The organism is Pandoraea terrae, from assembly GCF_902459695.1.
Lineage (GTDB): Bacteria > Pseudomonadota > Gammaproteobacteria > Burkholderiales > Burkholderiaceae > Pandoraea > Pandoraea terrae.
On sequence record NZ_CABPRZ010000002.1, the window covers coordinates 1 to 111973 of the forward strand.

General features: G+C 62.4%; 111 protein-coding genes and 2 pseudogenes. 64 read left to right on the forward strand and 49 right to left on the reverse strand.

Features of this window, described 5'->3' with window-relative positions; all coding sequences use genetic code 11:
* The 14 genes from PTE30175_RS02060 to PTE30175_RS02125 all read left to right on the forward strand — a co-directional run.
* A partial coding sequence (locus PTE30175_RS02060) for an aminotransferase class III-fold pyridoxal phosphate-dependent enzyme (RefSeq protein ID WP_150695405.1) occupies positions 1 to 261 on the forward strand: 261 nt, incomplete at its 5' end.
* A complete protein-coding gene (locus PTE30175_RS02065) occupies positions 258 to 1328 on the forward strand; it encodes an arginine N-succinyltransferase (RefSeq protein WP_150695406.1) in 1071 nt (356 codons plus the stop codon). The genes PTE30175_RS02060 and PTE30175_RS02065, both read left to right, overlap by 4 nt.
* Positions 1329 to 1338: 10 nt before the next feature.
* Entirely contained in the window at positions 1339 to 2394 is a 1056-nt protein-coding gene (astA, locus tag PTE30175_RS02070; protein ID WP_150695407.1) for an arginine N-succinyltransferase, read from the forward strand.
* On the forward strand, positions 2391 to 3881 hold the full coding sequence (astD, locus tag PTE30175_RS02075; RefSeq protein ID WP_150695408.1) for a succinylglutamate-semialdehyde dehydrogenase: 1491 nt from the start codon (positions 2391 to 2393) through the stop codon (positions 3879 to 3881). Before astA ends, astD begins: the two co-directional genes overlap by 4 nt.
* Before the next feature lie 20 nt (positions 3882 to 3901).
* Positions 3902 to 5263 carry an N-succinylarginine dihydrolase gene (gene astB, locus PTE30175_RS02080; protein WP_150695409.1) on the forward strand — a complete coding sequence of 454 codons (1362 nt, stop codon included), beginning with the start codon at positions 3902 to 3904 and terminating at the stop codon, positions 5261 to 5263.
* 89 nt (positions 5264 to 5352) lie between these two features.
* A complete protein-coding gene (locus PTE30175_RS02085) occupies positions 5353 to 5919 on the forward strand; it encodes an NADPH-dependent FMN reductase (RefSeq protein WP_150695410.1) in 567 nt (188 codons plus the stop codon).
* A gap of 610 nt (positions 5920 to 6529) precedes the next feature.
* Positions 6530 to 7669, forward strand: coding sequence for a hypothetical protein (locus tag PTE30175_RS02090; protein ID WP_150695411.1), 1140 nt, complete (start codon positions 6530 to 6532; stop codon positions 7667 to 7669).
* An 83-nt stretch (positions 7670 to 7752) separates the two neighbouring features.
* On the forward strand, positions 7753 to 8247 hold the full coding sequence (locus tag PTE30175_RS28455; RefSeq protein ID WP_224788556.1) for a peptidase MATCAP family protein: 495 nt from the start codon (positions 7753 to 7755) through the stop codon (positions 8245 to 8247).
* A 4-nt stretch (positions 8248 to 8251) separates the two neighbouring features.
* Positions 8252 to 8953 carry a C39 family peptidase gene (locus tag PTE30175_RS02100; RefSeq protein WP_150695412.1) on the forward strand — a complete coding sequence of 234 codons (702 nt, stop codon included), beginning with the start codon at positions 8252 to 8254 and terminating at the stop codon, positions 8951 to 8953.
* Between the two features lie 9 nt (positions 8954 to 8962).
* A complete protein-coding gene (locus PTE30175_RS02105; protein ID WP_150695413.1) occupies positions 8963 to 9610 on the forward strand; it encodes a hypothetical protein in 648 nt (215 codons plus the stop codon).
* Between the two features lie 76 nt (positions 9611 to 9686).
* On the forward strand, positions 9687 to 11102 hold the full coding sequence (locus PTE30175_RS02110) for an acetate kinase (RefSeq protein ID WP_150695414.1): 1416 nt from the start codon (positions 9687 to 9689) through the stop codon (positions 11100 to 11102).
* Between the two features lie 214 nt (positions 11103 to 11316).
* Complete coding sequence (locus PTE30175_RS02115) at positions 11317 to 11613, forward strand: DUF1488 family protein (RefSeq protein WP_150695415.1); 297 nt, start codon at positions 11317 to 11319, stop codon at positions 11611 to 11613.
* Positions 11614 to 11853: 240 nt separating this feature from the next.
* The gene (locus PTE30175_RS02120; RefSeq protein WP_150695416.1) at positions 11854 to 12045 is read left to right on the forward strand and encodes a DUF2964 family protein; all 192 of its coding nucleotides are present in this window, start codon (positions 11854 to 11856) and stop codon (positions 12043 to 12045) included.
* Positions 12046 to 12180: 135 nt separating this feature from the next.
* Positions 12181 to 13437 carry a TIGR03862 family flavoprotein gene (locus PTE30175_RS02125; RefSeq protein WP_150695417.1) on the forward strand — a complete coding sequence of 419 codons (1257 nt, stop codon included), beginning with the start codon at positions 12181 to 12183 and terminating at the stop codon, positions 13435 to 13437.
* A 64-nt stretch (positions 13438 to 13501) separates the two neighbouring features.
* On the opposite strand, the gene PTE30175_RS02130 is transcribed toward PTE30175_RS02125, so the two are convergent.
* The 3 genes from PTE30175_RS02130 to PTE30175_RS02140 form a co-directional block, all read right to left on the reverse strand.
* Positions 13502 to 14656, reverse strand: a complete 1155-nt coding sequence (locus PTE30175_RS02130) for a methyltransferase (RefSeq protein WP_150695418.1) — start codon at positions 14654 to 14656, stop codon at positions 13502 to 13504.
* A 279-nt stretch (positions 14657 to 14935) separates the two neighbouring features.
* Entirely contained in the window at positions 14936 to 15646 is a 711-nt protein-coding gene (locus tag PTE30175_RS02135) for an HAD-IB family hydrolase (RefSeq protein ID WP_150695419.1), read from the reverse strand.
* 2 nt (positions 15647 to 15648) lie between these two features.
* Positions 15649 to 15912, reverse strand: coding sequence for a hypothetical protein (locus tag PTE30175_RS02140; RefSeq protein WP_150695420.1), 264 nt, complete (start codon positions 15910 to 15912; stop codon positions 15649 to 15651).
* A 251-nt stretch (positions 15913 to 16163) separates the two neighbouring features.
* Between PTE30175_RS02140 and bcsB the strand changes: the two genes are divergently transcribed.
* From bcsB to PTE30175_RS02175, 7 genes are all read left to right on the forward strand, one after another.
* Positions 16164 to 18488, forward strand: a complete 2325-nt coding sequence (bcsB, locus tag PTE30175_RS02145; protein WP_150695421.1) for a cellulose biosynthesis cyclic di-GMP-binding regulatory protein BcsB — start codon at positions 16164 to 16166, stop codon at positions 18486 to 18488.
* Positions 18489 to 19736, forward strand: coding sequence for a cellulose synthase complex periplasmic endoglucanase BcsZ (bcsZ, locus tag PTE30175_RS02150; protein ID WP_150695422.1), 1248 nt, complete (start codon positions 18489 to 18491; stop codon positions 19734 to 19736). It begins immediately after the preceding gene.
* Entirely contained in the window at positions 19721 to 23593 is a 3873-nt protein-coding gene (locus tag PTE30175_RS02155; RefSeq protein ID WP_150695423.1) for a cellulose synthase subunit BcsC-related outer membrane protein, read from the forward strand. Before bcsZ ends, PTE30175_RS02155 begins: the two co-directional genes overlap by 16 nt.
* A 116-nt stretch (positions 23594 to 23709) precedes the next feature.
* Positions 23710 to 24492 (forward strand): cellulose biosynthesis protein BcsQ, encoded by a 783-nt coding sequence (gene bcsQ, locus PTE30175_RS02160; RefSeq protein WP_150695424.1) that lies wholly within the window; start codon positions 23710 to 23712, stop codon positions 24490 to 24492.
* Positions 24489 to 27155 carry a UDP-forming cellulose synthase catalytic subunit gene (gene bcsA, locus PTE30175_RS02165; protein ID WP_224788557.1) on the forward strand — a complete coding sequence of 889 codons (2667 nt, stop codon included), beginning with the start codon at positions 24489 to 24491 and terminating at the stop codon, positions 27153 to 27155. Before bcsQ ends, bcsA begins: the two co-directional genes overlap by 4 nt.
* Before the next feature lie 21 nt (positions 27156 to 27176).
* The gene (gene bcsG, locus PTE30175_RS02170) at positions 27177 to 28817 is read left to right on the forward strand and encodes a cellulose biosynthesis protein BcsG (RefSeq protein ID WP_150695425.1); all 1641 of its coding nucleotides are present in this window, start codon (positions 27177 to 27179) and stop codon (positions 28815 to 28817) included.
* A gap of 14 nt (positions 28818 to 28831) precedes the next feature.
* Positions 28832 to 29830: an aldo/keto reductase gene (locus PTE30175_RS02175; protein ID WP_150695426.1), complete on the forward strand. Its 999-nt coding sequence runs from the start codon at positions 28832 to 28834 to the stop codon at positions 29828 to 29830.
* On the opposite strand, the gene PTE30175_RS02180 is transcribed toward PTE30175_RS02175, so the two are convergent.
* Positions 29831 to 31090 carry an NAD(P)/FAD-dependent oxidoreductase gene (locus PTE30175_RS02180; RefSeq protein WP_150695427.1) on the reverse strand — a complete coding sequence of 420 codons (1260 nt, stop codon included), beginning with the start codon at positions 31088 to 31090 and terminating at the stop codon, positions 29831 to 29833.
* A 174-nt stretch (positions 31091 to 31264) separates the two neighbouring features.
* On the opposite strand from PTE30175_RS02180, the gene PTE30175_RS02185 reads away from it, so the two are divergent.
* The 9 genes from PTE30175_RS02185 to PTE30175_RS02225 all read left to right on the forward strand — a co-directional run bounded on the left by PTE30175_RS02185 (position 31265) and on the right by PTE30175_RS02225 (position 40665).
* The gene (locus PTE30175_RS02185; protein WP_150695428.1) at positions 31265 to 32161 is read left to right on the forward strand and encodes a LysR substrate-binding domain-containing protein; all 897 of its coding nucleotides are present in this window, start codon (positions 31265 to 31267) and stop codon (positions 32159 to 32161) included.
* Between the two features lie 160 nt (positions 32162 to 32321).
* The gene (locus PTE30175_RS02190) at positions 32322 to 33317 is read left to right on the forward strand and encodes a hydroxymethylglutaryl-CoA lyase (RefSeq protein WP_224788558.1); all 996 of its coding nucleotides are present in this window, start codon (positions 32322 to 32324) and stop codon (positions 33315 to 33317) included.
* A 24-nt stretch (positions 33318 to 33341) separates the two neighbouring features.
* Entirely contained in the window at positions 33342 to 34535 is a 1194-nt protein-coding gene (locus PTE30175_RS02195) for a CaiB/BaiF CoA transferase family protein (RefSeq protein WP_150695429.1), read from the forward strand.
* A gap of 63 nt (positions 34536 to 34598) precedes the next feature.
* Positions 34599 to 36077 carry an MFS transporter gene (locus PTE30175_RS02200; protein WP_150695430.1) on the forward strand — a complete coding sequence of 493 codons (1479 nt, stop codon included), beginning with the start codon at positions 34599 to 34601 and terminating at the stop codon, positions 36075 to 36077.
* Between the two features lie 163 nt (positions 36078 to 36240).
* The gene (locus tag PTE30175_RS02205) at positions 36241 to 37248 is read left to right on the forward strand and encodes a metallophosphoesterase family protein (RefSeq protein WP_150695431.1); all 1008 of its coding nucleotides are present in this window, start codon (positions 36241 to 36243) and stop codon (positions 37246 to 37248) included.
* A gap of 29 nt (positions 37249 to 37277) precedes the next feature.
* Positions 37278 to 37646, forward strand: coding sequence for a cupredoxin domain-containing protein (locus PTE30175_RS02210; RefSeq protein WP_150695432.1), 369 nt, complete (start codon positions 37278 to 37280; stop codon positions 37644 to 37646).
* Positions 37647 to 37679: 33 nt separating this feature from the next.
* Positions 37680 to 38315: an RNA polymerase sigma factor gene (locus tag PTE30175_RS02215; RefSeq protein ID WP_224788559.1), complete on the forward strand. Its 636-nt coding sequence runs from the start codon at positions 37680 to 37682 to the stop codon at positions 38313 to 38315.
* Positions 38315 to 38971: an anti-sigma factor family protein gene (locus PTE30175_RS02220; RefSeq protein ID WP_150695434.1), complete on the forward strand. Its 657-nt coding sequence runs from the start codon at positions 38315 to 38317 to the stop codon at positions 38969 to 38971. Before PTE30175_RS02215 ends, PTE30175_RS02220 begins: the two co-directional genes overlap by 1 nt.
* Positions 38972 to 39147: 176 nt before the next feature.
* Positions 39148 to 40665, forward strand: a complete 1518-nt coding sequence (locus PTE30175_RS02225; RefSeq protein ID WP_150695435.1) for a DUF1254 domain-containing protein — start codon at positions 39148 to 39150, stop codon at positions 40663 to 40665.
* Positions 40666 to 40672: 7 nt separating this feature from the next.
* On the opposite strand, the gene PTE30175_RS02230 is transcribed toward PTE30175_RS02225, so the two are convergent.
* From PTE30175_RS02230 to PTE30175_RS02270, 9 genes are all read right to left on the reverse strand, one after another.
* The gene (locus PTE30175_RS02230; RefSeq protein WP_150695436.1) at positions 40673 to 42046 is read right to left on the reverse strand and encodes an APC family permease; all 1374 of its coding nucleotides are present in this window, start codon (positions 42044 to 42046) and stop codon (positions 40673 to 40675) included.
* An 80-nt stretch (positions 42047 to 42126) separates the two neighbouring features.
* The gene (locus tag PTE30175_RS02235; protein ID WP_150695437.1) at positions 42127 to 42327 is read right to left on the reverse strand and encodes a hypothetical protein; all 201 of its coding nucleotides are present in this window, start codon (positions 42325 to 42327) and stop codon (positions 42127 to 42129) included.
* 66 nt (positions 42328 to 42393) lie between these two features.
* The gene (locus tag PTE30175_RS02240) at positions 42394 to 43113 is read right to left on the reverse strand and encodes an ABC transporter ATP-binding protein (RefSeq protein WP_150695438.1); all 720 of its coding nucleotides are present in this window, start codon (positions 43111 to 43113) and stop codon (positions 42394 to 42396) included.
* Positions 43106 to 44902: a branched-chain amino acid ABC transporter ATP-binding protein/permease gene (locus tag PTE30175_RS02245; RefSeq protein ID WP_150695439.1), complete on the reverse strand. Its 1797-nt coding sequence runs from the start codon at positions 44900 to 44902 to the stop codon at positions 43106 to 43108. Before PTE30175_RS02245 ends, PTE30175_RS02240 begins: the two co-directional genes overlap by 8 nt.
* Positions 44903 to 44948: 46 nt before the next feature.
* Positions 44949 to 45830: a branched-chain amino acid ABC transporter permease gene (locus PTE30175_RS02250; RefSeq protein ID WP_150695440.1), complete on the reverse strand. Its 882-nt coding sequence runs from the start codon at positions 45828 to 45830 to the stop codon at positions 44949 to 44951.
* A gap of 109 nt (positions 45831 to 45939) precedes the next feature.
* Entirely contained in the window at positions 45940 to 47337 is a 1398-nt protein-coding gene (locus tag PTE30175_RS02255; RefSeq protein ID WP_150695441.1) for a DcaP family trimeric outer membrane transporter, read from the reverse strand.
* Positions 47338 to 47636: 299 nt separating this feature from the next.
* Positions 47637 to 48824: a helix-turn-helix transcriptional regulator gene (locus PTE30175_RS02260; protein ID WP_224788560.1), complete on the reverse strand. Its 1188-nt coding sequence runs from the start codon at positions 48822 to 48824 to the stop codon at positions 47637 to 47639.
* Between the two features lie 84 nt (positions 48825 to 48908).
* Entirely contained in the window at positions 48909 to 50135 is a 1227-nt protein-coding gene (locus PTE30175_RS02265; protein WP_191628780.1) for an ABC transporter substrate-binding protein, read from the reverse strand.
* A 97-nt stretch (positions 50136 to 50232) separates the two neighbouring features.
* Positions 50233 to 51003, reverse strand: a complete 771-nt coding sequence (locus tag PTE30175_RS02270) for an SDR family NAD(P)-dependent oxidoreductase (RefSeq protein WP_150695443.1) — start codon at positions 51001 to 51003, stop codon at positions 50233 to 50235.
* A gap of 189 nt (positions 51004 to 51192) precedes the next feature.
* On the opposite strand from PTE30175_RS02270, the gene PTE30175_RS28120 reads away from it, so the two are divergent.
* Entirely contained in the window at positions 51193 to 51495 is a 303-nt protein-coding gene (locus PTE30175_RS28120; protein WP_191628782.1) for a nuclear transport factor 2 family protein, read from the forward strand.
* A gap of 57 nt (positions 51496 to 51552) precedes the next feature.
* Positions 51553 to 51978, forward strand: a complete 426-nt coding sequence (locus PTE30175_RS02280; protein ID WP_150695445.1) for a cupin domain-containing protein — start codon at positions 51553 to 51555, stop codon at positions 51976 to 51978.
* Between the two features lie 45 nt (positions 51979 to 52023).
* On the opposite strand, the gene PTE30175_RS02285 is transcribed toward PTE30175_RS02280, so the two are convergent.
* On the reverse strand, positions 52024 to 53367 hold the full coding sequence (locus PTE30175_RS02285) for a polyhydroxyalkanoate depolymerase (protein WP_150695446.1): 1344 nt from the start codon (positions 53365 to 53367) through the stop codon (positions 52024 to 52026).
* Positions 53368 to 53697: 330 nt separating this feature from the next.
* Here PTE30175_RS02285 and PTE30175_RS02290 point away from each other — a divergent pair, with 330 nt between their 5' ends.
* Complete coding sequence (locus tag PTE30175_RS02290; protein WP_150695447.1) at positions 53698 to 54360, forward strand: glutathione S-transferase family protein; 663 nt, start codon at positions 53698 to 53700, stop codon at positions 54358 to 54360.
* Positions 54361 to 54401: 41 nt separating this feature from the next.
* On the opposite strand, the gene PTE30175_RS29150 is transcribed toward PTE30175_RS02290, so the two are convergent.
* From PTE30175_RS29150 to PTE30175_RS02320, 6 genes are all read right to left on the reverse strand, one after another.
* Complete coding sequence (locus PTE30175_RS29150) at positions 54402 to 54857, reverse strand: DUF3562 domain-containing protein (RefSeq protein WP_150695448.1); 456 nt, start codon at positions 54855 to 54857, stop codon at positions 54402 to 54404.
* 46 nt (positions 54858 to 54903) lie between these two features.
* Complete coding sequence (locus PTE30175_RS02300; protein ID WP_150695449.1) at positions 54904 to 56418, reverse strand: ammonium transporter; 1515 nt, start codon at positions 56416 to 56418, stop codon at positions 54904 to 54906.
* 430 nt (positions 56419 to 56848) lie between these two features.
* Positions 56849 to 57352 (reverse strand): peptidoglycan-associated lipoprotein Pal, encoded by a 504-nt coding sequence (gene pal / locus PTE30175_RS02305; protein WP_150695450.1) that lies wholly within the window; start codon positions 57350 to 57352, stop codon positions 56849 to 56851.
* Positions 57353 to 57551: 199 nt separating this feature from the next.
* Positions 57552 to 57941 carry a hypothetical protein gene (locus PTE30175_RS02310; RefSeq protein WP_150695451.1) on the reverse strand — a complete coding sequence of 130 codons (390 nt, stop codon included), beginning with the start codon at positions 57939 to 57941 and terminating at the stop codon, positions 57552 to 57554.
* 149 nt (positions 57942 to 58090) lie between these two features.
* A complete protein-coding gene (locus PTE30175_RS02315; protein ID WP_150695452.1) occupies positions 58091 to 58612 on the reverse strand; it encodes a phasin family protein in 522 nt (173 codons plus the stop codon).
* 319 nt (positions 58613 to 58931) lie between these two features.
* Positions 58932 to 59471 carry a phasin family protein gene (locus tag PTE30175_RS02320; protein WP_191628786.1) on the reverse strand — a complete coding sequence of 180 codons (540 nt, stop codon included), beginning with the start codon at positions 59469 to 59471 and terminating at the stop codon, positions 58932 to 58934.
* A gap of 361 nt (positions 59472 to 59832) precedes the next feature.
* Here PTE30175_RS02320 and PTE30175_RS02325 point away from each other — a divergent pair, with 361 nt between their 5' ends.
* A complete protein-coding gene (locus PTE30175_RS02325) occupies positions 59833 to 60957 on the forward strand; it encodes a patatin-like phospholipase family protein (RefSeq protein ID WP_150695454.1) in 1125 nt (374 codons plus the stop codon).
* Between the two features lies 1 nt (position 60958).
* Here PTE30175_RS02325 and PTE30175_RS02330 read toward each other — a convergent pair whose 3' ends face one another.
* The gene (locus PTE30175_RS02330) at positions 60959 to 61393 is read right to left on the reverse strand and encodes a hypothetical protein (RefSeq protein ID WP_150695455.1); all 435 of its coding nucleotides are present in this window, start codon (positions 61391 to 61393) and stop codon (positions 60959 to 60961) included.
* 391 nt (positions 61394 to 61784) lie between these two features.
* Between PTE30175_RS02330 and PTE30175_RS02335 the strand changes: the two genes are divergently transcribed.
* The 4 genes from PTE30175_RS02335 (at position 61785) to PTE30175_RS02350 (ending at position 65863) form a co-directional block, all read left to right on the forward strand.
* Positions 61785 to 62627, forward strand: coding sequence for an IclR family transcriptional regulator (locus tag PTE30175_RS02335; RefSeq protein WP_224788561.1), 843 nt, complete (start codon positions 61785 to 61787; stop codon positions 62625 to 62627).
* 21 nt (positions 62628 to 62648) lie between these two features.
* Positions 62649 to 63590, forward strand: a complete 942-nt coding sequence (locus tag PTE30175_RS02340) for a dihydrodipicolinate synthase family protein (RefSeq protein WP_150695456.1) — start codon at positions 62649 to 62651, stop codon at positions 63588 to 63590.
* A 37-nt stretch (positions 63591 to 63627) separates the two neighbouring features.
* The gene (locus PTE30175_RS02345; protein ID WP_150695457.1) at positions 63628 to 64323 is read left to right on the forward strand and encodes an SDR family NAD(P)-dependent oxidoreductase; all 696 of its coding nucleotides are present in this window, start codon (positions 63628 to 63630) and stop codon (positions 64321 to 64323) included.
* Between the two features lie 142 nt (positions 64324 to 64465).
* A complete protein-coding gene (locus tag PTE30175_RS02350) occupies positions 64466 to 65863 on the forward strand; it encodes a sodium:solute symporter family protein (RefSeq protein WP_150695458.1) in 1398 nt (465 codons plus the stop codon).
* A gap of 63 nt (positions 65864 to 65926) precedes the next feature.
* Here the strand turns inward: PTE30175_RS02350 and PTE30175_RS02355 are convergent, their stop codons facing one another.
* The 5 genes from PTE30175_RS02355 to PTE30175_RS02375 form a co-directional block, all read right to left on the reverse strand.
* Positions 65927 to 66523 (reverse strand): ParB-like protein, encoded by a 597-nt coding sequence (locus PTE30175_RS02355; RefSeq protein ID WP_150695459.1) that lies wholly within the window; start codon positions 66521 to 66523, stop codon positions 65927 to 65929.
* 77 nt (positions 66524 to 66600) lie between these two features.
* Positions 66601 to 68160, reverse strand: a complete 1560-nt coding sequence (locus PTE30175_RS02360) for a DHA2 family efflux MFS transporter permease subunit (RefSeq protein WP_150695723.1) — start codon at positions 68158 to 68160, stop codon at positions 66601 to 66603.
* A gap of 96 nt (positions 68161 to 68256) precedes the next feature.
* On the reverse strand, positions 68257 to 69498 hold the full coding sequence (locus tag PTE30175_RS02365) for an HlyD/EmrA/EmrK family protein (RefSeq protein ID WP_150695460.1): 1242 nt from the start codon (positions 69496 to 69498) through the stop codon (positions 68257 to 68259).
* Positions 69499 to 69559: 61 nt separating this feature from the next.
* Positions 69560 to 71026 (reverse strand): efflux transporter outer membrane subunit, encoded by a 1467-nt coding sequence (locus tag PTE30175_RS02370; protein ID WP_150695461.1) that lies wholly within the window; start codon positions 71024 to 71026, stop codon positions 69560 to 69562.
* A gap of 62 nt (positions 71027 to 71088) precedes the next feature.
* Positions 71089 to 71472 carry a MarR family winged helix-turn-helix transcriptional regulator gene (locus tag PTE30175_RS02375; protein WP_338044396.1) on the reverse strand — a complete coding sequence of 128 codons (384 nt, stop codon included), beginning with the start codon at positions 71470 to 71472 and terminating at the stop codon, positions 71089 to 71091.
* Between the two features lie 455 nt (positions 71473 to 71927).
* Between PTE30175_RS02375 and PTE30175_RS02380 the strand changes: the two genes are divergently transcribed.
* On the forward strand, positions 71928 to 72059 hold the full coding sequence (locus PTE30175_RS02380; RefSeq protein WP_420819598.1) for a YnfA family protein: 132 nt from the start codon (positions 71928 to 71930) through the stop codon (positions 72057 to 72059).
* Positions 72060 to 72118: 59 nt separating this feature from the next.
* Here the strand turns inward: PTE30175_RS02380 and PTE30175_RS02385 are convergent, their stop codons facing one another.
* Positions 72119 to 72820: a hypothetical protein gene (locus PTE30175_RS02385; RefSeq protein ID WP_150695463.1), complete on the reverse strand. Its 702-nt coding sequence runs from the start codon at positions 72818 to 72820 to the stop codon at positions 72119 to 72121.
* A gap of 156 nt (positions 72821 to 72976) precedes the next feature.
* On the opposite strand from PTE30175_RS02385, the gene arsH reads away from it, so the two are divergent.
* Positions 72977 to 73870: an arsenical resistance protein ArsH gene (gene arsH / locus PTE30175_RS02390; RefSeq protein ID WP_460940829.1), complete on the forward strand. Its 894-nt coding sequence runs from the start codon at positions 72977 to 72979 to the stop codon at positions 73868 to 73870.
* On the opposite strand, the gene PTE30175_RS02395 is transcribed toward arsH, so the two are convergent.
* Positions 73788 to 74129: an ArsR/SmtB family transcription factor gene (locus PTE30175_RS02395; protein WP_150695464.1), complete on the reverse strand. Its 342-nt coding sequence runs from the start codon at positions 74127 to 74129 to the stop codon at positions 73788 to 73790. The genes arsH and PTE30175_RS02395 overlap by 83 nt on opposite strands.
* Positions 74130 to 74400: 271 nt before the next feature.
* Between PTE30175_RS02395 and PTE30175_RS29155 the strand changes: the two are divergent.
* A pseudogene (locus PTE30175_RS29155) lies at positions 74401 to 74472 on the forward strand (arsenate reductase ArsC); the annotation flags it as partial.
* A 92-nt stretch (positions 74473 to 74564) separates the two neighbouring features.
* Here PTE30175_RS29155 and PTE30175_RS02405 read toward each other — a convergent pair.
* Positions 74565 to 75635: a lactonase family protein gene (locus PTE30175_RS02405; protein WP_150695465.1), complete on the reverse strand. Its 1071-nt coding sequence runs from the start codon at positions 75633 to 75635 to the stop codon at positions 74565 to 74567.
* 284 nt (positions 75636 to 75919) lie between these two features.
* Here PTE30175_RS02405 and PTE30175_RS02410 point away from each other — a divergent pair, with 284 nt between their 5' ends.
* The 11 genes from PTE30175_RS02410 (at position 75920) to PTE30175_RS02465 (ending at position 86710) form a co-directional block, all read left to right on the forward strand.
* Entirely contained in the window at positions 75920 to 76948 is a 1029-nt protein-coding gene (locus tag PTE30175_RS02410) for a GntR family transcriptional regulator (RefSeq protein WP_224788562.1), read from the forward strand.
* 100 nt (positions 76949 to 77048) lie between these two features.
* Positions 77049 to 78341, forward strand: a complete 1293-nt coding sequence (locus tag PTE30175_RS02415; protein ID WP_150695466.1) for an MFS transporter — start codon at positions 77049 to 77051, stop codon at positions 78339 to 78341.
* A 143-nt stretch (positions 78342 to 78484) separates the two neighbouring features.
* A complete protein-coding gene (locus PTE30175_RS02420; RefSeq protein ID WP_150695467.1) occupies positions 78485 to 78904 on the forward strand; it encodes a cupin domain-containing protein in 420 nt (139 codons plus the stop codon).
* Positions 78905 to 78977: 73 nt separating this feature from the next.
* Positions 78978 to 80033, forward strand: a complete 1056-nt coding sequence (locus PTE30175_RS02425) for an Ldh family oxidoreductase (protein ID WP_150695468.1) — start codon at positions 78978 to 78980, stop codon at positions 80031 to 80033.
* Positions 80034 to 80053: 20 nt separating this feature from the next.
* Positions 80054 to 80356, forward strand: coding sequence for a putative quinol monooxygenase (locus PTE30175_RS02430; protein WP_150695469.1), 303 nt, complete (start codon positions 80054 to 80056; stop codon positions 80354 to 80356).
* 67 nt (positions 80357 to 80423) lie between these two features.
* Positions 80424 to 81815 (forward strand): NAD-dependent succinate-semialdehyde dehydrogenase, encoded by a 1392-nt coding sequence (locus PTE30175_RS02435; protein ID WP_150695470.1) that lies wholly within the window; start codon positions 80424 to 80426, stop codon positions 81813 to 81815.
* A 142-nt stretch (positions 81816 to 81957) separates the two neighbouring features.
* Positions 81958 to 82962 (forward strand): ABC transporter substrate-binding protein, encoded by a 1005-nt coding sequence (locus tag PTE30175_RS02440; RefSeq protein ID WP_150695471.1) that lies wholly within the window; start codon positions 81958 to 81960, stop codon positions 82960 to 82962.
* 117 nt (positions 82963 to 83079) lie between these two features.
* Entirely contained in the window at positions 83080 to 83415 is a 336-nt protein-coding gene (locus PTE30175_RS02445; protein WP_150695472.1) for an ArsR/SmtB family transcription factor, read from the forward strand.
* A gap of 46 nt (positions 83416 to 83461) precedes the next feature.
* Positions 83462 to 83980, forward strand: coding sequence for an arsenate reductase ArsC (locus tag PTE30175_RS02450; RefSeq protein ID WP_150695473.1), 519 nt, complete (start codon positions 83462 to 83464; stop codon positions 83978 to 83980).
* An 80-nt stretch (positions 83981 to 84060) separates the two neighbouring features.
* Positions 84061 to 84915, forward strand: coding sequence for an MIP/aquaporin family protein (locus PTE30175_RS02460; protein WP_420819599.1), 855 nt, complete (start codon positions 84061 to 84063; stop codon positions 84913 to 84915).
* Positions 84916 to 85078: 163 nt separating this feature from the next.
* Positions 85079 to 86710 carry a sensor domain-containing diguanylate cyclase gene (locus tag PTE30175_RS02465; protein ID WP_150695725.1) on the forward strand — a complete coding sequence of 544 codons (1632 nt, stop codon included), beginning with the start codon at positions 85079 to 85081 and terminating at the stop codon, positions 86708 to 86710.
* On the opposite strand, the gene PTE30175_RS02470 is transcribed toward PTE30175_RS02465, so the two are convergent.
* A complete protein-coding gene (locus tag PTE30175_RS02470) occupies positions 86636 to 89014 on the reverse strand; it encodes an arylsulfatase (RefSeq protein ID WP_191628790.1) in 2379 nt (792 codons plus the stop codon). The two genes, PTE30175_RS02465 and PTE30175_RS02470, sit on opposite strands and share 75 nt — an antisense overlap.
* A 156-nt stretch (positions 89015 to 89170) precedes the next feature.
* Here PTE30175_RS02470 and PTE30175_RS02475 point away from each other — a divergent pair, with 156 nt between their 5' ends.
* Positions 89171 to 89767: a TetR/AcrR family transcriptional regulator gene (locus PTE30175_RS02475; protein ID WP_150695475.1), complete on the forward strand. Its 597-nt coding sequence runs from the start codon at positions 89171 to 89173 to the stop codon at positions 89765 to 89767.
* Between the two features lie 119 nt (positions 89768 to 89886).
* Here the strand turns inward: PTE30175_RS02475 and PTE30175_RS02480 are convergent, their stop codons facing one another.
* Entirely contained in the window at positions 89887 to 90459 is a 573-nt protein-coding gene (locus PTE30175_RS02480; RefSeq protein WP_224788586.1) for a c-type cytochrome, read from the reverse strand.
* A 109-nt stretch (positions 90460 to 90568) separates the two neighbouring features.
* The gene (locus PTE30175_RS02485; RefSeq protein ID WP_150695477.1) at positions 90569 to 91060 is read right to left on the reverse strand and encodes a pyridoxamine 5'-phosphate oxidase family protein; all 492 of its coding nucleotides are present in this window, start codon (positions 91058 to 91060) and stop codon (positions 90569 to 90571) included.
* 200 nt (positions 91061 to 91260) lie between these two features.
* Here PTE30175_RS02485 and PTE30175_RS02490 point away from each other — a divergent pair, with 200 nt between their 5' ends.
* Both PTE30175_RS02490 and PTE30175_RS02495 read left to right on the forward strand, forming a co-directional pair.
* A complete protein-coding gene (locus PTE30175_RS02490) occupies positions 91261 to 91737 on the forward strand; it encodes a pyridoxamine 5'-phosphate oxidase family protein (RefSeq protein ID WP_191628792.1) in 477 nt (158 codons plus the stop codon).
* An 80-nt stretch (positions 91738 to 91817) separates the two neighbouring features.
* A complete protein-coding gene (locus PTE30175_RS02495; RefSeq protein WP_150695479.1) occupies positions 91818 to 93149 on the forward strand; it encodes a PAS domain-containing sensor histidine kinase in 1332 nt (443 codons plus the stop codon).
* Between the two features lie 28 nt (positions 93150 to 93177).
* Here the strand turns inward: PTE30175_RS02495 and PTE30175_RS02500 are convergent, their stop codons facing one another.
* The 4 genes from PTE30175_RS02500 to PTE30175_RS29160 form a co-directional block, all read right to left on the reverse strand.
* Positions 93178 to 93990 (reverse strand): cyclic nucleotide-binding domain-containing protein, encoded by an 813-nt coding sequence (locus PTE30175_RS02500; RefSeq protein WP_224788564.1) that lies wholly within the window; start codon positions 93988 to 93990, stop codon positions 93178 to 93180.
* 128 nt (positions 93991 to 94118) lie between these two features.
* Positions 94119 to 94763 (reverse strand): response regulator, encoded by a 645-nt coding sequence (locus tag PTE30175_RS02505; protein ID WP_150695480.1) that lies wholly within the window; start codon positions 94761 to 94763, stop codon positions 94119 to 94121.
* 47 nt (positions 94764 to 94810) lie between these two features.
* Positions 94811 to 95350 carry a universal stress protein gene (locus tag PTE30175_RS02510; RefSeq protein ID WP_224788587.1) on the reverse strand — a complete coding sequence of 180 codons (540 nt, stop codon included), beginning with the start codon at positions 95348 to 95350 and terminating at the stop codon, positions 94811 to 94813.
* 5 nt (positions 95351 to 95355) lie between these two features.
* Positions 95356 to 95856, reverse strand: coding sequence for a universal stress protein (locus PTE30175_RS29160; protein ID WP_150695481.1), 501 nt, complete (start codon positions 95854 to 95856; stop codon positions 95356 to 95358).
* 406 nt (positions 95857 to 96262) lie between these two features.
* On the opposite strand from PTE30175_RS29160, the gene PTE30175_RS02520 reads away from it, so the two are divergent.
* The 4 genes and pseudogenes from PTE30175_RS02520 to PTE30175_RS02535 form a co-directional block, all read left to right on the forward strand.
* Positions 96263 to 96682: a TOBE domain-containing protein gene (locus PTE30175_RS02520; protein ID WP_150695482.1), complete on the forward strand. Its 420-nt coding sequence runs from the start codon at positions 96263 to 96265 to the stop codon at positions 96680 to 96682.
* 82 nt (positions 96683 to 96764) lie between these two features.
* Entirely contained in the window at positions 96765 to 97253 is a 489-nt protein-coding gene (locus tag PTE30175_RS02525; RefSeq protein WP_150695483.1) for an adenosine-specific kinase, read from the forward strand.
* Positions 97254 to 97435: 182 nt separating this feature from the next.
* Entirely contained in the window at positions 97436 to 97747 is a 312-nt protein-coding gene (locus PTE30175_RS02530; RefSeq protein ID WP_150695484.1) for a helix-turn-helix domain-containing protein, read from the forward strand.
* Between the two features lie 87 nt (positions 97748 to 97834).
* Positions 97835 to 98254, forward strand: a pseudogene (locus tag PTE30175_RS02535) (fatty acid desaturase family protein); the annotation flags it as partial.
* A gap of 65 nt (positions 98255 to 98319) precedes the next feature.
* Here the strand turns inward: PTE30175_RS02535 and PTE30175_RS02540 are convergent.
* Positions 98320 to 98580, reverse strand: coding sequence for a hypothetical protein (locus PTE30175_RS02540; protein WP_150695485.1), 261 nt, complete (start codon positions 98578 to 98580; stop codon positions 98320 to 98322).
* A 238-nt stretch (positions 98581 to 98818) separates the two neighbouring features.
* Here PTE30175_RS02540 and PTE30175_RS02545 point away from each other — a divergent pair, with 238 nt between their 5' ends.
* The gene (locus tag PTE30175_RS02545; protein WP_150695728.1) at positions 98819 to 99694 is read left to right on the forward strand and encodes a transglutaminase-like domain-containing protein; all 876 of its coding nucleotides are present in this window, start codon (positions 98819 to 98821) and stop codon (positions 99692 to 99694) included.
* 51 nt (positions 99695 to 99745) lie between these two features.
* On the opposite strand, the gene PTE30175_RS02550 is transcribed toward PTE30175_RS02545, so the two are convergent.
* From PTE30175_RS02550 to PTE30175_RS02555, 3 genes are read right to left on the reverse strand one after another with little or no spacing between them, the layout of a single operon-like run.
* The gene (locus PTE30175_RS02550; protein ID WP_150695486.1) at positions 99746 to 99982 is read right to left on the reverse strand and encodes a hypothetical protein; all 237 of its coding nucleotides are present in this window, start codon (positions 99980 to 99982) and stop codon (positions 99746 to 99748) included.
* A gap of 59 nt (positions 99983 to 100041) precedes the next feature.
* Positions 100042 to 100212, reverse strand: a complete 171-nt coding sequence (locus PTE30175_RS28130) for a hypothetical protein (protein WP_191628794.1) — start codon at positions 100210 to 100212, stop codon at positions 100042 to 100044.
* A gap of 49 nt (positions 100213 to 100261) precedes the next feature.
* Complete coding sequence (locus PTE30175_RS02555; RefSeq protein WP_150695487.1) at positions 100262 to 100495, reverse strand: hypothetical protein; 234 nt, start codon at positions 100493 to 100495, stop codon at positions 100262 to 100264.
* A gap of 590 nt (positions 100496 to 101085) precedes the next feature.
* Between PTE30175_RS02555 and PTE30175_RS02560 the strand changes: the two genes are divergently transcribed.
* The gene (locus tag PTE30175_RS02560) at positions 101086 to 101265 is read left to right on the forward strand and encodes a hypothetical protein (protein WP_150695488.1); all 180 of its coding nucleotides are present in this window, start codon (positions 101086 to 101088) and stop codon (positions 101263 to 101265) included.
* Between the two features lie 10 nt (positions 101266 to 101275).
* On the forward strand, positions 101276 to 101608 hold the full coding sequence (locus tag PTE30175_RS02565) for a hypothetical protein (protein WP_150695489.1): 333 nt from the start codon (positions 101276 to 101278) through the stop codon (positions 101606 to 101608).
* Positions 101609 to 101641: 33 nt separating this feature from the next.
* Here the strand turns inward: PTE30175_RS02565 and PTE30175_RS02570 are convergent, their stop codons facing one another.
* From PTE30175_RS02570 to PTE30175_RS02600, 7 genes are all read right to left on the reverse strand, one after another.
* Positions 101642 to 102451 carry a PRC-barrel domain-containing protein gene (locus tag PTE30175_RS02570; protein WP_224788565.1) on the reverse strand — a complete coding sequence of 270 codons (810 nt, stop codon included), beginning with the start codon at positions 102449 to 102451 and terminating at the stop codon, positions 101642 to 101644.
* A 141-nt stretch (positions 102452 to 102592) separates the two neighbouring features.
* Positions 102593 to 103312 (reverse strand): Crp/Fnr family transcriptional regulator, encoded by a 720-nt coding sequence (locus PTE30175_RS02575; protein WP_150695729.1) that lies wholly within the window; start codon positions 103310 to 103312, stop codon positions 102593 to 102595.
* Between the two features lie 177 nt (positions 103313 to 103489).
* A complete protein-coding gene (locus PTE30175_RS02580; protein ID WP_338044397.1) occupies positions 103490 to 103849 on the reverse strand; it encodes a host attachment protein in 360 nt (119 codons plus the stop codon).
* Between the two features lie 140 nt (positions 103850 to 103989).
* The gene (locus tag PTE30175_RS02585) at positions 103990 to 104907 is read right to left on the reverse strand and encodes a bestrophin family protein (protein ID WP_150695490.1); all 918 of its coding nucleotides are present in this window, start codon (positions 104905 to 104907) and stop codon (positions 103990 to 103992) included.
* Positions 104908 to 105098: 191 nt separating this feature from the next.
* A complete protein-coding gene (locus tag PTE30175_RS29165; RefSeq protein WP_150695491.1) occupies positions 105099 to 105245 on the reverse strand; it encodes a DUF2474 family protein in 147 nt (48 codons plus the stop codon).
* Between the two features lie 29 nt (positions 105246 to 105274).
* On the reverse strand, positions 105275 to 106285 hold the full coding sequence (gene cydB, locus PTE30175_RS02595; protein WP_150695492.1) for a cytochrome d ubiquinol oxidase subunit II: 1011 nt from the start codon (positions 106283 to 106285) through the stop codon (positions 105275 to 105277).
* Positions 106286 to 106322: 37 nt separating this feature from the next.
* Complete coding sequence (locus tag PTE30175_RS02600; RefSeq protein ID WP_150695493.1) at positions 106323 to 107741, reverse strand: cytochrome ubiquinol oxidase subunit I; 1419 nt, start codon at positions 107739 to 107741, stop codon at positions 106323 to 106325.
* On the opposite strand from PTE30175_RS02600, the gene PTE30175_RS28945 reads away from it, so the two are divergent.
* Both PTE30175_RS28945 and PTE30175_RS02605 read left to right on the forward strand, forming a co-directional pair.
* Entirely contained in the window at positions 107734 to 107856 is a 123-nt protein-coding gene (locus tag PTE30175_RS28945) for a hypothetical protein (RefSeq protein WP_263596272.1), read from the forward strand. The genes PTE30175_RS02600 and PTE30175_RS28945 overlap by 8 nt on opposite strands.
* Before the next feature lie 244 nt (positions 107857 to 108100).
* Entirely contained in the window at positions 108101 to 110380 is a 2280-nt protein-coding gene (locus PTE30175_RS02605) for an FdhF/YdeP family oxidoreductase (protein WP_150695494.1), read from the forward strand.
* 58 nt (positions 110381 to 110438) lie between these two features.
* Here the strand turns inward: PTE30175_RS02605 and PTE30175_RS02610 are convergent, their stop codons facing one another.
* On the reverse strand, positions 110439 to 111308 hold the full coding sequence (locus PTE30175_RS02610; RefSeq protein ID WP_150695495.1) for an SDR family NAD(P)-dependent oxidoreductase: 870 nt from the start codon (positions 111306 to 111308) through the stop codon (positions 110439 to 110441).
* A 3-nt stretch (positions 111309 to 111311) separates the two neighbouring features.
* Positions 111312 to 111728, reverse strand: a complete 417-nt coding sequence (locus tag PTE30175_RS02615; RefSeq protein WP_150695496.1) for a nuclear transport factor 2 family protein — start codon at positions 111726 to 111728, stop codon at positions 111312 to 111314.
* Positions 111729 to 111973: the final 245 nt, after the last annotated feature.

Here is a 111973-nt window from a genome sequence, read left to right on the forward strand (position 1 = left end):
GTGTTCGAGGAGATCCGCGGCCTGGGCCTGCTGCTCGGCGCGGTGCTCAAGCCGGCCTATGCGGGCAAGGCCAAGGATATCGTACGTGCAGCCGAGCAGAGCGGACTCATGCTGTTGATCGCCGGGCCGGACGTCATTCGTTTTGCGCCAGCGCTCAATATCAGTGCCGAAGAAGCCGAAGAGGGCCTGCGCCGCCTCGATGCGGCCGTGGGCGCGTTTGTCGCCGCCCATCCCCCGGCGTTCATGGAGCGTACCGCATGATGGTGATTCGTCCCGCGCGTCTCGCCGATCTCGATCAGATCGAGCGCATGGCCGCTTCGACCGACCCGGTCCTGCACAGCTTGCCCCCGCAGCGCGACAAGTTGCACGACAAGCTGGTTCGTGCGGCCCACTCGTTCGAGGCGGAAGTCGATTTCCCCGGCGAGGAAACCTATGTGTTCGTATTGGAAGATACTTCCAGCGGCAGATTGCGCGGCATTTGTTCGCTCGCCGCCGCGGCAGGATTCGAGGAGCCGTTCTACGCCTATCGCAACGACGTGATCGTGCACGCGTCGCACGACCTTGGCGTGCACAGCCGGATTTACACGCTGACCGTCAGCCACGAACTCACCAGCTTCACGCAACTGGCGTCGTTTTACATCGACGCGGATTTGATCGCCACGACGCTGCCCCCGTTGCTGTCGTTGTCCCGCCTGATGTTCATCGCGCAGCATCCGGAGCGCTTCGCCGAAGATCTGGTGGTGTCGCTGCCCGGGGTCACCGACGATGCCGGCCGATCGCCGTTCTGGGAAAACGTGGGCCGCAAGTTCTTTGGCCTCGATTTTCTGCAGGCGGAGTTCCTGTCGGGCGGACGCAGCAAACCTTTCATTGCCGAATTGATGCCGCACCATCCTTTATACGTTCCTTTGCTCTCGCCCGAGGCGCAGGCCGTCATGGGGCAGGTGCACCCGCGCTCGCAATTGCCGTGGTCGCTGTTGTCCCGGGAAGGCTTCGAGTCGGACCGCTTCATCGATATTTTTGACGCAGGACCGGTCATGTGCGCGAAGCGCAGCATGTGCCGGACCGTGCGTGACAGCCGTTTGCTGCCTGTGCGCGTTGCCGACGGCGACGCCCCCGGCGCAGCCGCTGGCGAGCCATGGCTGGTCGCCAACGATGCCGTCGACGCGTTTCGCGCAACCCTCATCCACGTTGCCCCGGCTGCCGGCGGCGCCGCGCCCGAGGCGGTGACGCTGCGGGCGGCAGATGCCGATGCTCTTGGCGTCGAGTCCGGCGACACGGTTCGCGGTATTCCATTGCCGGCCGGCACGTATCGGCCGGCCCCGCGATAAGGAGGCGGCCATGATGATCGTTCGTACCGCCCACCGGGGCGACTTGCCCTCGTTGCTCGCGCTCGCAGCCAAGGCAGGGCCGGGGCTGACCTCGCTCAAGCCCGATGCCGGAATGCTGGCGTCGCGCCTCGACCGCGTCGAACGCACGCTTTCGGACGCGGCTACGCCCGCGGAGCAAGGCTATTTATTCGTCCTTGAAGATACCGCCACCGGGGAAGTTGCCGGTACCTGCGGGATCGAGGTCGCGATCGGGCTCGATCAGCCGAGTTATACGTACCGCCGCGGCGTGACTGTGCATGCGAGCCGCGAATTGGGCGTCTGGACGAAGCTTGAAACGCTGTATCTCTCGAATGACCTGACCGGGTACAGCGAACTTTGCACACTGTTTCTCGATCCGGCTTTCCGCCGTGACCGCAATGGCGCCTTGCTGTCGAAGTCGCGCTTCATGTTCCTCGCCCAGTTTGCAGACCGGTTTCCGGCGCACCTGTGCGCGGAAATGCGCGGCTGGTTCGACGAGACCGGCGCGTCGCCGTTCTGGGAGGCACTGGGGCGCCAGTTTTTCCAGATCCCGTTCGATCAGGCAGATCATCTGACGGCGCAGGGGAAAAAGGCGTTCGTTGCCGAGTTGATGCCGAAGCATCCAGTGTACGTGGACTTTCTGCCAGCGGCAGCGCAGGCGGCGATCGGTCGCGTCCACGCCGATACTGTGCCCGCGCGCGCCATGCTCGAACAGGAAGGGTTGCGTTGCGAGCGGCACGTCGACATCTTCGATGGCGGACCGGTACTTGAAGCGTACATCAGTGACTTGCGGGTATCGCGTGAAAGCTGCGTGTTGCCGGTGACGATCGACGACGCTGCGCATGCCGCGATGGCGGCTGGCGCTATCCCGACGCTGGTCAGTCACGGCGGGCTGCACGATTTCCGGGTCGCGCTCGTGCCGGTACGGCACGGCGAGGCCTCTGTCACGCTTACAGCCGCCGTGGCGGCAGCATTACGGGTCGGCCCGGGCGACACGGTGCGTGTGTTGCCGCTCAGCCCGAAAACCGTCCGAGGAAACGCATCATGACGCATCTTTTCATCGAGGGTGCCTGGCGCACCGCGCACGGCACCGCCTTTTGCTCACGTGACCCCTGGACCGGTGAGCTCGTCTGGCAGGGCGCCGCGGCAAGCGCAGCCGATATCGACACGGCTGTTGCATCCGCCCGTCGCGCGTTCGCGAGTTGGGCGCTAACACCGCTGGCGCAACGCGAAGCCGTGCTCCGCCGTTTCGCGGCGTTGCTTGCGGAAAACACTGAGCCGCTTGCGCGCGCCATCGGTCAGGAGACCGGCAAACCCCTCTGGGAGGCCCGAACCGAGGTCGCTACCATGGTGGCGAAGGTCGACACCTCGGTGCGCGCGTACGCCGATCGCACGGGCGAACGCCGCGCGCCTGCCGGGGATGGCGAAAGCGTCGTGCGGCACCGGCCGCATGGCGTGATTGCCGTGTTCGGGCCGTACAACTTCCCCGGCCACTTGCCGAACGGGCATATCGTGCCGGCGCTGCTGGCCGGCAACACGGTCGTCTTCAAGCCCAGCGAACTCGCGCCCGGCGTGGCCGAACACACCGTTCGTCTTTGGGCACAGGCCGGTTTGCCGCCGGGCGTATTGAGCCTGGTGCAGGGCGGGCGCGATACCGGCATCGCACTCGCGGCCCACGAAGGGCTCGATGGCCTGTTCTTTACCGGCAGTTCGGCGACCGGCAACGCACTGCACCGGCAATTCGGCGGGCATCCCGGGAAGATCCTCGCGCTCGAAATGGGCGGCAACAACGCGCTGATCGTCGATCGCTGCGACGACATCGATGCCGCTGTGCACCTGACGGTCCAGTCGGCGTTCATTTCGGCCGGACAGCGCTGCACATGCGCGCGCCGCCTGTTTGTGCCGGCCGACGCGCAGGGCGATGCCTTCCTGTCGCGCCTTGTGACGGTGGCGGGCCGTTTGACCGTGGGCCGCTTTGACGCCGACCCGCAACCGTTCATGGGGGCGGTCGTGTCGCTGCAGGCCGCCCGCGCGTTGGCCGACGCACAGGCACGGTTGCAGACGCTCGGCGCCAAGCCGCTGCTGACGCTGACCCAGCCCGATTCTGCATCGGCTTGCGTCACGCCGGGCATCCTCGACGTGACGACGGTTGCGCGCTCGGGCCAATTACCGGACGAGGAATATTTCGGACCGCTGCTGCAAGTGATTCGCTATACCGATTTCGGGGAGGCCATTGCGCTGGCCAATCGCACACGCTACGGCTTGGCAGCAGGATTGATTTCCGACAGCGCCGAACAATACGACCGTTTCCGCGTGGAAATTCGCGCAGGCGTCGTCAACTGGAATCGTCCGACCACCGGCGCGGCGGGCACTGCGCCCTTTGGCGGCGTCGGCGATTCCGGCAACCATCGGCCGAGCGCGTATTACGCCGCCGATTACTGCGCATACCCGGTCGCATCGATGGAGGCGCCTGCGCCAGTCATGCCCAAGCAACTGAACCCCGGCCTCGATTTTTCGCCGGCATCATCGCAATGACGGCGAACGGAGACGAACCGATGACGCACCCCATCGCCATGGAAGCCAATTTCGACGGGCTTGTCGGCCCGACCCACAATTACGCCGGCCTTTCGTACGGCAATCTTGCCTCGGCGTCGAACGTGAACAGCGTCTCGAATCCGCGCGCTGCTGCGCGGCAGGGGCTCGTCAAAATGAAGGCGTTGGCCGATCTCGGCTACGCGCAAGGCATTTTGCCGCCACAGGAGCGTCCCTCGGTCGGACTACTGCGCACGTTGGGATTTTCCGGCGGCGACGCGCACATCCTTCGGCAGGCCGCGCGCCGCGCGCCGGAACTTCTCGCTGCGGCGTGCTCGGCGTCGAGCATGTGGACGGCCAACGCGGCGACGGTGAGTCCGTCGGCCGATACCGCAGACGGGCGGGTGCATTTTACGGCGGCGAATCTGTGCAGCAAGCTGCATCGCGCGACCGAACATGAGACGACGTCGCGCATACTGGCCGCCATTTTTTCGGATGAGCACCGCTTTGCGCATCATCCGGCGCTGCCCGGCTGGCCGACGCTCGGTGACGAGGGCGCGGCGAATCACACGCGGTTTTGCGGCGCTTACGATACCGCCGGCGTGGCGTTCTTCGTCTATGGCCGCAACGATCTCGCCACGGCCCAGCCAACGCGCAAGTTTCCGGCTCGCCAGACGCTGCAGGCCAGCCAGGCAATCGCGAGGTTTCACGGCTTGAGCGACGACCGCGTCGTGTTTGCCCAGCAACATCCCGACGCCATTGACGCGGGCGTGTTCCATAACGACGTCATTGCCGTCGGCAACCAGAACGTGCTGTTCTGCCATGAGCAGGCGTTTGCGGATCAGGCCGGTGTCTATGCCGAGTTGCGCGCCAAACTGGCCGCGCGCGGCGTTGCGCTTGACGTGATCGAAGTGCCGCGCTCGGCGGTGTCGCTTGACGACGCCGTGCGCAGCTACCTGTTCAACAGTCAATTGCTGGCGCGCGCGGAGGGCGGCATGCGGCTCGTGGTGCCGCAGGAGTGCCAGGAACGTGTCGACGTGTGGCGCTATCTGGAGTCGCTGACGGCCGGTGGCGGTCCGATTCGTGAATTGAAAGTGTTCAACTTGCGTGAAAGCATGCGCAATGGCGGCGGGCCTGCCTGCTTGCGTCTTCGGGTCGTGCTGACCGAGGCGGAGCGTCGCGCGACGCATTCGGGCATCTGGATGAACGACACGTTGTTCACGTCCTTGAATGCCTGGGTCGATAAACACTATCGTGACCGTCTGAGCATGGCTGATCTCGCGGATCCTTCGCTGCTCACCGAGTCGCGTACGGCGCTCGACGCATTGTCGCAATTGCTCGGGCTCGGGAGCCTGTATCCGTTCCAGCGTGAAGGCGCTGGCTGAGCAATTTGGATATCCCACATTGACGCGTGGGACGCTGCAGGGCAGAGTAGCTGAGCGGCGGCGTGCCGCGCCCTGAGGGGGATGGACTCATGACCACCGTGATCGGCCTGTCCGGCAGCCTTCGCCGCGATTCCTTCAATACCGCGCTGCTGCGTGCAGCCTCGGGGGTGATGCCGGCTGGCGTCACGCTCGATATCCGGACGCTGCACGGCGTCCCGTTATATGACGGGGACGTCGAGGCGGCCGAAGGCATTCCGCCCGCTGTCACCGAATTGAAAGACGCCATCGCCCGCGCGGACGGTCTCGTCCTGGCCACCCCCGAATACAACAACGGCATTCCGGGCGTCTTCAAGAACGGGATCGATTGGCTGTCCCGGCCACCGGCAGATATCGCGCGCGTCTTCAAGGGCAAGCCCGTGGCGGTGATTGGCGCATCGCCAGGCGGCTTTGGTACGATCCTGAGCCAGAACGCCTGGCAGCCCGTGCTTCGCACGCTGGGGACAACGCCCTGGTGGCAGGGCCGCCTGCTGGTGTCACACGCGAGTCAGGTGTTCGATGCTCAGGGCCGCCTCGTGGACGAAGCCGTCGGACGTCAATTGGCCGAGTTCATGCAGGGGTTCGCGCAGTTCATCGGCGCGCAACGCCGGGCGGACTGACTGAATTTTTCGCGTACCGATCCTTCTCGTTTCACGTTCGCAACGTTTTGTTTTGCCGTTTGCGTGGGGCGTTGCGGGCGCACATGTCGTTGGCTGGCGCACGGAGTCGCCACGTCCGGCAAATCAATCAGAAATGACGCGATTGGGTCAGCGTTGCGCTTCGCGTATGAGCTTCGGTCTATACGCCCGGCGTCGCCTCCGGTGCAAAACAAACCGGGAGCAGCCGCGCTGCACCGGTTTTCGGCATAGCGGCGGATTTCAAGAATGAAACACGCTTTATTATTGATTCACAACATGAAGAATGCTGCTCAACCCATTGATATAAATAAAATATATGGGTGATTTGCGCGGTGCCGCATAGCCAGGTCCCGGCATCGGCTCTTCAAAACTGAAACGTCGCAAGTAAGTGTAAACCCTTAAATCCCTGCACATTGAAACTCGGCAGACGCTCGCTATTTCCGCATTCAGAAAATCTTCTTGTATTTCAAGGGATTGCATGTGATTCCGGAGGGTTTGCATCATCCGGCATTGAATATGCCTGTGTTTGGGTTGGCCCGGCGGTGGCGCGCCGGCCGTTCCCCCCGTGCCATTCAATTACGGGAGTTTAACCATGAAGCGGAGTTTAATTGCGTCGGCTGTCTTGCTTGCCCTGGGTTGTGCCACCCAGGTGTGGGCGAACCCGACCAACACCAACGAGGAAGGCAAGAAGGTTACTCAAACAGCAACTGCCACCTCTACTCAATCAGGTTCCGGGGCGGCTGCGAATGAAAATTCGCTAGCCGTACAAGCAAATGGTTCAGGTAACAACAATAGTTCCGGCGACAACAGGAACAATAAAGGCAAGGTCAAGGCCGAAGGACTCGGCACGGCAGCGGCAAACAACGGCTCGGTTGCTTCGGCGACCTTTACCAACGCGTTCAACACCAGCAAGGCAATTGCCATCAGTCGTCTCGACGGCTATGTCACCGACATCCATGTGAACAACATCGGTAACACCGCCTGGAATTCGGGCGATGCGAATGGTGGCCGGGGTGGCAAGGGCGGTACCGGCAATGGCGGTACTGGCAATGGCGGTGTCGGCAATGGCGGTGACAGCGGTAATGGCGGCGCAGGCGGTACGGCCACCAACGCTGGCGCGCATGCCGGTAAAGCCACCAACGCAGGCAGCTGGGCAGGTAATGGCAACGGCGGTGACGGTGGCAAGGGCGGCAAGGGCGTCGGTGTGGGCGGTGACGCAGGTGCTGCCAGCTTGGCATATGGTGGTCAAAGCAGTGGGTCTGGCGGCGATGCGCATTCCAAGAAGGGCGCATCAACCGGTGGTGCAGGTTCGGGCGGCGCCGTTGGCGCCACCTCGGCTGGCGCGACTGCGGCGGCTGGTGGTAACGGCTCGGGCACCGGCGGTGGCGGCGGTGGCGGTGGTGCCGGAACTGGCGGCAGCGCCACCAACGGCGGTTCGTCGACGTTTGCCAGCAATGGTAGCGCCACGGCAGGTAACGGCGCAGTCAGCGGATCCGGCGGCACGGGCAATGGCGGCGCGGGCAATGGCGGTACGGGCAATGGTGCAACGGGTGGTGCAGGTGGCAACGGCGGCGTGAATTCGGTCGACGCGGGTACCTTCAACATGTCGAGCAACATGAGCGGGATCGGCAATGCTGCGGCGGGCGTGATGGTCGTGAGCCAAAACAGCGGCTTCGCATCGTTACTGCAACAAAGCGTCAACGTGCAGGCTAATCTCAACGTCGGTCATTAATCTCGGGAGCAAATGCCGCGGGGCCATCCGGTCTCGCGGCAATGCCGCTTGCGCAACGTACTGGCAAGCAAAGGAGATGGGTCATGAACACGATCCCGAGATCACGGACGGCTGCACAGATGCTCGTGCGCAGGGCTGCGCCCGCCTTCTTCATGGGCAGTCTTCTGGCGTTTGGGGCCAGCGCGATAGCCGCGCCCGGCGATGTGCCCGCCGCCGATAGCCCGACACTCGTACGCGGCCTGTTCCGGCTGCCCGACGCCGCGCTCACGGCGCACTCGCCCGACGCGGGCGATGCGGCACCCTCAACCTCGAAAGTCGCTGAATCGTCAGTCAAGGGACTCGGCCACGCCCTGTCAAGCGCGGACCTCGATCGTTACCGCGGTGGCGCACAAGTGCTCAACGTCATGGAACTCAACGGCGTTGTGGCAAACAACGTTGCCAGCCAGGTTGCCACTGGTTCGAACGCCATTTCAGCGAACGCATTTACCGGCTTTTCCGGACTCGGCAACGTGATCCAGAACTCCGGTGCGAACGTGTTGATTCAGAACGCAACGATTTTGAATGTGGAGTTCAAATAGTGTCATGAAACCGATCGCGCGCCGCGCATTCGCCTTCATTCTGCCGCTGCTTGCGGGCAGTGGCATTGCGCTTGCCGCCCGCGCGGACACCATCGAGCTTCCGGACCACGGCGGCACCTATGCCGTGCGCGTAACGAGCCTGAAAGAGGCGCGCTTCCTGCGCACGATCCGCCAGCAATTCGACTTCAGCTGCGGCTCCGCGGCCGTCGCGACCTTGATGACGTACCACTATGGTCAGCCGACGACAGAGCAGGCCGTGTTCGAGGAGATGTTCGCGCATGGCGACCAGCAGAAGATCCGGAAGGAGGGTTTTTCGTTGCTCGACATGAAGATGTACCTGGAAGCCCATGGCTTTGTGGCAGACGGATTTGAACTGCCGCTTGAGCAACTGGCACAGACGCACGTGCCGGCCATCGTGTTGATCACGGAAAGCGGGTACCACCATTTCGTTGTGGTCAAGGGCATTCGCGACGGCCAGGTGCTGGTCGGCGACCCCGCGCTCGGCACGCGCGCAATGTCGCGCGCGGCCTTTGATGCGGCGTGGGATAGCCGCGTGTTGTTTGTGGTGCACAACCATGAGGAACTGGCGCAATTCAATCAACCTGTCGACTGGCGGGTCGCGCCTCGCGCGCCGCTGGCGATGGGAATCGATCGCAGCGGGCTGAACACGGTGGTGATGCCGAAGTTCGGTCCCAGCGATTTCTGAGAGGCCATCATGCATCGTATCGCATACGGATTCGTTGCGCGGCCAAGGACCCTCGCGGCGCTCGGCGCACTGTGTGCGCTGAGCGCGCCGGCGGGCGCGCAAAGCATCGAATCGACGTCGGCGCCCGCCGGGCCGGCGTGGCAGGATTCCGCAACGTTTGAGGAAACGGCGGGCTCGGACGCAGACACCACACCGGCGCGCCCGCCGCCGGCCCAATGGCGAGAGCGCGGCGGCCAGGGGCGGACCTGGCTGGCCGTGAGCACGGCGCGGCTCGACGGCCTGCGCGGCGGCTTCGACCTGAACGGCCTGCAAGTGTCGTTCGGCATTGCCCGGGCGGTCTACATCAACGGCAATCTTGTGACGACCACCAGTTTCAACATCCCGGACATCGCCAACATCACAAGCCAACAGGCGCAGACGCTCGCCACGCAGTTGAGAAACGTCACGCTGGTGCAAAACGGGCCGGCCAACAATTTCAATCCAGGAGCAATCAACGCACAGGCACTGCTGTCGGTCGTACAGAACACACTCGATAACCAGACCATCAAGAGTCTGACCACGGTGAACATTGCCGTGAATAGCCTGGGCCTATTGAAGACGATGAACGCGCAAGCGTTGCTTTCCAATGCGCTGCAAGCGGCGGCGGGCGTGAGATGAGCGTACCGCCGACATCGTCGTAACTGGCAAGCACGCGACGGGGCGCGGCAGCGCCGCTCGCGAAGGGAGATGCGCCATGATGTTCAGGGCTATGCGACGCGTCCGCACGGTGGGGTGGACGCTCGCGGTTTCGATCGGATTTGCCGGCGGCATGTGCGCCGCGATGCCGGCCACGGCGCAGGAGGCCGGTGCGCAGGTGGGTGCCGACAGCGAGGCGGGTTCCGCCGAGCAGTTGAAAGCGCTGCGCGCCGAGGTCAATGACCGCCTGCGCCGCCTCGACGCCATGCAGCGCGACATGGCCAAGGAAGAGGCCGAATTTCGGGTGCTGCGCAACAAGCTCAACCGTGAGCTGCTCTCGACGCAACGCGGCGGGGCGGATCCGAACGCGCCCGGCGGCGCGTGGGCGGACGTCAGCAGCAATCCGATGCTGACCCAGCAAAACAATCCGGGCGAGGCGAACGGCCCGGGCGCCGGCAACGCCGCGACCGGCGATCAACAGCCGGCGCCGGTCGGACGTGCGCCCGAGCGTGAAACCCGTCCGCCCGAAGTCGCCCAGATCTTCGAGCAACCGGGCGTGCTGACGCCGAAAGGAACGTTCATCCTCGAACCCAGCTTCCAGTTCGGCTATTCGTCGAGCAATCGTGTCGCACTCGTCGGATACACGATCATCCCGGCACTGCTGATCGGCCTGATCGACGTCCGCGAAGTCAAGACAACGACCTACACCGAGACGATGACCGTGCGCTACGGGATTACCAACCGCATGGAAGTCGAGTTCCGGATCCCCTACGTCTTCAGTTCGGGGCAAACCGTCAGCCGCGAGGTCCTGCAGGGCACCGCCGTGGACAACACGTTCGACACGCGCGGGCATGGATTGGGCGACATCGAAATGACCGGGCGTTACCAAATCAACGACGGCTCCGGTGGATGGCCTTATTTCGTCGGCTGGTTACGCTTCAAATCGCGCACCGGCAAAGACCCGTTTGAAGTGGTGACGGATTGCGTGACACGATGCGTGAGCAACACCACGGGTACCGGTTTGCCATTGCAGTTGCCGACCGGTTCGGGTTTCTACGCGCTGCAACCGGGCTTTACCTGGTTGTTTCCGTCCGATCCGGCCGTATTCTTCGGTAATTTCAGTTATCTGCACAACTTTCAGCGCACCAACGTGAGTCGTACGGTACTCGCCGGTGGTCAGGAATTCCTGGGCACGATCCAACCTGGCGACATCTTCGGTTTCAATATCGGGATGGGCCTTGCGCTCAATGACCGGGCATCATTCTCCATCGGGTATGACCAAAGCATTGTCGGTGCGACGAAGCAGAATGGACAGACGATTCCGGGTTCGGTGCGCACGGTGCTCGGCTCCCTGATCGTCGGCTATTCGTACCGGATCAACAAACGCTCGACGCTCAATGTCACGATCGGCGCCGGGCTCACCCGAGACACGCCGGATTTGTCGCTGACGTTCCGTTTGCCGATCAGTTTCTGAGGGATCGGCGGGAGAGTTATGAAGAACAATTATCAATTAAAAAACAATCATTTATGATGTAAATCTGAAGTTTTGCTTGATGTTTGATCCAATTGATCGAACCTTCTGCCGGATAGTGTGCCGAACCCTTGACGAGGCGTTCGCGCAATGCCCGGCTATGGTCTATGCTGGATAAAACGTGTCGGCCGACACGCTTACCGCCGGGGGGTGCATTATGCAAATCGAATTTCCTGACCACCGGCCCATGTTCAACGGCGAGGACCTGACCATCGAGTTCGCGGTCATCGTCAATGGCAAGTCTGTCGACTGCGCTGTGTCGGCCGAGGCGTTGGAGGATCATTTCGGCGCCTGTTCGGCCCGCGCAGACGATCTGCTGCATGCGTTCGAACATGGGCGCTCACACATTGAGGCGCTGACGAAGCGCTATCTCGCCATGGGCCTTGCCGGCCCTGTCCTGCTGCGTAGCGGACACTTCCGCTGGGTCAAGGAGTCGCTCTCGCGCCGCCCCTAAGCGCCGAAGCGCTCCCAAATCGCGGCCGCAACAGGCGGCCGCCGTCAGCAGACTTCCGACGCCGCACACAAAGTGCGGCGTCTTGTTGCGTTTCGCATGAATCGGCATGCGCCCGAAGCGCTGTCGCGGGATATCCCTGCAGCGAGAACGACGTCCGGAATCTACACTCCAAGCAGGTAAGGGGCAGGGGCGCGCGGGCAGCGCGGACACCCCCGGGAGCCCCGGTTCGGGGAGAGGCTCATGTGTCCCAACGTTAGAGTGGTGTTCGCCGCGATTGCCGCGTTCGTCACGCTGGGCGGCCTGTTCGCCACGCTCCACGGCATGCTGTTCGATCTGGACGACGTCGTCCGTGCCGGCGTGACGGTGGTGATATGTGGCGTGACGTGCGTAGTCGTGATGCTCAATCGTTGGCCGCACGACAAGACTGGCTAGGGCCCAAGCGCCAATTGCCGGGAAACGGCCGCACGCAACGTGCGGCTGATGCGCCAGCGCTGATTCGATGCGCCGCCGCTTGGGGACTATGGGACAATAGCGCGCTTTCCGATCGCAGCCTTGTGCCGGCCCCTTATGTCCGTCGTCCGAACTTCTCCTTCCGTCGCTGTCATCGGTGCCGGCCCTGCCGGGTTGATGGCGGCAGAAATGCTGGCGGAGGCCGGGTTTTCCGTCGATGTTTTCGATGCGATGCCGTCCGTCGGCCGGAAATTCCTCATGGCGGGCAAGGGCGGCATGAACCTGACGCATTCCGAACCGCGTGCGCCGTTCGTGTCCCGATACGGGGCGCGCGCTGGCGTCATCGGGCATTGGCTCGACGACTTCGGGCCCGATGCGTTGCGCGCCTGGGTGCACAGCCTGGGCATCGAGACATTTGTCGGCTCTTCCGGCCGCGTTTTCCCCCGGGACATGAAAGCTGCGCCGCTGTTGCGCGCATGGCTGGCACGCTTGCGTGCGAACGGAGTGCGACTCCACGTGCGGCATCGCTGGCTCGGCTGGCAAGCGTCGGATGCGCCGGGGCCCGCGTGCCTGCGGTTTGCCGCACCGGCGGGCGAACACCGCGTGTCGGCCGACGCGGTGGTGCTCGCGCTCGGCGGCGGCAGTTGGCCGCGCTTGGGCTCGGACGCCGCATGGGTGCCGTGGTTGGCGGCACGCGGCGTCGGCATCACGCCGCTCCAATCGAGCAACTGCGGCTTCGAGACAGACTGGAGCGCGCATTTTCGGGCCAGGTTTCCGGGGGAGCCGGTCAAGGCGGTTGCCATGGCGCTGCCGGATGACAATGGCAGCATCGAATTCCGCCAGGGCGAATTCGTGGTGAGCGAGGCAGGGATCGAGGGCAGTCTCGTCTACGCGCTTTCGGCGCGCATTCGCGAGCGCATCAATGCGGCGGGCGAAGCGACCATCTTGCTCGATCTGTTACCCGGCTGGACGCCCGAGCGTGTGACGACGGTGCTGATGCACCCGCGCGGTGCACGTTCGCTCTCGAGCCATCTGCAAAGCCGTTTGGGCATCACGGGGGTAAAGGCCGGACTGCTGCGTGAATGTCTGCCAAAGGCTTATTTCACGGACCTTGCGCAGCTGGCGCACAGTCTAAAGGCGCTGCCGCTGCGCCTGTTGCGTCCGCGCCCGATGGCCGAGACCATCAGTACGGCCGGCGGCGTGACGATCGAATCGCTCGACGAGGGTTTGATGGTGACGAACCTGCCCGGCGTGTTCTGCGCTGGCGAGATGCTCGACTGGGAAGCGCCGACCGGCGGTTACCTGCTGACGGCGTGTTTTGCCAGCGGCCGGGCTGCGGCCCGGGGTGTCGCCGCGCATCTGGCGCGCGGCTGACGAGCGCCAGGCATGCCGGTGCTACGCGGTGTTGCCATGGGCGCCCCGCGCAGCGTTTCGCCAATCAACGCGCGCCGAGGCGCCAGAGCGACGTGACTTCGGCGCGGCGTGCCGTGTGCAACGGGTCGGTGGCATCGCCCGCCTTGGGGTGATGCGGGCGCGTATCGTGGCGTGCCAGCACTTTCAGGCCGGCGGCGTGAATCCACGCGAGCAGGTCGTCGCGGCGGCGCAGGCCGAGGTGTTCCGCGAAATCCGACAGCACCAGCCAGCCTTCGCCGCCCGGGCTCAAATGGTCGGCAAGGCCATTCAGGAAGCCCTTGAGCATGCGGCTGTCCGGATCGTAGATGGCATGTTCGATCGGTGCATTGGCGCGTGCGGGCACCCAAGGCGGGTTGCAGACGACCAGCGGCGCGCGCCCTTCCGGAAACAGGTCGGCATCGACGATCTCGACTTTGCCGCGCAGTCCGAGCCGGTCGATATTCTCATGGGCGCAGGCGAGGGCGCGCGGATCCTGGTCCGTGCCGATGACACGTTGCACACCGCGTTTGGCAAGCACCGCCGCGATCACCCCCGTGCCGGTGCCGACGTCAAACGCGAGCGCGGTGTCGGGCAGCGGCGCTTGCGCGATCAAATCGAGGTACTCGCCTCGCACGGGCGAGAACACGCCGTACCACGGGTGAATCGTCGAATCGAGCGCGGGAATCATGACGCCCTTCTTGCGCCACTCGTGCGCACCAATCAGGCCCAGCACTTCGCGCAAGGAGACGACGGAGGCTTCGTCCGTCGCGGGGCCGTAGGCCTCACGGCAGGCTTCGGCGACATCCGGTGCGCGGCGCAGCGGAATCACATAGCCGGCATCGAGCGGCAGCAGCAGCATGCCGAGCGTGCGGGCACGCTGTGCTTGCGCCATTCGGTGCTTGTGAAAGGCATCGGCCGGCGTGGCAGGCGCGGCGCTGGCGGCCGCCGGCTTCTTGCGCGGTCGATGGGGCGGACGGTCGATGCGGCGCGCCATGGCTTGCAGCAGTTGACGCGCGTTCTGGTAGTCGCCGCGGTAAAGCAGCGCGGTGCCGCCGCAGGCGAGATGGTAGGCGTCGTCGGCCGTCACGGTGTCGTCGACAACCTCGACCCGTTTCGGCGGCAGGACGCCGGCTTCCGAGCGCCACACGGCCGAGGTGTGGCGGCCTTCCTCTTCCCAGGACAGCATTTGCGGGCCGGTCATGCGTTCACCTCGCAGAGGATCGATGCACGTGCACAGGCGGCGTGCGGGGTCGTGGGGATACAGCGGGTCGAGACAGACGGCATGAATGAATTTCGGGTAGATCACCTGGCGGCGATGGGTGACGGGCGGCCCCGCATGCCGGCGTTCGGCAGCGTTTGCGGGCGTGCAGGCCGTATTATGCCCGTGTTGCGGCGAACCGGGCATCGCATGCGCCGGCCGTCTCCGCGTGGCGCGTCAGGCGGGAGGGGGCGGGAGGGGTGCGGGAGCCTGGCAGTGACGTTATCCGGGCAATTCGGGCAGTGCCGGCATTTCACCCTGTCCGCGAATCCAGGCATACGGGGTAAGGGCCGCCATTTCACGATCGCCGCGGCTGTCGCCGTAGACATAAAGGACCTCCGGCGCGTGCGCCCCCCACCAAGCCCGGAGCCGTCGAACTTTTTCGGGGCCCCAGCAATTCGGCGATGCGAGACGCCCGTTGAAGTGCCGCACGTCACTGCCGTTGAGGCCACTGTCGTTATCCGCGTAAGCGAGCTCGGTGGCAAGAACGGCGTCAAAGCCTGCGCTGCGGGCCCAGATCTCGAGATAGAGCGATGGGGAGGCGGACACCAGCACAAGGCGGTGTCCGAGTGCGCGATGGCGATCGATCCGGGCAAGCATTTCCGGGCGCACCAATGCGGGCAGGCCTTCAGCGACAAACCGCTGTGCCGCTTCGACCAGCGCCGCGCGCGGCCAGCCGCCGACCGTGGCGCGCAACAGGCGCGCCTTGGCCGGGCCCCGCCCGATCAGCCGCAAGCCGCAGGCGGCAAGCCACGGCAGGCTGGTCAGGATGCCGGCGGCATAATGCGCCCATCCGACCGTTTGCTTGAGGAATGCCTGAAGGCTGTCCGTCGTGGTGATGGTGCCGTCGAAATCGAAGGCGGCGACGGTGCGCAGCGAGGCTTGCGGGGTGCCGGGGTATGCACCGGCGCTTACGGAGGTGTCAGGAGTCAACTTCAGGCGGCAGCTTGTCGTGATGATGGCGTTTGTGCGGGTGAACGCGCCTCGGCATACGCCACGAGCCTTGCCCAGCGCTGCAGCGCATGCTGGACGGCCTCTTCGGCCTGACGATCCACATAATTCGGCAGCAGGTCCAGGCCGACTGCCGTGCGCAATCTATCGACATCCGATGGATTGTGGACGTGCTTGTCCGGATCGGGGGCAATCGCCGACGACGAGGACGGCGCAACCAACGGCGTAACGACGGGGTGGGTAGCCATGGCGGCCATTTTACCCGGCCGTCGTCTGAAGTCCAGCGCCGGATTTGCCTGAAACAGGCGCGCATGTGTCGAATACGCCGCATATACGCTTGGCGGTGGTTGCTGCAACGCGACTTGCAGGCTACGATGACGGCGAGATGACGCGTCGCAGGGAGGCGGCGGTCGAGCAGCACGCGATACGCGGGCCGCAGGGGCTCGTGAGATGATGGGTCGTACCTGCCACCGCAACAACAACAAATGAGGCATCGTTAATGCGGCTTGGAGAGTCCTGGAAACTGCGAGCAGCGTGCCTGCTCAGCTTCGCGGTCGCAACAGGAGGCACGGTCGCGTTGGCCGAGATGGCGAACGCTGCGCCGAATACCGCCGCCAAACCGGCGTCTGCCACGGTGCCGGCCGTCCCGGGTGCTACGGAAAGTGCGTCCTCCCCACTCATCGCGCCGAGCGCGGGCCCCACGGAAACCACCGTTACCCTGGCGCAGCTGGGGCAGGTCAATGGACTCAGGCTGCGGGGCACCGAAGGCAGCGTCGACGTCAATTTCGGTGTTCGACTCGACCGCGGCGTGACATCGGCGGTGCTGCGCCTGCGCTATGGCTATTCGCCGGCGCTGTTGCCGCAGATGTCGCAGCTCAAGGTGTATCTGAACGAAGAGTTGGTCGCGACGCTGCCATACGACAAGGACAACGCCGGCAAGAACCTGATGCGCGAGATCCCGCTCGATCCGCGCTTGTTGTCCGGCTTCAATCGCCTGCGGCTGGTCTTTCTCGGCCACTACACGATGGAGTGCGAGGATCCGATGCATTCCGCGTTGTGGACCGACATCAGCCCGGCGACGGAGATCGTGATTGGTTCGCAGCCGTTGGCCTTGGACAACGATCTCGCGATTTTGCCGGCACCGTTTTTCGATCGCCATGACAATCGTCCGTTGCAGGTGCCGTTTGTCTTCGGCGCCTTGCCGTCGCAGGCGATTACCCACGCGGCGGGCGTCGTCGCTACCTGGCTGGGGGCGCTCGGCGACTACCGCAACGCGCGTTTCCCGGTCGCCATCGGCACGCTGCCGGCGCGTCACGCCATCGTCTTCGCCACGAACGACACGCGTGTGGCCGGTCTCGATCTGGTGCCGGTTGACGCGCCAACGCTGTCGATGATCTCGCATCCGGGCGATCCGTCGGTCAAGCTGCTCGTGGTTCAGGGGCGCGACGCCAAGGATCTGGAAACCGCGGCATTGGCGCTCGTCTCCGGGCGTGCCGCGTTGAGCGGTGCATCGGCGAAAATCACGTCGATGCAACCGTTGCCGCGCCGTCCGGCCTACGACGCGCCGCGCTGGATCCGCACGGACCGTCCGGTAAAGATCGGCGAGTTGGTCAACGACCCGGCCGAACTGCAAGTGCAAGGCTATTCGCCGTGGCCGATTCGCGTGAGGCTCAATCTGCCCGCCGATTTGCTGACGTGGCAGAACACCGGCATCCCGCTCGACCTCAGGTATCGCTATACGCCGCCGGTCAAGCCCGACGAATCGTCGATGGCCATTGAGGTGAACGACCAGTTTGTACGCGCCTACCGTCTGAAAGCGTCGGGCAGCAGCACCGACAAGAGCCATATGGTTGTCGAGTTGCTTAACGATGGCACGTTCGCCGACCAGCAAGCCTTGTTGATCCCCGCCTTCCAGGTGGCCGCGCGCAATTTCCTGTCGTTCCAGTTCGCGATGGCACCGCACAAGGAAAACATGTGCTCGCAACCGGTCGGGAGTTCGGCGCGCGCCGCGATCGACGCCGATTCGACGGTCGACTTCAGTACGCTGCCGCATTACGCACAGATGCCGAATCTCGGGTTTTTCGCCAATAGCGGCTTTCCGTTCACGAAGTACTCCGATCTGGCTGAAACGACGGTGGTCATGTCGAAGGCGCCCGACAAGGCGGAGCTGGAGACCTTGTTCGCGATGCTCGGCCAGATGGGCAAGTCGACCGGCGTGTATGCGAACCGATTTGAACTCGCGGATGCGAGCCAGACGGACCGCATGAAGGATCGCGACGTGCTGATGATCGGCGGACGCGATGTTGGCAATCTGCTGGCGAAATGGGGCAAGAGCCTGCCGTTGTTGATCGACCAATCGCGGCGCGTGATGTCGAGCGTGCCGCAACCCGTGCAGCGCGAGCGCGGGTTGGGCATTGCGCAGGCGGCCGAGCTCGACGGTCCGGTCCGGCTCGACGCGCAAACCGACGGACCATTGGCGGCATTGATCGGATTCGAGTCGCCGCTTGCGCCGCGCCGTTCCGTGATTGCCCTGAGCGCCACCGGCCCCGAGGTGCTGCAGCGCGTGGTCGATGCCGTCGAAGACGACGTCCAGCGCGGCAACATTCACGGCGATTTGGCCATCATGAGTGCCGGACGCACGGAAGCGTTTCGGCTTGGCGACACGTATTACGTCGGCGACGTGAGTCTCTGGACGCGTGCGCGCTTCCATTTGTCACAGCATCCGGTGCTGGTTGCGCTCGCGGCCTTGCTTGCGGCCTTTGTGATCGCAATCAAATGCTTCGGCTGGCTGCAGCGCCGTGCCGCCCGTCGACTGGAGCAGTAAATGGACGGCCGAACGACAGGCACCGGTAATCGGCGCCGCGCGCTGCTGCGTGCGTTCGGGGCATGCGCCGCCACTTTCGGCGCGCTCGGCGGATTGAACAGCGCGGGTGCCGCGCCGTCAACACGCAAAGGCGCCGTGCCCGGCGTTCCCCCGGACGCCAATGCGTCCGTGAGCCCCCATTGTCCGGGCGACGATTGGCCCGCATGGCATCAATTCAAGACGCGCTTCCTGAGCGCGGACGGTCGCGTGATGGATCGCAGCATGGAAGATCAGCGCACTGTATCGGAAGGGCAGGCCTACGGCCTGTTCTTCTCGCTCGTGGCCAACGATCGCGCCACCTTCGACAAGTTGCTCGCCTGGACGGAAAGCAATCTCGCACAAGGGGACCTGATCGCGCATTTGCCCGCGTGGCTCTGGGGCCGCAAGACGGATGGCCAATGGGGTGTGATCGACGGCAATCCCGCGTCCGATGCCGACCTGTGGATGGCTTACGTGTTCGCCGAGGCCGGTCGCCTCTGGCGGGTCCGCCGTTATGCCGCGCTCGGTGCACTGCTTGCGCGCCGGATCCTGGCGCAGGAAACGGACTTCGTGCCCGGGTTGGGGCGTACGCTGCTGCCGGCGCCCGCCGGCTTTCATCCGGCGGCCGATCAATGGCGGCTGAACCCGAGCTATGTGCCCATGCAGGTCGTGCGTCGTCTGGCCGGCCTGTTTCCCGACAGTGGCTGGCCGGGGCTGATCAACTCGTCGCTGCAGCAGATCGTCGATCCGTCGTCCGGCGGCTTCGCGCCCGAATGGACCCTCTACCGCGCCGGTCACGGTTTTCAACTGGATCCGCAGACCCAGGCCGAAGGCAGCTATAACGCCATTCGCGTCTACCTCTGGGCGGGCATGCTGGCGCCGGAGAGCCCTGACACCCAAGTGCTTTCCCGCAAGTTCGAAGGCATGTTGCGGTACGTCGCGCAACATGGCGCCCCCCCGGAGCGCGTCGATATTCGTAACGGCACCGCCTCGCGCGACGGCCCCGCCGGGTTTTCCGCCGCGCTGCTGCCACTGCTGCAATCGACCGGCAATGCTGAAGGCGCCCGCGCGCAGGAAGCCCGTGTACGCGCGCTCGACGCGCAAAGCGAGCCGGGTTACTACAGCGCGGCGCTCTCGCTGTTCGGCCTTGGCTGGCAGGCCGGCCGCTTCCGTTTCGCCGCAGACGGCGCGCTGCAGTTGCCGTGGGAGGCTGTTTGCGCCACACGCTGATTCGTTCCGCCTGCGTGGCGTGCCTGCTGGCTGGCGCCGCGGACTGGGAGCCCGTTCGCGCGCAGCCGGCCGCGCCGGCGGGCGTGACCGCGGGGCAGAACCCCGAGGTCAAAAGGTTGATGTCGAGTGCGTCGCTTTGGCACGCCCATCACCGGAACGACCTGTCGCGCGATGCATTGCGCAAGATCCTGCTGGTGCAGCCCGATCAGCCGCAGGCATTGGCCTTGCTCGGCCAGATAGAAATCGAGGAAAACCGTCCGGCCGATGCGGCGCGTTATCTGCAGACGCTGCGCGCGCGCCATCCGGATGCGCCCGAAACCCGCACGCTGGGAGATGTCGTTCGCGTCAATACGACCGACAGGCAGCGTCTGGCAAAAGCGCGGCTGCTCAGCCGCAGCGGACAGGTCGAGTCGGCCTTCGCGGAATACAAGGCCCTGTTTCCGGACGGCCCGCCCGCGGGCGATCTCGGCATCGAATACTACCGCGCGCAGGCTAACGCCGCGAACGGCTGGAACCCGGCGCGCGAGGGGCTGAGCAAGCTCGCGCAAAGCTCGCCGGAGGACCCCCGCGCGGCGCAAGTACTGGCCGAACTGATGATCGACCGGCCGGCCACGCGCCTGGCAGGGACCCGCATGGCCGCGGATCTCGCGGCCCGTCCCGAGGCGGACGTGAAGGTGCTGCTGCCATTGTGGCAGCGGGGACTGTCACGCGCCGACGGCAATCCCGCCTGGCTGCCGCTTTATCAGCGATATCTGGCGCTTGCGCCGGGCGATGCCGACATCCGCGCCGCTTATGAGAAATACAGTGTGCAGGCGGCGGCACGGCACCGGCTTCAGGCCGACCCGGCTTATCAGCACCAGCAGAAAGGGATTGCCGCACTCGAAAAGGGGCGTCTCGACGAGGCGGAAAAGGCGCTCGACAGCGCCCGCAGTCAACGTCCCAACGATGGGGAATTGCTGGGGACGCTCGGCCTGGTGAAGATGCGCCGGGGCGACCATCGCGACGCCGCGAACCTGTTCGAACAGGCGCTGCACAAAGATCCCGGCAATGCACGCAAATGGCGCAGTTTGCTGACGACCGCACGTTTCTGGGCGGCGATGGCGGACGCTCGCGACGCACGCGATGCCGGCCGTTACGCCGAAGCCGACCGTTACGCGCGTTCGGCGCTGGCGATCGACCCCGGCAACGCCGACGGCCTCGCGCTGCTCGGCAGTATCGCCTCGGACGACAAACGCGACATCGATGCGGAGTCGCTGTTCCAACAGGCGCTCAAGGCCGAACCCGGCAACGACAGCGCGTTGCGCGGCCTGGTGTCGCTATACGCCCGTCAGCACCGCCGCGAGGCGTTGATGACCCTGCTGGGCGACCAGCGCCGCCGCTTCCCGAACGATGCTGCGCGCTTCGACCGCGCGGAAGCCGCCGCGCTCGCCGACGAGGCGGATACGCAGATCGCGCAGGGTCTGAACGGGCCGGCACTGGCCAATCTCGAGCGTTCCGTTACGCTCGACCCGAAAGCGCCCTGGACAAGGTATGCCCTGGCGAGCCATTACCGCCGCATGCGCTTGCCCGAGATCGGCCGTCAGGTCATGGAAGAGGGGGGCCGGCAGCCGCTCGAACCCGACGACATGGCGCAGATGCGTTACGCGCAGGCGGTCTACCTCAACGTCATCGACGATGAAGGCGGCGCCCTGGCCACGCTCGCACAGATTCCGCCAGCGCAATTGACGGCGGCGATGACACGATTGCAAACCACGCTCGCGATTCGTGACCTGGCCCGGCAAGGGCGTGAGTCGCGGGCGGCAGGCGATGCCGAAGCGAGCGCTCAACAATTCGCAAAAGCGGTGTCGATGGCCGGCGACGACCCGGAGTTCATCGGCGAGGTGGCGCGTTCGCTGGTAGCGTCCGGCGCGCCCGACCAAGGGCTGGCGTTGATGCGCCAATGGCTCGACGCCCATGCCGACACGCCGCAACCGGCGGCGCAGATGCGTTACGCGGCGTTGCTTTCGCAAGCGGGCCGCAACGACGATCTGCGCGCATGGCTGGCGAACCTGGACCCGGCCAAACTCGATGCGGCCCAGCGCGCGGAGTGGCAGGATCTTGGCGATCGCCTGGCCCTGCGCACCGCAGACCAACAGCGCGTGCTCGGCAAGTTCGACGACGCACGCAACACGCTCGATCCGCTGCTCTCGCGTTCCCCGCCCGATCGCCGGTCGCAGGCTGCGCTGGCCGATCTTTATTTCGACGAACGCCGCTTCGCCGACGCGAAAAAGGTGTCCATTTCGCTGCTTGAGCAAGACCCGCAGGATCAGGACGCCCGCCTCGCACTCGTTCGCACGCTGTATGAGATGCAGGAGGATGACGCCGCCAGTCAGCTACTGGCGCGCGTATTGACGGAGACACCCGAAGACGACGCCGCTACCCGCTTGGGCGCGGCGCGCCGCCTGACCGCCATGCAACGCTATGACGAGGCGGCGGCGCTGACGGACGGCCTGCAGGCACGCTTTCCGAACAATCCGTCGATTACGGTGCAACGCGGTCGCATCGCGCAGTCGCGAGGCAATTACCGCGAGGCCAATGGCTGGTACGTTCAGGCCCGCGCAGCCGAGATCGCACAAGGCGTGTTGCCCGACCTCGACGGCCTTACGTCAGCGCAGTCGGCGATCGAATCGCTGGCGTCCCGCCGCCAGAGTTATGTCGCGAGTGGCTACGAAGTCGACACGAAAAAGGGCGACGGCGGCATTTCGATGTTCAACACCCGTGCGATCCCGCTTTACGGCCAGTATGCCGTCGGGTACGACGGGCACGTGTTCGCGCAGACCGACACCGTGTCGGCCGACGCGGGCGATCTGCCGCTCAACGGAAGTTCGCAGTACGGTGTACTGCCGCTGCTGGGCGCGACCGCGTTCAAGGCCTTTGCGGCAGCGAACGGCGTGGTCATCGGGCCGAACCCGGATTTCGGCGCGAAACGCATCACCGCGCACGGACAGGCCCTCATGGTCGGTTACCGCAACGACTGGCTGCGCGCGGACGTCGGCAGCACGCCGATCGGATTCCCGGTGTCCTATCTCACCGGCGGCCTGCGTTTCTTCGGCAACCGCGGCCGCTATGACTACTGGGTCGACGTTTCCCGGCGCTCGGTGACTGGCAGCATGTTGTCGTACGCGGGCGCATTCGTGCCGCTGCCGACCGGCTTCGGCTTGCCCGAAGTGAAATGGGGCGGTGTGCGCCGCGATGCGCTCACGTTCCATGGCTCGCGCGATTTCCCGCACTACGGTGTCTTCGCAGAGGCGAGCGTTGCACGCCTGACGGGCGAGAATGTGCTCGACAACTCGGAGATCTCGGCGCGCGGCGGCATCGACGTCCCGCTTGTGCGCCGGCCGGATACGCGTGTGAATACGGGCGTAACGCTGTTCGTCGACAGCTTCAAGGAAAACGAGCGCTTTTACACATACGGGCATGGCGGCTACTATAGCCCGCAGACGTATGTGTCGTTTACGCTGCCGATTGAATGGTATGGCCGCACGACCCACTGGTCCTACTACTTGCGCGGTTCGGTGTCGCTGTCGCAAAGCCATGAAAAGTCGATGCCGTTCTTCCCGACGAACACGGCGTTGCAGGCGCTTTCCGACAACGCCACCTACGGCTCGGGTGGCGGATTCGGTGTCGGCTTTTCCGTCACGGCGCGCGCGGAATACTGGTTCAACCGCCGCTGGGTCATGGGTGGACAGGTTCAGTTCGAGCGTTCCGACTACTACGCGCCAAACCGTTTTCTGTTGTATTTGCGCTATTACATCGATGCGCGGCGCGGTGAAGTGCCCATGCCGCCGTCGCCAGTGCGACCGATCTGGAGTTATTGAGGACGACGCATGCGGAACCAGCGCCATCTTGCTTACCGTCGTATCGCCCGCCTGGCATATGACCTCGTCACGCCGCTCGCCGACCGGTGTGCCGCTTTGTCGCCGTCGGAGCCAGGATGCTGACCCTCATCGCCGTTGCATCGAGCGCCGGCGGCGCGGGCCGCACAACCCTCGTGGCCAATCTCGCCGCATTGCTGGCGCGCGAGGGGGTGCCCGTACTTGCGCTGGAACTCGATCCCCAAAACGTGCTGGCGAGCCAGTTGGGGCTCGACGTGCCGCCGGCATTGGGCATCGTATCGTTCGTGGATACGCCGCAGCGCCTGAGCGAAGCGGTCCAGCGCCCACGCCCCGCGCTGGCACTGTTGCCGTCGGGGCAGGGCGACGCTGCCATGCAGGCGCGGCTTTGCGAGACGTTGACGCGCGAGCCGGCCTGGTTGCGCCAGCAGTTGGGGCACCTCGGCCTGCCGCCGGGCACCGTCGTACTGGTCGACACCGACCGTTATCCGAGCGCGGTGTCACGGCATGCGGTGGCAGCGGCCGATATCGTGCTCGGCGTCGTGCCGCTGACGTCGGCCGGGTACGTCACGCTGCCCGACCTGATGCATGCGGGTGCACGCCGCCTGCACATCGTGACGAACTGGGCGTCGTCGCCGTCGCCGGTCAATAATGATCTTTACCATCTGGTGAAGGCGCGCGCCGGCAGCGCCATTTTGCCGATGCGTATTCATCGTGACGGCATGCTCAGCGAGGCGAGCGCACGCGGCGTACCGGTCTTCGAACATGCCGAAGGCGCCCAATCGGCGACGGACATTGCCCAGTTGGCAGATTGGCTGCGCGCGGCCATCGCTGCCTCTCCCGGTCCCGCGACCGCCACCTTCGGCGGAGGGCGCACAGCGTGATACTCGATACCTTGGGCACTCTGTATGGTCTCGCGCGCGCCAAGCTGGCCCGGCGGCTGGGGTTGCCTGCCGGTGCCGACGGCGGTCCGCCGAACGCCATCGCGTGGATCACGGCCATGTTCCTTCGCGACCCTGCGCATTGCTTGATGTTGTCACGCATTTCGGATCATTGGATCGCCGCGCTCGCCTCCCGGCTCGGCGTCCAGCGGCTCGATCAATGGCGCGACTGGTGGTTGCGCGTGCTGTTTCGTCCCGTTCCGCACGGCCGGGCCGACCGGATAAGCAGGCTGGCCCATTGGCTCAATATCCGGCTCGCGTTGCGCATCGGCGTTTCGCCGGACGGTTCGCTGGGGTGCCTGATACGCGGTCTGTTATTCCGATTACCCGGGGAGCGGCCGGTGTTCCCGCCTTATGCGGCCTGGCTGTGGGTGCGTGACGTCGGTGCGGCGGCGCGCGCCTGGTTCGTTGCGCGGGCCTTCGGCATTCCGCCCGACACCCCGGCACACCTGGCTCGCCGGTTTGACCGCAGGCTGGAGAAAATGATGCGCTGGCGGATGACCGCGGCGGCGTTCGCGGCGGTCGGCCTGATCGGCCTGACGTGGATTGTCACGACGCCGTTCGATCCCTGGGAGCAAATGCTGTTCTCGGTCTGCACGCTGACACTCGCGCTCGTCATTCGCCGGCTTGAAAGCCAATATTCGGTCCTGGTGCTGATCGGCTTGTCGGTGGTGTCGACGGTTCGCTACATATGGTGGCGAGTCACCCAAACGCTGTCTTTCGACACGGTGGAGGAGACTGCGGTCGGCTACTTGCTGGTCTCGGCAGAGATGTACACGTGGCTGATTCTGCTGTTCGGCTATGTCCAGACGGTGTGGCCGCTGCATCGGCGTCCAGTGCCGTTGCCGGGCGATACGTCGCTGTGGCCGACGGTCGATGTCTATATCCCGACTTACAACGAGGGGCTGGATGTGGTCAAGCCGACCGTCTATGCGGCGTGCGGCATCGACTGGCCGGCGGACAAGCTCAATATCTACCTGCTCGACGATGGCCGGCGCGAAGCCATGCGCGCATTCGCGGAGGAAGCGGGCGTGCATTACATGATCCGGCCCAACAATGCGCATGCGAAGGCCGGCAACATCAATCACGCGTTGACGCGCACGCAGGGGGAGTTCATCGCCATCTTCGACTGCGATCACATTCCCGTGCGCTCGTTTCTGCAAACGACGATGGGTTCGTTCCTGGCCGACCCGAAATGCTCGCTGGTGCAGACGCCGCATCATTTTTTCTCGGAGGACCCCTTCGAGCGCAATCTGGCCACCTCGGGCAATGTGCCGAACGAGGGACGTTTGTTCTACGGTATCGTGCAGGACAGCAACGACTTTTGGAATGCCACGTTCTTCTGCGGCTCCTGCGCGGTGCTGCGCCGCACGGCGCTCGAATCGGTCGGCGGTGTTGCGGTCGAAACGGTGACCGAGGATGCGCATACAGCGCTCAAAATGCACCGGCGCGGCTATAACACCGTTTATCTGAAGGTCGTTCAGGCCGCCGGGCTCGCGACCGAAACCCTGTCGGGACACGTCGGCCAGCGAATTCGTTGGGCGCGCGGGATGGCGCAGATTTTCCGCATCGACAATCCGCTGCTCGGACGCGGGCTCAAGTGGGGGCAACGCATCTGCTATGCGAATTCCATGCTGCACTTCTTCTACGGCATTCCGCGGCTGGTGTTCCTGTGCGCCCCGATCAGCTTTCTGTTTTTCGGGTTGCATATCGTGCAGGCGGCGGCGCTGAGTATTTGCGCCTACGTGTTGCCGCACATTGCACATGCCAACATCGCCAACTCGCGCATCCAGGGCAAGTACCGCCACTCGTTCTGGTCCGACGTGTACGAGGCCGTGCTGGCCTGGTACGTGACGTTGCCGACGACGGTCGCGTTCATCAACCCGCGCTACGGCAAGTTCAACGTGACGGCCAAGGGCGGCCTGATCGAGGAGAGCTTCTTCGACTGGAGCATTTCCAAGCCGTATCTCGTGCTGCTCGGGCTGAACCTTGCCGCGTTCACCGCCAGTATCTGGCGGCTGATCTACGGCCCGGCCTTTGAGGCGAGCGCGGTGATGATCAACCTCGGCTGGGTGTTGTTCAACCTGTCCGTGCTTGGCGCCGCGGTCGCCGTGGCCACGGAGGTCAAGCAGGTGCGCCGGTCGCATCGCGTGGCAATGCGCTTGCCGCTGGTGCTCTATTTGCCGGACGGACGGACGGTCGCCTGCCATACGCGCGACTTTTCGACGGGCGGCCTGGCGTTGTCGCTCAGTATGCCGCTCGACCTGCGCATCGGGACCGAAGCCTGGGCCGCGCCGCGTCGCGGCGATGTCGAATACAGCTTTCCGGTGACGGTGGTCAACAGCCGCGGGACCCGGCTGGAACTGGCGTTTCGGGCCATGACACCCGAGCAGGAAAAGCAATTGGTGCAATGTACCTTCGGCCGGGCGGACGCCTGGAAGGACTGGGATGCCGAGCGTGAACGCGACGAGCCGATCAAGGCGCTGTTCGAAATGCTCGGCATGGGGTTGCACGGCTATCGGGTGCTGGCCGGCTACATGTTGAGCAAACTGGCACGACGCTGGCAGGCGAATGATCGCGATCGCCAGCGCGCCCGGCAAATGTGACGAACGCGGAATCATACGACGATGGGTATCTGGAACCTCTACTTCATCCTGAAGCTGCTGCTGCTCTGGGGCGGCGTCATCAGCTTTCACATACTGGCGAACTTTCTGTTTGCCGTGGCGCTGGCGATTCGGCTGCGGTCGCGCTGGGCGAAGATCGCGCGCCAGGTCGTGGCGATACCGGCGGGATTCGCCTTGCTTTATCATGATTCGAACCTGCCGCCATTTGCGCGCTTCATCGAGCAATTGCCGGCGCTAGCGCAATTCCGCTTTTCGTATCTCCTGGAGTTGCTCGGCCGATTTGTCGGCACGCGAGAATGGTTGCTGTTGTTGATCCTGGTACTTGTGTACTGGATCGTCAATCGCTGGCTGCGCGTGACGACGTTGGTGCTCCTGGCCCTGCTGATCGTGCCGGGATGGCTCCGGCTCGGTACACTGCTGCCGATGTTGTCGCCGGTTGTCGCGTCGCAAGGGGGCGCCGCGAATGCCAATGCGGCGATGCCGTCGGTCACCGCGGCTGGCGGCGCTGCGGGTGCCGGCGGGAGCGTAGTCGCGAGCGCGAACGGCGAGGTTCCGATGGCAGGGAACCCCGACACGGCGCTCGACGGCTTTTACCAGCGCGAGCGGGGCCGGTCGGTCTCGTTTCCGTCACAGTTGGGCGCGGGGCCCGACTTCGATATTGTGTTCCTGCATGTTTGCTCGCTTGCGCAAGACGATCTCGACACCGAAAAGCTCACCAACCTGCCGCTGTTGTCGCAGTTCGACTACGTGTTCAAGAATTTCAACTCGGCCGCAAGCTACAGCGGTCCGGCGGCGATTCGTGTGCTGCGCGCGTCGTGCGGCGCGGCGTCCCACAAGGGGTTGTACGAGCCGGCGGCGCAGCAGTGCTATGTCATGAGCGATCTCAAGCAATTGGGTTTCACGCCGAGTGTGCTGATGAATCATGACGGGCACTTCGACAATTTCATGAAGGAAGTGCTGGACAATGTTGGTGTGCAGGGCGTCAAGCCCATCGACAACACGGCGAGCCGCATCAGCATGCGGGCGTTCGACGAAACGCCAATCCGCTCCGACGGCGACGTCCTGACGAGTTGGGTCAAACGCCGCGCCGAGATGCCGGACAAGCGCGTGGCGCTTTACTACAATACGATCAGCCTGCACGACGGCAACCGCATCGAAGGCATGAAGCTGTCGAGCGTGGAAAGCTATCCGCTGCGGGTGAAGACGTTGTTCGACGATTTCGGCAAGTTCATCGACGCCATCCAGCAGTCCGGCCGCAAGACGATCGTGGTGTTCGTGCCCGAGCATGGCGCCGCAATTCGTGGCAACAAGCTTCAGATTTCGGGCATGCGTGAAATCCCGCTGCCGGAAATCACGCACGTACCGGTGGCAGTGAAGCTTGTCGGTTTCGGCGACGGCCCGCGCAGTGGGCCGCCTGTGACGATCGACACGCCCACCAGCTACCTGGCGATGTCGCAGTTGCTGGCGAATCTGATCACGACGAACCCGTTTGCTGCCAGGGCTGACCTGAGTCGGTACGCCAACGATCTGCCCCAGACGGCATTCGTTTCGTCCAACGAGCAATCTACCGTCATGAAATACGCGGGCAAGACGCTGATTCGCGGCATGGACGGCGTCTGGCTCGATGTGAATACGCTGGAATAACCTCAGGAGCTACCGTGCAATATTGCAAATTCGGCCGCACTGGCCTGTCCGTCTCCCGGCTGTGCCTCGGCACCATGACCTTCGGGCTGCAAACGGAGGAGGCTGCGAGCCGCGCGATTCTCGACCGCGCCGCCGAGGCGGGCGTCAACTTCATCGACGTCGCCGACGTCTATCCGCTGGGCGGCACCGAGTCGCTGGCCGGACGCACCGAAGAGATCGTCGGGCGCTGGCTGAAGGGACAGCGCGACAAGTTTATCGTCGCGACCAAGGCCGTCGGAAAGATGGGCCCGTCGCCGTGGGATCAGGGGGCTTCGCGCAAACATTTGCTGGACGCCATCGACCATTCGCTGCGCCGGCTCGGCACTGACTATGTCGATCTTTATCAGCTGCATTCGGACGATACGGAGACGCCGATCGACGAAACGCTCGAAGCATTGGACACCATTGTGCGGCAAGGCAAGGCGCGCTATATCGGCGTCTCCAACTATCTTGCCTACCGTCTGGCCCGCGCGCTGGGGCGTGCCGACGTCCTGCGTACCACGCGGTTCGTGTCGGTCCAGCCGCGCTATAACCTGCTGTTCCGCCAGATCGAACGTGAACTCCTGCCGTTGGCCGGCGAGGAAGGGCTGGCCGTCATGCCGTACAACCCGCTGGCGGGCGGTCTGCTGACGGGGAAATACCGTCACGATGCCGCACCCTCCGAAGGGCGTTTCAGTGCAGCCACGGTCGGCCGTGCGGGAGAAATGTACCAGCAGCGCTATTGGCATGAACGCGAATTCCAGACGATCGAATCGCTGGGGGAAATCGCCGCCGAGGCCGGCGAATCGCTGACCAAGCTGTCTCTGGCGTGGGTGCTGGCCAATCCGACGGTCACGTCCGCGATCATCGGCGCAAGTCGGGCGGAGCAATTGACCGAAACGCTGGCCGCCGTCGACTACGCGCTCGATCCGGCCCTCAAGGCGAGGCTGGATGACGCGTCGCACGCTTACCGCTGGGGCGACGCGGCGCGCTGACTACGTCGCGCTGCCAAGTGCCGCAAGCAGATCCTTCAGCGGCGTGCCCGGATCGGCGAGCTTGTCCGGATCGATCGTGGCGCCGCGGCCCACCAATTCACGCGCGGCCATGAATTCCTGCGCCCGGTTGACGCTGGCGACCGCCACGAGGCGGCCTTCGCGCAGATAGCACAGCATGAAGACGGCGGCGCCGCCGGGGGCGTCGGGCAGACGGCGTTCGACCACGCGGTCGTGACCGTCCGTCATGCCGGCCATTTGCAACTTCGCGTCGAATTGATCGGACCAGAACCACGGCGCGGCGGCAATCGGCTTCGGCGCGCCGACGACCACGCTCGCCGCCACCTTGGCCATTTCGCTCGCGCTCGGCACCGATTCGAGACGTATGCGGCGGCCCAGGACCGGATGCGCATGATGTGCGCAGTCGCCCACGGCGAGGATCGCCGGATCGTTCGTGCGGGCAAATTCGTCCACAACGATGCCATTGTCGACCGGCAGGCCGGCAGCTTCGGCCAGCGCCGTATTCGGAATCAGGCCGATGCCGACGACGACGACGTCCGCTTCGATTCGGCGGTCGCCCGCCACTACGGCCGTGACGTGACCCTCGGCGACCTCGAAACCGGTCACGCTCACGCCTGTCTGGATGTCGACGCCATTGGTGCGGTGCAAGGCTTCGAAGAATGCGGACAGATCGGCTTCGGCGACGCGCGCGAGCAGGCGCGGCGCAGCCTCGAGCACGGTGACCTTGGCACCCGCCTTGACGGCGCTGGCCGCCACTTCAAGCCCGATGTAGCCGCCTCCGACAATCACGACGCGCTTTTCCGGCGAGATGGCGGCACGCAGACGTTCTGCGTCCTGGATGTCGCGCAGGTAGAGCACGTTCGCGGCATCGCCGCCGGGCAGCGCCAGACGGCGCACGCGGCCGCCCGTGGCGAGTACGAGATGATCATAATTGAACGTCTCGCCGTTTTCGAGCGTCACGGTGCGCGCTGCGCGGTCGATGCCGGCTGCCGTTGCGCCCAGGCGCAGCTCGATGTTGGCCTTCTCGTAAGCGTCTGCCGGGCGGATCAGCAGGCTGGCGGCGTCGGCCTGACCGGCCAGGAACGCTTTCGACAGCGGCGGGCGGCGGTACGGCGGATGGTTTTCGGCGCCGACGACGACGATGCGTCCGGCATAGCCTTGCTGGCGCAGGGCGAGGGCGGTTTCGCCGCCGGCTTGGCCGGCGCCGAGAATGACGGTGGTGGAAGACGTTACGTCGGTCATGAGCGTGTATCGAATGAGGTAAGTGTCAGGCAAAGACGTCCCCCGCCGGCTGCCGGGCGGGGCGGACGCCATACGTCGCGACGAAAGTGTAATGCAAGCGGGCAGGGTTGCGGGGGCTTTGTCGCCCGGTCGACTGCGGTATATTGAGCCATCTCGGCATCTATTGGCATTTCCATGTGGCAAATCGACCAGGTCACCCTGCGCGTCTTCATCGCCGTTTGTGAGGAGGGCACGATTGGCCGTGCGGCGGAGCGCGAGTTCATCGCGCCTTCCGCGGCCAGCAAGCGCCTCGCCGATCTCGAGGCGCTGGTCGGCGCCGCGTTGCTGCTTCGCAGTCAGCGCGGGGTGCGCGCCACGGCGGCCGGCACGGCGCTGCTGCGTCATGCGCGGCAAGTGTTGCGCGCGTACGAACGCCTGCAAGCGGAGTTGAGCGAGTACGCCGGCGGCGCACGGGGGCACGTGCGGGTGCTGGCCAACGTGTCTTCGATGGTCGAGTTCCTGCCGGAGGCGTTGTCGGACTTCCTCAAATCGCATCCGCAAATCCGTGTCGACGTGGAAGAGCGGGTCAGCGTCGAGATTGTGCGCGGCATCGAAGAGGGCGTGGCCGACGTCGGCATCTGCCGCGATTTCGTGCCGCTGGGGGATCTGCAAAGCCTGCCCTACCGCGCGGATCACCTGGCGCTCGTGGCACCGAAGTCCCATCCACTGGCCGGGCACGATGCCGTAGACTTCGTTCAGACACTCGCGTTCGATCATATCGGACTGGCATCGAATGCCTCGGTGAATGCCCTGATGCAGCGCATCGCGATGGCCGACGGGCGCGAGCTGACGTACCGGACCTACGTCTCGACGATCGATGCGGCGTACCGCTTCATCCAGGCGGGGTTAGCCATTTCGATCCTGCCGCATGAAGCGGTGCCGGGACACGTGCTGCAAGCCTACGGACTGGCCGTCGTGCCGTTGCGCGACGCCTGGGCCGAGCGGCACTTCGTGATCTGCATGCGGGATCGTGAAGCCCTCACCGCGCCTGCGTCGCGGCTGGTCGATCATCTGCTGGCCCATCGGGATTAAATCGGGATTAACCCGAAGCCGGCACGCGACGCCGGCCGCGCCATCCCCATCCTTGCGCCGCCATCGCGCCCCGCGATGGACTCCATCGAGAATTGCGGCTTTCCCGCATGCCCGCTTGACGGCACTCTCACGCTCACGTTCCCTTCGATGACACAAGGACATGATGAGAGACGCCAATACCGGTTGCGGCGGGACCCCGGATCACCGGGTCGTTGTGACTGAAGTCGGCATGCGCGACGGTCTTCAGGCCATCGCCCGCACGATGCATACCGATGACAAGAAGCGCTGGATCGACGCCAGCTATGCCGCCGGCGTGCGGCACATGGAAGTGGCGTCGTTCGTTCCGGCGAAGCTGTTGCCGCAAATGGCCGACGCCGAGGCGGTCATCGCCCACGCGCTGACCTGTCCCGGCCTGGTGGTGACGGCGCTCGCGCCCAATCTCAAAGGGGTGCAGCGGGCAATCGACAGTGGTGTGCACCGGATCGTCGTGCCCATCTCCGTGAGTGAAGCGCATAGCCTGGCCAACGTGCGCAAAACGCCGCGTGACATGATCGACGCCTTTGCCGAAATGTGCGCGATGGCCGCGGGGCGCGCGCAGATGATTGCCGGCCTGTCGACCGTATTCGGATGCACGCTGCAAGGCGACGTGCCGCAGGACGATGTCGCCGCATTGGCGCGTCAGGCGGTGGCGGCAGGCGCCGACGTCGTCGCGCTGGGCGATACCACCGGACAGGCCACACCGCGCCAGGTCGGAGAGATCGTAGAGAAAGTGCGTGCCGTCGCCCAAGGCAAGTTGCGGTCGCTGCACTTTCACGACACCCGGGGTCTCGGGCTGGTCAACACGCTGGTCGGATTGCAGCACGGCATTCGCGAGTTCGATGCATCGCTGGCGGGGCTTGGCGGCTGCCCGCATGCGCCGGGCGCCACGGGCAACGTCAATGCCGAGGATCTCGTCTTCATGCTGCACAGCATGGCCTTCGAAACCGGTATCGACCTGGACGCGCTGATCGCGGTGCGCGCCGTGCTCGCCGCCGCGCTCCCCGGCGAGCCGCTGTATGGCTATCTCGCGCGGGCGGGCCTGCCTTCACACATGCGTCCCAGCCCGGCCGGTGCCGCAATGAATGCCGCCGGCACGCAAGCTTCGGTTTCCTCCTAACCTCACGCGAATTCAGGTGAACACATGAATACGACGACGAACCGCTTGCCGCTGGACGGCATTCGCGTGGTCGAAATGTCCCATATGGTGATGGGCCCCACTTGCGGCATGATCCTGGCCGATCTGGGCGCCGAGGTCATCAAGGTCGAGCCGCCGCGCGGCGACGGCACGCGCCGGCTGCTCGGCACCGGCGCGGGTTTCTTCCGGACGTTCAACCGGAACAAGAAGAGTGTTGCACTCGATCTCGATACCGCCGAGGGACGCGAAGCACTGCGACGCCTGGTCGACACGGCCGACGTCTTCGTCGAGAATTTCAAGCCCGGCCGCATGGCGTCGCTCGCGCTCGATTACGAAACGGTCAGTCAACGTAACCCGAAGGTGATTTACGTCTCGCACAAGGGCTTCCTGAACGGTCCGTATCAGCATCGGCTGGCGCTTGACGAAGTCGTGCAGATGATGGCCGGGCTCGCGTACATGACCGGACCGGTGGGGCGCCCGCTGCGTGCCGGGAGCTCCGTCAACGACATCATGGGCGGCATGTTCGGCGCGATCGGCGTGCTCGCGGCGCTGCACGAGCGGCGCGACACCGGCCGCGGCCGGGAGATCCAGAGTGCGTTGTTCGAGAACTGCGTGCTGCTGTCGGCGCAACACATGCAGCAGTTCGCCGCGACAGGCGTGGCTGCCGCGCCGATGCCCGAACGCATCAGCGCGTGGGCAGTGTACGACGTATTCACGCTGGCCGGCGGCGAGCAGATGTTTATCGCTGCGACCGGAGACGGGCAGTGGCGTGCGCTGTGCAACATCCTGGGCCGATCCGATCTGCTGACCGACGCGCGTCTGGCGACGAACAACGACCGCGTGCTGCTACGCCCCTGGCTGCTCGGTACGTTGGGCGAGACACTCGCGGCGCGATCGGGCAGCGAACTTGCGCCGTTGTTCGAGCGCGATCAGATTCCGTTTGCATCCATTACGAAACCGGAGGCGTTGTTCGACGATCCGCATCTCCTGCAAAGCGGCGGACTGGCCGAACTGACGCTCGACGACGGATCGCGGACAGCCATGCCGCTGCTGCCCATATCGCTTGACGGCGAACGTTTGCAGCCGCGCCAACCCATCGCGAAGATCGGCGAGCACACAGACGCGGTATTGCGCGAGCTCGGTTACAGCGCGGCCGACATTGCCCGGATGTCGCACACGGCGCAACCGAAAGCCGCCTGAGCCCGCTTCGACCGGCATTCAACTATTCAACCGGCGCAAGACCGGACCTCATGGAGACAGACGATGACGTCGTCAAATCAGGCTTATTCGGCGAATGCGCCGGCACATGCCGCAACGTTCCCTGACCTCGCAACGCCGGGGAGGACGGATGCCGGCGCGCACGACATCGCATACGGCGCTGCACAGATTTCGGCCCGGCTCGACCGGCTCCCGGCCACGCGCACCATCTGGAGGATGGTGATGATGTTGAGCCTGGGCATGTTCTTCGAGCTTTACGACCTGATGTTCTCGGGCTACATTGCGCCCGGACTGGTCATGAACGGCATTCTTTCGGCCAGTACGCACGGGCTTTTCGGCACCACCGGCGTCGCCAGCTTCATTGCCTCGCTGTTTGCGGGCCTGTTCGTCGGCACGGCGGCGTGTGGTTTCCTGGCGGACCGGTTCGGCCGCCGGGCGATCTTCACGTACTCGCTGCTCTGGTATACGGCCGCCAACATCATCATGGGATTTCAGGACACCGCCTTCGGCCTGAACCTGTGGCGCTTCATCGCCGGCGTCGGCATCGGCGTCGAGATCGTGACGATCGGCACGTATGTCTCGGAACTGGTCCCCAAGCATATCCGCGGCCGCGCCTCGGCGTGCTCACAGGCGGTGGGCTTCTGTGCCGTGCCGGTGGTCGCGTTCCTTGCCTATCTGCTGGTGCCCCATGCCTGGTTCGGGATCGACGGATGGCGCTGGGTCGTGTACCTCGGCGTGGTCGGCGCGATCGCGGTCTGGTGGATTCGCCGGCATTTGCCGGAAAGCCCGCGCTGGCTGGTGCAAAAGGGCCGTCTGGCGGAGGCGGACGCGATCATGTCGCGGATCGAGGCCCGGGTCGAAGCCGAGTACGGCATGCCGTTGCCGGCGCCGGCAACGGCGCAGCCCGTGCGTGCCCGCGCGGCGTTCCGCGACCTGCTGGTGGCGCCGTACCGCAAGCGCGTGGCCATGTTGATCATCTTCCATGTGTTCCAGACGCTCGGCTACTACGGCTTCGCCAACTGGATTCCGACGCTGCTCATCAAGCAGGGCATTACGGTCACGACGAGTCTCGGCTATGCGGCAATCATCGCGATCGCGGCGCCGATCGGTCCGTTGATCGGATTGCTGATCGCCGATCGCTTCGAACGCAAGACCGTGATCGTCTGCATGGCGGCCGTCAACGTAGTCTGTGGCTTGATGTTCAGCCAGGCGCGGGAAGCCGCGATGCTGGTGTCGCTCGGCGTGTGTCTGGTATTGGCGGGCAACATTATTTCGTACAGCTACCACGCCTATCAGGCGGAACTGTTCCCGACCAGCATCCGGGCGCGTGCCGTCGGCTTCGTGTACTCGTGGAGCCGCGTCAGCGCCATGCTCACCGCGTTCGTCATCGCGTGGTGCCTGAAGGCGTTCGGCGTGAATGGGGTTTTCGTGCTGATTTCCGGGGCCATGGTCGTTGTCATCTGCGCGATCGCACTGCTTGGGCCGAAAACGCGCGACGTCGCGCTGGAGGACATTTCCCGGTAGTGCCGAGGTGCCGGCTCGCGCCGGCACGGCGTGAGGCTATCGCGAGGGAAGACCGAATTTCATGGAATAAATCCGGCCCGCCTCCGGTTCTACCTGTACAGGCATTTGAAACGTTCACGGCGAACGGCGGCCTGTTTCCGGTCCAGGGACCATGGAGGAACTCATGAAGAACACCCAAGATACGCCTGACCCGGCCGCCGCGACGGCAGATACGGGGAGTGCGAGCGATACGCTCGATACGCTCGATGCGCACGGCAACCGGCGGCGGCGGGTGCTCGGCTGCATGGCCTGGGCCGGCGCCGGCGTGCTCTGGACGATTGACGGCGGCGTGCCGCGCGCGCTGACACTGGGCGGCAGCGCCCAGGCGGCGGAGCGTGAGACGCAGGCGCTGCGCTTTGTGCAGATCAGCGACAGCCACATCGGCTTCAACAAGGCGGCCAATCCCGACCCCGCGAGCACGCTGCAGTCCGCCATCGACAAGATCAAGGCAGCGCCGCAACGGCCGGCCTTCCTGATACATACCGGCGATGTCAGCCATCTCTCCAAACCCGCCGAATTCGACACCGCCGACCAGATCGTGCGTGGCGCCGGCCTGCAAACGTTCTACGTGCCCGGCGAGCACGATGTCGTCGGCGATGACGGCCGGGCGTTCTTTGAACGCTTCTCCAAGAACTCCGGCGGCCGGGGCTGGTACAGCTTCGATCAGAACGGCGTGCACTTCATCGGGTTGGTGAATGTGCTCAACCTGAAAGGTGGCGGTCTCGGCGTTCTCGGCGAGGAACAGCTCGCATGGTTGGCGCAGGACCTGCGCGGCCGGGGCGACAGCACCCCCATCGTCGTCTTTACGCACATGCCGATGTGGCTGCTCTACCCCGAATGGGGTTGGGGAACGGACGACAGCGCGCAGGCATTGGCCATGATGAAGCGCTTCGGTTCCGTCACCGTCCTGAACGGACATATCCATCAGGTGATCCAGAAAGTGGAGGGTAACGTCAGCATCCAGACGGCCATGTCGACCGCCTATCCCCAACCCGCGCCTGGCGAGGGGCCCGGACCGGGGCCGTTGAAGGTGCCGGCGGAGCGCTTGCGCGCAATGCTCGGTGTGCGCTCCATCAGCTTTACGCCGGGACACGCGAAACCCGGCCTCGTCGATTCGACACTCGATACGTAAGCCCGCCGTCAACCGCCTGGAGAACCGCTATGTCCACTCCCGTGAAGCATGCATTGCAATGGCTCGGCCGGCTCTTGCTGGTGACGGCCCTCACGTCTCCTTTTGCCGCCGTTGTGGCCGCAGCGGGGGCGACGCCGCCGCCCGGCGCCAACGCGGTGAGGATCGACAACTTCAGTTTCAGCCCGCAAACGTTGACTGTCGCGGCGGGGACCACGGTGACGTGGGTCAATTACGACGATTCCCCGCATACCGTCACCAGCGACGCCAACCCGCACCTGTTCAATTCCCCGGCGATGGATACCGACGACAAGTTCTCGCATACGTTCACGACCCCCGGCACCTATAAATACTTCTGCGCAATCCATCCGCACATGGTCGGCGTAGTCGTGGTCAAATAGCTCTGGCGCATGTGCGCAAATGCGGAAAACAACGTGATCCCGACTGAGAAATCTGCACGTTTCGAAGCGCTTGCGTTGCCGCACCTGGACGCAGCGTACAACCTGGCACGCTGGCTGACGGGCAGCGCGGGCGATGCCGACGACGTCGTTCAGGACGCCTATTTGCGCGCGTTCCGGTTCTTCGACAGGTTCGAGGGCGACAACGCGCGCGCCTGGCTGCTGGCGATCGTCAGGAACACGTGGTTCACTGAATGGCGCAGGCGGGCCGACGCGGCGGACGCCACGCCCTACGACGAAACGCTGCACGGTGACGAGCGCCTGCCGGGCTGGGACGACGAGTCGGGCAACGACCCGGAAACGCTGGCGGTGCAGCGCGACGAAATCGAACTCGTGCATCGCGCGCTTGAAGCGTTGCCTGTCGCGTATCGCGAAGTGCTGGTGCTGCGCGAATTGGAGGACATGAGTTATCGCGACATCGTGACGGTTGTGGGCGTGCCGATCGGCACCGTGATGTCGCGGCTCTCGCGCGGACGCCGCCTGCTCGGTGCGGCCGTGCGTGCCGCGCAAGCGTCGCGGGATACGCCGGCCGAAGCGTCGCCGGTTCAGGGCAAGCCGGCCGGCCGCCTCACCAGCGTGCCTTCGTCCGGGCCACCCAAGGGAGTTGAATGATGGAAAAGCCGGAAACCTCCAGCACGTTGGTCAGCATGCTGCGCGATGGATCGCTCTGCCATCGCGCGCCGGCACACCTGCGTGAGCGTGTCCTGGCGGATATCCCGCGCGGGGTGCCGCGCCGGGCCGTGTTTGTGTGGGGCGGCGCCGCTGCCGGGGGCGTGCGCGCATGGATTCAGGGCGGACTCGCGGGCCTTGCGGTCTGCGCGGTGGCGTTGGGCACTGCGGTCCTGATTCAGCGGCCCGCAGCGACGGGGACGATCGCGCAGGAGGTCGTGTCGAGCCACGTGCGCGCGCAACTCTCGCAGCATCCCATCGATATCATCTCGACCGACCAGCACACGGTGAAGCCGTGGTTCAATGGCAAGATCGACTACGCGCCGCCGGTCGTCGATTTCGCCGAGAAGGGTTTTCCGCTGGTGGGCGGGCGCATCGATTATCTGGACCATCGCGCGGTCGCCGTACTGATTTATCACTATCAGCAGCATCCCATCGATGTCTATGTTTACCCTGATCGCCGTAATTCCGCGGCGCCGGTGGCGTTGTCCTCGGACGGCTATTCGATCGCTCACTGGCAACGCGACGGCATGACCTATTGGGCGATCACCGACGCCTCGCCCGAGTTCCTGAAGGCGTTTGAACAGGCGGCGAAGTAGGGCTGTTGCACGCCGGCCCGCCAGCCCGACGCTTTGACAGCCTGCGCCACGCCATCCATGTATCCCGCGTAATGCAAATGGAGGTTGAAGTTTGCCTGTGCAGCCGCGAGGATGGGCGGTAACGCGTCGAGCGGCGCGCGTCCGTCATCAAAAATCAAAAGGTGGGAGATATCCTCATGGGAACTTGGCATCGGCGTGTGGCCATCGCCGTCCTGGCACTTGCAACCGTTGCGGTCACCGGCGCGGAACGTGCGTCGCCGCCTGCGCCCGAGTCGTTGCCGGCGTCCGGCATCAGTGCATCGCTTTCGACGGGCGAGCTGCGCAATCTTGTCAAGACCGCCTATTTCTGGGGGCTGTCGCAAGTCGGCTTCTATGAACTGCGCTATGTGTTTACGCAGGACGCGCGCATGCCGGCCTACCGAGGCATCAACCGGCTGGCGCAGAACCGGCAACTGCTGACTGCGAAAGACCGCTACGCCACCACGCCGAACGCCTCCACGCTGTATTCCGGCGGCTTTTTCGACGTGTCGCGGCAACCGATGGTCGTCATGACGCCCAAGGTCGACGATGGCAGGTACTGGAGCATTCAGGCACTGGACCCGTACGCCGAATGGTTCATCGTGGCGGGCAGTCAATTCACGGAAAACAAGCCGCAGCACTACCTCGTCATCGGGCCGAACTGGCATGGCCGCTTGCCGCCGGGCTTCAATGCGAACCAGGTCATTCGCGCGCGCTCCGACACCTTCTCGATCGTCGCGCGGATTGGCCTGAGGACGCGGGACAGTGCCGACTTTGCGTCGGCTCACCGGTTGATGGACGGCATCACGATGGTGCCCCTGGACATGTGGCAGCAACATGGCGAGCAACGGATTGCGCTGGACGCGCAGCCCAAGGTCTCTGCCAACTACCGTTCATTCCCGCGAATGTCGCAGATCCAGGACATCATGCATCAGATGACGGTCGAGGATTACCTGCAACTGGTGAGCCTGGTGATCAATGATCCGTCGATCACCAAGCGCGCAGATTCGGCCAAGGAGAAGGAAGCGCTGCAACAGCTGGCGCGCCTCGGCCTGCGTGAGGGTGTCATGTTCGACCCGGCCAGCATGACCGAAGCACAGCGCACCGCCGCGGCGTCGGCCTTCCAGGAGGCGCGGCAAGAGGGGCGAAAGGCATTTGAAGCGGCCCAGGTCGACATGAATGGCTGGAAACTGCAGACCAGTTTGTCCTATGACATCAACGACTATCGGGTACGCGCCGGGGCGGCCGACTACGCCTGGGGAAGTCCGGTGCCGTACCAGTCGCACACGATCGCCTTCGGGTTGACCGATTCGAAAGGCAGGCCGCTCGATGCCGCCCACAAATACACGCTGACGTTCGACGTCAAGCAACTGCCGCCGGTCACCGAATTCTGGGAATTGCCGGTGTACGATGACGACGGTTATTTCGTGGACAATCCGATCAATCGCTACAGCGCTACGAGCGGTTTGTTCGACGCCGGCGCCTATCAGGTGGAAGACGGCAAGCTGACGTTCTATCTGCAAAACGAGCCGCCCAAGGGGCAGGCCCAGGGGCGTAACTGGTTGCCCACGCCCAAGGCAGGCGCCTTCCGGTTGGCTGCGCGATTCTACGGGCCAACCTCGCCGCTGGTCGACGGCGGTTATCCGATGCCTCGTATCGTTCGCGTGGACGAATGAAGGCGGATCACGCGTGCTGCCGAAGCGCCTTGCGGCGGTTCAGCAGCAACGGCACCGCACCGGCCGCAATACCGCCCAACCCGACGACGTTGGTGGTCAGGTCGAATGTGGGGACGCTGTAAATGGCGATGAACCACAGGAAGACAGCGCTCAAGACCGGCCACAGCATCAGGACCACCATGTTGAAGGGCGACTTGAGCGCATCGCGCCGGAAATGCCACGCGCAGGCAAAACCCGCCAATCCATAGTAGAAGGCGACTTGAAAGCCAATCGCGTTAACGGAGTCCTTGATGATTTCGTTGACGCTGGAAAAGTATGACGACAGGAACAGGAAGACCAGCCCCAACGAGGTAATCACGGCCGTCGCGATCCAGGGGGTTTGCCAAGTCTTGTGCAGTACCGCGTAGCGGGGATGGAGGGTGCCGTCACGCCCTTTGGCGTACATGGTACGGGTGAACTGCAGGATCGAGGTCTCCAGGGTGCCGACGGTGCTCAGCATGACCGCGATAATGGCCACGTAGCTCCACGGCTTTGGAAACAGCTTGTTGGCGACGGCAAAGACCACGTTCGTGCTCGATTGCTGGATCTCCTGATCGGTGAGCACGAGCAGGGTGACAGCCGCAAATCCCATGAACAGCGCGAGCACGATCAGCATCGCCAGCAGTGCGCCAAGGCCCGGCGCGCGCGCGGAATCTCGCGTTTCCTCATTCAGGTTGACGGTCACGTCCCATCCCCAGAAAAAGAACAGCGCAGTGAGCGCGCCGGTGGCGAATAGCTGCGGCGTGAAGCTGGCCGGTGAGAACAAGGCCAGCGAGAAGGCATGGGCAGGATGGGCGCCGTACTTGATGAACGCGACAAGGACCACGGCGACCAGGACGGCCACTTCGATACCGGTCATCACGATCTGCGAGTAGCTGGTCGGTTTGATGCCTTTGACAATGACCGCGCTGACCAGCAGCAGCCAGCCGGCCGCGACGGCCGTGACGGCCGTGGGCTCGCTGGCGAGCTCGGGACTGAACAATGTCAGCGTCGCGGTAGCCGCCGGAATCGTTCCCGAAACCATGAAGACGGCCGAGGCCACCAGCAGCGCCCATCCGGCCAGGAAGCCAAGCACGGGATGAAAGATGGCGCCCACCCACGCATAGGACGCGCCGGCGTTCGGGTTCAGGCGGTTCAGATGCATGTAGGCGAAGGTCACGCCGAACATGATCAGGCCGCAGTACAACAGACTGGCCGGCGACAGGTTTCCGACCGCGGCAATCAACGTCGCGGTGGTCGCCGCAATACTGAAGGCGGGCGCGGTGCCCGCCACCCCCATGATGACCGATTCGCTGAGTCCGAGTGCACCCGATTTGAGTCCCGTTTGGACATTCGTTTTCATAGTGGCCGCTCCCAGGTCGGCAGCAATGCGGTCATTTGGGGCGGGGCTCGGTACGAAGCCCGCGGTGCGCTCATGATACTTTATGGCGAGAGCCGCTGCATTTCCAGATCGCGTTGCTGTTGCAAAATTGCCGCTGCGTGCAGCACCTCGGCGGGCGCGCCGGCGTCGTTGCGGCTCATGGGCGGCGGCGGGGCGCCGGGTCCGTTGCGGGTGACTGTGCATCCAGCCAGCAAAATGGCCGCCAGGGCGGCGGCCGTGATCGCGCAGGGTTCTTGACGCATTATTTTGACCTCCTGCGAGGTCCCCTCAGCGCGGCCTGGATGGTCGCGCTGTGCAACCTCACAGGGTCATTGTAGTGCCTGGATCGGTTCGTCACCGGCCGCGAGGGCACGGAGCCGGCCTTTGAGTTCGCCGGCAGGGCAAGTCAGCTTGACCTGTCCGCGTTCGAGCACCAGCGCACGGTCGGCGACGGGTAGCGCGATGTCGATATGCTGCTCGACGATCACGATGGCCGTTCCGCGCGCGGCCCAGCGCTTGACGAAGTCGAGGATCGGCGGCAGCAGGGCCTGGGCCAGGCCCAGCGAAGGCTCGTCGCTCAGCAGAACCCTCGGTTGCGACACGAATGCCTGTCCGAGCGCGAGCATCTGCTGCTGGCCGCCGCTCAGGTTGCGCGCCGGCTGGTGCAGGCGTTCGTGCAGGGCGGGAAATACGGCGAACACCTCGTCGACCGCCTGCTTGAACGTGCCCTGGCCGCGGCTGACGACGGCCCCCAGGCGCAGGTTGTCCCACACGGAAATCTCGGGAAACACGCGGTGGCCGTCGAGTACCAGCCGCAGGCCGTCGCGCGCATTGTCCTCGGGCGGGCGGCCGCCGATGTCGCGGCCGTCGAGCCGGATGGTGCCGCGTTCAGGCTTGATGAAGCCGCCTACGGTGCGCAGCAGGGTCGACTTGCCGGCGCCGTTTTCGCCGGCCACCAGCAGGATCTCCCCCGGCGCCACGGACAGGTTGACGTCGCGTAGTACCGGCACATTGCCGTAGCCGGCATACAGGTTCTGGATATTAAGCATGGGTGGGCTCAATGAAAAGCTTTTGCGCGACGGGGTGGGTGGCAATCTCGGCGGGCGTGCCTTGCGCCATCACCTTGCCCGCCTCGAGCACGGAGATGCGGTCGGCAATGCCCCACACGAGCTCGAGATCATGTTCGACGATGACGATGGTCATGCCCAGTTCGTCGCGCAGGCGTTGCAGCAGGACCTTGAAATCCTCGCGCTCGCTCGGCGACAGGCCTGCGGCCGGTTCGTCGAGCAGCAGGATGTCCGCGCCCTTGAGCAATACGCGCATGACTTCGACGAGGCGGCGCTGGCCATGCGGCACCAGATCGACGCTTTGGCCATCCATGCTCGCCGCCAATGTCGCCAGGGCGGCGCCAAAGCGGCGGCTGGCGCGATGGCGCCGCGGATTCGCGTCGAGTCCGATCTCGACGTTTTCCCACAACGACATCGTGCTGAAAATGCGCGGCTTCTGAAACGTGCGGCCCAGTCCGCGCCGCGCCACCCGGGTAGGCGACAGGTGCGATACCTCGGCCCCGCCAAGGCGTACGCTGCCTGCGTCGAGCCGGCTGAATCCGGACAACACGTTCAGCAGCGACGTCTTGCCCGAACCGTTGGCGCCGACGAGACCATGGATCTCGCCCCGCTTGACGGTCAGGTCGGCATCGTCGATCGCAATCACCGAGCCGAAAGTCTTGCGGGCGCCGCGGACTTCGATCGCCGCATGCCGGGCGGGTTCGCCGTGCTGTCCCACGGTCGGCGCCAACACGCTCATGAGACCCCGGAAGTGCAGGTCCAACGGCCCGCCGGCAGCCGCGCGGCGCCGCCGCCACTTGCCGAGTGTGCCGACGACACCGTCCGGAAATGCGAGCATCACGATCAGCGCGACCAGCCCGTAGGCGAGCAGGCGGTATTGGAGCAAGTCGGCGAGCAGGGCGTTCGGGAGGAGATACAGTAGCCAGACGCCGACCACCGGCCCGAGAATCTGGCCGCGGCCGCCGACAATCACGGCGAAGAACAGCAAGATCGACAGTTCGGCGTTGAAGGCGGTTGGACTGACGAAGCCGACGACGGGCGGGTACAGGACACCGGCTGCGCCGGTGCCCGCCGCCACGATCACGAAGGCAATGCAGCGCATGACGCCCGGCGAGATGCCGAGCGACTGGGCAGCCTCGGGACTCACGGCGGCGACCCGCAAACGCCGCCCGAAGGCGGTACGGCGAATCAGCACGTGCAGCATCATCGCGCCGCAGGCGAGAACGGCCAGCGCCAGCGACAGGGGCGAAACACCGAACACCGAGCGCGCCTGCCATGCGTCGAGCGAAAGCGTGATGCCGGTCACGCCATTGGTTTGACGGTCGAACGCCACCAGCAACTCAGGAAACACGGTGGCCGCGCTCATGGTCACGAAGCCGAGGTAGTAGCCTTGCACGCGCAAAGCCGGCAATGCGTAGAGCAGACCCGCCATGATGGCCGCGCCGACGCCCAAAGATGCGCCGAGCGCATATGACTGGCCGTGCATGCCGACCGCAATGGCCGTGACGTAGCCGGCCACGCCGAAGATCGCGCCCTGGCCGAACGAGGTCTGGCCGCCGTCGTGCAGCAGCAGGTTCTGGAACACCGCGGCGGCAATCAGGAGATTGACCATGCGGAAACTGTGGGTCCAGTACGCGTTGCCGAGCCAGTCCGGCACCAGCACGGAGGCGGCGACGAGCATGCAGCCGAGCGCGAGCTGAGCGGCATCGGCGGTCCAGCGGGTGCGGCGCGCACCCGCCGCGGGATCGGACGTGAGTATTTGAGTCGTCATGACAAGGATCGCGTTGTCTCGTAAGGAGGAATGCTCGGGGGCTGTGTCAGACGCGCCGGGCCGCCGCACGTCCGAAAATGCCTTCGGGGCGCACAAGCAGGACGCTGACCAGCAGCAGCAACGAGACCAGCGCCTGGAATTCACCGCCAATCTCGTAGGTGGCGACCATCGCCACAATGCCGACCAGCGGTCCGCCGATCAGCGCCCCGAGATTGCTGCCCATGCCGCCCACGATGGCGGCGATGAATCCGTTCAACACATAGCGGATGCCGGTGTCGGCCGACAGCGACAGGATCGGCGCCGCCACGAAACCGGCCGAGCCGACAATCAGGCCGCTGATGCCGAACGCAAGCAATTGCAGGCGGCGCACCTTCAAGCCGGCCGCGCGCGCCGCGTCGATGTCCTGCGAGAGCGCGCTGATCGCCAGGCCCGTGAGCGTGCGCGACAGGAACCAGCGCAATCCGGCGTACCACGCCAGGGCCAGCACGATGCAAAGCAGGTAAGGCGCCGGCGTGCGCATGCCGAACAAGGTCACGGGTTCGATCGGGCTGTGCGCGCTCGAGACCCACGGGCCCTGCGACAGCACCAGCGTCGCGCTGATGATGATCGACATCGCCATGGTCGTGATGAGCCATGAGTTCTGTTCGACCGAATGGCGCAGCGGCAGCAGGGTCAGCCATCCCTGCGCGACAAGGAACACCGCCAGCAGGATGGCCGCAACGCCGATCAGCAGCAGCCACACAGGCACACCCGTGACCCAGTTGGCCAGCAGGACGGCGAGAAATCCGCCGAGCACGAACAGATTGCCCTGCGCAAAATTGAGGATGTGCGTCGCCCCGTAAACGACGTTCATGCTCATGGCGATCAAGGAGAAGATGGCGCCGAGTCCGACACCCCGTACGACGATAATGGCTAACTCGTTAAGCATTGGTGGCTTCCTTGGAGAAATCGTGCCGGACCAGCGGCGTTGGCGGCGAAGCCGGCGGCGGGACAATGCAGCGCATCTGCAGCCCGGCCACCGGCCGCGCCGGCATCGCTCAAAAGCCGATCTGGGAAACGAACATGATGCGGCTGCCGCTGCCCTTCAGGCCAGCCTCGTTCTTGATGCGGGCGTAGATGTACTCGAGTCCGAACAATGTCTTCTTGAACGGGCTCCAGATCACGTTCGCGTGCACCGACTGGGTTTCCGCCAGCGATGTCGTGGGCGCGAGGGCCGGGTTGTAGATCTTGTCGCGGCCGATGCTCAGCGTTGAGCGCCAGTTCTCCGCCCACCAGTGCTGGTAGCTCAGGTTCAGGCCGAGTCCGGCGACCTTGTAGAGCTGGTTGTTGATCAGGAATGCCGACGTTGGCGTCTGTGTCAGGTAGCGACCGCCGCCGTTCTGGTACACGACGTCGTAGTAAACCTTGTCGCGGCCCGGCAGGTTGAACGTGCCCTGATAGTTGACGGCATAGCCGTACGCTTGCGCAGACAGGGCCACGCCGTCGCTGGCCTTGAGCTTGCGCACCACGGCAGCGGCCGACTGACGGCCCCACGTGTCGAAGTAAGTCAGGCGTGCGGTGACTTCCGGCGTCTGATCGATCGAATTGGTGCTGATGGTATTCGCGCCGGCGGTGAACGCGACGGCGTCGGCGCCGGTGAAATCCTGCACCGGTTGTTCCAACGATGCCGAACCTTGCAGCTTGTCGCTGAACAGATGCGTGTAGCGGATCTGCGGCTGACGGTTGACGGCGGGCAGGCCCACCGGTCCGCCGAAGTCGAACACTTCCGGGCCTTGCGCGAGGTCGCCGAAGTTCGACCAGTACTGGCCGAACATCCACGGACCGATCGCGCCCATCGCATGGCGCAGGCGCAACGAGACGGAGTTGGTCGTGAACTTGGAGCCGCCTGCGCCGTAGAAGTCGCCTTCGATCAAGGTCGTGAGCGGACCGTACTGGGTCGGCGTGGAGGTCTGGATGTTCAGGCGCGACTCGCGGGCCTCGAACTGCATTTGACCGGAGCGCTTCGACTGAGGCGTGTTGTCGTACGGGATGCCGCCAAACGCGTTGGTGAACGGCAGGATCACCGTCTGGCTGTTGCCGAGGTTGCCCTTGGTGTCGACCATCATCGCGAGCTGTGCATAGCCGCCGAACTTGATCTGCGTATCCGTACCGGGAACCTGGAACCAGCCCGGGTTGACGGGGGCGGCCGGTGCGGCGGCGGCCGCTGCTGTCACGGGCGTTGCCGCCGCACTGGCCTGGGTCGAAGCCTTTGCCGTTGTTTCCGCGGCAGCCTGCTTCTCTGCGATGGTCTTCTGCTGGGCTTGCAATGCGTCGATCTTCTTCATCAGCAGCGCGACCTGGGTCTGCAGGTCGGAAAGCTGGTCTGCGCGCGCGGGCGGGGCAAGCACTGCCGTCAAGCCCAACGCCGCCGTCAACACTTTCAAGTGCACCTTCATACTGTCTCCACTATCGTTATTGGTTTTTCACGACTACTTGTTGCACGCCAGTGGAGTCCGGCCGAAACCCCGACGACTTGTGTCACCTGCCGATGTTGCCGGTGCCACAAGTTGCACGAAGTCTAGTGATGATTTGGGGTTTTGCGCATCGTCCAATGCGACTATCGGATGCCGGATGTCAGCGACGCGCATGCCGCGTTCGCGGCCTTCTAATTAGTATTCCTATCAATTGTGCCAACCCGCTTTCGGCGTCTCTGATGTCTCATGGGGCCAGGGTGTAAACAGGCCCCAAGGCCCATTCAAACCAACTGCGCCACGCTGCTGAGCACGAGATGGACCAGCATCGTCTGCCGCCGTACGCCGGTCTTCGAAAAGATCGCCCGCAGATGCGCACGCCCCGTGTTCTTGCGAATGTCCAGTTCGTACACGGCTTCGTCGAGCGTGAGGCCGTTGGCCAGCATCACCGCCAGCGTCGCTTCGGCCGACGTGAGCCCGAACAGGCGTTTCAGGATATCTTCCGACGCCTGCGACTTGCGCTCCGGGTCGCGAATGAAGATCGCGACCGCCGGCCGGCGCTTGCCTTCGGACCACTCCGCCAGCGGAATCGAGCGCAGCACCATGCCGAGCTTCGTTTTGCCTGACGGGCGCGTGATCGACATGGCCTCGGCGAGCACAGGACCCGTTTCGGCCGGCATCGCCATGGCCTTGCGCTGCAGGTCCTGGAATTGACGGGCTTCATCCGTGTAGGCGATCCGGATCGCGCCGTGCGAAAGCGTCAAACCATCGCGTTCGGCGAAAATCTCTTCAGCGACCGAGTTGGTGCTGACGATCGCGCCAGTCTCGTCGAGCACCACGGTACCGACCATCATGCGATCGACCGCCCCGGCATACAATTTGCGCTCGGACTCCATGCCGTCGATCAGCGAGTGCATATGCACCGACAATTTCAGGTGCGGCAGCAGCATCGCGCAGAACGCACGGTCCGCTTCGGAGAACGGCGCCTCGGTACTCGCGCGGCAGATCCGGAAGTGGCAATCGACCCGGTCCTCGGTGCGGAAATCGACGCCCAGCATATACGCGATGTCGTACGGTGCGAGGAACTGCCGAAAGAACTCGCTGTTTCGCCACGTCTTGTCGTCGATCACCTCATCGATCGACATGATGCGATCCGGCGGCAACTTGACGAATGGGTCGAGCGCATAGCCGTGCTGGCTGTACGCGCCAGCCCCGCGGACCTGGCTGCCTGCCTGGGCGACGAGCACCAGGCCGGCGCGGTCGACTGTCTGCGGGCGCAGCATCAGCGTGACCCAATTGGCATGAAGATGCTTGCCGAGCCATTGCAGGGCGTCTTGCCAGGGCACGGGGCTGAGCGGGCCGCGCTGGATCAGATGCAGCAGTTCACCGAAGGACTCAAGGGAAAGGGCCAGCGCGCCGTCGTGGCGCGTGGAAGCGGGTTGTGCAGCCAACGCGGATTTGTGTCTCACCATGATCCCTCGTCGATCAGGTTGCCGGGGCCCATCCCCCGGCCGCGTGCGGCACGGCGCCGCACGCGATATTGCCGTACTGCCTGTTCAGTTGCACTCGGCGCGTTGCACCGAGCCGTCTTCGCGCTTCACATCCGGGCGCCTGACCATGGCAATCGCATCCACGCCCACCAGGAAGTGGCTCAGCGCGCCCGCCGACAGCGCGCCGTTGACACGCCCTTTGATCGCCGGCGCGTTCTTCTCGATCCAGTTCGACAGCGTCGGGCCGTCGAACGACTTGGTGGCCTCGACCGCCGCCTTCAGCACGTAGACGCTGTCGTACGTCATGCTGACGACCTGCGGATTGAGCTTGTCGAAATTCTTGGGATCGAAGGCCTTGAGGCGCGTGACGAACTTGCCGAACTCGGTCGGCCCGCCCGCGTCCTTCGGGCAATACGTATAAGCCTTGAGCATCGTCGCGTAGATATTGCCCTGCTTGAACACGTCAGGGTTGCTCTTGCGGATCACCATCGGCACCGTGAGGCCGGCCACCATGCTCAGCACCTTGGCATCCCAGCCGATATCGCCCATGGTGCGAAACACCACGCCGGAGTCCTCGCCGGCCGTGCTGATCTGGAAGATGGCGTCGGGGTTGCCGCGCTTGAGCGCGAGGATCTGCGCCGTCAGGTCGCTGGCGAGCGGTTCATGCTCCTGCACGCCGGTCACCTTGACACCTTGCGCGGCGAGCAGGCGCTGGAAGATGGCCACGCCGGCCTTGCCTTGTGCGCCGTTGTCGGCAATGATGGCCGCCGACTTGACCTTCAGGTGCTTGACCGCGTAGTCGGTCATCGCTTGTCCCTGCGCTTCGATCGAGGTCCACATACTGAACGTGTAGGGGGCGATCTGCGGCGTGAGCGCCGACGAACCGGTCAGGCTGACGCTTGCCACCCGCGCCTGGGTGAGCACCGGCGCGATGGCGAGCGTGACCTGGCTGACGGTCGGGCCCACCATCAACTGGACTTTCTCCTTCGAGACAAGGCGCTTCGCCTCGGCGACGGCCTGGGTCGGATCGAAGGCGTCGTCGCCAACGAACAACTCGACCGGACGACCCATGATGCCGCCGGCGGCGTTGATCTCCTTCACGGCAAGCTTGGTGCCGGTCAGGCCGGTGTAGCCGGTGGCCGCGCCCGGTCCGGTGACTGAGAAGATGGCGCCCATGCGGATCGGTTCGCTGGCGCCTTGCGCGGCAGCCGCACTCGCGAGGACTGCCGTGATGGCGCCCGCGAGTACCGCTCGGCGCAGTCGGTGCGGTTGGCGCGGGGAGTTATTGTTCATGTTGTCTCCTGTTATGGTCTGTTCCCGGCCGCGGGCGGGATCGGCGGATGGGCCATGCCCGTGGCCGGGGTTGCACCGTGAAGTCCGGCGCGGGGGGTTACAGCATCCAGTTGCCGCCGTTGACGAGCAACGTCTGGCCGGTGATGTAGCTGCTTTGGTCACTGGCGAAGAACGCGACGGCATTGGCAATGTCGTCGGGCTCGCCGATTCGGCCCATGGGAATGCCGGCGATCACCTGATCGAGTTGATCCTTCGGCGTCTGCTCAAGTGCACGCGTGCGCGTGGCGCCCGGCCCGATGGCGTTGACGGTTACGCCGAACGGCGCCAGCTCCATGGCCAGGGCGCGCGTGAAGCCAATCACGCCGGCCTTCGCGGCCGCGTAGTCCCAGCAGCGCGGCGCGCCGTTGACGGCCGCTTCGGTCGTGATATTGATGATCTTGCCGTGGCGCCGCGCGCACATGGCCGGCACGACCTGGTGCGAACAAACGATGGCGGTCTTCAAGTTGATCGCAAGCAGGAAGTCGAGCGTGTCGAGATCGGCGTCGCGAAAGGTCGACATGCGCTCGCGCGGACCTTGCCCCACGTTGTTGAGCAGGATGTCGACGTCACCGAGCATGGCGGCGATCCGGCCGAACGCGGCTTTCAACTCTGCTTCGCGGGTGCAGTCCAGCGCTATGGGAAGCGCGCGACGGCCAAACGCTCCGATGTCCTCCGTCAGGGTTGCGAGCGCGTCTGCGTCCCGATCGAGCAGCGCCACGTCGGCGCCGTCGCGTGCCAACCGCAGTGCAGCCGCACGGCCGATGCCATGGGCGGCGCCGGTCACCACGGCCACCTGCGCCGCGAAGGGCGCCGCGTTACTCGTCTGCATCGTTGTCCTTATGTCGTCCCGGCGTTTTTTATCGTTGTCGTTTCGCGAAACCCGAGGGAGGCGCGATTTCCGTCACAAAAGCTTAGCGGGACGTATCGTTTTCCGAATCGTCCAAAGGGACGATCGGAACGGCCGCGCCGGCTTTGCGAATCGTCTGATGAGACGATGGCCGAAAGGCGCCGATCGGGCATGCTCGAATTCGACGCCGCCGACCGTGACCGGGCGTGTGGCGAGGTGTACCTGATCGCCTATCATCTTAAACAGGAGCAGGGCAGTGGCGAGGTCGGCAGCGAGACGCGCGTCGTGACGGGCGGGCGTTACCTCGACGAGTACACCCGTCTCGGCGGCGTGTGGCGTTTTGCACATCGCGAGGTCGTGATGGATTGGAACGAGGTGGGGCCGTCGCTGAGGCGCTGGCCGTTGACGTCAGGCTTCGGCGCGGACGATCCGAGTTGGCGGCTGTTCGGCGCCGGCAATCGGGAAGGGGCGTGAGCCGCTGGAACGGTAATTGCGTGCCTTTCAATGTCACCTTCGGCACGGAGACTCGTCATGTTTACAGAACTCGCAACGCAGTTTTCCCATGTCAAGCCGCAGGACACGGCGTTCCGGGGCGGCGGGCTGCGCGACTTTTTCGTATACCGCGACCTTGGCGTGGCGGATGCGACCCACGGCAAAGTCATCGCGCAACTCGTACGTGCGAATCGCGCACCGGAGCAAGGCACCGGCTGGCACCGTCATGAGGCGGACTTTCATATCGTATACATGCTCAAGGGCTGGGCGAGGTTCATGTACGGAGACAAGGAAACGCTGGTGGAAGCGGGCGACTGCGTCCATCAGGCGCCCGGCATCGTGCATTTCCTGTTCGATTACTCGGAAGACATGGAGTATCTCGAGGTGGTCGCACCGGCGGATTTCAAGTCAATCGATGTCGCGGGCCCCTGCGCGGTGCCGCCGCCGACGCCCTGGAAGATATAGGCCGGATTGCCGCATGCGAGGATACGTCTGCGCATGCGGCGGCATTCAGCTCTGTGCGGCTTTTTCCACGGCAGCCGCTGCCACCGCATCGGCCTTGAGTAGCGCGTGCAGGCTGACCCTGTCGCCGCCGGGCGTTTCCAACGTGCCCGGCAGGCTGCGCGCACGCGGTTCATGATCATGGATCGTCGCCCGCACCATCGGGTAGATGTGAGACTCCCACTTGCGCCCGTTGAAGACCCCGTAGTGGCCGACGCCCGTCTGGACGTGATGGGTTTTCATATACGGGCGCAACGCGGAGCATAGTTCCTGCGCAGCCACCGTCTGACCGACTGCGCAGATATCATCTTTTTCGCCCTCGATTGTCAGCAGCGCGGTGTGCCGGATCGCATGGGGCTCGACAAGCCGGTTTCCCACCTTCAGCTTGCCGAGTGGCAACGCGTATTGCTGGAACACCGAGCTGACGGTTTCCAGATAGAACTCGGCGGTCAGATCGGTGGTCGCGAAATATTCCTTATAGAACGCCCGGGTTGCGTCGGCCTTCACCGGATCGCCCTTCGCGCGTTCGTAATGCATATTGGCGAACGATGTGGTGTGCCGGCCCAGGTTCATGGCCAAGAACGCGCCCAACTGCACGAATCCCGGATAGACGCGCCGCTGTGCGCCCGCAAAACCTGCCGGCACGGCGCTGATCAGATGGCTTTCGAACCACTCGATCGACTTGCTGTTCGCAAGATCGTTGACCTTGGTGGGATTCACCCGGCAGTCGATGGGACCCGCCATCAGCGTCATGCTGGCCGGTTGCGCGGAATCGTTGTCGGCAGCCATCAACGAAACGGCGGCAAGCGCTGCCACGGTCGGCTGGCAGATCGCCACCAGGTGCGAATCCGGACCGATTCGCCGAATAAACGAAATCACGTGTTCGACGTACTCGTCGAATCCGAATCGCCCGGCCGACAGCGGGACGTCGCGCGGGTTGTGCCAGTCGGTGATATAGACGTCGTGGTCGGCCAGCATCGTGCGTACCGTGTCCCGCAGCAGCGTGGCGAAGTGCCCGGACATGGGCGCCACGATCAGCACGCGCGGCTGCTGCACCGACGATTCCTTGCGAAAGTGAAGCAGCGAGGCGAACGGTGTTCGTTTCGCAACTTCTTCGCTGACGGCAACGCGGCTGCCGTCCACCTCCACCGACGTAATGTCGAAGGGTGGACGATCGTGCGACAGGCCCGCCATTTCCAGCAGTTCCCAGCATGCATCCAGGTAGCGAACGGTGGGTATCGCGGTGCCTGCGGACCAGGTTGACATCGATGCACGTGCAATGCCCGCAGCGGTCCGCCACGGACGCATCAGGTCGGCGGTCGCCTGATAATATGGATAGGCAAGAAGATTCATGGGCATTGGCCGGTGAGGGCGCCGATGAAGCGCATGACGCAAAACGCAATACGCATGCCAGCGAGATTGACTGGCACGGCGCTTGCACATTTGACTGTACACCTCGCCGGGCGTCACCGGGAAATCGGCGCGGCAGTGACGCCGCTTACCGAGGCCCTTTGCGTTGCCAATCCGCGACGGAACAGGCCCGGGCGCCGGCCCGCGTGGTGACACGAGTCTTGTTGCGACCGCTGTTGGAGCGTGGATGCATGCATTTGGTGCGGGGCGCACGGCTTCGTGCGCCGCAGCGAAGGACAGGGTCCATCCCACGGACGTCAGGAGGCGATGCGCATGAAGCAGCAAGCGAAAACGACGTTGACGATCAGCAGCCACAACTATTCGTCATGGTCGATGCGAGGGTGGCTGCTTGCCAAGCTGGCAGGCCTGGAATTCGAAACGGTGGTCGTGCCGATCGACGACGCTGCGGCGCGTGCGGAGTTGTTGCTGTTGTCGCCATCGATTCTGGTGCCTTGCCTGCAGCACGACGGTATTCGCATATGGGACACGCTCGCGATCTGCGAGTATCTGAACGAAATCTGCCCGCAGGCCGGCCTGTTGCCCGCGGATCGGAAGGCGCGGGCGCAGTGCCGGTCGATCTGCGGTGAGATGCACTCCGGCTTCAGTGCATTGCGTTCGGCGTTGCCGATGAATCTGCGGGGGCACTTCCCCGATTTCCGGGTGTGGTCGCGTGCACAAGACGACATCGAGCGGATCGTAACGATCTGGCGCGAGTGTCTGACGCGCTACGGCGGACCATGGCTGTTCGGCGAGATCAGCGCTGCCGACGCGATGTATGCGCCGGTCGTCACCCGCTTCCTGACGTACGACGTGAAGCTGGATCAGGATATCGCGGAGTATTGCATGCGGGTCCTCAAACATCCCTTCGTCGCCGAATGGATCGAAGTCGCGAAGTCGGAAACGGAAGGCATCGACGAACTCGACGTGGAGTTTTGAAGTCGAGTCGCCGCTGTCAAAGGCCAACGCTCGCTGCTCCACTACGGGCGAACAAGACCCATGGGGGCTTGCGGACCGAGTCGAGGCCGCTCGATAAGGTCCAACCGCACGGCCCTGTCGGGGCGCAATTTCCCCGGCGCCGGCGTGGCGCTCCCTTGGGGGGTAACCGCGGCGTTGTCATGTTGTGTTACGCGTTCCCTGAGCGACCGCTCAACCCGCTTTTCGACGAATACCGATAGATAGTGGGTGACCCGAGCGTTTGTCGAAAGCGTTTGCCACGCTTCGTCGCACAGCCTCTGGGCTTCGTCGACTGAAATGTGATTGCGATGAGCTATTTTGGCAACCAGCTCAGCCTTGGGCGCAGTGTTCATGGGCAACCTCGTTCCGACCGCAATCGTTATCCAGGCGAGTACAACGCCAGCCCCGAACGGAGCGCGCACTCGATGTCCGATGAAACGCCGTCGAGCATTTGTACTCGACGGCATTTGGATGGCCATTTCTGTCTGCGCAGGTTTCGGAGTATAGGATATCCGACGTAGATTGCTACCGGTTCCGAGCTTCTCCCGGCAGGCCCGGAACGGGCGCGCTGCGTTCGACCTCAGGCACGAGAATGCGCGTGCCGCTCAGCATATCGTCGACGCGCTCGCCGTGCAGCGTGATGTCGAGACCTTCGCGTTCGTCGTCGGCGGAGGCGCGCAGGCCCATCGTCACGTCGATCAGCTTGAGCAGCACGAAGCTGCCAATGCCGCTGTAAATGAGCGTCGTCGCCACACCCTTCAACTGCAGCACCACGCTGCCGTCGGCGCCGCCGATATCCTTCACGGCGAACACGCCGGTCAGCACCGCGCCGACGATCCCGCCGACGCAGTGCACGCCAAACGCGTCGAGCGAGTCGTCATACCCGAGCGCATGCTTGAGCGCCGTGGCCGCCCAGAAGCAGATGACGCCCGCCGCCACGCCGATCACGAGCGAGCCACCCACACCGACGAAGCCCGAGGCCGGCGTGATTGCCACGAGCCCCGCCACCGCGCCGGAAGCGATTCCGAGCACCGACGGCTTGCCCTTGGTCATCCATTCGGCGAACATCCAGCCAAGCGCCGCTGCGGCCGTGGCGATTTGCGTCACTGCCATCGCGAAGCCGGCACGGCCGTCGGCGGCCACCGCGGAACCCGCGTTGAAGCCGAACCAGCCGACCCACAGCATCGCTGCGCCAACGAGCGTGAGCGTCAGGTTGTGCGGCGCCATCGGCTCCTTGCCGAAGCCGATGCGCTTGCCCAGCATCAACGCACACACGAGGCCCGCAATGCCGGCGTTGATGTGCACGACTGTGCCGCCGGCAAAGTCGAGAATGCCTGCGGCGGCGAGCCAGCCGCTCGGCTCCCACACCATGTGGGCGATCGGCGCGTAGACGAGGAGGGACCACAGGGCCATGAACACCAGCATCGCCGAGAACTTCATGCGCTCGGCGAAGGCGCCGCAGATCAGCGCGGGCGTGATGATCGCGAAGGTCATCTGGTACACCATGTAGACCGTTTCGGGAATGGTCGTCGCCAGATGGCTGACGGTCAGCGTAGTCGCCGCATCGGTCTTGACGTAGCTCATGCCGTGCAGCATGAAGCGTGATAGTCCGCCGATGAAGGCGTTGCCGGGCGTGAACGCGATGCTGTAGCCGACGACGACCCAAAGCACCGTGACCAGACAAGTGATCGCGAAGCTTTGCATCAGCGTCGAGAGGACGTTTTTCTTGCGGACCATGCCGCCGTAGAAAAGTGCGAGGCCGGGCACGGTCATGAACAGCACAAGGGCCGTCGAGGTCAACATCCATGCAGTATCGCCGCTGTTGATGTTCTTGGCGTCGGTGACGTATGGGGCCGTCGGCGCGGCTGGGGCAGCGGGCGCGGCCGCCGGGGGCGTGACTGCGGCTGTCGTGGCGGCTGTCGTGGCCGCCGGCGCCGACGCGGCGTCTTCGGCACTGGCCGTGGCAGCATGACCGGCCAAGCCGAGCGCGCTGAGCGCGAAGGCGGTGGTGATGACGAGTCTGGCAAACAGCTTTTTCATGAGTTGCCTCTTGTCTTTGCGAGTGTGCGGATTGCCAGAGTGCGTCGGCGCCGGTCTCGCCGGTGCGGATGCGGATGGCCTGGAAGGTTTGGACTGCTGTCACCTGCGCCGGCATGGGGTTGCCGATCCGTGGGAGAGACGAGCAATTCGCATGCCAAGATGGCGCGGTGCGCGATCGATGGCCGGAAGAAAAGTCAGAGTGCTGCACCGGCGGCTTGCCAGGAGGCGTGCAAGCTGGCCGGGAGGGATGAGGCGGGGGGTGTCGACGAGTCTGCCTGTCGGACCGAGGCGAACGCGCTTTGTACCAACAAGCAGCGTAATGGTGTCAGCTGGTGCGAAAACGGCGCATGCGTTCACCAAAGTTGTGCATGCTGCCGTTTACCGTGATCTCGATACTTGGCAAACAGATTTGGCAAGAGGAAAGCGCGGGTTACCGATATACGATGTCGGCACGCCGATTTTCTGCCCAGGACGCTTCGTCGTGTCCAAGGGCACGAGGCTTTTCCTTGCCGAAGCTCACCGCTTCGATTTGCTTGCTGTCGACTCCCAGCACCCCCAGATAGCGCATCACCGCGACTGAGCGTCTTTCGCCCAACGCCAGGTTGTATTCGCTGGTACCGCGTTCATCGGTGTTGCCCTGGATGAGGATATGACGGTTCGGATGGGTGGTCAGATATTTGGCGTGTGCCTCAAGCACCTTCGTGTATTCGGACTTGACCGTGTAGTCGTCGAAATCGAAGTAGACACTGCGCTGGGCCAGCGGGCTGTTAGGGTTGCTGAGTTCGTCGGCCTCAACGCTGACGGGCGCCACGCCGCGGGCATTGGCGCCAGCGCCGGTGATCGGCGCGGGATTTTCTGTCTTCACGGCGGACGCGCAACCCGCCAATATCACGACCATCGACGCCGTAAGCACGTTGCGAATCAGAGCGTTCATTTGATACTCCTTTCCCTTTGCCGACGGAAACGTCGGTGGGTTCCCGCCCCCGGGTGAAGCCGCACTTGAACACAGTATTTAGAGTCAAACCCGGAGGATTCGGTTCGCGCGTGCGCATGTTCCTCGGGGCATGCGGACCGGCGGCGCGCGGCCGCCCGGTCTCGTGATGGCGTGAGCCCTCGGCACGGCTACGTCACCGTCAGGAATACCGCTCCCTTGCATAGTTGTTGGGCGCGACGACGAGGGAGTCGCAGCGCCACTGGACACCACCACGCTCGAATTCACCGAGCGCGGGTACGTCGCCGACCGCTGGCCCGGCGGCCAGCATGTCGACGAGTTGCCGGGCATACTGGATTGCAGTGGTCATGGCCAGATAAGGGTTGCGCATTGGCGTGCGCCCCTTGGCGCGAAAGAGTCGTAGCTCTTGCGAGGTGTCGTGCGTCGTACGGTCGGTGCCGCCGGCGCCGGCGACCACGGCCAGCGGCACATACCAGCGTTCATCGGCGCCAACGTTGGGGCCGCCGGAACCCACCAACTCGGCCTGCGCCAAAATTACAAAACCTTTGTAGCTCGCGGATAGCGAAGTCATGAGTGACCTCCAAGGGGCAGCGCTCGCCCCATGCATTCAAGGTGTTTGATCCGTTTGCGAAACCACGCGTCCCACCGGATGGCGATTCGTCCGGTGTGGCCTGCGATGGTCCTTCGAGTGAAGTTGCAGCGGCAATCCGCTGCCTGGCGTCAGCCGGCGGGCGCCGTGCCGGGGCGTGCGAATGGTTGAAGCGAGTTCAGCGTTGCCTTGGCAAGGTCGAACATTTGCTGGGTGGCGACGCTTAGCGGCTGGTACGTCATGCCTGCGGCGCCGGTAATCTGTTGACAAACGTGTGCCATCGGCGTTCCCTCGGCCATGCGCTCCAGCGCCTCGCCGCAGTCGTCCTGCCAACGTTGCCTCGCGGCGCTCAAGTCGTCCAGGATCTGGCTCTGGTTGCCCTGTGTCTGCGCCAGCAGGTTCTGCCAGAAGTTGTTCGATTGCTGCACCTGCTGGCGTACCAGTTCCGCCTGAAGCGGCGCAAGCGTCGCCAGGTCTTTCGCGTCGGCGATGGCGGCGAGTGTTTTGTGCACCGATGCCGCGCACGCATTGATCTCGTTCAAGGCGAGCGCGCGTGCCCGATTCATATTCTCCAGCCACACATTGCTGATGCTCAGACCGAGATTCACATTCGCTTGATGAATATCACGCAGGGAGCTGACGTTGAATACCATTGTGTGTCTCCTCGATGACGGTTTGGCTGCTGGGTATTGGAATGTCGGTTTTGTATTTTTAGAGTGGAGATTCTAAATGGATTCCCAGCCCGCAAGAAACGGATTTACCCTAGGAAACGCATCAATTTGTAACGGACATTGACGACTTTCAAGCTTCGCCATGCGCGTATGAACGCCGCGCCAGGCAGCCATTTCAAGCCACCCGACGGGCGGAGGCCCATCGGGTCTGTGAAAGTTGCGATTTTCAAGCTTGGCACCGAGATTATCAGGCGCACGCCCCGGTGCTGCCGCTTCCGCCCTGTGGGCGGTGGGCGCCCATTCAATGATGTTTGGGCACTCTGGCCGACGGCGTCGGCATGGCGGGAGGGACGGCTGCGCCGGCCTTGGTAAGCTCGTTGAGCCCTTGCGTGGTTGCCGTCATGGCATCGATGGTAAGGGCCGCTGCATTGCTGACGCCCTTGAGCCACGTCTCCATCGGCGTGTTTTCGGGCTGGGTCTTCAGGCTCTGTTCGAAGGCATCGGAGCACCCACTCACCCAACTATCCATCGCCCGCTGAAACGCCTTGGTCATGGCCGCCTGATTGTCCTTCGTCATGAGCATAAGGTCGCGCCAATATTGGACAGCTTGCCCAACTTGATCACCGTAAAGCTGGGGCTGCTGGGCCAGCAGCGTGGTCAGATCGTCCGCCTTGCCAAGCGCCGTGGCAGCGTCCTGAATCGACTTGATCGCGTCGACGTCTATTTTTAGTTGTAGTTCTCGCAGCCGCCGAAGATTTTGCAGCCACAGCAGGCCGGCATCTACCCCCAAGCATGCAGAGGCCTTGAAAAACGGAAAATATGGGTTGGATTCGGAAGGCATGACAGAATCTCCAATAAGAGCATTCATATACGTCAGGGCAGCACCGATGAAATGGGAATACTGTTCCCTGCCAGTTAGTGACTTGTTAAGGAAATTTATTGGGTAACTGACGCGGCGGTGTGATGGGTCGCGCCCGGCCTTTCCCGGCGCGCAGCAACGCGGTTGCAGCGCGGCACATATCGCCGACGGAACCCACCGAGCCAGTATAGGCGTCAAGTGCGTCCATCGAAAGCAGTCCATGAGTTATATCGCTTATGTGCTCCGATGCGATGTAATGCGTCCCCTAGAATGAAGCGAGTAAGCCGACGCCACGCGGCACGCACGGTTCGATAGCCGAAAGCCATTTCAGGAGAATGTCGATATGGCAACCCAATCACGCATTGCGCAGGTCCATCGGCAGTCGGTTCCGGGGCAAATCGTTTTGGTGGGGCAGGGCGGAGGCGCGCTAGGCTCATACCAGGCCGGCGTCTACCAAGCACTGCACGAGGCGACGCTTGAGCCCGACTGGGTGATCGGCACCTCGATCGGCGCCATCAATGGCGCCATCATCGCCGGCAATCGCCCGGTCAACCGGCTGGAACGACTGCAGCGGTTTTGGGACCAGGTGGATCATCACCTGTACGCCGACGCCGCGGGCGCGCTGCCGGTTATTGGCGAGGCGCTTGCCGACCTCTCGACCGTCACCGCCGGGATTCCATCCTTTTTTGCGCCGAATCCTTGGGCGTGGTGGGGGGTGTATGTACCGGTCGGCGTGGAACACGCGGCGTTCTATTCGGCAGCCCCGTTGCGCACCACCTTGGCCGACCTGGTCGATTTCGGACATATTAATGACAAGGCCACCCGCTTGACTGTCGGTGCGGTCAACGTTCGCAGCGGCGAGATGCGCTACTTCGACAGTTCTCGCGAACCTCTCGGGCCGGATCACGTCATGGCCTCAGCCGCACTGCCTCCCGCCTTCCCGGCGGTGCGGATCGAGGGCGAGTTATTTTGGGATGGCGGCCTCTATTCGAATACGCCGATCGAGGTCGTCTTCGAAGAAGTGCCCCGGCGCAACTCGGTGGTGTTCGCGGTCAGCCTGTGGCAGCCGTCCGGTCCGGAGCCGCAATCTATTTGGCAGGTCCTTGGCCGGCGCAAAGATATCCAACTGGCCAGTCATGTGAACAGTCACTTGAGCAGTCAACGACAAATGCATCGGCTGCGCCGCGTCATTGGCGAGTTAGGTAAGGCGATTCCCACCGGTGAGCGGGACACACCGCATGTCAAAACGCTATTGTCGTATGGCTGCCAGACGACCATGCACGTTTGCCGGCTGGTGGTTCCGCCGCTCGAAGGGGAAAACCCGGCCAAGGACATCAGCTTCAGCCCGAACGCCGTACAAGGGCGCTGGCAGGCCGGTTACGAAGACGCAATACGCATGATCGAGCGGGCTCCCTGGACGACCGAAAGCGATCCGATCGATGGCGTGATATTCCACGACCTCGACTGATTTAATAATCAGTCTCCCCGTCATCGGGAACGACCCGCAGCCATCTCGTGTTGCAATACTGGATGTCCGGGTAATATCCGGCCGGGTCCGGGCAGTACCAATAAAGCGGGCTGATGTACTCTGGCGCAGGAACGTAATACGGTACGCCGACAGGGACGTCGAGCAGGATAAACGCGCGGCTGTGGAAACGGTGGTGGCCAGGAAAAACGGGATGCCCAGGAAATGCATTGCGTCCCCGTATCGCGCCTTGGTGGAATCCCCCGTCATGGTGGAATCCGCCGCCTTGGTGGAATCCGCCGCCGCGGGAGAATCCGCCGCCGCGGGAGAATCCGCCGCCGTGATGAAATCCGCCCTGCATGTCCGCGGTGGCATGGCTCGCCACCCCTGCGCCAATCAAGGCGGCTACCACGAGGCCCAATATCGAAAGCCGTTTCATAGGGCACCTCCCGCACAGCTACGTTATTTAGATGCTGCGTGCTCATGGGAAGTTCTTAACGCCTCACGCCGTTGCGCTTCGCACCCGCCGGCTTCCCGACGTGAACCAGCTGCAGTTTCCAATCCCGGAAACCGGAAATGCGGAGAATGCGAATCAATGGCGAGGTCAAACTGAAGGCGTGGGTTAACCCCAGTCCTCTGGGCCTTGTACAAGACCCTTTCGAGGGCTATGATTTAACTCATACCGAATAATTATTCGCTATCCGAATTTCAGCCGAAGCAGATTATTGAGTACTTTCGGCGCCTGTTAAGCGCAACACGGACAAATGCACTTCACTACCCAATTTCCGAATTATAATTCGCCATCCGAATTCGATAATGGAGGGGTAGTCATGACGACACATTCCGCAGACAAGCCGATGCGAGGGGCGGGGGATCCGTCGAAGAACACGGTGCAGTCCTTGGCCAAGGGGTTTCGTGTGCTCGAAGCGTTCACGGCGCAGGAGCCGGAATTGACGATGGCGGAAGTCGGTCGGCGCGCCGGTGTCGACAACGCAACCGCTTTCCGATTCCTGAACACGCTGGCCGATATCGGCTATGTCGAGCGCGTGCCGGGCAGTCGCTTGTTCCGGCTGTCGCTCAAGGTGCTTGATCTGGGTTTCAACGCCATTGCGCATTCCGATTTGCGCTCACGGGCGCGTCCGATCTTGCGCGGTCTGGTTGGTGAAATTAACGAAGCGGCGTCGGTGGCGGTGCTCGACGGCGGCAACGTCATGTATGCCGAGCGCATTCAGGCTGGGCTCACGCGACTCGGGGTCGACATCCGCATCGGCAGTTCTGTACCGGCGTATTCGTCGGCGGTCGGCCACGCCATTCTGGCTTGGCTTCCGGTGGAGGCGCAGAAACGCGTGCTGAGCATGACGCCGCGAAAGTCGCTCACGGGCACCACGCTGACGGACCTCGACGCATTGATGGCGCGGCTGGTTCAGGTCAAGGCGGTCGGTTACGCGCTGTCCGATCAGGAAACGGTTGCCGGCTTGTATGCCATTGCCGCGCCCGTACTTGACATCGACGGCATGCCGATGGCTGCGCTCAGCGTCGCCGCACCGGCATTCCAGACCACCTTGAAGGATTTCGAGGCGACCACCGCAGGACCGGTTCGCCAAGCGGCGCAGCAATTGTCGCGCGCGCTGCAAACCATCGGGGGCTTTGCCCCGCAATCACCTCACTCATAAGTGAATATTCAGGAGAAGACAGTGTCGGCCATTAATTTTCGCGGGATCATTCCCGCCATCTCGGTCCCGTTCAACGACGATTACAGCATCGATGCGCCTGAACTTCGTCGTTTCGCGCAATGGCTCGCCAAGCGTGACGGTATTGTCGCCTTGATGACCAACGGTCATACGGGTGAAGTGTTCTCGCTCACCCCGCGCGAACGCGCTGAAGTGACTGCCATTACGGCCGACGCCGTCAGGGACATCTGTCCGGTCATCTCCTCGATCGTATGTGAAGGTATCAACGAAGCCGTCGAGCAGGCTGGTTGGGCAAAAGAAGCTGGCGCAAAAGGCCTCGACATCATGCCGCCTCATCACTGGTTGCGTTTCGGCTTCAAGCCCGAGCATTGTCTCGACTATTTCAATGCCATCGGCGAAGCGAGTGGCCTGCCGCTGGTCGTGCACATTTATCCGGCCTGGACGCGCGGATCGTATTCGTCCGATTTGCTCGCCGAGCTGGCACGCAACAAGCACGTTGCCGCTTTCAAGATGGGCGAACGTGAGATGAACAAGTACGCCCGCGACATTCGCAAGATTCGGGAAGCGGACCCAAGCAAGGTGCTGATGACGTGCCACGACGAATATCTGCTCGCCTCGATGGTGCAGGGTATCGACGGGGCACTGGTCGGCTTCGCGTCGTTGGTGCCCGGCCTGATCAATGACTTGCTCAATGCGGTCAAGGCAGGCGATCTGCATGAAGCGATGCGCGTGCAAGACCTGATCACGCCGCTCAAGGATGCCGTCTACGGTGCAGGCGAGCCGACGGGCGAGGCGCACGGGCGCATGAAAGCCGCCATGGCCCTGGCCGGCATCCTGCGCAGCGGCACGGTGCGTCCGCCGACCCACGCGCCGAGCGCGGACGAGTTGGCGGCCATCCGTAGCGCACTGGCCCACGCCAACCTGTTGCCGCAGCGCGCCGCCTGAGTTCGCGTTCCCCACCTCAACGCTTCGAGATTCTTACATGGAACAGCAACCTGCTGCGCCCCGCGTCGCCATCGTGACCGGGGTGAGTTCAGGGATCGGCCGAGCCATCGCCGACACTCTGCTTGCCGAGGGCTGGCAAGTCATCGGTATCGACCGCACACCGTTCGATCCCCCGTCACCGCAGATGCGTGCGATCACCGTGGATCTCACCGATTTCGATGCGTTGGGCGCGGTGCTTGCCGCATTGCCGGCGCCGACTGCGCTGGTGCATGCCGCGGGGTTCATGCGCACGGCGCTTCTCGGCGATCTGGCGCCTGAAGACGGCGCCGCGATGTGGCGCGTGCACGTCGATGCCGCCGCATTCCTCGCCAATGCACTCGTGCCGCGCATGACCGCCGGCGGACGTGTTGTGATCATCGGCAGCCGTACGGCCGCCGGCGCGCACGGACGTAGTCAGTATGCGGCCACCAAGGCCGCGGTGGTCGGCATGGCGCGGTCGTGGGCGATCGAGCTCGCGCCGCGCGGCATCACCGTCAACGTGGTTGCGCCGGGTGCGACCGAGACGGCCATGTTGCTCGATCCGGCGCGCGCCGGCACACCGCCGAAGATGCCGCCGATCGGGCGCTATATCCAGCCCGCGGAAATTGCGGCGCTGGTGGCGTTCCTGCTGGGACCGAACGCGGGTGCAATAACCGGCCAGCAGTTGTTGATGTGTGGCGGCAACTCGCTGTAGCCGTCCACGTATTACATCAAACCACCACGCCGGCACGGCATTTCCGTGACGGACCCGCCCGGACGAAAGAGCACGGGCCGTCGAGAGGATGGACACCGGTACGTGACGCGGCACCACACGGCTGGTCCAAGGAGACACTGATATGCATGCTTTCAACGCTTCGGACACGAGCATCATCATTGCGATGGTCGTCGTCTACATTCTTTTCACGAGTTGGCTGACGATCCGGCTGCGCAGCAAGGACAGCGGGGAATTTCTGTTTGGCGGTCATGCGCTGCCGTCATTTGTTATTGGCGTCTTGCTGATGTCGGAGTTCATCGGCGCGAAATCGACCATCGGCACATCCGAGGGCGCCTTCTCGCTGGGAATGGCTGCCGCTTGGTCGGTCATCAGTGCCTCGGTTGGCTTCCTGCTGTTTGGCATCTTCATGGCGAAGAAGCTGTATAGCTCAGGCGAATATACGATCTCCGGCGCGATTTCGAAGCGCTATGGTCGCTCGACTCAGTTGGTCGTTTCGTTGATCATGATTTATGCGCTGTTGCTGGTGAACGTGGGCAATTACGTCAGCGGCGCGGCGGCGCTGGCGACCGTGCTCAAGGTGAGTTTGCCGTGGGCCGCCATCATCATCGCCATTGTCAGCACCCTTTATTTCGCACTGGGGGGGTTGAAGAGCGTTGCCTATGTGTCTGTCCTGCACAGCGGCATCAAGTACATCGGTGTGTTCATCGTGCTCGGTGTCGCGATGTATCTGACCAAGGGCGTTACACCAATGGTGCAGGCCATGCCGTCCTTTTACTTCAGTTGGGATGGCCACGTTGGCGTTTCGACCATCGTGGCGTATTTCATCGGCAATATCGGCGCGATCTTTTCGACGCAGTACATCATCCAGGCGGTCTCATCAACGCGCAGTCCGACGGCTGCACGACGTGCGGCATTCTGGGCTGCAGGACTCAGTATTCCCATCAGCGTCGCGCTTGGTGTGATCGGTGTTGCCGCGAAGTACCTTTATCCACAGATGAAGGGGCTCTATGCATTGCCGGTGTTCCTGGAGAGCATGAACGTGTTTGTCGCCGGCTTCGTCACGGTCTCGCTGGTTGCCTCGATCTTTGTCGGCGTATCGACGGTGGCGCTGGCGATCTCATCGTTGATCGTCAAGGATTTCTATATCCCGTGGAAGCAGCCGACCCCGGCGCAGGAGTTCCGGGCCACACGCGTGATGTCGTTTGTCATAGGCATCTTGCCGCTGGTTTTCGTCTTCTTCGCGCCGCAGTTATTGCAACTTTCATTTTTCACGCGGGCATTGCGTCTGTCGATTTCCGTGGTGGCGGTGATCGGCTTTTATCTGCCGTTCTTTAACGGCAATCGCGGCGCCACATTGGGATTGTTGGGCGCAGCCATCACGACGACGATGTGGTACCTTGCCGGCGATCCCTACGGTATCGACAATATGTACATTGCCCTGATAACACCGCCCATCGTGATCTTCATCGAGAAGCTGTTTCACTGGGGCGAAGCGTCACGGGCGGCGCATAACGCATGACGCACCGCTCGCCATTCTGTCCCCTGGCAAGTAGCAGTCGTCGAGCCACTGCCCCGACGACTGCTACTTGCCGTTGTATCCGGGCAGATATTTGGCCTGCGCGCTTTTCGCCAGCGGAATCGCGCGCTGCACCGCCGCGTCGAAATTGACCTGCAGGTCTTCGACCGCGATCGAGCGCCGGAAGAAATCGGCCCAGATGAACTCCGCGAACGCCGTCGGCGTCTTGTCGAAGCCGCCGGCGTCGCGAACATATCCGGCCAGGGAGCGGTAAGCGTCGTCGACCAGCTTCTCGAGATGGTTCGGGATCGAGGCGTAATAGTGCCGCACGCCGCACGCATCGAGCGGATGGACCCACAGCTTCTCGTCCATCGCCTTCCAGAAGTCGTCCACGTTCTTGTCGGACATGTCCGCTTCCACCATCAGGAAGGCCTGTGGAATGCCGGCGTCCAGCGCGGCGCGTCCGAGATGGTGATGGTCCGTGATATACATCTTCCCGCCCGGCCCGGCGACGGCCGGGATCGGATGCGCTTGCAGGAATTCCTGCTGCTGCGCCGGCTTCATCGACACCAAGTGTTTTTTCTTGGCATGGACCTCGATCATGCCCACCGTCAACTGTGTCGGGTGGAGTTCATGAAGCACGCATTGGTGAATCTTGGCCATGGTCGTCTCCTGCGACGGTTGTTGCGCCATTTTGGCATGAACGTGTTGGGCAAGTTGGCGCACGCGTCCAAATCATCTCAGTGCGCCGCAGCCGCGGCCTCGCCGGCGGCGCCTTTCTCGGGCTTGGTCATCCAGATCAGCGGAATGATGACAATGAAGATCACACCCGAGATCCAGAACACGTCGTCGAGGCCGAGCATCGCCGCTTGCGTCACGACGGTCTTTTCGAAGAACGCCATCGCCTGCGAGGGCGAGAAGTTCAGCGTGTGCCGGATGGCCTCGACCGATTGCTGGAACGCCGGGCTGGTCGGCGCGGCATGCTCGGTCAGACGGGCGTGGTGATGAATGCTGCGGTCATACCACAGTGTGCTCGCCAGCGACGTGCCAACCGCGCCGGTGAACACCCGGACGAAGTTCGACAGGCCCGCGGCAGCGGGAATCCGTTCGGCGGGCAGGCCCGACAAGAGGATCACGGTCAGCGGTACGAAGAACAGCGCCATCGGGATGCCTTGCAGCAGCGTCGGCAGCACCAGCGTCCAGGTATCGACGCCGGTCGTGTAGTTGGCGCGCATGAAGAACACGGCAGCGAAGCCGAGAAACGCGCCGGTGGCCAGCATCCGCACGTCGACCTTCGGCACGACCCGCGACAGCACCGGCATCAGGATCACCGCGAAGATGCCGAGCGGCGCCGTCACCAGGCCCGCGTTGATCGACGGGTAATTGAGGTATTGCTGCATCCATTGCGGCAGCAGCACCAAGTTCGAGAAAAACACCCCGAAGGCGACCGAGATCGCGATAGTGCCGCCGCGGAAGTTGCGGCCAGCGAACAGCCGCACGTCGATGATCGGATTCTTATCGGTCAATTCCCACATCAGGAAGAACACGAAGCTCACGGCTGTGACCACGGCCAGCACGCAGATCACCGGCGAATCGAACCAATCGAGATCCTTGCCCTTGTCGAGCATGATTTGCAGCGTGCCGACCCAGGTAATCAGCGAGATCAGCCCAACCGTGTCGATCGGCAGGCGGCGCACCTGGGTTTCGCGGTCGCGGTAGATCATCCAGGTCACGACAGCGGCGAACAGGCCGACCGGGATGTTGATGTAGAAAATCCACGACCATGAGTAGCGGTCGGTCATCCAGCCGCCCAGGGCTGGGCCGGCGATCGGGCCGACGGTGGCGGTCATGGCCCACAGTGCAATCGCGGTCGCGCTGCGCTCCTTCGGATACGAGCCCAGCAGGATCGCCTGCGACAGCGGGATCATCGGGCCCGCGACGGCGCCTTGCACAATGCGCGCGGCGAGCAGCATCGGCAGCGTCGGCGCGATGCCGCAAGCCCACGATGAAATCACAAACAGCACGATTGACCACACGAAGAGACGGATCTGGCCGACGCGCTGCGTGAGCCAGCCGGTCAGCGGAATCGACACCGCGTTTGCTGCGGCGAACAGCGTGATGACCCAGGTACCTTCGTCGACCGAGACGCCGAGGTTGCCGGAGATGGTCGGGATGGCGACGTTCGCGATCGACGAGTCGAGCACATTCATGAACGTGGCCAGCGCGACGGCGAGCGAGGCGAGGATTAATCTGCCGCCGGTCAGCGGCGGCGGGGTTTGGGTCGAATTGGCGTTGTCCATGATGTTGTGTCGGGCGGATTCGGTGGAATCGTTCGAAGTCATTTTCTGCTAAGTCAGATATTTGGCCGGGCAGAGTAGTGTCGCCCGGCCATCGTCTCAGCGGGCTGCCGTCTGGGTCTTGGCCGGCACGTTGCCGCCGCCGGTCGTGTTCTGCACGATGATGCGGGCAATCTCGGCGTCGGCGGCTGCGCCGTAGTTCTGGAACACGGCGGTGTGGTTCGATGCTTGAGGCACCGCGCCGAGGTGTTGGCCCGAGGTGTCGCGGGTGTCGACGTCGACTTGCATCGACAGGCCGACTTGCAGCGGATGCGCGCGCAGTTCGGCGGCGTCGAGCTCGATGCGCGCGGGCAGGCGCTGCACGACCTTGATCCAGTTGCCGGTGGCATTCTGTGCGGGCAGGGCCGACATGGCGCTGCCCGTGCCCGCCGCGAAACCGACGACCTTGCCATGGTATTGGATGCTGTTGCCGTAGATGTCGGCGGTCAGGGTGACCGGCTGGCCGATACGCATCTGCTTGATTTGCACTTCCTTGAAGTTGGCGTCGACCCAGACGTTGTCGAGCGGCACGATCGTCAGCAGAGGTGTGCCGGGGGCGACGCGCTGGCCGACTTGCACCGAGCGCTTGGCGACGTAGCCGGTGACCGGCGCCGGCAACGTGTCGCGGGCGTAGTTCAGAAGGGCATCGCGGACCTTGGCGGCGGCCGCCTGCACGCTCGGGTGATCGGCGATCGAGGTCTTGTCGGTCATCGCACGGTTCGAGGCCAGTTGCTGGCGGGCGGCGTCGAGCGCGGCTTCGGCGGTCTTGGCGGCATTGCGGGCATGGGCCACGTCTTCGGCCGAGACAGCACCGGTAAGTGCGGCGGCGGTGCGGCGCTGCAGATCTTCGCGGGCGCGGGCCGCTTCGGCCTGGCGTTGCGCGATGGTGGCCTCGAACATGCCGTTGTTGACATACAGCGCGCTGACCTGGCGCACTGTCTGGCCCAACTGCGCTTCGGCGTTGCGCAGCGCGACTTCGGCGTCGGCAGCGTCGAGCGCGACGACGGGGTCGCCGGCCTTGACGATCTGCGTGTCGTCGGCGTTGACGGCGACCACCGTGCCGGCGACTTGCGGCGTCAGCTGCACGAGATTGGCGCTGACGTAGGCGTCGTCGGTGGTCTCATGGTAGCGAGCATACGTGAAGTAGTAGGCACTGTAGCCGGCCGCGCCGGCCAGCACGCTCACGCCGAGCACGGCGAGCAGCAGCTTGCGCTTCGACGGCTGGGGGGCTGGCGCAACGGCTGCGGTCTGGTTCGTGTTTTGATTGGCGTTCTGGGCGGCGGTATTTTCGGCTTGGCTCATGACATCACCTCGATTCGATAAAGCGTTGTGTTCGGTTTGCGGACTTGCGAAAGATCGGTGCTCAACGGCTGGCGACGAGCGTGCCGCCTTCGGTGTAACCACCGCCGAGCGAGCCGGCCAAGGCGATCTGACGATCGCGGCGAGCCATGCGCAGTTCGGTGACCGCCTGCGAAGTGCTCAGTTCGTTCAACTGCGCCGACCAGACCGTCAACTGCGAGGTCAGCCCCGTCCTGTATTGCGCGAGCGCCAGTTCAAGCGCGCGGCGGCTGGCCGCTTCGGCTTGCTCGGCGTCGGCCAACTGGGCGTCGATGCTGCGAATGTCGGACAGTTCAGTCGCGACTTCCGACAACGCGCCGATCAGCGTCTGGTTGTAATCGGCGACCACCGTTTCGAAATCGGCGTAGCTACCTTTGAGCTGGGCGCGCAGCGCGCCTGCGTCGAAGATCGGAATATGGATCGCCGGGCCGGCCGAGGCGACGCGGCTGCCGGCGGTCAGGAAGCGGCCAAAGCCGAGCGCGTCGAAGCCGAGCGCGGCGATCAAGTTGATGTCGGGGTAGAACTCGGCCTTGGCGACCTTGATGCCGTGCGTGCCGGCTTCGACGCGCATGCGGGCCGCGACGAGGTCGGGGCGGCGGGACACCAGGTCGACGGGCAGGTTGTCGGGCAGGCGGACCGTATCGCCGGCGCCGAGCGCGGGCCGAGCGATGGTCAGGCCCCGGTCCGGGCCTTGACCGAGCAGCGCGGCGAGCTGGTAGCGTATCGCCAGGATGCGGCCGTCGAGGGCCTTGACGTTTTGGCGGGCCGTGGCGAGGCGCGCTTCGGCGGTGCGTGATTCGACTTCCGTATCGAGACCGGTCGCCACGCGTTGGCGGGCGAAGCGCTCGATCGACGCCAGTTGCGCCACTTGCGCGTCGGCGATGTCGTGTAGCGCATAGAGACGGGCCAGGTCGTTATAGCTGCGCGAAAGTGCCGTGGTCAGCGTCAGGCGGACCTGCTCGGCCTCGGCACGGGCGGCGTTCTCGTTCGAGACGCTGGCGCGCAGCACTTCGCGGCGCTTGCCCCACAGGTCGAGGTTGTACGAGGCCGTTGCGACGGCCCGGTACTCCGTTTGCCATGAGCCCGCGTAAGGCGGCGGGACGAGTGCGGCGGCCGAGTATTGCTGGCGCGTAGCGCTGAGATCTGCGCCCACGTGCGGCAGCGTGTCCGCGTTGGCGCCTTCGGTCGCGGCCGCGGCGGCGACGACGCGGGCACGGGCGCGGTCGAGCGACGGGTTGCCGGCGAGCGCTTCGCGGATCAAATCCGCCAGTTGCGGATCGCCGAACTGGACGAACCAGTCGGTGTCGGGCCAGCGGCCTTGCTCGGCCGGCACGCTCTGCGTCGCGACCAGCGTGGCTGCATCGGTCATGTGCTTGTCGCTGCCGATGCCCCCGTAGTTCGCGCAGCCGGCCAGCAGGGCGCTCACCAGGAGCGGGAGGGCCGCGGCCAGGGGGCTCGGGCGCTTCACGGCATGGTTACTCTGATTCATCATTTTCTGCTTTGTCAGATATTTTTGCAAAAAAACGCGCACTAAGGCGGGCGGTGGCGTATGGGTCAGGCGTCGGTGAATTTCTTCAACAGGCGGCGCAGTTCGTTGAACTCGTCGACCGAGAACGAAGTGAGGCGTCGGTTGAACACGCCGGGCACGATGCCGGGAATCTGATCGGCGATCTCCTTGCCGGCGTCGGTCAGGAACAGGTTGACGACGCGGCGATCCTCGACGCTTCGCTCGCGGCGCAGCAGGTCACGGGTTTCGAGCTTGTCGAGCATACGGGTCATCAGGCCGGTATCGATCGCGAGCGATTTGCTCAGCTCGAACGGCGTGGTGGCGCGGTTGCTCGACATCGACAGAAGGATGCCCATTTGCGGCGCGGTGATGTCGAGGGACTTGAGGGCAGCGTCGATGTCGGTTTTCACCATATTGCGGGCGCGCGCCAAGTAATAACCAATACTGTCGGTCAATATGAAGCTTTCTCTGGTGTAGTGGTCCATGACGGCGGCTCCGGTACGATTGATTCGAATATTATTTGCAAAGTCAGATATTGTCAATGATGGATTCTGACGTTATTAAAATCATCGTTATGGTCCGGGTTTCAAGTGGCGGCCGAGTCGCGTCTAAGATTCGCATAATGTACATTATGTTAAATGGCCGACGCCGCCGCCGCGCCATGAACGCGCTCTGTCAGGCCCACGGAATTTCAGTAACCGCGCCCCAAATTTCGGTAACGCGCCGAGCCGATGGCCGGCGCATCAATCCAATGGGCCTGTGCGCAGCCAATTCGGGACGCCACGACACTGTACGGTTTTTTCCGCAACCTGATGGGTGCTAGCCTGCCTGTGTTGGCAGCTGGCTTGGCCAATGCCTACCGCTAAGGCGAGAAGCTATTGCCCGCGTGGGCCCATACATTTCTGTCGCCATAATCTGGCTATGGCTCGTTGAGGGTATAAGACCAACGCCATGGGACTGGAGTGGCGTTGCGCTGACGCTCGCTGGGATGGCGCTCATCGCTTTTCAACCGCGATAGTTCTGCGCAACGTTGTAACGCAATCGCCTGAGGGCGCGCACCGCCACAAAAAGGCGACGTCAGCCTCTCATCTGGCTCAGGTTATGGACATTGCCGCTACCGATGCGAAAGGCGTCGCAGCAAAAGAATTTCGCTGAGGCGAGCCTGTGCGCTATGACGGCGGCCGTCCGCTCGCGAATCGGACTCGTGCGGGGCATTGTTACCAACTCAGGCACTGAGTCGACGGTACCGAGGAAGCCCATTCCCTGCCGATTGCAGAATTTCTCAACGTGTCGCGCGACAAATAGCGCTCGCAGGCGTCTGAGGGGCACGCTGACTCCTCTGCTCTTATCCGGTGTCGTCAACGCGACGAAGAACTTTGCGCCCTCGTCGGCCAGCCAATTGCGGACGCCAAGCAATGGCGTTTTCCAGTCGCACGGTGGCCAGATGCGGCTCAGCACTTCGGCATCCATCAGCAGGACAGCGGCCGACGTGCGGCCCGGGGCGAGAAAACGCGCGAGCGCGAGCTTCTCGTCAACGGCTGCATTCAGTGCAATCGCTGAGGTCGCGCACCCGGTCTCCAACTGAAACGCCCGCGCCACGTCACTTGCGAGTGTCGCGCAGCCCGACTCCGGTGCTGCGCGCCCGTCGGCAAATGCACGTGGTGAGGCGCTAGGCCGTTCGTGCGCCATCAGCATTAGTAACCCACGCGTGGAGCGGCAATGCCACCCTCCCGATGCTGGAAGAAGCGATTCAGTGAAGACCAAGTCGTCGTAGTTCATGACAGCCTCCAAAGATTTCATATTTCTATAATATTGGAAATATCGTATGATGCAAGAAAGAAGTGGCAGGTCGAGTTCTCCAGGCGGCAGGCAAAGCTGCTTGAACGCACCCAATATCTCCATATAATTGGAAATGTCAAATAGAAGGATGACCCGATGACAGTTCATGAAATCAATGGCGCCTATGGCTTCCCGGCCGCCAAAACAGATTTTTTCGACACAGACATTGCAGCGCGCCTTGGGATGGATGGACAGCCGCCGGTGCGGATACTGCTGCTCTACGGCTCCCTGCGTGAGCGCTCGTATTCGCGCTTGCTCGTCGAGGAGGCAGCTCGACTTCTGCAGACGTTCGGCGCCGAAACGCGGATTTTTGCCCCGCGCGGTCTGCCGCACGCGGACGACGTCGACGTGAAGAACCACCCCAAGGTGAAGGAGCTGCTCGAGCTGTCGCTGTGGTCCGAGGGACACGTGTGGTGCAGCCCGGAGCGCCACGGCACTATCACCGGCCTGATTAAGACGCAGATTGACCACCTCCCGCTCGTCAGCGGCGGTATCCGGCCGACGCAGGGGCGCACGCTGGCTGTCATGCAGGTCAGCGGCGGTTCCCAGTCGTTCAATTCGGTGAATCAGCTTCGCCAGCTCGGCCGATGGATGCGTATGTTCACCATCCCCAATCAGTCGTCGATTGCCAAGGCGTTCGAAGAGTTCGAAGAGGATGGCCGGATGAAACCGTCCTCGTATTACGACCGCCTGGTTGACGTTATGGAGGAGCTCGTCAAATTCACGCTGTTGCTTCGCGGCCGTGCCGACTATCTCGTCAACCGATACAGCGAACGCGTGCAAGAGGGTCGTCCGCTCTTCGGCGCGGACAGCCGCCAGACGGCCTCCGTCGAAAAGGGCGGAGCCTGTTGTGCTCCCGATCCGATAGCGCAGCGTTTCTCACTCGGGTTGTCGGTTTCGAGCCAGGTCACGCGGGAACCGGCTTGCACTTCCCCTTTTTTTGGGGAGCGCAGGCCGCCGAATCCACTCCCTGGCAACAGTTTTCGGTGAGGAACCCGACGAGTTTGTTCATGTGCTTGATATCCGGCGCGTAGTAAACGAAGCGGCCCTCCTGGCGTGACGTGACCAGACCGGCGTGCGTCAGTTCCTTCAGGTGAAAGGACAGCGTTGCGCCGGCAAGCTCAAGCTTCTCCTGGATAACCCCCACAGTCAGCCCCTCGGGCCCCGCTGTCACCAGCAGCCGGAAAATACTGAGGCGCGTCGGTTGCGCCAGTGCGGCTAAAGCCGTGATTGCGTCTTTTTCCTTCATGATGTGCCGTTCGTTGGGTCTGTACGATAATTCTAACGCCTCACGTATCAGGCGCGTCGTCGACCGTAGGTTGCTTCGGGGTCGGCTCGCAGGTGCCCGGCTCGATACAGCATGTGATGTCATCGAAACGAGGTTGCTGGACGTTAACATTTCCATTATATTGGATATATAGACATATGCTCGCGAGCCACAACCCATTCCGGAGAAATTCGTGGTCGAATCCCGAACGTAAAACGTACTCGTCCTCTGCACTGGCAATACCTCGCGCAGCATCATGTCGGAAGCCCTTTTGGCGACGCTGGGTCGCGGCCGCTTCAAGACATTCAGCGGGGGCAGCTCGCCCGCCGATGCACCTGGATTCATCATTAGCGAACTGGTGGGCGGCGCCCTCGCGGTTCTCTTGTTTCGTTGATTTCGCTGTTCTGCAGAGCGCGCTCAACCTGTCTTGAAGACGATGCACACGGGGCTTCCCGTTTCGATGACCTGCCCCGTTGCCGTCGGCTTTTCATGCGCATCGTCAAGTGCATACTGGATGATGGAATCCGAGCGCTCATTAGCCACGTACAGATGCTTTCCGTTTGGCGAAAGGCAGATGAAGCGCGGAAATTTGCCGTAGGTCCGCGTCCACTCGATACTTAACGGATATCCCGTGACCGGATCGAGTCGAACGGATGCGACGGAGTCGTGCCCGCGGTTGGATACCAGCAGTTGATTACCTGAGGGGGTAATCACAATGCCGGCAGCGCTACTTTCCCCCGCGAATCCCCCTGGGAGCAACATGATGGTGTCCAGTGATTCAAGCGCCCCCGAGTCCACGTCAAATCGCCAAGTGGTCATGGTGGAATCCAGCTCGTTGGCAACATATACGAGCGGCAGCGTCGGGTGAAACGCGGCGTGGCGTGGACCAGAGCCGGGACGCCAACGATTCTCTACCACTTGTGCGGCGCCCTCGCCTGGCCAGCGCACCGCAAACACTGCATCCAGAGCCTTGTCCGGGACGATATGCCAGTCCGAGTCGTGCAGCACGTTGGTATAGCGCGATATCTGATGCGGGTGCGATGACGCCTGGTCGGCCTGACGTGGCCCCAACATGCCTTCCAATTGAGTAGAGCCCAGCGGCTTTCCAATGGCACCGTCGCTTTCAATGGCCAGCCGCACGACTGATCCGGTTGCGTAGTTTGCGACCACAAGGCCCCGCCCATCCTTGGTTAGCGCCAGATGTACCGGATTCCGGCCTTCGCATGATCTCGCATTGAGCAGGGAAAGCCGGCCAGCGGCGGGATCGATGGCAAACGCGCTGACCTGCGTTCCATCTCCATGCACCGTGTAGAGCACGGTCTGATCCCGATTGATCGCCAAGTACGAAGGATTGTCCAGCGTCTGGAACACGTCGATTTGCGTCCATATGGATGTTCTCGGGCAAACGGAGTAGATCGCGATCCCCTTCCCCCGCCCATTACGCTCGCGAGTCGTGCGGCAGCCGACGTATGCAAAGGTACAACTCATACGAGCATCCCAAGCACCAACCCCGAGATTGGTACGGGCCGGCTATCGTCGATGAAAGCAAGGTGGGTGCGCCGACATGGGTAACGGTGCTCCCTGTTGATTGTTGTGCCGCGTGCGAGACAGACGCGCATTCGAAAAATCATCGGTGCCATCAGGGTTTTCTCCACCTTTCCGGAAAGTTGCTTGCGTTTGGCTTGCATGCATTTTATGATCATAAAAAGCGATTTGCAAACACAGCTTGATTGCTGGTTTACCCAGGCATGATGCGGACGGAAATTGCATGGATGGAGAACATTGACGTGGCTATGGCAAAATCAACATCGGAAAAAATATCCCCGCACGCAACGTCGTGCGGGGCGATGCTTTGTGCCGCCCCTACTGTCGAGTTGTCGCCTATTTCACCCTCCATGTCGCTGACACCGCTTCAAATTCGCGTTACCCGAGAAATTCTTGCCCTGGCCAGAAAAGATGACCTGGATCAAGGGGATAGGCTCGCCGAATCCCTACTGGCGGAGCGTATCGGGACGTCAAGAACGCCTGTCAATGTGGCATTGCGACATCTTGCCGACCTGGGGGCTGTCTTCTACGACCACAATCGCGGCTATTTCCTGGCCAAGCCCGCTCGCGAGCTGAGTGACATTGCGACACAGATCTTCGAGGAGCCGGAGGAGCCCCTCTACCTGAAAATCGCCGAGGATCGACTCGCCAAACGCCTGCCCGACGTAGTCTCGGAAGCCGATCTGATGCGCCAGTACGGCGTCGCCCGAAGTGTGTTACGCAAGGTACTCTCCGTTATGCAGGAAGAAGGATGGCTCGAGCGCCAAGTGGGGCAAGGTTGGCAGTTTCTGCCCATGATCGATTCGGTCGAGGCTTACGAAGAAAGTTATGTCTTCCGTACCGCCATTGAGCCTACCGGCATCCTGTCTCCCGACTTCCGCTGTGACCGCGAGGAATTGGAGGAACTGCGGCGCCGGCAACAATTTATCGTCGATGGCGGCTATCTCACGATGACTTCGGTTGAACTGTTCGAGGCGAACAGCGAACTGCACGAAACGATGGCCAAGTGGTCCGGCAATCGGTTTATTGTGCAGTCCGTACGACGTGTGGATCGGTTGCGCCGGCTTGTCGAATACCGCCAAGCCCGAGCTCGGAAGCCCCGCCAAGAGCAAGCCATGGAGCATCTGGCCATTCTGGATGCCATTCGACAGCACGATCTGCTCAAAGCCGCGGGTTTGCTGCGCGATCACTTGGAAGGCGCTCGGCGACGCAAAGTCCACGCGGGCGACGTTTTCAACGTGGAGTTCAGGTCCTAGACACCGCAGGGCGATCCCTCGTCCATTTTTTTTGGCTTTTAGTGCGTTTTGTAATCACAAAAATCTATTCGGGAGGCGCGTCCCGAGCTTGGAGAAGACAATGTCATACCGCCGCGGCTGGATAGCCGTCTTTCTGTTTTCGCTCGCGATGATCAACTACATGGATCGCATCGCGTTATCAATCGCTGCCGCGCCGATCAAAACGGAATTCAACCTCTCGACGGTCAGCATGGGGTATCTGTTCTCCTCGTTCATCTGGAGCTACGCCCTCTTCCTCTTGCCAATGGGGTTGCTGCTGGACCGCTTTGGTACCAAGCGGATTGCTGGACTCGGCATCTTCATTTGGTCGGCAGCGACGGCGCTGACGGGCTTTGCAGGCAGCTTTGCGTCGCTCCTGAGCGCTCGGCTCGTCATGGGCAGTGGCGAATCCTGCAGCAATCCGGTGGGTGCCAAGGTCATCCGCCAATGGATTCCCGCTGGAGAGCGTGGTCTGGTCACGGCCTTGTTCAATAGCGGATCGTACGCCGGTCCGGCCATCTGCTCGGTTCTTCTCGCCTACCTCGTGGCCGCATTCGGCTGGCGCGTATCGTTCGTTATCGCCGGTGGCATCGGTTTTGTCTGGCTGTTCGCATGGCTCACGTTTTTCAACACTCCGGAGAAAGCGCCGTGGCTCAAGGAAGATGAGCGTGGAAAAATCTTGCGTGAGCGTGAAGTCAAGGTCGGCGGTGCGGTAGTCACTCAACCGGCACAAGGGCTTTGGGGGCTGCTGAAGACGCGAACCCTTTGGGGGCTGGCCATCACGCAAGGATGCAACGTCTACACGCAATACCTGTTCCTGACGTGGTTGCCGAGCTATCTGCAGGCCACGCGCCACCTCTCCATTGCCAAAACCGGCCTGTTTGCCGCAGTCCCCTACGCCGTCTCGGTGATCCTTTGCGTGCTCGCCGGCCGCTTTAGCGACATGTACGTCAAGCGTGGAGGCGGTGTGGCCAGCGGTCGTCGCCGTAACGCTGTCGCCCTTGCGATGCTGACTGGCGCAGTGATTCTTGCCGTGCCGTTCACCTCGAATATGACGGTCTTGCTCGTTGTTTTCTCGGTGACGCTCACCGGTATCGCCGCGACAACCTCGCTGAATTTTGCGCTGCTCAACGACCTGCTGCCGAGCGCCAAGGATGTTGGCAAAGCGATGGCGATTGTTGTCGTGGGCGGGAACATCTTCGGAATGGTGGCGCCGATCGCGACCGGTTATGTCATCGCCGAAACCGGCAGTTACGACTGGGCGTTCGGCATCGCCGGAATTCTGCTGGTCGCCGGCGCGGTGATTGTGCTGACGATGACTCGCCACCCGATGGCGCGAGCGATCACCCCACAAGGTAGCGCATCGCACGCTTGAGCGACATGACGGCTCAATGGTTGGCGCAGGAAAGGGCCTCTTCCGAGCGCCAGCTTTCGTGCGAGGCATGACGCTCTGCATCGGCCGCCTTTTGCCTATTGCCGGCACCCGGTGGTGCCGGCCCTCCCCCTCTTGGAGAACATATGACGATCAAGACCCCCTCTGGCGCAACGCTCCTCAAGCCCGGGAATCTGCTGACGCATGAGCGTGGCGGCGGTGCACGCACCACTCCGCTTGTCACCCGTGAAGTTGGCACGGCCAGTTTCATCACGGGTTACACCTCGTTCGACCCGGGCGTCGAAATCCCCTTCCATAGCCACAACTGCCAGGAAAGCGTGGTCCTGATGGAGGGCGACGCCATGCTCGACATCGACGGCTTGGCGTACCAACTCAAGCCGCACGATGTCACGTTCATCCCGCCCAACGTCAATCACCGCTTCCGCAATCTGTCGAAAACGCAGCCGATGAAGATCCTCTGGATTTACGCCACCGTCGACGCTACGCGGACGTTGACCGAGTCCGGAAAGACCAACCCGGTTTCGGCAGAGCACGCCAAACCCTGAATCCCGCGTCGCCGCAGCGGCGACGCTACCCACCATTGAGCGCTCGGATAGTCCGCATTACCAGGAGTTTCACATGTCATACAACGTTCAGGCAGAACGGTTGACCCAGTTCGGGACGGCCATTCTCGAGTCCTTGGGCGTGCCGGCGGCAGACGCGCATCTGCTCGCAGACAGCCTCGTCGTCGCCGAGCTTTGGGGGCACTCGTCCCATGGGATGCTTCGTTTGCCATGGTACGTAAATCGCCTTCGCAGTGGTGTCATGACGCCCATCACCCATCCGGAGGTCGTTGTGGACGGTGGCGCGGTCACGGTTCTGGATGGCCATCACGGCATCGGTCAAGTGCTGACCGCCAGGGCGGTCCAGATCGGTGTCGAGCAAGCGAAGAAGTTCGGCGTCAGTGCCGTCGGCGTTCGTAACTCGAACCATTTCGGCACGGCCGCCTACTTCACGCGAATGGCGGCCGAGGCAGGGTGTGTTGCCCTCCTCGCCACCAATGCCAGCCCGGCCATGGCGCCGTGGGGTGGCCGAGAAAAGACAGTCGGCACCAACCCTTGGTCGATTGCAGCGCCTGCCGGTGAACGGGGAGTCGCCGTCATGGACATCGCCAATACTGCCGTGGCGCGCGGCAAGATCTACCTTGCCGCCGAGCGTGGCGAACCGATCCCGAACAACTGGGCCGCAGACGAGCACGGCGTTCCGACGACACATGCCGGCGAGGCCGTGCACGGCCTGATTCTCCCGATGGCGGGACATAAGGGCTACGTCATTGCTTTCATGATGGACGTGCTCGCCGGTGTTCTGACCGGAAGCAAGTTCGGAACCCAGGTGGCCGGCCCCTACGAAGCCAATCGTGAGTCCGGATGTGGCCACATGCTGATCACGATCGACATCCAATCGATGATGCCCGTCGCCGAGTTTGAGCAGCGCATGCAAGCCCTTGTGGATGAGGTCAAGGCCGTCCATACGGCAGCAGGTATCGAAGAAATCTTCTTCCCCGGTGAGCTGGAGGACCGCAACACGCTTCGTTTGCGTCAGGCCGGCATCACTCTCGCGGATAACACTTGGAGCAGCCTCGTCAAGCTTGGCGAAGAAACGGGCTGTGCGTTGCCGAATTTGACGCGTCAGTAACCCCAATACTGGAGAAATACATGATTGCGCTGATTGTTTCGTTGAACGTGTACGCCGAGAAGCTGGATGACTTCCTCGTGGCCATCAAGGAAAACGCGACCCGAACGTTCCACGACGAAACTGGCTGCAAGTACTTCGATGTCACTCAGGACACGAAGGACCCGCTGCACTTTATTTTCTATGAACTGTACGAGGATGAGGCCGCCATCGAGGCGCACCGCGCAGCACCTCATTTTGCAGTATGGCGCCAAGCCGCTGACCGATGCGTGGTGAGGGGTAGTCAAGTGAACACCCTTTGCCAGCAACGCTTCCATCACGCCTGAAACCACGGACTACGCCGAGGGTGCCTACCCTCGTCCGTCAACGAACCGGCCAAGGAGCCACCCGGCGATGACAAATCAAATTACTACCGTTTGCCCCACGAGCGGCAAGCATCTGAGAACCTACGACGCGTGGAGCGCCGAGCAAATTGAGCTTGCGCTTGCAAAAGGACATTGCGCGGCGCTCACGTGGGGCAAGCAGCCCCTGGAAGTGCGCGTAGCCGCAGTGCGCCGTCTTGCCGATGAACTTCGTAGACATAGCGCCCAGTTGGCGGCACTTGTCACAGCGGAGATGGGGAAGATCTTGCCCGAAGCCGCCGGCGAAATTGAAAAGTCCGCTGTGACGGCAACGTATTACGCCGACAATGCACACAAAATCCTCGCAAACGAGCAAGTGAGCATTGATGGCGTGGACGCTTGGGTGGGTTACGAACCCATCGGCCTGGTGCTCGCGGTGATGCCCTGGAATTTCCCGGTCTGGCAGGTCATGCGCTTTGCTATCCCCGCCATCACCGCCGGCAACGGCGTATTCCTGAAGCACTCGCCGAACGTGACCGGCTGCGCGCTCGCCCTAGAGTCGCTGTTCGTTGCCGCCGGACTGCCGGAGAACCTGGTGACCACCCTGGTCGTGGCCGAGCCGGATGTTCCCGAGGTTATCGAGCGGCTCATCGCAGATGAGCGTATTGCTGGCGTGACGCTGACTGGCTCCAACCGGGCCGGGGCGGCAGTGGGTGCTGCGGCCGGCCGCGCATCCAAGCGCTCGGTTCTTGAACTCGGCGGATCTGATGCGTTCGTCGTGCTCGACGACGCCGATGTCCCGACTGCAGTGGCAGCGGCCGTCAAGGCTCGCTTTAACAACGCTGGGCAGAGTTGCGTTTGCGCAAAACGCTTCATCGTTTCCGAACGTATCGCTACGGCGTTTACAGCGCAGTTCGTCGAAGCCGTGAAGGCTATCAAGGTGGGCGACCCGCTGGATTCGGCAACCAGGATGGGGCCGCTCGCCCGTGCAGACCTGCGCGACGCGCTAGACCGCCAGGTGCAAGCGTCTGTCGACGCGGGTGCAGTCTTGCTTGCCGGTGGCAAGGCCATCAATGGCGAGGGCTACTTCTACGAGCCGACCGTTCTCGGCAATATGGCTCCCGGCATGACAGCTTTTGACCAAGAGACCTTCGGCCCGTTGGCCGCCGTCGCTGTGGCAAAAGACGACGATGACGCGATTCGGCTGGCGAACGCCACGCCGTTTGGTCTGTCCGTCAGCATCTGGTCGTCGTCCACGGAGCGAGCATTAAACGTCGCCAAGGGCGTGGCCACAGGGGCGGCATTCATCAATGCGATGACGGCATCTGACGCACGTATCCCCTTCGGTGGCACCAAGAAGTCGGGGTACGGTCGAGAACTCTCGGCCGTGGGGATGCGAGAGTTCACGAACATTCGTACCTATTGGGTTGCTTCTGGCGCATGACGCCGCTTCACAGAACGCCTGTCGCCCCTATGGGATGGGCGTCCTTGGCGGGCCGCTATCGTCTCGCGTGGAGGGCGCAGCCTTCCTGATTGATCGAAGGTAGAGCGGACCGCATTCAGTTCAAATCAAAAGGAGACATTGCATGCGTCGAGTCATTCACAGTACCGTCGTCGTTTCAGCAGCTTTGTGTGCTTTTCATGGCGCCAATGCGCTCGCGGCAGAAAAAATCACGATTCTCGTTGGCGGCATGAACAAGCTGATCTATCTTCCGCCGAAACTGACCGAGAATCTCGGCTATTTCAAGGACGAGGGCCTTAACGTCGAACTCCAATCGCAGCAGGCCGGCGTGGATGCCGAGAACGAGCTTCTCGCCGGCGCCGCGGAAGCCGTCGTCGGGTTTTATGATCACTCGATCGATCTGCAAGCGAAGGGCAAAGAAGTCGCGAGCATCGTTGTGTTCGGTCTGGTGCCCGGCGCTATGGAAATGGCGCGCTCGGATGTCGCCGGCCAGATCAAGAACATGGGGGACATCAAGGGCAAGACGTTGGGCGTCACCGGCCTCGGTTCATCGTCGTCGTTTCTCGGTCAGTATCTGGCTTCGCGTTATGGGCTCAGGACGACCGACTATTCGATACTGCCGGTCGGTGCGGGTAACAGCTTGATCGCGTCACTGAAGCAGAAGCGCGTTGAAGTCGCCTGGACAACCGAGCCCACGACATCTCTGCTTCGCGCAAGCGGCGATGCCAGGGTACTTGTGGATCTGAGTAGCGTCGACGGCACCAAAGCCGCACTGGGTGGCCTCTATCCTGCCGCCAGCCTGTATGTCCGGCGCGCGTGGATGGAAGCTCACAAAGCTGAAGCGGCAAAGCTCGCGAGAGCCTTCGTCAGAACCCTACAATTTATCCACACGCACACCGCCGAAGATATCGCGGCAAAAATGCCCGTGGATTACTACGGTGGCAACAAGGCGCTGTACGTACAAGCGCTGAAAGCCTCGTTGCCGATGTACTCGCCTGACGGGAAGATGCCTGAAGGCGGTCCTGAAACTGTCTTGAAGGTACTGAGCGGCTTCAACCCCAATATCAAAGGGAAGCATATCGACCTGTCCAGGACGTATACAAATGAGTTCGTGAATCAGGTCAAATAAACCTGTCGACAGGACGGCTCGGCGTAGCGGGTACGGCGAGCCGGATCGCGTGTGCCGGCGGTCATTATATTTCAATATTTATTGAAATATTGAAAATGTGTGGCTATGATTCGACGCATGGACGCAAACATCGCCATCCGTTCGCTCGCCGCGCTCGCCCACGAATCAAGGCTTGCCGTCTTTCGCATGCTCGTTACGGCCGGCCCGGCCGGCATGCCGGCCGGGGAAATCGCGCAAAACTTGAACGTCTCGCCGTCGAGCCTTTCTTTCCACTTGAAAGACCTGTCACACGCTGAGCTCATTTCGTCACGCCAGGAAGGTCGCTACGTCTTCTATTCGGCCAACTTCGATGCCATGAATGGGCTCATCGGGTTCCTGACCGAAAACTGCTGTGCGGGCGAGCCGTGTTTGACCGTTGCCCCCCTCGCGCCTTGCTGTGGAGAATCGTCGTGAAAGGCTGCGCCCCGTCCGCCTCGACCATCTCGTTTCGGAGCCGCTCATGAGCGACAAGACGTACAACGTACTTTTTCTGTGTACCGGCAACACCTCACGCAGCATCATGTCGGAAGCCCTTTTGGCGACGCTGGGTCGCGGCCGCTTCAAGACATTCAGCGCGGGCAGCCAACCCTCCGGCAAGGTGAATCCCTTCGCCATCGAACAGGTCAAGAAGACGGGCTACGACTTGTCAAATCTGCGTAGCAAATCCTGGGACGAGTTCGCCGAAGCAGGCGCACCGCGCATGGATTTCATCATCACGGTTTGCGACCAGGCCGCCGGCGAAGTCTGCCCACTCTGGCCGGGGCATCCGTCGTCGGCCCACTGGGGATTTTATGACCCGGCCGCCGTGGATGGCCCGGATGAAAAGAAGCGTGCAGCCTTCGAGCAAGTCTTCCGGCAGATTCAGTATCGCGTCGAGGCATTCCTTGACGTGCCGCTCCAGGAACTCGATGACGCCGCCATTCGCGCGGCGTTGCGAAGCGTTGGTGACATCGATGTCGCATCAATCGGTGCAGCCTGATACCCAATAACGGCATTCTTTCACCCCCATACCCGTCAGAGGTTCGACATGAGCGACCAGGTCTACAACGTGCTGTTTCTATGCACCGGCAATTCGGCTCGCCGCGTGCTTGCCGAGGTTCAGTTGAATGCGCTTCGAATCGGGAAAGCAAAGCCATGAGGTTGCGTGATGCTGTTGTTGCAGAGTTCTTGGGCTCAGCGCTGCTCCTTGCCACCGTCGTAGGCTCCGGCATCATGGGAGACCGTCTCGCCGGAGGCAACGTGGGCATCGCCCTCCTCGCCAATACGCTGGCGACGGGCGCGGGTCTGGTGGCGCTGATTGCCACTTTCATCAGTATTTCAGGCGCGCATTTCAACCCCCTCGTGACGCTCGCCGAAGTTTGCCTCGGCAAGCTGCGCTGGAAGCACGCAGGCGCATACATAGCAGCGCAAGCCACGGGCGCCGTTGCCGGGGTGGTGGCTGCCCACGGGATGTTCGACCTTCCCCTGTTTGAGGTGTCGCGGCACGTGCGCACCGGTCCATCGCAATGGTGGAGCGAGGTGGTAGCGTCGTTCGGCTTGCTCACGGTCATTCTGAACGTAGCCAAACGGCGCATGGCGTTTGTCCCGGTTGCGGTGGGCGCCTATATCACGGCGGCGTACTGGTTTACCGCTTCGACGTCATTTGCCAACCCTACCGTCACCATCGCACGTTCGTTCACGGACACCTTCGCGGGCATTCGGCCCGTCGATGCACCTGGATTCATCATTAGTGAACTGGTGGGCGGCGCCCTCGCAGTTCTCTTGTTTCGTTGGTTAGAGCGCTCACATACGTCGTCGCAACGCGCGCCTGAGGCGGCCGGAGAACAGCAAACGCGAGATGGCGGTAGACGCCTTCGTGAAGTATCCGTCGACAAAACGAAAAAGACAGGCGTCCGCGGCACGCCAAGGCGCTAGCGTCACCTGTCACCGGCTGCAAGGATTTTTTGTGACTGAATGACGCGCCACTGGCAATCAGGTCGAACGCATTGTTAAAATGTGCGACTTGTGGCAATAAACCTTCTCAGGTGGTGCCAATAATGCGCAAAATCGGCGAGCCAGGGTAAAAAAAGTGGAATTCATGCCGATGACGAGGTTCGCGGGGGCTTTGCTCGTGCGGCCAGCCCTAATACTCATCTCAGCCATAACGGTTGCGTTGATCGTCGCGAGTCTGGTAGCGATCGTGCTGTACGAAATGCGGCAAGATGCTTTTGCGCGAGCGCGGGACACAGTAGAAAACCTTGCCCTCATTCTGGAGCGCGACATTGAGCGCAACATCGAGATTTATGAGCTTTCGATGCAAGCCGTCACGGATGGCGCCAAGGACCCGACCGTACTCCAGTTGCCCCCAAGAATCCGCCAGCGCGTCCTCTTCGACCGGTCAAGCAACGCCCAAGATTTGGGCTCGCTGTTTGTCACAAACGCTGCGGGCGACGTCGTTTTCGATTCTCGCGCGGCGCCAGCCAGAAAGGTCAATCTCAGTGACCTCGAATACTTCAGGGTTCAACAGGGGGGCGATGCCGGGCTGTTTTTCAGCAAACCGTTTCTGCCGCGCATCGACAGGCCGGAACCATCAATCGGTCTGAGCCAACGCTTGGAGGACGCTCGAGGTCGTTTTGCCGGCGTCGTCGTTGGAACGCTTCGGCTGAACTACTTCCGCCGCTTGTTTGATGGCGTGACGGTTGGCGCTCACGGATCGATTACCCTGGTTAGAACAGATGGAACCGTTCTGATGAGGCGGCCTTATCACGAAAAGGAAATCGGCAGCAGTATTGCCGGCGTCCCGTCATTCAAGCCGCTCCTTCAAGCCGACAAGGGCTGCTATATCGGCAAGGCTGCGCTGGACGGCGCTCGGCGCCTGTATGGCTTCCAGCATGTCGGGAAGTACCCGCTGATTGTTGTCGTGGGGCTCGGGGCCGAGGACATCTATGCCGAATGGCAGCGGCGCGCCTGGGTCATTGGCATCGTCGTGGGGGTGCTTGACGCGCTTGGCCTCTTGATGGCCGTTGCGTTTGCAAAGCAATTTCGCATGCGGCTTGAGATGCAAGGGCAGCTACAAACACTTGCCGACACCGATAGCCTCACAGGCCTCGACAGCCGCCGCGTGCTGGACACCGCTCTCGATGTCGAGTGGAGACGCGCGAGAAGGCACAAGCAGAGTCTCGCGGTCCTGATGGTGGACGCTGATAACTTCAAGGACTTCAATGACCACTATGGGCATGTTGCCGGAGACAGTGCGCTAAAAACCATCGCTCAGTGCATTTTTGAGAACATCCGTCGTCCAGGAGACATCGCCGGACGTTACGGTGGCGAGGAGTTCTGTGTACTGCTTCCCGATACCGAACTTGCAGGTGCTATCCATGTAGCAGAGACGATTCGCTTGGCCGTGTTCGCGGCCAACCAGCCGCATGTCGGCAGTTCGAACGGAAAACTGAGCGTGAGTATTGGCGTCGCGACTTTTGATGGGGATGCCGCGTTCGGCGTGACCGCGGAGCTGTTAGTCCATCGCGCCGACCAGCGGCTGTACGAAGCAAAGGCCGCTGGCCGCAATACGGTAATGCCGCAAAAAGTTCGCCCGCAGTGGGCTGCGCCACAAGGCTCGTCTTCCAGACAAGCCGCCGGGCCCATGTCGCCTGCGTCATTGCAGGTCGACGGCCACGCTATCGATTGTCCCGGTGAAACGATAGTTTCGCGGATAGTCGCCGACCGGTGATTTGGTGTCGGTGCCGACGTCGAACGATTCATTTATCGAAAACAAGTTCGGCACCGTTCGTTCGACGCGCGCCTCGCCCACGGATTGGCCGTTGACGAGCAGCTTGCCAGTACCGCCCTTGCCGCGGCCGGGACCGTCGTACCTGAATTCGACACGAACCTCGGCGTCACCGGCCGGCAAGCGGGCCGGGCCGGTCAGCGTGGTGCGTCGGCCTGCGAACACGTAGGTATAGACAGGGACGCCGGCCTGATTCACGTAAAGCGACCAGCCCGAGGTAGCCCCGCCTTGCGCGACCAGCACGCCCTCGGCGCCTGTGGTCGGAATGCGTGCCTTGACCGTGATCGCGTAGGAACGATTCTTGAGATTCGGAGCGTTGGCTTCATCGATGCCGACGGCACCCTGATAGTAGACGAAATGCGTGCGGCCGGCCGTCAGGCTCGGACGTTCCTGCGACTGACTCGTGTCGTTGGTCAGCGACAGGCGCTCGACGAAACGGTCATCGAGAGGCAGAACCTTGTTCTTCCTTGCCTCTTGCCAAAACAGGGTCTGCAGCTCGTGCAATTTTCCAGGATATTGCAGGGCAAGATCGCGCGACTGCGTGAAATCGTCGTCGATGTGATAAAGCTCCCAGCGGGCCGTATCGAGCGTGCTCGGGCCCCAGTTCAACACGTTCCACGGCATGCGCGTTGGCGTGGTTGACGCCATCCAGCCGTCCCGGTACATGGCGCGATTTCCGATCATCTCGAAATATTGAACGCGGCGGCGGCTCGGCGCCTCTGGCGTGTTGAAGCTGTAGACGAGACTGCTGCCGTCCACGGGCTGCTGGACAACGCCATTGACTTGCTTCGGCACAGGAATTTGCGCCGCCTCGAGGATTGTCGGCATCAGGTCGCTGACGTAGGCAAATTGCGAACGCAGGCCGCCTGGTTCGCGGATCCGCTTCGGCCAACTGACGACCATCGGATTGCGCGTGCCGCCAAAGTGCGAAGCGATTTGCTTAACCCACTGGAACGGCGTATCCATGGCCCAAGCCCAGCCGGCCGGGTAGTGCGGCGCAGAGTTCGGCCCGCCGATCTCGTCGAGATGTTTGACGAGCGTCGCCGGGTCTTCGGTGATGCCGTTGAAGCTGTTGATCTCGTGAAAGTGGCCGTGCAGGCCGCCTTCGCCGCTCGCACCGTTGTCGCCGACGACGTAGATGAACAGCGTGTTGTCGAACTGCCCCATTTGCTTCAGGGTCGAAACAAGGCGGCCGACTTGAGCATCGGTATGCGCGAGGAAACCCGCATAGGTCTCCATCAAGCGTGCCGCCACCCTCTTTTCGTCGGGCGACTGGCTGTCCCACGCGGGCAGCTCCTTGGGGCGCGGCGTCAAGACGGCATCGGCAGGCAATACGCCCAGTGCCTTTTGGCGAGCGAAAATCTGTTCGCGGACCTTGTCCCAACCTTGATCGAACTGCCCCTTGAAGCGGTCGATCCACGGTTTGGGCACCTGCAGTGGCGCATGCGTGCCGCCCGGCGCGAAATAGACGAACAACGGCTTGTCCGGCGACACCGACTTCTGTTGCTGCATCCACGCGATGGCATGGTCCGCCAGATCTTCGGTCAAGTGATAGCCGGATTTGTCGGAGCGTTGCACCGGCGTGGTGTTATCGAACAGCGCGGGCTCATACTGGTCGGTTTCCCCGCCGAGAAAACCATAGAACTTCTCGAAACCCTGACCGGTGGGCCAATGATCGAACGGCCCGTTGACCGAGCTTTCCCAAACTGCCGTGTTGTGCCATTTTCCCCAGGCCGAGGTGGCGTAGCCGTGCTGGCGCAGCACCTCGGCGACGGTGGCCGCGCTTTTCGGGATGATGCCGATGTAGCCGTCATAGGGCGTGCTCAACTCGCTCACCACGCCCCAGCCGACGGCATGGGGATTGCGCCCGGTCAGCAGCGCCGCGCGCGTGGGCGAGCACATCGCCGTCGTGTGAAAGCGGTTGTATCGCAGGCCGCCGCGCGCGAGCTGGTCGAGCGTCTGGGTAGGCACCAGGCCGCCAAACGTGCCGGCAGCGCCGAAGCCGACGTCGTCGAGCAGCACGACCACCACGTTGGGCGCGCCCGCGGGCGGCTTGACCCATTGGCGCTTGGGCGGCGTCGAATCCTTGAAAGTACGCCCGGTCACGCCGGCCGTCTTCACTTCGGGAAGCGGCAAGGTCACTCCGCTGGCGTCAGGACCTGCCACGTCACGGGCCGATACCGTTGTGCTTGACGAGGCAAACAATAGACAGGCTGAAAAGCCGGCCGTCAAAAGTGCTGTCTTCATCGAATGTCTCATTGTTGTTTCACGTCCGAACGCTCAAGGGCGAGGTGTCAGGCATCGGCGATTCTCATGCCCGCGTGCAATTGTAGTCATTGACTACAATGGGGATTATTATAAGATGCGCTGGTACGCGTCAAGTCATTTTCAAGGGAGCGAGTTTTGAGTACCTCGGCATCCGTCGCGCCGCCCGAAGCCGTTGCAACCAAGCCGGTGGGCGCGAGAGAAGTGCGTGAAGCCATTCTTGATGCGGCGGTCAGACTGATGACCGAGCGCAATCGCACCGACGTGGCGTTGCGGGAAATCGCGCGCGAAGCGAACGTCAATCATGGCTTGGTCCATCGTCACTTCGGAACACGACACGATGTCCTTATCGCCGTGCTTCGGCGGCAATCGGCGCAAGGTGCGGACTTCCTGCGCGATGCCAAGGACATTCATGCAGCGATCGACGGGCTATGGTCCCACCCTGCCATGGCCCCGAACGCCAAACTGATGGCGAGTGCCTTGCTTGATGGTGTCGAACCGGGGGCGATTGCCGTGGGCCAGTCTTTTCGACGCCTGAATGAATTGCTGGGAAGCGACGACAGCCCCGGAGCCGACAAACGAATTGCAACCACAGTCGCAATCACTTGCATGATTATGGGGTGGGGGATTTTCGGCGATTTCCTCACGGCAGCCGCCGGCGTGACGGAGTCGGACAGGCTACGCGAGGACGTCCTTGCCATTCTTCATGCGATGGGCCGCGACGCCACGGCATAGGTCCCCGTCTGCGAGACTCCCGGGCTTTGCCTCCCTCAATGGTTTGAATCGGCTCAAGCACACTGACAACATCGTCCACCTTCGCCGGTGGATCGGCAATTGCCGTTGGTCCTTCGGCGTTACTGCGCCTGCAAATATGCCGCTACCGCCTTGGCTTGCGTATCCGTCAGCGTATGCGCAACAGCGCTCATCGTCGGTGCATTGGCACGTTCGCCGCTTTTAAAAGCATCAATCTGTCGCAACAGGTAAGCCTGATGTTGCCCGGCCAAACGCGGAAAAGTCTCGCGGCCCTCGGCATGCGCGCCATGGCAAGCCGCGCAAGCTGGTAAGCCCTGTACCGCCACGCCATGTTCGAAGATGCCTTTCCCCGTCGCCATTTGCTCGGGGGAACCACCAGGGCCAGGCGGTGCGTTTTGATGTCCGTAGTACTCTGCCAGTGACGCAATCGCACTATCGTCCAGTCTTGATGCAATGCCCCACATGTCCGCTCGGGCAGCACTCTCTCCCCGAGCCCGATTTCGGAAACCTTTCAGTTGCGCGTCGAGATATGCGGGCGTTTGTGCATCCAGGCGAGGAAACATTGGCGACTCACTGCGACCACCCGGCCCATGGCACGAGGCGCAGAGTTGCGCCGCAAGTTTCTCGGCATTCTGTCCGTATGACATTGGGCCGATACTGACAAAGCCGACCATGAGAAGCTTGGGCAATACTTTCCAAAGGGATGCATGCGCAGCAGTCATGGTGATTTCCTCAAATCGCAATTGGCCGACGGCTCGCCGTGGTATTCGCGATTGATCGTGCTTAGCGCTTCGTTTCGACGCCGAGGTCCTCAGCTCCGATGTCGGCCCTTTCGTTATATCCAAATCCCCGGGAATAGTTGATGGCGTTGATTAACGTCGGGGTGACCCTCACGTAAACGATATGCCCCGCCTCCGCCGGCGGCGACATGCCCCACGCGGCGATGAATTTCGCCAGCAGACGCTGCATCGCCTCTCGACTTTCGGCGGTGTCATCAGCGAGTACTTCGGCCGTCGCGGCCATCGAAAGGCCTTTGATTTCGGTCCAAACGTTGTAGGGCGTGTTGATCGTGAGGGACACCTTGGCGCAGGCCTGGATGTTTGCGATTTTCTGGCTGGTTGCCGCTGCCGCGAAGTAAAGAACCAAGCCGTCGTTTGCGTAATTGACGGTGTTTGCCTGAGGAAGGCCGTCGGGACGTCGTGTCGCCAATGACAGATCCCGTCCGGATTCGATGACGGCCAGGACGAAACGCTTCAGTTTTGCATCGATTGGCATACCTTCCTCCCAAATGCAGGACCGGATGCGCGGTATGTTTATAGATTAGTGGGCTCGCGTGGCGCCTTGTTTGATGTATGTCAACTTCGCACGCGGCGGCGGCCATGTCGTACGCGGGCGAGACTATGCTCCAGAACAGGAAAGCAGCGAAAGCGGTCGCGTTCCGGCGGTACGGCGAAGCACAGTCAAGGAGTCTACTGATGGATATCAAGGTCAAATCGTTCGGCTTTGACATCCTGGCATCGTGCCACGACATGTCGCTGGCGACGGTGATGTCGGATGGTCACCCCCAGGCCGATCTGGTGAATTATGCCAACGATGGCTGGACGCTCTATTTCGCCAGTGCGCGCGACAGCAGCAAAGTCCGCAACATCGAACGCTCGGAAAAGGTTTCGCTGACCATTCGCAAGCCCTACCAGAGTTGGCGCGAGCTGAAGGCATTGTCGATGTCCGCAATCGCAAGAATCCTGCCGGATGACTCAGCTGAGCGGGCTTCTGCCGTGACACTACTGCACAGCAAGTTCGGCGCGCAGTGGGAAACGGTGCCCGAACGACACTCCGGACACATAGTAGTCATCAAGGTCACGCCGTGGATTATCAACGCGCTTGACTATAGCCTCGGACTCGGCCACCGAACAGTTATTACCTGCTCGGACCTCGCGTCGGTCCGCGCCTGACATTCAGGTAACTGGGAAATCGAGGCAGACGGTGTTACAAAGACGTATCCGGGACTCACGTGCGATTTGCGCCCTTTCTCATGAACAAAACGACCCTTGCCGACATTGCGGCGGTGTGGCGGCGGATCGACCCACTGGCCGTTGTTGCCGCGCTTGGCGTCCTTTGTGTTGGCGCCGCAGTTCTGAATTGGTACGCGCTGCGTGATGCTGGCTCGACAAACCGGGGGTTGTGGTTCGGCCTTGCGATGTCGGCCCTCGTCTGGCTCGCGTGGTGGCAGGCGTTACGCAGCCGCCGCCCGGCGCGCCACCTGGATGCGCGAGAGGCGATCAAGGCGATCAGCGTGAGACAGTCGGAAAGCCGGCTGTTCAGTGTGATCCAGTCGGTGCGCGAGGCGATCATCACGGTCGACGAGCAGCAACGCATCCTGATCTTCAATCCGACCGCCGAAGGCATCTTTCAGTGCAGCGCCGTCGAGGCCATCGGCGAGCCACTCTCACACTTCATTCCGGAACGTTTCCGCGAAGCGCACCGTGGACATATCGAGCGGTTCGGATTGACCGGCGTATCGGAGCGACAAATGGGGCGAGGCCGGCCGTTGTGGGGCCTGCGTGCCAATGGCGAAGAATTTCCGATGGAAGCATCGATCTCTCAAGTCAACGATGCGTCAGGCAAGTTCTACACGGTCATATTGCGCGACATCACAGAACGACAGCGCATCGCGGCAGCGTTGCAGACGTCGAGAAATGAACTGGAGAAGCTGTCTGAGCGCTTGCAAAACGTCCGTGAAGAGGAGAAATTGCGGATCGCGCGCGAATTGCACGATGACCTCGGCCAGCGCCTGACGGCGCTCAAGATGGACGCGGCGATGCTGACCGGCGCGCTCGATGCCGGCAACGGCGCGTTGCGGCGCGATGCGCAGGCGTTCGAAGAGTCCATCGACGCGATGATCGTCGCCGTGCGCCGAATGGCTGCGGACCTTCGCCCGCCGATGCTCGACGATCTCGGAATCGGACCGGCCATCGAATGGTATATCAAGGACTTTTCCAAGCGCTACGGCATTGCCGTCGACTTTGCCGGCGCAGAGACCCTACCGCCACTGCCCCCGCCGGTTGCCACCGCAATGTTCCGGATCGTGCAGGAAGCGTTGAACAATGTGGCCAAGCACGCAAGCGCGACGATCGCGACGATCGAACTGTCGTGCGATGACGTTTGCCGTCTGCGCATCTCGGATAATGGACGCGGGCTCCCGCCAACACGGCCGAAACCCGATGCGCTCGGGCTCATCAGCATGCGGGAACGTGCCCGCCTGCTCGGCGGTTCGCTTGAAGTCCGCAGCCCATCAGAAGGCGGGACTGTCATCACCACACTGATTCCGCTCCACGCTGCCCCGCCGGCTCCTGCCGGCACCTAAACGCCCTGCCGGCACAAGCCGCACAAAGTTACGCGGCCGAGTTGGCCATTTCTCCCAGAGAAAGCGTATCGACCAGCGTGACCTCACGTTGTCGTACGGTCAGAATGCTGCGCGCCTGCAAGCGCGAGAACATTCTGCTGACCGTCTCCAACTGCAAGCCCAGGTAGCTTCCGATTTCCTCGCGGGTCATGCGCAGCAGGAACGACCGCGGCGAGTAGCCAAGGGCCGCCAGGCGCGCGGAGATGTCGAGCAGGAAGCTGGCCAGACGAGCCTCGCCGCGCATTGTCCCCAATCTCAAAAGCTGACTTTGGTCACGCACGATCGCCGCGGCGAACAGCCGGTGCAGTTGCCGCTGCATCACCGGGACCTGGCCGGCAACGGCTTCAAGTCCGGGAAAACCGATGGCGCAGACCTGGCTGTCTTCGAGCGCTACCGCCTCCGCAACATGGTGGCCTGCGGCGATCCCGCCCAGGCCAAGCAGTTCGCCGGCAAGCAGATAGCCGGTGACCTGCTCACGCCCGTCGGGATGCATGACAACCGTCTTGAACGAACCTGCACGCACCGCGTAAATGTGTTCGAAGCGATCCCCGGCGCGAAACAACGTTTCGCCTCGCCGGACCGCACGTCTGACACGTGGCACATCATCGAACCTCCGGGCGTCCTCGTCCGACAGGCCCTCCGGAACGCAAACGCGCCGCAGCGCACAGGTGCTGCAGCGCACCGCGCACATCTCGCCGAAGCGCATGGAATCTTCAAACCCGTGGTGAATGCGGATCGGCTGCGGACGGGCGTTGGCCGCCGGTGTAGCGCAGGGCGAATCAAAGGACATGGCAGGCTCCAACAGTTCAGCCGTACGGCGCGATGACTGAAGTATCGGAAACAAGTGCCGGAAAAGATATCAGCGCGTCGCGCGAACTTTTGTCGGCAATCTCGCGGTCGTGTAGGCCGATGCCTACATTGGTGTAACGTCTAGGGGTTATCGCGCAGCAACTCGTGGCGGATCGCGTAATGCACCAGTTCCGTCTGGTTCCCGAGCTGAAGCTTTTGCAGCACGCGCGCCTTGTAGGTACTGACGGTCTTCGCGCTTACGCACAGTCGCTCGGCGATCTCGCCCAGCGTGAGACCGCGCGCCAGCATCAGGAACACATCGAACTCTCGATCGGAAAGCCGGCGGTACAACGGGCCGTCGATGCGCGCGGATGTCAGGTCTTGCGCAATTTTTTCGGCCATCGCAGGGCTCAGGTACACGCCCCCGCCGCTGACTTTGCGCACGGCAATGACCAGTTCGGCTGGCGCACTTTCCTTCGTGAGGTAGCCTGCCGCGCCGGCCTTGAGCGCACGTACCGCGTACTGTTCTTCGCCGTGCATGGTCAGCACGAGGATCGCCACCTTTGGATACTCTGCCTTCACTTGCGCGATCAAATCGACGCCGCTGCGGCCGGGCATCGACAGGTCGAGCATGAGCACATCGCAGGGCGTGGCGTGCAACAACGCCATTGCTTCGGCGCCATTCGAGGCCTCGCCGACAACGTCAAGATCGTCACTTCCTGCAAGAATTCGGTGCAGACCGGCTCGCACAAGCGTGTGGTCGTCCGCCACGATGATGCGGATCATCGCTCCCTCACCATTTTCGCATGGAGAATACATCATGCCATACACGATCAAATACATGGCCAAGCCGTTGCTGTTGTCTCACTGAGAGACGCGGGCGGCGGCACAGCGTCGCCGTCGCCTTGCAATGCCGCGGCGGCGTGCGGAATCAGAATCACCGGCCGCGTCGCTCGCCGCGCGCAGTTCTCTGCCACGCTGCCGAGCGCCAGGCGACGAAACCCACGCCGCCCGTGGGTGCCGACGACGATGACATCCGCGTCGAACGCCTCGGACGCGGCGATGATCTGGTGAGGAATGTCTTCGCCCAGCGGCAGAATTTCGCGGATTTCAACGTCGCCTTTTACGTTCGCTTCCTTCATGCGTTTAACCGCATCTTCCCGGATACTGTCTCCCAGCGTGCGCATTGCCTCGATAAAGGGCGTTGGATCGACATCGGCCACGTAGGGCGTGGGGATGTCGATCACGTGCACAACACGTAGTTGTGCGCCATTGTCGTGGGCCTTCGCCAGGGCATAGTCGAGCGCGCGCCGCGAAGTCTTGCTGTCATCGACTGCAACGAGGATTCGTTGATACATCTTTCCCTCCTGCACGAGCGTCAATCCCCGGCCCTAGCTATGGGACGTCCCGCCGACGTCGCATGCACCGTATTGCCCGCGACGAGCAGTACGGGCCGATGCGCCTGTCGCAGAACCTGTTCGGCAACGCTTCCGAACATCAACCGACGCACACCACGGCGGCCGTGGGTACCGAGGACGAGCACATCCGCGTGCCAGCGCTCGGCTTCGCGCAAAATGGCGTCGGCGATGGTCCCGCCCCAGACGCGCAGGTCAATGGAACGTGCGTCGGCCTGGACGCCCTCGTCCCGAAGCTTGACGAAGGCTTCGCCGAGCAGGCGCTGGCCCTCGTCAATCAGACCATCGCGAACTTTTTCGACATCGAGACAGGACGAGGGCACTATCGGATAGAGGCCGATCGGGCCCTCCACAACGTTTACCACCCGAACCACGTCGTCCGGACGGGCAAATTTGACGGCTTCGCGCAATGCGCGCCATGACGTGTCGCTGCCGTCAACCGCCAGGAGGATTCGTTGGGGCATGATGTCGGCCCTCGCTGTTCATGTGGTTCAGGCAACCGTGAGCCGATCGATGTCGGCACGCTGCAGTTCCAAATCGGTCTTCATCGCACCCTCTTCATCGATTCGCAACAGTCCGCGCCTCACCGCCGTTTGGCCGGTGCTTCGGGGTTGTTTTCACTTTAGTCGTGATCAGCGCGCGCTCACGCGTGCGCGAGCTTGGGGCTTGACGCGCGTCAAACTCGCGCGCCGGTACTGTGCAGCAGGCGATGAACAACGCGGATGCCGTATTGGCGACGGGCTCCATCAGTTCGGTGCGCAACGGTGGGGTGTCGTCAATGCGCTGACAGCGAATCGGGCCCTTTACCGCTTATCCAGGTTCGTGCCTATACTGAAAAGTCGGCGCACCAACAACGGTAAAGGAGGGAACATGAAAACCAGTGCTCGAAATCAGTTTTCGGGAGAAGTCACCAGCATCAAGTCCGGGGCGGTGAACGACGAGGTAACCCTGAAGATTGGCAGCGCATTTGTCGTGGCCGTCATCACGCAGGAAAGCACCAAATCGCTCGGCCTTGCGGTGGGTAAGACGGCGTCGGCGCTCATCAAAGCGTCGTCGGTGATAGTCATGGTGGACACCGACCCGGCCAAGGTGTCAGCCCGAAATGTCTTCGCTGGTACCGTCGCACACGTTAAAGAGGGCGCGGTGAATTCTGAAGTCACGATCTCGGCGGCCGGCCTGAATATCGCGGCCATTATCACGAATGATAGCGCAACCCGGCTGGGGTTGGCCCCCGGCAAACCGGCTAGCGCCGTGGTCAAAGCGTCCAGCGTTATTCTTGCTGTCGACTGATGTCGCCAAGCTGGGAATATCATGGGGCCGAGGTGTGCCTGCGTTGGCGACGCGTTCGCAACATTACCCGGTGAGGTTCGAAATGCTGCAACTGCAAACCGTGGCCATCGATAAGCCCGAGACGGTGAATTTCATTCTCGGCCAGACGCATTTCATCAAGTCCGTGGAGGACATTCACGAGGCACTGGTCGGCACCGTGCCCGGCATCAAATTCGGCCTGGCGTTCTGCGAGGCTTCCGGCAAGCGGCTGGTGCGCCACTCCGGCACCGATCCCGACATGATCGAGCTCGCCTGCAGGAATGCGAGCGCGATCGGCGCCGGTCACGGCTTCCTCGTGTTTCTCGGCGAAGGATTTTACCCGCTCAATGTGCTGAACGCGATCAAGGCCGTGCCGGAAGTCTGCCGGATTTTCTGTGCCACGGCCAACCCCACCGAGGTCGTCGTCGCGCAGACGGATCAAGGCCGCAGCATCCTCGGCGTCGTCGACGGCTTCTCGCCGCTTGGCATCGAGAGCGACGAGGATGTGCGGTGGCGCAAGGAACTCTTGCGCAATATCGGCTACAAGGCCTAGCCACCGCCGATGTGACGACGTGGGGCGCTCTGTGCCTCAGGTACATCGCCCCCCTCCCCCAATCTCAGTGCTGTCAGTTCATCCCACGTTCCTGCTACGGCTGCGCTCTATAATGTTGGAACCCAGGGCGGCATATCGACATCCGAGGCGGCCCAAGCATCGATTACCAATGGAAATGTAGCGTGGAAGAAGCAACCGACAACAATAACGTTGAAATGCAGCGGGCCCCGGCCATCGAAAAGGTCTCCCGTGCACTTGCCTCTCAGATTCAGACGCTGCGAACCGCAGCTGGCATTCCATCTGGCACGCTCGCCAAAATGGCCGGCATCTCGCACTCCATGCTTTCGCGAATCGAACGCGGCACGGCAACCCTGGCACTGGATTCCATGCCGCTGGCCGGGACGCTTTGTAGGGTAGCGAACAGACGAGATGCTCGCCCCCTGCGACACTTGTTCATTGGCAGAATGCCAGCCAGTTTTTCCCGGCTTCGGTGACTGAAGCGCCTTGGGCTGCTTGGCGCGTCAAGCGCCTCGCAATTCAGCCGCTTTAGTACAATTTTTGGTTTCGCGGAGGGCCGCTTTATGCAACTTGGCCTGTTCGATCTACCCTGGTGGGGTCATGCACTGGTTACGCTGGGCTTGACGCACGTGACCATCGCCTCAGTGACGATTTTTCTACACCGGCACCAAGCCCATCGCGCGCTGGCGCTGCATCCCATTGCCAGTCACGGCTTTCGATTCTGGTTGTGGCTCACCACCGGGATGATCACCCATGAATGGGTGGCGATACATCGCAAACACCATGCCACGTGCGAAACTCTGGAAGACCCTCACAGCCCGCAGGTCTACGGCATCAGGCAAGTGCTGTTCGAGGGCACCGAGCTCTACCGTAAGGAACTCAGGAACACCAGCACGCTCCAGAAATACGGCCACGGCACCCCCGACGACTGGATCGAGCGCAAGCTGTATGGGAAGCAGGCCACGCTCGGCATCGGCGCGCTGCAGGCGTTCTCCCGGCGATTGCGCCGCTATGACTAGCCCATGCCTCGCGAATTGACTTTGAAGCGCTATCCGAAAATGTGCGATTGAACGTCGTCTTCGAAATCGACTGTCCATTGCGGGCCTTGTGAGCCGTCGTACTCGCGCACGACTTTGCCAAGACGCACCGTGACGCTCCGTTCCAGGGGAGTGTCCGCTCCGTTCCCGGTATTCTCCTCTTCAACGGCGGTCACGGTAAAGACATCAGGCGCCAAGCCGTTGCGCAGACAGGTTTCGCTAAACGCCTCCTGTTCCGATAGCGGGAACTGCGGCAACATCGTTTCTAACATGGCCTTCTCCGGCAGATTAATAGAGATTTCGCACCCTATCGAGTAGAACGTATGCGCTCATTGACCGACCGTCGGTCCGGTGGCGTACGTATACCGACAATTGGGCGTACCCCGCCTGTTTCATACCCGCTTCGGCACCGGGGTTGGTTTCCATGCCGTTATCCGGGGCGCTCAGTATGCTAGCGGACAGACGAGATGCTCGCCCCCTGCGACACTTGAACGAAAGGCGAGGCAAACGATGGTCAGGCTGAAATTTGCAATTGAACTCAAGTACGAAATCAACGATCGGGCGAGCGATTTCATATTCAACATCCATGCCGCTCAGACACATTGTCAATCGGTGGTGACAGAGCAACTGTATCTCAGCCAGGCTGTACTTCCCATGATCCATACCGATCCGACGTTCGGAAGTCGCTACATGCGGCTGAAGGCCGATTCTGGGCCGCTGACCGTGCGCTACGACGCGACCGTCGATATCGCCCATCACTTCGAGTTGCCCGCACGCCTCGCAGAAGTGCCGATTTCGCAACTGCCGGACAAGGCCCTACCCTATCTCTATCCGAGTCGCTACTGCCAGTCCGACAGACTGCGAAAGTTTGCAGCCCGGGAATTTGGCCATCTGAGACAAGACTATTGGCGAGTTCAGGCGATACAAGACTGGGTGCGCCAGCGGACGACATTCTTGTCCGGCAGCTCGGATGTCAATACGTCGGCAGTCGATACGCTCATCGAGCAGACCGGTGTGTGCCGTGACTTCGCCCACCTGATGATCGCGTTATGCCGGGCGCTTAACATTCCCGCGCGATTCGTCACGGGAATCGACTACGGCGCCGACCCGGCGTTGGGTCCGACGGATTTTCACGCCTACGTCGAGGTCTTGCTCAGCGACCGATGGTATTTGTTCGATCCGACCGGCGTCTCGCCACCGATGGGGCTTGTCAGAATCGGCACCGGCCGAGACGCTGCGGATGTTTCGTTCGCCACGATGTTCGGGGCGGTCACGTCGTCGAGACCGGTGCTCCATATTGAGGCGATATATGACCCGGCGAATGGATTGACACTGCCACGATATTGCTCAGAAGCGCTGTCTTCGTACGGCGAATCGGCGGGTTAGCGCTATGTCGCACTAAAATTGTCTCGAGGCATCCAATCGCGCGGCCAGTCGTTATTCAGACTCGCCAAGGATCACATCGATAGCCGCTTGGCCCGCTATTTCGGCAACGAGATAAGCCCAACGACGAGAAAACGGCCCGTTCCGGACTTTGATGCGCTCGCCGAGCGCGGCGACGCCTTGAGGTGCGATGGGGCCCTCGATACGAAACCACACGTCGAACATGTCCTTCGAAGTGGTCTGCAACTCAATCTGAATTTCAAAACCGCGGTACTCGATCGTTCGCTGCATGATGGCCTCTCGGTCCTGCATGGATTCACGGGAGCGACGCATGACCGACGACGGGCTCGTCATTCGTCAGCAAGCTGCACTAGCTCCGCCGTCTCTCCCGGCGCAGCCACGTTGATGAGTTTGTTTCTTGCGCCGCAGTCCGGGCAATCGAAGTAGAAGCCGAGGTCGTTGACTTCCGGATTCACGTCAGGGAAATCACGCACCTCCCGGCAGGTTCTACACGTGAGCATGGCTATCTCCCTATTGTCTCGAAGCGGTGGGGTGTCCACAACGCCGCGACTATTCGAGGATCTCTCCCCAGGACACGAGCTCGCCGATGCGCGCCCGGCAATGCGAGGTGAGCGATTCGAGGCTGTCGAACGCACCGGCTGTCGGGCCGACTACGCGCTTGTGCACCAAATGCCCCAGCTTGGGATGTCGAAACCTGACCCAAGCTTCATACCCGACCCCTCGATGAATCGGCCACGCTTCGATCTGTGCACCGCGATAAGTCTCGAGGATTCTCTTTTTCATTGTCATGACGCTATTCCGCGAACTTCATCCAAATCTGCACAGGTGTGTCCCGTAGACAGCGGAGAATAGTCGGGTGGTCCATTCACGTCTGTCCGGTAGCGGACATTCAGGCTCCCGTGGCAGCCCCCGCCGGCCCGCAGGTACGCTTATCGGCACTTTTGTCCACGTATTTGGTGCGCAACCGGACAGACGCCCTTCTCCTGTGCTGCCATGATGTGATTTCCGGCACGTCGTCATCCTGCGTCGCTATCGTTGGCGAGTATCAAACGCTGATGCGTTGCCGTAACAACATGTCTCGCCAATATCTCCAACTCAAGAGATACCACTGTCGTGAATCTAGCGGATCGTCGGTATCTCCTTCACCGCGAAGGTCATATGACATACGCCTCATCAGAACACTGGGACTACCACCGTCACTACAAGCCGATGGACCCGGACAAGGTCGCGCCCATGCTCGAAAAGTTTAAGTTGGAAGACGAAATCCGCTCGAACACTCGGTTACAGGGTGACACACATATCGATTCAAACTTGGGTAAGTGGAAGTACGTGCCGACTGTGCGCACTGTAGAAAAGGTCTGACGGAAATGATCATGAGACACCACCCCGACTCGGGCAAGCGAGCGATCGCGTTGCAACTTGCATTCCTTCGTGCCCGGTATGCCCTGCTTAAACAGACATACGCGCTGCACGAAATCGCCATTCACGTCTGGGAACAGGAAGGCGGTGGAGCGTCGTCACGTCCGACCGCACCCGACTCCCGGAATACATAGGGAGTAGGCCATGAGTAACGAACGACTTCTCCTCCATGTCTATGGAGAGCATCGAAAAAATTTCTGGACACTTGTCTGCCTTGAGCTATCCATCGCGTCCAGCGCAACGGAGTTGCTGAAGGCCAAGGAATACATCAGGGCAATCGCACATGAATATCAGAACGGCAAGTTGGTTGCGGCTATCCTTGAATATCCGGCAGAACGCCTATCCGGGCGGGAGATCGCCAAGTATCGAATGAAATTCTGGTTGGCGCGCCTGTGGCAACACGTCGACGGACGGACAAGAGATCATATTTATGACGAAATGGTCGGCATCGCCGCCGGGAAGCCTCTGTTTTCGTGACGTGCTGAGGATGCTCAACCCGATTCAACACGCCTACACGCGTGCGGGCGACGGCGTGGGCCACATACTGTCGGGTCCCCCGACTGCGTCTTCATGAATCCAGTAAGGCTGACATCCATAATGGGTGTGGATGGCGGCCTCATATGTGCGATCCATCTCAGGCGCAGGATTGTAATGCGGCGCCGTCTTGACGGCATCGCGCGAAAGCCGGACCGAAACCTTGGCATTAGGCCAATCCACCCCCGCGATGAGCACCACCGGAATGGCGGCGCGATGACCGAGCCACCAGTTGCTGGTGTTGACGATCACGTACCGCAGCGTCCATGTCTCCATGTCCATCAGAAAACTCTCGACATGGCCGATGTCGCCGTCGCTGGCGTGAATGCGGTACCGCGCGATCAATTCGCACCGGCGCAAACGAAATGTTTCCGCGTTCACGGCGGCTAATGCATCGCGCTCACCGGCGCCGTCTTGCGCGAGCAGGGTCGGACCGACGGTCTCGCCCCAAGTCCCCACGCCGCCCCAATAGTCGGGATATCCGTAATACGCAAGGTAATCGGCTTCGTGCTGACGGGAAATCGGCCCGCGCGCATCGATGAGGGGGCTATCCTGCACCTGTGCCTTCGTGATGGTGACCGGAATGACGCGTTCCACCCAGTCGGTATGCCCGACTGACATCGGCGAGATCAGCACCTGCCGATGCGAAAGCCAGCTGCCGGTTTCGACAATGAGATATCTGACCGTCCAGGATTTATCGTCGAAGAAGAAGTCCTTGACGAGACCGATATCCCCGTCGGCGGCGCGGATTGCATAGTCCTCGAGTGCTTCAACACTGCGTAACATGGCGGCATCTCCCGGAAATATCTCAAAACCGTTCCGTGATGATGCAATGCTGTATAAGGAAAATCTGTACGCTACCGTCCCGTGCGCGTCGAAAACTCGACGTGGAGACGAAGATCGCTGTGGACAGGGCGACACGCGTCGTCAGATCGCTTCTGTGTTGGGGAGCAGACGCTCGAATTCGTGTTTGACCACTGCGTAGCATTCGCATACTCGACGTTCCAGCCCTGCGCGGTCGAGCACTTCGATGGTGCCGTGGCTATAGCGGATAAGCCCGGCGTTCTGCAGTTTCAGCGCGGCCTCGGTGACCCCCGAGCGGCGCACGCCCAGCATGTTGGCGATCAGCTCCTGCGTCATTTTCAGTTCGGAGGAAGGCAGCCGATCCAAACTCAGCAGGAGCCAGCGACACAGTTGCTGGTCGATTGAGTGATGGCGATTGCATACTGCAGTCTGCGCCATCTGCGTGATCAGCGCCTGCGTGTAGCGCAACAACAGGCGCTGCATGGGGCCAGCCCGGCTGAATTCCAGCTTCACCGCACGCACATTCAACCGATAGGCGTATCCCGCACTTTGCACGATCGCCCGGCTTGGCGTGGTTTCGCCCCCCATGAAAAGTGCGACGCCGATCAACCCTTCGTTGCCGACGATCGCGATTTCGGCCGAGGCGCCATCTTCAAGCACATATAGCAAGGAGACGATCGACGTGGTCGGGAAATACACGTGGTCGAGAGGATCGCCCGATTCGTAGAGCACATGCCCCAGCGGCATCTCGACCATCACCAGTTCCGGCGCGATGCGCGCCCAAGTGTCCGAAGGCAATACCGAGAGCAGCCGGTTCAATTTCTGGTTCGGCGCTGCCATCATGATGATCACCTCCGTGATCCGAGGACCATCGTGAACAGCTTGCAGTTCTGTCCAGCGAAAGATGGGCGCCGCCGGCATCGGCGAGCAGAACACGATGGGGGCGCTATCGCGGGAGCACCCGAATTCCTTATCGATCAATCTATCGCCACGCGCATGCCCCGTCGATACGGCAGTCGTTCAGTGCCGCGCCAAGCGCGCCTGAAGTTCGCGTATATTGAGCGCACAGAGATCTTCACTGATCTGCTCGAAAATTAATCGTCGGGTTTCTTCGCTCAAATCCGCTCGCACCATGCCGAGAAATTTGGGTTCGACGGCGAGTCGCAATCGATGGTAGCGTTGGTGCAGTCGGCCTTGTTCCAGATAATGGGACACGCGCTTTGCAAACTTCTCGCGGTCTTTCTCCGTGAGCACGGTGCCGCTATTTTCGAAGTTGACGAGATCCTCGATTTCCTGCAAATCCAGCGTGAGCCCGGGCGTTTGAAAAACACGCGCGCGCCCTCCGTCAGCCACAACAAGCCAAGTCACTTCGGTCATCATGCACCTCTCAGCCGGGATCGTTGAGCACACTCGCTGCCAAGACACGCTATCGCCGCGCGCCCGATTCTACCCACCATATTCTCCGGAAATGACGCTGTCAAGATCCAACATTCAGGAGTCAGGTGCGTGATTTTCCATGCCTACTTCAGCTGATATAACCGGTCCGGCACTGCTTCCTCGGGAATCTCCCGATCACAAAGCTCAAGTAGCGAACGCTCGATATTTCGCGCGATGGCGTCGAGCGCGAGCGCATTGGGCGCTGTACTGAATGGCTCGGAAACTTCGTTGGCGATCGCCTCCAGCGCAATCAAGGTGTAAGCGACGAAAACGCTGACGATGGGCGTAAATAATTCCGTCGAGTCGACGAGGCCAAACGGGAGCATGATGCAGTACGCGTATACCGTACGATGTAGCAGCACGCTATACGCAAACGGAATGGGGGTTGATGCAATCCGCTCACATCCCCCCACCGTCTTTTCCAGTTCGTTGATCTGCGCGTCGAACATCCACAGCTTCGTGTCCGTCACCGCTTGCTGGCGCTGTAGCCGCGCGAGTTTATTGCGAATATCCTTCAGAAGCGCGATCGGCTTGTAGCACTTTGTCCGCAACACTCCCGTTGCCTCATTGCCGATCAGGCGAACGAGATCCCCGGTCGGATCGGTCTTGCGCAGCTGATGCTTCAACGCATAAGCGAATGCGATAACGGTACGGACGAGCTCGACGCGGTCGGTATTGGCACTGTCCTCGATGTAACACAGCATCTGCGCCGCGAGGGAACGCGAGGCGATCAGCACACTGCCCCAAAGGTGCCGCGCTTCGTTGAACCGCTCATAGCTCGCAGTGTTCCGGAACGCAAGGAAAATCGTTAGCGCCACGCCAAAGAGCGTGAACGGTGCAGTATTGAGCGGAATCTTTTCGCCCAGAATACGTCCATGCGACAGTACAGCCAGGCCGCTGACAACACTCAGGAAAAATAGCTGCGGAACGATCGCCCGCAATACCGATCCCCGCCACACAAACAGCATGCGAAACCAGTTTTCCCGTGGTCGCACGATCATGATGTTCTTCTCTTGTGTCGTGAGCTAACCCTGGATTCACGGCGAGCCGCGCCGGGGCGGGACAGGTGCCCGGAGGAAACCATACGGGGGCAGCCATCGCCCTGCCCCCGCTTTTCATTGTATCAAGCGCTCGGACTCCCTGGCGCCGGCGCGACGCGCACCGCCAACGACCCCGTCAATTCACGGTGTTCTCAGTGAGTTTTCAGTCCTATTGCGGTCATGGAAAGTCGTATCAATTCCACGACCAACACGACGGTAGTGACACCCGCCGTCCAGAGTGCGACGAGCCAGAAAAGTTGTTTCCAACGGCTGTGTTTGGTGGAGAACCGATTGAACATCCTGTTCACCTTTGCAATTCCGGGGTGCGCTAGTGGTGATACCCTTCGCCGATCTTGACCTTGCCGTGAAATACGTAGTAACTCCAAGCGGTGTAGACGAGGATGAAAGGCAGGATGAACAGCGCGCCGATCAATGCGAAGAGTTGGCTTTGCACCGGCGACGCGGCCTCCCAAAGGGACACGGATGGCGGAATGATATTCGGCCACATGCTGATACCGAGCCCGCTGTAACCCAGGAATATCACCAACAGCGTGAGCAGGAACGGCGTGGCCGTCGCGCGATGCGCCAAGGAGATCAACGTGGCAAAAAAAACAAAAATCACGAGGATCGGCACGGGCAGGAAATACAGCAAGTTGGGCATGCTGAACCAGCGCGCCGAGATCTCCGGATGTGACAGCGGCGTCCAAGCACTTACCACGGCGATCGCGATGACCAGGAGCCAGACGAAGTAGGACGAAAAGCGGTACATTTCGGCCTGCAGCCGCCCTTCCGTCTTCATGATCAGCCATGTGCTACCCAATTGGGCATAGGCCACCAGCAGCGCGAAGCCACAAAAGACAGGGAACGGCCGTATCCAGTCCAGGCTCCCGCCCGCAAACGCTTTGTCTGCGACAGGAATGCCGTCGATGAATGCGCCAAGCACAATTCCCTGGGCAAATGTCGCTACCACGGATCCACCCACGAACGCCTTATCCCACAGGTGCCTCCTGTGTTCGCTTGCCTTGAAACGGAATTCGAATGCAACGCCTCGAAAGATCAGCCCCAGGAGCATGATGACCAACGGCAGATATAGCGCACTGAGAACCACTGAGTACGCTAAGGGAAACGCGCCGAAGAGACCCGCCCCGCCCAGCACGAGCCACGTCTCGTTGCCATCCCAGACGGGAGCGACCGTGTTCATCATCACGTCACGCTCATCCTTGTCTGTAATGAACGAAAAAAGCAGACCGATGCCCAAGTCGAATCCGTCCATGACGACATACATCATGATGCCGAAGACGATGATCAATGCCCAGATTAGCGAGAGGTCAACGCCCATGTCGCTTGCTCCTCATGTTCGAATCAGTATCCGAAGCCTAATGGTCGTCGTAAGCCGAGATCGGGCGCGCAGGCCTGCGCGATTGCCCCGCGCCGCCTTCCATGCCGCCTTCCACGACCGGTTCCCCAACGCGCGGCTGCGGTCCTTTGCGCACGAGCCGCAGCATGTACGAGATGCCCGTCCCGAAGAGCGAGAAGTAGACCACGACAAACAGGATGAGGCTTAGCCCCACCTCGGTCGGATTTTGAAGTGATGAAGCATTGACGGTACGCATCACGCCATAGATCACCCAAGGCTGACGCCCCATTTCGGTCGTAACCCAACCGGCGATCAGCGCGATCAGGCCGGCCGGCCCCATGCACAGCACGACCGTGAGGAACAGGCGTGAGGTGTAAAGCGCGTTTCGAAGCCGCAGCCACAGGCTCCATAGCCCCGTGAGGATCATCAGCACCCCCATGCCGACCATCAGTCGGAACGTCCAGAAAATCACCGTCGAGTTGGGCCGATCCTCCGGTGCAAATGACTTCAGTGCAGGGATCTGGCGGTCGAGGCTGTGGGTGAGGATGAGACTGCCGAGCACCGGGATTTCGATCGCAAAGCGCGTTTTCTCTGCTTTCATGTCCGGCCAACCGACGAGGACGAGCGGCGAGGGTTGCCCGGGAACGTTCTCCCAGTGGCCTTCGATGGCCGCGATTTTCGCAGGCTGATGCTCGAGCGTATTGAGACCGTGCGCGTCTCCAACAACAGCCTGAATGGGTGCAACGATCAGCGCCATCCACATGGCCATCGACAACATGGTGCGCATCGCCGGACTGTCGCGCCCGCGCAGCAAATGCCAAGCCCCGGAAGCCCCCACGAAGAAGGCCGTGGCAAGAAATGAGGCGATCGCCATGTGCGCGAGCCTGAACGGGAAGGACGGATTGAAGATGACGGCAAGCCAGTCGACCGGCACCGCACGTCCGTCGACGATGCTATAGCCCTGCGGCGTATGCATCCAGCTATTGGACGACAGTATCCAGAAGGTGGAAAACAGTGTGCCGAGCGCGACCATGGCTGTCGCAAAGAAATGCAGCCCCCTGCCAACACGCTCCCACCCGAAGAGCATGACGCCGAGAAAACCCGCTTCGAGAAAAAATGCGGTGAGCACCTCATAGGTCAGGAGCGGTCCCGTAATGCCTCCGGCAAAGTACGAGAAGCGGCTCCAATTCGTACCGAACTGATAGGCCATCACGACGCCCGAAACCACGCCCATGCCAAAGTTCAGGGCAAAGATCTTCGACCAGAAATTGTACAGATGCCGATAGGCCTCTTGGCCGGTCTTCAGCCACAAACCTTCCAATACCGTAAGAAAGCTGGCCAGACCAATCGTGATTGCCGGAAAAATGATATGGAACGCGACGGTGAACGCAAACTGCAGGCGCGCGAGATCAATTGCGGTCGAACTGTAAGTGTCCATGCTCGCTCTGCCTTACGCGGTTGAAGGCAAGTTCGCCAACGACACGACCACGACGGCGAACGTATTCGACAAGTTTTGTCCGCGACTTGGCTTCCTGAAAGAGGGTAAACACTGAGTACGGGACCGGTCACGCCCGGATGTCGTCCACAGTGAATATCCCGGGTAATTCGCTTACTGCGCAGCGCAATTGCTGGCAATTTCCATTTGCGTATGCGCTGCTTGTAACCACTTGTAACTGCTTGTAACCGCGACTTGCCGAGCCGGAGGCCAAGCCTATTGTTGTTATTTACAGTCCGCCAGGCGGCGGGATTCAGGCAACCGTTGACTCCAGGATGTCTGGAGTCGCTCGGGGGGCAATCATGGCTATTCGACGCGACGTACCCGGTATCAGGCCATATGACGGACCCGCTGGAGGCTGGGGAGCGCTTCGCGCGACAACGCAAGCCATCCGGCTGCAAATGGATAGCGTCAAGGCGCCGATCACATTGCTCCGGACCAACCAGCCCGACGGCTTCGATTGTCCGGGGTGCGCGTGGCCCGACAAGGAGCATAGGTCCACGTTCCAGTTCTGCGAAAACGGTGCCAAAGCGGTCACCTGGGAAGCGACTAACAAACGGGTGCGCCCGGAGTTTTTTGAGAAAAACACGGTGTCGTCGTTGCTGCAACGCTCGGATTTTGAATTGGAGGATATGGGCCGGCTGACGCATCCTCTCGTCTACGATCGCGCGACCGACACGTTCCGAGCAGTCGAGTGGGAGACCGCCTTCACCCGTATCGGCGAGATCCTTCGCGGGTTGTCGCCCGATCAGGTCGAGTTCTATACGTCCGGCAGGGCATCGAACGAGGCCGCATTCCTCTTTCAACTGTTCGCAAGGGAATATGGGACGAACAATTTCCCGGATTGCTCGAACATGTGCCATGAACCGACCAGCGTCGGTTTGCCGCAGTCCATTGGTATCGGCAAGGGCACGGTGTCACTGGAGGACTTTGACCGCTGTGAACTCATCATCGCCATCGGCCACAATCCCGGGACAAATCACCCCCGGATGATGGGAACGCTCCATGAAGCGGCAAGGCGTAACGTCCCGATCATCGTGTTCAACCCGCTTCGCGAGCGCGCGCTCGAACGATTTGCGGATCCCCAAAACTGGCTGGAGATGGCAACTTACGGCTCTACCAGAATCGCATCCACTTATTTTCAGGTCGACGCCGGCGGAGACGCGGCCGCCCTTAAAGGCATCATGAAGGTGCTGTTGGAAATGGATGCACAACAGGGAAACGTTCTGGACCGTGATTTTATCGCGGTGCATACCGAAGGCTTCGACGCTTTTGCCAAGGATCTGGAAGCAACGACGTGGGAGGATATCGAGAAGGCAAGCGGGCTCAGTCGCGCAGATCTCGAGCAGGTCGCAACGCTCTATGCAAATTCGAGTGCGACGATCGTCACTTATGGCATGGGCGTCACCCAGCATAGTAAAGGCACGGCAAATGTTCGCCTGATCGCTGATTTGTTGTTATTGCGGGGCAACTTTGGCAAACCCGGCGCGGGTATCTGTCCATTGCGCGGCCATTCCAACGTGCAGGGGAACCGGACGGTCGGCATCACCGAAAAACCGTCGGTCGGGTTCCTGAAGCAGATTGAGTATGTATTGGGGTTCGTTCCTCCCCAGAAGCACGGGCACGATGCCGTCAAGGCGATGCAGGCCATGATCGATGGTTCGGCCAAGGCATTGATTTGCCTGGGCGGAAACTTCGCGGTTGCGCTACCCGATGCCGAACGGTCCTTCCCCGCGATGGGCACGCTCGATCTGAGTGTCCACATTGGGACCAAGCTCAATCGCACGCATCTGCTGGTGGCGAAGGAAACGTACCTGTTCCCTTGCCTTGGGCGGACGGAACTTGATGTACAGGCGACCGGGCCGCAGTCGGTGACCGTCGAAGATTCGATGTCGATGGTTCACGCATCGGCAGGCAAGCTGACGCCGGCGTCCGAGATGCTGCGTTCCGAGCCGGCCATCGTGGCTGGCATGGCTTCCGCGACCTTGCCGAAAAGCAAGGTGCCATGGCTCGACCTGATTGCTGACTATGACAAGATTCGCGACCTGATCGAAAGAACGGTGCCGGGATTCGAGAATTTCAATGCACGCATCAGATCGCCTGGGGGATTCCGACTGCCGCTGCCGCCGACCGAACGCAAGTGGCCAACGCCGTCAGGAAAAGCGATTTTCTCCGTGTACGGCGGCGTGAAAGAAGACGCAGATGTCCTCGGCGGTGAAAATGTCCTGCGTCTCATGACGATCCGCAGCCACGATCAATACAACACAACGATCTATGCGCTGGATGATCGTTATCGAGGCGTATTCGGGCGGCGTGACGTGCTGTTCATGAACGAAGCGGATATGGCCGCGCGCGGCCTGGAGCATGGGGACCTGGTCGACATGGAGACGATCGTCACGGGCAGGCAACTTCGCATGAAGAAGCTCACTGCGATCGCCTACGACAATATCGCGCGAGGTTCGGTGGCCGCATACTATCCGGAGGCGAACGTTCTGGTGCCTCTCGAATACATTGATCAGGACAGCGGCACGCCTTCTTACAAGTCGATTCCTGTTCGCGTACTGCGTTCGGAAGTAACTTGATTCGGGGCGACCCTCAAGCAAAGCTGAACGCGATCCGCTACCCGGGTTCATTCCGTGGTCAAACACGATTCTGCTCATCGCTCGGAATCTGGCCTGCCAGGACCGACTGCAGTGCCGACTTGCCGTACATATAAGCTATGGCGTCGTCCAAGGCGGGGTTGCGGCGCAATTCGTTGCCGCCATCGACGGCAAAGCTCTGCCCCGTGACCCAACCGGACTCCGGCCCCGCGAGATAGCGCACCGCGCTGGCGATGTCCTGCGGCTCGCCGACGCGGCCTAGCGGCACCTGCTCGATGAACGCATCCATTATCGTCGGATCACCCAACATCGGGCCCGTGGCTTCGGAACGCGTGAGACCGGGGCGCACGGCGTTGACGCGAACCCTCGCGGTTGCCAACTCCTCTGCCGCAACGCGCACCAGCGCCTCGAGTCCCGCTTTGCCCGTGCAGTAGCTCGACAACCAGCGGAAGCTCAACTGTGCCGCAGTCGATGAGATGCACACGATTGAGCCGCCACCTTGCTGCGCGAGCAGCGGCGCCCCGTGCCGGATCGCGAGGAACGCGGAGGCGATGTTAAGTTCCAGCTCGGCCATGAAGCTCGTGGTGTCGTGCATCAGCAGGGGGCGGAAGCCGCCGCCGCCCACTGTCGCCACGACAATGTCGAGACGCTTGTGCAAGGCCCATGCCTGTTGCATCGCGGCCTGAACGTCCTCGGCTTTGCCCGCGTCACCGGCCACGCACTCGACGCGTGCCTCGGGATACTCGGCGAGCAGGCGTTGGCATGCATCGTCGAGCGCTTCGCGGCGGCGGCCCATGAGGACCACGGCGGCACCGTCGCGCAGCAGCGCGCCGGCACTGGCGCTCGCGATGGCGCCGGCCCCGCCCGTGACGAGCGCAGTCTTGCGTTCAAGGATGCGGGATGTCGTCATCGCTCACCCCACTACCGGCAAGTCTTGCGTCCAGTCCACCAACAGGTTGCGCTCGACGAAGCGCCAGCGGCCATCCTGATAGCAGAGCTTGTCCTGGTAGCGGATACCCCAATCGAGCTTGCGCGCCACGCCGTCGCGCGTGTACAGATGGTTGGCGACGCAATAGGTCTCGGCCGTTGCCACGTTGCCGTCCACCTCGGCGAATTGCTGGTGGATGTGATGCTGCGTGGCGCTGTATTGATTGAGCGCCGACATGCCGCTGACGATCGCATCGATGCCGTCCATGCGAAAGCCCGGGCCGACGATGCTGGCCTCGCTCGCGAAGAGCGCCGCAACGCCCGCAAAATCGCGACGGTCGACCGCCTGCGCGTAACGGCAGGCAAGTTCGTAAATGTGCTGCTTGTGCTCCGGTGCTGACATGCTCGCCCCTCATTTCATCAGTGGTTAGCCCAGAAAGGTCTCTCAGTTGGACGCATCCATCGTTCGTCCCCTGCTGCTCGGCAGAGAAACTATATTGGCCTTGGGAACCATTGGCAATCAGGCACTCGAACGTTGTGTGGGTACCTTTTGGTAACCACCATCAAGTTTGAGGTCGGCCGATAGCGAGCGCCTTCGACGGGTACGTTTTCCCTCGCCCTGCCACCGAGTCGCCCCACGCTATACAC

What these genes read in the sequence shown, in the direction of transcription:
- PTE30175_RS02585 (WP_150695490.1), bottom strand. Translation starts at nt 104,907, where the DNA reads ATGATCGTGCGACCACGGGAAAACTGGTTTCGCATGCTGTTTGTGTGG.
- PTE30175_RS02525 (WP_150695483.1), top strand. Translation starts at nt 96,765, where the DNA reads ATGCTGCAACTGCAAACCGTGGCCATCGATAAGCCCGAGACGGTGAAT.
- PTE30175_RS02245 (WP_150695439.1), bottom strand. Translation starts at nt 44,902, where the DNA reads ATGACGACTCAAATACTCACGTCCGATCCCGCGGCGGGTGCGCGCCGC.
- PTE30175_RS02105 (WP_150695413.1), top strand. Translation starts at nt 8,963, where the DNA reads ATGCATCGTATCGCATACGGATTCGTTGCGCGGCCAAGGACCCTCGCG.
- PTE30175_RS02190 (WP_224788558.1), top strand. Translation starts at nt 32,322, where the DNA reads ATGATGAGAGACGCCAATACCGGTTGCGGCGGGACCCCGGATCACCGG.
- PTE30175_RS02615 (WP_150695496.1), bottom strand. Translation starts at nt 111,728, where the DNA reads ATGTCAGCACCGGAGCACAAGCAGCACATTTACGAACTTGCCTGCCGT.
- PTE30175_RS02300 (WP_150695449.1), bottom strand. Translation starts at nt 56,418, where the DNA reads ATGAAAAAGCTGTTTGCCAGACTCGTCATCACCACCGCCTTCGCGCTC.
- PTE30175_RS02395 (WP_150695464.1), bottom strand. Translation starts at nt 74,129, where the DNA reads ATGAAGGAAAAAGACGCAATCACGGCTTTAGCCGCACTGGCGCAACCG.
- PTE30175_RS02370 (WP_150695461.1), bottom strand. Translation starts at nt 71,026, where the DNA reads ATGATGAATCAGAGTAACCATGCCGTGAAGCGCCCGAGCCCCCTGGCC.
- PTE30175_RS02600 (WP_150695493.1), bottom strand. Translation starts at nt 107,741, where the DNA reads ATGGACACTTACAGTTCGACCGCAATTGATCTCGCGCGCCTGCAGTTT.
- arsH (WP_460940829.1), top strand. Translation starts at nt 72,977, where the DNA reads ATGACAGTTCATGAAATCAATGGCGCCTATGGCTTCCCGGCCGCCAAA.
- PTE30175_RS02385 (WP_150695463.1), bottom strand. Translation starts at nt 72,820, where the DNA reads ATGAACTACGACGACTTGGTCTTCACTGAATCGCTTCTTCCAGCATCG.
- PTE30175_RS02520 (WP_150695482.1), top strand. Translation starts at nt 96,263, where the DNA reads ATGAAAACCAGTGCTCGAAATCAGTTTTCGGGAGAAGTCACCAGCATC.
- PTE30175_RS02360 (WP_150695723.1), bottom strand. Translation starts at nt 68,160, where the DNA reads ATGGACAACGCCAATTCGACCCAAACCCCGCCGCCGCTGACCGGCGGC.
- PTE30175_RS02470 (WP_191628790.1), bottom strand. Translation starts at nt 89,014, where the DNA reads ATGAAGACAGCACTTTTGACGGCCGGCTTTTCAGCCTGTCTATTGTTT.
- PTE30175_RS02460 (WP_420819599.1), top strand. Translation starts at nt 84,061, where the DNA reads ATGCACCGGCAATTCGGCTCGCCGCGTGCTTGCCGAGGTTCAGTTGAA.
- PTE30175_RS02420 (WP_150695467.1), top strand. Translation starts at nt 78,485, where the DNA reads ATGACGATCAAGACCCCCTCTGGCGCAACGCTCCTCAAGCCCGGGAAT.
- PTE30175_RS29150 (WP_150695448.1), bottom strand. Translation starts at nt 54,857, where the DNA reads ATGGCCATCCAAATGCCGTCGAGTACAAATGCTCGACGGCGTTTCATC.
- bcsQ (WP_150695424.1), top strand. Translation starts at nt 23,710, where the DNA reads ATGCTGACCCTCATCGCCGTTGCATCGAGCGCCGGCGGCGCGGGCCGC.
- PTE30175_RS02435 (WP_150695470.1), top strand. Translation starts at nt 80,424, where the DNA reads ATGACAAATCAAATTACTACCGTTTGCCCCACGAGCGGCAAGCATCTG.
- PTE30175_RS02265 (WP_191628780.1), bottom strand. Translation starts at nt 50,135, where the DNA reads ATGAACAATAACTCCCCGCGCCAACCGCACCGACTGCGCCGAGCGGTA.
- PTE30175_RS02430 (WP_150695469.1), top strand. Translation starts at nt 80,054, where the DNA reads ATGATTGCGCTGATTGTTTCGTTGAACGTGTACGCCGAGAAGCTGGAT.
- PTE30175_RS02350 (WP_150695458.1), top strand. Translation starts at nt 64,466, where the DNA reads ATGCATGCTTTCAACGCTTCGGACACGAGCATCATCATTGCGATGGTC.
- bcsG (WP_150695425.1), top strand. Translation starts at nt 27,177, where the DNA reads ATGGGTATCTGGAACCTCTACTTCATCCTGAAGCTGCTGCTGCTCTGG.
- PTE30175_RS02210 (WP_150695432.1), top strand. Translation starts at nt 37,278, where the DNA reads ATGTCCACTCCCGTGAAGCATGCATTGCAATGGCTCGGCCGGCTCTTG.
- PTE30175_RS02140 (WP_150695420.1), bottom strand. Translation starts at nt 15,912, where the DNA reads ATGGCTACCCACCCCGTCGTTACGCCGTTGGTTGCGCCGTCCTCGTCG.
- PTE30175_RS02440 (WP_150695471.1), top strand. Translation starts at nt 81,958, where the DNA reads ATGCGTCGAGTCATTCACAGTACCGTCGTCGTTTCAGCAGCTTTGTGT.
- PTE30175_RS02110 (WP_150695414.1), top strand. Translation starts at nt 9,687, where the DNA reads ATGATGTTCAGGGCTATGCGACGCGTCCGCACGGTGGGGTGGACGCTC.
- PTE30175_RS02270 (WP_150695443.1), bottom strand. Translation starts at nt 51,003, where the DNA reads ATGCAGACGAGTAACGCGGCGCCCTTCGCGGCGCAGGTGGCCGTGGTG.
- PTE30175_RS02230 (WP_150695436.1), bottom strand. Translation starts at nt 42,046, where the DNA reads ATGAAAACGAATGTCCAAACGGGACTCAAATCGGGTGCACTCGGACTC.
- PTE30175_RS28130 (WP_191628794.1), bottom strand. Translation starts at nt 100,212, where the DNA reads ATGCTCACGTGTAGAACCTGCCGGGAGGTGCGTGATTTCCCTGACGTG.
- astD (WP_150695408.1), top strand. Translation starts at nt 2,391, where the DNA reads ATGACGCATCTTTTCATCGAGGGTGCCTGGCGCACCGCGCACGGCACC.
- PTE30175_RS02540 (WP_150695485.1), bottom strand. Translation starts at nt 98,580, where the DNA reads ATGTTAGAAACGATGTTGCCGCAGTTCCCGCTATCGGAACAGGAGGCG.
- PTE30175_RS02195 (WP_150695429.1), top strand. Translation starts at nt 33,342, where the DNA reads ATGAATACGACGACGAACCGCTTGCCGCTGGACGGCATTCGCGTGGTC.
- PTE30175_RS02495 (WP_150695479.1), top strand. Translation starts at nt 91,818, where the DNA reads ATGAACAAAACGACCCTTGCCGACATTGCGGCGGTGTGGCGGCGGATC.
- PTE30175_RS02575 (WP_150695729.1), bottom strand. Translation starts at nt 103,312, where the DNA reads ATGATGGCAGCGCCGAACCAGAAATTGAACCGGCTGCTCTCGGTATTG.
- PTE30175_RS29160 (WP_150695481.1), bottom strand. Translation starts at nt 95,856, where the DNA reads ATGCCCCAACGAATCCTCCTGGCGGTTGACGGCAGCGACACGTCATGG.
- PTE30175_RS02090 (WP_150695411.1), top strand. Translation starts at nt 6,530, where the DNA reads ATGAAGCGGAGTTTAATTGCGTCGGCTGTCTTGCTTGCCCTGGGTTGT.
- PTE30175_RS02335 (WP_224788561.1), top strand. Translation starts at nt 61,785, where the DNA reads ATGACGACACATTCCGCAGACAAGCCGATGCGAGGGGCGGGGGATCCG.
- PTE30175_RS02315 (WP_150695452.1), bottom strand. Translation starts at nt 58,612, where the DNA reads ATGGTATTCAACGTCAGCTCCCTGCGTGATATTCATCAAGCGAATGTG.
- PTE30175_RS02250 (WP_150695440.1), bottom strand. Translation starts at nt 45,830, where the DNA reads ATGCTTAACGAGTTAGCCATTATCGTCGTACGGGGTGTCGGACTCGGC.
- PTE30175_RS02200 (WP_150695430.1), top strand. Translation starts at nt 34,599, where the DNA reads ATGACGTCGTCAAATCAGGCTTATTCGGCGAATGCGCCGGCACATGCC.
- PTE30175_RS02185 (WP_150695428.1), top strand. Translation starts at nt 31,265, where the DNA reads ATGTGGCAAATCGACCAGGTCACCCTGCGCGTCTTCATCGCCGTTTGT.
- PTE30175_RS02285 (WP_150695446.1), bottom strand. Translation starts at nt 53,367, where the DNA reads ATGAATCTTCTTGCCTATCCATATTATCAGGCGACCGCCGACCTGATG.
- PTE30175_RS02085 (WP_150695410.1), top strand. Translation starts at nt 5,353, where the DNA reads ATGACCACCGTGATCGGCCTGTCCGGCAGCCTTCGCCGCGATTCCTTC.
- PTE30175_RS02130 (WP_150695418.1), bottom strand. Translation starts at nt 14,656, where the DNA reads ATGACCGGCCCGCAAATGCTGTCCTGGGAAGAGGAAGGCCGCCACACC.
- PTE30175_RS02565 (WP_150695489.1), top strand. Translation starts at nt 101,276, where the DNA reads ATGAGTAACGAACGACTTCTCCTCCATGTCTATGGAGAGCATCGAAAA.
- astA (WP_150695407.1), top strand. Translation starts at nt 1,339, where the DNA reads ATGATGATCGTTCGTACCGCCCACCGGGGCGACTTGCCCTCGTTGCTC.
- PTE30175_RS02260 (WP_224788560.1), bottom strand. Translation starts at nt 48,824, where the DNA reads ATGGTGAGACACAAATCCGCGTTGGCTGCACAACCCGCTTCCACGCGC.
- PTE30175_RS02120 (WP_150695416.1), top strand. Translation starts at nt 11,854, where the DNA reads ATGTGTCCCAACGTTAGAGTGGTGTTCGCCGCGATTGCCGCGTTCGTC.
- PTE30175_RS02125 (WP_150695417.1), top strand. Translation starts at nt 12,181, where the DNA reads ATGTCCGTCGTCCGAACTTCTCCTTCCGTCGCTGTCATCGGTGCCGGC.
- astB (WP_150695409.1), top strand. Translation starts at nt 3,902, where the DNA reads ATGACGCACCCCATCGCCATGGAAGCCAATTTCGACGGGCTTGTCGGC.
- PTE30175_RS02605 (WP_150695494.1), top strand. Translation starts at nt 108,101, where the DNA reads ATGGCTATTCGACGCGACGTACCCGGTATCAGGCCATATGACGGACCC.
- PTE30175_RS02410 (WP_224788562.1), top strand. Translation starts at nt 75,920, where the DNA reads ATGGAGAACATTGACGTGGCTATGGCAAAATCAACATCGGAAAAAATA.
- PTE30175_RS02290 (WP_150695447.1), top strand. Translation starts at nt 53,698, where the DNA reads ATGAAGCAGCAAGCGAAAACGACGTTGACGATCAGCAGCCACAACTAT.
- PTE30175_RS28120 (WP_191628782.1), top strand. Translation starts at nt 51,193, where the DNA reads ATGCTCGAATTCGACGCCGCCGACCGTGACCGGGCGTGTGGCGAGGTG.
- bcsZ (WP_150695422.1), top strand. Translation starts at nt 18,489, where the DNA reads ATGGACGGCCGAACGACAGGCACCGGTAATCGGCGCCGCGCGCTGCTG.
- PTE30175_RS02235 (WP_150695437.1), bottom strand. Translation starts at nt 42,327, where the DNA reads ATGCGTCAAGAACCCTGCGCGATCACGGCCGCCGCCCTGGCGGCCATT.
- PTE30175_RS02320 (WP_191628786.1), bottom strand. Translation starts at nt 59,471, where the DNA reads ATGCCTTCCGAATCCAACCCATATTTTCCGTTTTTCAAGGCCTCTGCA.
- PTE30175_RS02115 (WP_150695415.1), top strand. Translation starts at nt 11,317, where the DNA reads ATGCAAATCGAATTTCCTGACCACCGGCCCATGTTCAACGGCGAGGAC.
- PTE30175_RS02345 (WP_150695457.1), top strand. Translation starts at nt 63,628, where the DNA reads ATGGAACAGCAACCTGCTGCGCCCCGCGTCGCCATCGTGACCGGGGTG.
- bcsB (WP_150695421.1), top strand. Translation starts at nt 16,164, where the DNA reads ATGCGGCTTGGAGAGTCCTGGAAACTGCGAGCAGCGTGCCTGCTCAGC.
- PTE30175_RS02405 (WP_150695465.1), bottom strand. Translation starts at nt 75,635, where the DNA reads ATGAGTTGTACCTTTGCATACGTCGGCTGCCGCACGACTCGCGAGCGT.
- PTE30175_RS02220 (WP_150695434.1), top strand. Translation starts at nt 38,315, where the DNA reads ATGGAAAAGCCGGAAACCTCCAGCACGTTGGTCAGCATGCTGCGCGAT.
- PTE30175_RS02330 (WP_150695455.1), bottom strand. Translation starts at nt 61,393, where the DNA reads ATGAAACGGCTTTCGATATTGGGCCTCGTGGTAGCCGCCTTGATTGGC.
- PTE30175_RS02180 (WP_150695427.1), bottom strand. Translation starts at nt 31,090, where the DNA reads ATGACCGACGTAACGTCTTCCACCACCGTCATTCTCGGCGCCGGCCAA.
- PTE30175_RS02480 (WP_224788586.1), bottom strand. Translation starts at nt 90,459, where the DNA reads ATGGTCGGCTTTGTCAGTATCGGCCCAATGTCATACGGACAGAATGCC.
- PTE30175_RS02445 (WP_150695472.1), top strand. Translation starts at nt 83,080, where the DNA reads ATGGACGCAAACATCGCCATCCGTTCGCTCGCCGCGCTCGCCCACGAA.
- PTE30175_RS02490 (WP_191628792.1), top strand. Translation starts at nt 91,261, where the DNA reads ATGGATATCAAGGTCAAATCGTTCGGCTTTGACATCCTGGCATCGTGC.
- PTE30175_RS02580 (WP_338044397.1), bottom strand. Translation starts at nt 103,849, where the DNA reads ATGATGACCGAAGTGACTTGGCTTGTTGTGGCTGACGGAGGGCGCGCG.
- PTE30175_RS29165 (WP_150695491.1), bottom strand. Translation starts at nt 105,245, where the DNA reads ATGTTCAATCGGTTCTCCACCAAACACAGCCGTTGGAAACAACTTTTC.
- PTE30175_RS02550 (WP_150695486.1), bottom strand. Translation starts at nt 99,982, where the DNA reads ATGCAGCGAACGATCGAGTACCGCGGTTTTGAAATTCAGATTGAGTTG.
- PTE30175_RS02280 (WP_150695445.1), top strand. Translation starts at nt 51,553, where the DNA reads ATGTTTACAGAACTCGCAACGCAGTTTTCCCATGTCAAGCCGCAGGAC.
- PTE30175_RS02415 (WP_150695466.1), top strand. Translation starts at nt 77,049, where the DNA reads ATGTCATACCGCCGCGGCTGGATAGCCGTCTTTCTGTTTTCGCTCGCG.
- PTE30175_RS02450 (WP_150695473.1), top strand. Translation starts at nt 83,462, where the DNA reads ATGAGCGACAAGACGTACAACGTACTTTTTCTGTGTACCGGCAACACC.
- PTE30175_RS02225 (WP_150695435.1), top strand. Translation starts at nt 39,148, where the DNA reads ATGGGAACTTGGCATCGGCGTGTGGCCATCGCCGTCCTGGCACTTGCA.
- PTE30175_RS02240 (WP_150695438.1), bottom strand. Translation starts at nt 43,113, where the DNA reads ATGCTTAATATCCAGAACCTGTATGCCGGCTACGGCAATGTGCCGGTA.
- PTE30175_RS02570 (WP_224788565.1), bottom strand. Translation starts at nt 102,451, where the DNA reads ATGTTACGCAGTGTTGAAGCACTCGAGGACTATGCAATCCGCGCCGCC.
- PTE30175_RS02325 (WP_150695454.1), top strand. Translation starts at nt 59,833, where the DNA reads ATGGCAACCCAATCACGCATTGCGCAGGTCCATCGGCAGTCGGTTCCG.
- PTE30175_RS02255 (WP_150695441.1), bottom strand. Translation starts at nt 47,337, where the DNA reads ATGAAGGTGCACTTGAAAGTGTTGACGGCGGCGTTGGGCTTGACGGCA.
- PTE30175_RS02355 (WP_150695459.1), bottom strand. Translation starts at nt 66,523, where the DNA reads ATGGCCAAGATTCACCAATGCGTGCTTCATGAACTCCACCCGACACAG.
- PTE30175_RS02365 (WP_150695460.1), bottom strand. Translation starts at nt 69,498, where the DNA reads ATGAGCCAAGCCGAAAATACCGCCGCCCAGAACGCCAATCAAAACACG.
- PTE30175_RS02545 (WP_150695728.1), top strand. Translation starts at nt 98,819, where the DNA reads ATGGTCAGGCTGAAATTTGCAATTGAACTCAAGTACGAAATCAACGAT.
- PTE30175_RS02310 (WP_150695451.1), bottom strand. Translation starts at nt 57,941, where the DNA reads ATGACTTCGCTATCCGCGAGCTACAAAGGTTTTGTAATTTTGGCGCAG.
- PTE30175_RS02505 (WP_150695480.1), bottom strand. Translation starts at nt 94,763, where the DNA reads ATGATCCGCATCATCGTGGCGGACGACCACACGCTTGTGCGAGCCGGT.
- PTE30175_RS02555 (WP_150695487.1), bottom strand. Translation starts at nt 100,495, where the DNA reads ATGAAAAAGAGAATCCTCGAGACTTATCGCGGTGCACAGATCGAAGCG.
- PTE30175_RS02425 (WP_150695468.1), top strand. Translation starts at nt 78,978, where the DNA reads ATGTCATACAACGTTCAGGCAGAACGGTTGACCCAGTTCGGGACGGCC.
- PTE30175_RS02485 (WP_150695477.1), bottom strand. Translation starts at nt 91,060, where the DNA reads ATGCCAATCGATGCAAAACTGAAGCGTTTCGTCCTGGCCGTCATCGAA.
- PTE30175_RS02065 (WP_150695406.1), top strand. Translation starts at nt 258, where the DNA reads ATGATGGTGATTCGTCCCGCGCGTCTCGCCGATCTCGATCAGATCGAG.
- pal (WP_150695450.1), bottom strand. Translation starts at nt 57,352, where the DNA reads ATGAACGCTCTGATTCGCAACGTGCTTACGGCGTCGATGGTCGTGATA.
- PTE30175_RS28455 (WP_224788556.1), top strand. Translation starts at nt 7,753, where the DNA reads ATGAACACGATCCCGAGATCACGGACGGCTGCACAGATGCTCGTGCGC.
- PTE30175_RS02465 (WP_150695725.1), top strand. Translation starts at nt 85,079, where the DNA reads ATGCCGATGACGAGGTTCGCGGGGGCTTTGCTCGTGCGGCCAGCCCTA.
- PTE30175_RS02560 (WP_150695488.1), top strand. Translation starts at nt 101,086, where the DNA reads ATGAGACACCACCCCGACTCGGGCAAGCGAGCGATCGCGTTGCAACTT.
- PTE30175_RS02610 (WP_150695495.1), bottom strand. Translation starts at nt 111,308, where the DNA reads ATGACGACATCCCGCATCCTTGAACGCAAGACTGCGCTCGTCACGGGC.
- cydB (WP_150695492.1), bottom strand. Translation starts at nt 106,285, where the DNA reads ATGGGCGTTGACCTCTCGCTAATCTGGGCATTGATCATCGTCTTCGGC.
- PTE30175_RS02205 (WP_150695431.1), top strand. Translation starts at nt 36,241, where the DNA reads ATGAAGAACACCCAAGATACGCCTGACCCGGCCGCCGCGACGGCAGAT.
- PTE30175_RS02100 (WP_150695412.1), top strand. Translation starts at nt 8,252, where the DNA reads ATGAAACCGATCGCGCGCCGCGCATTCGCCTTCATTCTGCCGCTGCTT.